The organism is Agrobacterium sp. 10T429 (genome assembly GCF_056393925.1).
The window spans coordinates 55995-171337 of sequence record NZ_JBFTGV010000010.1 but is presented as its reverse complement, the minus strand read 5'-3'; the positions used below and the strand labels follow the sequence as shown (position 1 = coordinate 171337).

Below are 115343 nucleotides of genomic sequence, written 5' to 3'. Positions count from 1 at the left end.
GAAACTGATCCCCCGCACGCATAACGACTATGACTACAGCGCCCGGGCCAGTGCGGAAATCTGCGAGCTGACGCCGCAGACCCGTTTCCTCTGCGCCATTCCGGTGGCGCATAATTACCCCATGAGTTCGCCGGGTGCGCTTGGCGTGTTCCACGCTGGCGGCACCGTGGTAATGGCGGCCAATCCCGAGCCGCTTGCCTGCTTTGACCTCATCGAAAAACATGGCATCGACATTGTGCCTCTGGTGCCGCCGGCCGTGGCGCTGTGGTTGCAGGTGGCGCCCGCCCATCGCGAACGGCTGAAATCCCTCAAGCTGCTGCAGGTCGGCGGCGCAAGCTTTGCAGAAGCTTTAGCCCGTCAGGTGCCGCATGTGCTGGGTTGCGCCCTCCAGCAGGTCTTCGGCATGGCGGAAGGTCTGGTGAACTATACCCGCGCCGGTGATCCCGACCATATTGTCTTCACCACGCAAGGGCGGCCGATCAGCCCGGATGACGAGATCCGCATCGTTGACGGGGACGGCAACGACGTTCCAGAAGGCGAAGCCGGCATGCTGGCGACGCGCGGCCCCTATACGTTCCGCGGATATTACCGCGCCGCCGAGCACAGCGCGCGCGTCTTCGACAACCAGGGTTTTTATTATTCCGGCGATGTCGTTCAGCGCACGCCCGAAGGTTACCTGCGGGTGGTTGGCCGGGTGAAAGACCAGATCAATCGCGGCGGCGAGAAGGTCGCATCGGAAGAGGTGGAAAACCTGATCCTGCAGCATCCGGATGTAACGCATGCCGCACTGGTGGCGATGCAGGACGAACTCCTCGGTGAAAAAAGCTGCGTCTTCGTCGTTTCCCGCAATCCCGCTCTCAAGGCACCGGCCATCCGCCAGCATCTCTCTGGTCTGGGTGTTGCGGATTACAAGCTGCCGGATCGGGTGCGTTTCATCGACACCATGCCGCTTACTGCCGTCGGCAAGATCGACAAGAAACGTCTGCGCGACATGCTCGCAGCGCCAATCCCGGCGTAACGGAGCGTGCACGCCCCAACCATTTGAAAATTGCGTGTCGCCCATGCCGATGCGCCAAACTATCGAGGTCAACATGACGATCCCCACCATTTCCGATTATCCGATGCCGGTCGCAGCAAACTTTCCGGCCAACAAGACCAAATGGCAGCCGGACGCCAAGCGCGCCGTGCTGCTCATCCACGACATGCAGCGTTATTTCCTGCGGTTCTACCAGGCCGACGGCAGGTTGATGACAACCCTCATCGACAATCTTGCAAAGGTAAAGGCATGGGCGGTTCAGAACGGCGTGCCGGTCATCTACACCGCCCAGCCGCACGACCAGCCTGCCGCCGACCGCGCGCTTCTGAACGACATGTGGGGACCGGGCCTGACCGTGGTCGACCCGGAGTTGCAGAAGGTCGTGGACAAGCTTGCGCCGACGCCCGACGATGTGGTGCTGACCAAATGGCGCTACAGCGCCTTCCAGCGTTCAGACCTTGCCGAGCGCATGAAGGGGTGGGGCCGCGACCAGATCATCATCGGCGGCGTCTATGCCCATATCGGCTGCATGATGACGGCTGTTGAAGCCTTCATGAAGGATATTCAGCCCTTCATGCTGGGTGATGCCGTCGCCGATTTTTCCGAAGCCGAACACCGCATGGCGCTGCAATATGTGGCAACACGCTGCGGCGTGGTGATCGACACTGCAAGCCTTGCCGGCGCGGGAAAGACCACCGATATCAGCGAATGGCTGAAGGCCCGCGTCCTGCAAATGGTGGAGGACGAGAGCGACATCGACCCGGATGAGAACCTGATCTTCTATGGGCTGGATTCGCTGCAGGTGATGAAGCTTGCCGGCGAACTGAAGGAACGCGGCGTCATCGTGGGCTTCGAAGAGCTTGCCCGCGTACCGACGCTTTCTGCCTGGTGGGCGCTGATCGAAGAAAAGCGGCTCGCGGCCTGAGCGGACGGACAAGATGATGCAGAACAGATTTAACGGGCGGCGCGTGCTGGTGACGGGTGCCGCGCAGGGCATCGGCCGCCGCATCGCCGAGCGTTTCACCGAGGAAGGGGCCGAGGTCATCGGCCTTGACCTCATTGCCGATGCGACCGATGCAACCTTCCGCCAGATCACGCTCGACATCACGGACGCGGCGGCAGTGGAGGCGGCGAGCAAGGCGATCGAGAAGGAATGGGGCGGGCTGGACATTCTCGTCAACGCCGCCGGCATCCTCCGGCTCGGCGACAGCGAAAGCCTGACGCCGCAGGACTGGAACGCCTGCATGGATGTCAATGCTGCGGGGCCGTTCTACCTGCTGCGGCAATGGAGCGGCGTCTTCAAGCGGCAGCGGCGCGGGGCAATCGTCAACATCGCCTCCAACGCCGCCGTTGTGCCGCGCATCGGCATGCTCGCCTATTGTGCTTCCAAGGCCGCACTCGTCAGCCTCAGCCATTGCGCAGCACTTGAACTCGCGCCCTATGGCGTGCGCTGCAATGTGGTGTCACCCGGCTCCACCGATACGCCGATGCTGGCCGGCATGCTGAACGATCCCAGCGGCAAACAGCGACTGGTCGCCGGTCTTCCCGAGCAGTTCAAGCTCGGCATTCCGCTGGGCAAGATCGCGCGGCCGGACGACATCGCCGACACGGTGCTGTTCCTCGCCTCCGATCAGGCAGGCCATGTGACGATGCAGCAGATCGTGGTCGATGGCGGCGCCACGCTTGCCGCCTGAGCATCGGTCCGCGTGATGAGGATGACAGATATGGCCAACGCGCCGGCGTTTCACGGCGAAGCTGTTTGCGGCGATCCACCCCAGGCCATCTGGCCTTGGCCGGACGACAGATGCGATTGTCATTGCGTCACCCTTCATTACAGCGCCGAAGAAGGGCGCGGCGGCAAGGTCCCTCCCTTGCCGCCGCAGCTTTTGCGCGCTGCGCCCAGACGCAAGGCGGAATTTATCGCCGGGCGCAGATGTGCTGCCGAAGCCATACGCCGTCTCACCGGCCGCGCCGCCTTTCCCGGCATGGGAGAGGATCGCGCCCCTATCTGGCCCGCAGGCGTGGTCGGCGCGATTTCCCACAGCCACGAGCGGGCAATTGCGCTTGCCGGCTCTTCCGAGCGGTTCTGCGGCGTTGGCATCGATATCGAAAGGCTTCTGAACGAGGAGGAAGCTTGCGATATTGCCCCGCAGGTACTGACCGCAAACGAACGCCTCAGTCTTGGAAACGACATCGATCCCTTCATGACCGGGCTGATCTTTTCGGCCAAGGAAAGCCTGTTCAAAGCGCTTTATCCGACCGTCAGACGTTTGTTCTTTTTCGAAGCGGCGGAGTTATCCGGCTATGAAGAGTGCGGTTCAGCATTCCTTCGGCTGACGACCGACATCAGCGGCGAGTGGCGCAAGGGAACGGACATTGCTTTCCACTTCTGCCGCTTGGAAGGCTTTTTGCTCACCCGTATCCTTCTCCCGCATTAAGGGAAAAATACAGAATCCTTTCCTGTGAAGATCATATTTAAAGTCGTTATTCCCGTCATTTGTGTGAAACACTGAAACGGTACGCACCGTGTTGGAATGATTCCAAACATGCAACGGTGGAGATACGATATGACCGACATCGATACGAGCAAGCTTTCCTGGGATGCGTGGGACGAGCTGCAAAACCCGCCGCCGGCCGAAACCGATTTCGACCGCGTGGTCGAGACCGCGATTTCCCGCCGCGGCTTTCTCGGTGGCGTGCTTGCCTTCGGTTCGGCCGCAGCAGCCATGGGCACGCTCGGCAACCTGATGACCAGCACATCGGCGGAAGCGCAGGAAGCGGCAGCCGGCCGTTTCCCCTTCAAGCCGGTGGCTGCCGCGACCGACCACACCATTCACGTGCCGGAAGGCTACAGCTGGAAGCCGGTCGCCAAGTGGGGCCAGCCGCTGTTCTCCAACGTGCCCGACCTCGACCCTGCCAAGGGTGTCAGCGTTGAAAACTCCGACAAGGTCTTCGGCGAAAATACTGACGGCATGGAACTGTTTATGGTTGGCAATCACCAGCTGATCGCCGTCAACCATGAATATGTAAACCCCGAAACCAACCTGCCGCATGCCGAAAATGGCAACCCGAAAACGGCCGACGACGTCAAGATCCTGCAGAACATGCAGGGCGTCACCGTCATGGAAGTTGCCGAAGGCACCGAAGGCTGGGAAATCGTTCTCGACAGCCCGTTCAACCGTCGTATTCACCACAACACCCCGATGAAGCTTTCCGGCCCGGCCGCAGGCTCGGACCTCGTCAAGACCGCCGCAGATCCGAAGGGTGTCGACTGTCTGGGGACCTTCAACAATTGCGGCGCCGGCCGCACGCCCTGGGGCACCTACCTCACCTGCGAGGAAAACTTCAACGGCTATTTCGGCACCACTGATGCCGCCTTCAAGCTGCCGGATGACTACAAGCGCTACGGTATCGTCGCCGAGACCCGTTACGCCTATGAGAAGTTCGATGCGCGTTTCGATGTCGCCAAGAACCCCAACGAGCCGCGCCGCGCCGGTTACGTGGTTGAGATCGATCCTTCGGACGCCTCCTCCACCCCGATCAAGCGCACCGCCCTTGGCCGCATCAAGCACGAAAACGCCGCTGTGGTGATCGCGCGTGACGGCCGCGTGGTGGTTTATATGGGCGATGACGAGCGTGGCGAATTCCTCTACAAATTCGTCTCCAACGGCATTTACGTGCCCGGTGGCGACACCTCGAAATTGCTAGACGAAGGCACGCTCTACGTCGCCAAGTTCTCGGACGACGGCGCTGGTGAATGGTTGGCTCTCACGCCTGAGACGACAGGCATGAAGATCGATGAAATCTGCGTCTTCACGCGTCAGGCCGCTTCCAAGGTGGGCGCGACAACGATGGACCGCCCGGAATGGGTCGCCATCAACCCGGTCGCCATCGAAGCCTATTGCGCCCTTACCAACAACAGCCGTCGCGGCGAAATGAAAGACGGCAAGTTGCGCGCCAATGCTGGCGGTGACGCCATGGCGATCAATGCTGCCAACCCGCGCGAAAAGAACGAATACGGCCAGATCGTGCGCTGGTACCCAGAAAATGACGATCACGCGGACGGCAGATTCAAGTGGGACCTGTTCTGCATGGCCGGCAACCCCACAGTTCACAAGGATGCCTATGCCGGCTCTTCGAACATCAACGAAGGCAACATGTTCAACTCGCCCGATGGCATGATGTTCGATTCGACCGGTCTCCTCTGGATCCAGACCGACGGAGAGGACAGCAACGAGGGCAACTTCGCCGGCCAGGGCAATAACCAGATGCTGGCAGGCGATCCAGCCACCGGCCGTATCGAGCGTTTCCTGACCGCGCCGAAGGGTTCCGAAGTTACCGGCCAGACATGGTCTGGCGACAAGCGTACCCACTTCGTCGGCATCCAGCACCCCGACGCCCCCTTCCCGGATGGCGAAGGCAAGCTGCCGCGCTCCACCGTTATCGCCATCAAGCGTGACGACAACGCGCAGATCGGCTGACGCTTTGGCTTAGGCGGAACCGGGTCTTGGCATAGCGGAGATCCGGCTCCTGTCACCCGTGACCAAGGGTCGATGCGGCCTGACTGAATTTTCACTCGCCAGTGGACAAGAGCGGCATTACCGCTTCAAATCCCCCCACACGATACCAGTCAGGAGAATGACCATGGAAATATTGCGCGCGGGAACACGGGCCTCAACCAAAGGCCCCGAGGCATGGTTTACCGGCACGGTCCGTATCGATCCTCTGTTCAACCCGTTCGATGCAGAGCGGGTTCAGGGCGCTCAGGTCACCTTCGAACCCGGCGCGCGAACCGCATGGCACACGCACCCGCTCGGACAGACCCTGATCGTGGTTTCAGGGTTTGGAAGGGTGCAGCGCGAGGGTGGCCCCGTGGAAGAAATCCGCCCCGGCGATACCGTGTGGTTCGCACCGGGCGAAAGGCACTGGCACGGGGCGGCACCCGATGTCGCCATGACGCATATCGCGCTTCAGGAAGTGAAAGACGGCAAGGTCGTGGACTGGATGGAGCACGTCACGGACGATCAGTATGGTGGCTGAAGCGGCCTGGCCGAAATGGCGCTCGTCCTGCCTGCCGGACGATCTCCAGCGTTAAGCAACATCCGGAAGAGCCGAAATATTTCGGGGGCGCGATTTAAACTTTGACTCGTATGCGCATTGGGTGAACCTTCATCGCGTCGCGGGAACATGGTGGAGAATCGTGATCTTAACCGGTGGAATTGTCCTTGCCCTTATTGCCGCCCATGCGGTTGCAATTCCATGCCCATGACACTCAACCGGCGCGATGTGGTGGCGGGGTTGTCGATTGCCGGCCTGATGTTACCGGAAGCGATAGCCTATTCGGGGATTGCCGGCGTTCCAGCCCAGCACGCCATCCTTGCCGCCATCATGGGCTGCATCGTCTATGCCATTTTTGGCCAGAGCCGTTTTGCGGTCGTCTCGCCCACATCCTCCTCCGCCGCAATCCTGGCGGCAATGCTTGCGACGCTCTCGGTCACACCAGCGCAAAAGATGCTGCTCGTTGCCATTACGGTCGCTCTGGTGGGCCTGCTGTTTCTGCTTGCGGCTGCCACGCGGCTCGGCGCCCTGTCGAGTGTCATCTCGCGCCCCGTGCTGCGCGGTTTTGCCTTCGGCCTCGCCATTCTGATCACCATAAAGCAATTGCCGAGCCTCTTCGGGATAAAGGCGCAGTCGGGCGAGCCGCTTTCCATTCTCCTGCAAATCCTCTCCAGCCCGCAGGACTGGAGCCTTGAAAGCATCGCCGTCGGCGTTGTGGCACTCGCCGTGCTGCTTCTCCTGCGCAGACGCCCCGCCATTCCCGGTAGCCTCGTCGTCATCGTGGCAGGAATTGCCATCTCGATCCTGCTCAACCTTCAAAGTCGGGGCGTCGCCGTCGTCGACCAGATCGATCTTGCCGGCATATGGGCCGGCCCGTTTTCGGTGTCGCTCGATGATGTCGCGCATGTTGCCCGCTTCGCGCCGCCACTCGTCCTCATCCTCTTTGCGGAATCATGGGGCACCATCCGAAGCTTTTCGCTTCGCCATGGCGAAATTGTCGATTCCAATCGCGAACTCAGAGCATTCGGGCTTGCCAATATCGCCAGCGCCGCCATGCAGGGTATGCCGGTTGGTGCGGGTTTTTCCGCAGGCGCAGCAAGCGAGGCGGTTGGGCCGCAAAGCCGGCTTGCCTCTGCCATCGCCGCAATCGGCCTTGCGGTCTTCAGCCTGCTCGCCGCCAGATGGTTCGCTTTCATCCCGGAAGCAGTCCTTGCCGCCGTGATCGCCGTGGCGCTGCTGCATGCGCTCGACCCCGCGCCGATCATCCGTTTATGGCGGCTCGGCAACGACGCCTATCTGGCACTTGCCGCCGCAGCCGGCGTACTTGCCTTCGGTGTGCTAAACGGCATGCTTGTCGCCGTCGCCCTTTCCTTCGCCGTCTTCGTTCGCCGGCTTTCCCTACCGCATGTCATGCATCTTGGCCGGCTGGGCGATAGCCATGACTTTGTCGACATGGAACGCCACCCGGATGCGAAGGATGTGTCAGGCATGATTATTCTCCGGCCCGCACAGCCGCTTTTCTTCGGCAATGCGGAACCGATCCTTGCCGCCGTTACCAAATACATCGTTGCGCGGCCGGAACTGGACATCGCAATTGTCAGCCTTGAGGAAACATTCGAACTGGATTCCACCGCGCTTGATGCGTTGCTGGAGTTCGATGCAGCGATGCAGCGCAGCAGCATCGTGGTCTATTATGCGCGCATGCACGACCATGTGCAGGATCTGCTGCTTGCTGGCGGCGGATCCGACATGGTGGCGCGCAGCAATTTCAGTGTCGATGATGCCGTGACGGCGGCCATGCATCGGGAGGACAGCCTTGCCACACAATCTTGAACCGCATCTGACCCCGGTTGAAATCACCTCACTCAAACCAACGCAGATGACAGTCGGTCTGCGCGAGGTGGAGGACAAGCGGCGGCAATGGGCCGCCATCCGTGAGGAAAAGGGAGCCGACTTCCTCGGACACCATATGGTACCCGTCGTCCTTGGTCACAAACAACGTCTTTATCTGGTGGACCACCACCACCTCGCTTTGGCTTTGCATGAGGAAGGCGTGAAACATGTCCTGACCAGTATCGTTGCCGATCTTTCCCATCTCGGCCGGCAGGAATTCTGGTCGGTGATGGACCATCGCAACTTCGTCTATCCTTTCGACGTGGATGGCGTGCGCCATCCCATCGAAAACCTTCCCAAACGGATCGTCGATCTCAAGGACGATCCGTTCCGCGCGCTGGCCGGCGCGGTTCGCGACGCTGGCGGTTTTGCCAAAATAGACGCTCCCTTCAGTGAATTCCTCTGGGCGGATTTCCTGCGCCGCCGGGTAGGTGGCAAGAAGCTGCGACATTCCTTCGAGGACGCTGTGGAGGAAGCGATGCAACTGGCACGCTCGCGCGATGCGCGGCATCTGCCTGGATGGTGTGGAGCGGACCAATGACCACCCTTCCCTGCCTTTTCCGAGTGATGGCGGCTGCCATCGCAGTTTTCGTACTGGGCGCGGCGAGCCTAGCTGCGCAGGAACTACCGCCGCCAGCGAGACCGGCCCCTACGGAACAGACGACAGAGCAGAAAGTCGACCAGTTGATACAGCTTCTGGGACAGGACGATGTTCGTGCCCTTCTCACACAGAAGCTTGCGGCGGCCGGCACAGAGCAGCCGCCAGAACTGACGCCGCAGAGCCAGTTGAGCGATCTCGACCAATGGGCAAGCAAGCGGCGCGAACACCTAGGCCGCCTCGCAAGGGACCTGCCCGGCATGTACACGCAGATCATCGCGGCGCTGGGAAGGCTTTGCGACGAGATCAGCAACTACGGTGCAGCCGTCTTTTTGCTGCACGTATCCATCCTGTTCGGTGCGGGCCTTGCCGGCGGCATTGCCACGAACCGGATCATAGCGATGCAGGCCTCCCGCAGGAACGGCGCGGATATCGGCAAGGAGGCCTCGTCTGTCGTATCGCGGAGGCTTTTGCCCGTCTTCGGCTACGGCATTGCTGCCACCGCCATGTTCCTTGCCATCCAGTGGTCACCTTTGCTGAGCGCCGTTCTCCTGCCCTGGCTTGCAACCAGCATCGTGTTGCCGCTGCTTTTTGCCTTCACGGGCCTGCTGCGGCGGGTCGTTGGCCGCGAGGCCAATGCCCGGCGCGATTTCTGGATCGTCCGCTGGACATGGCTCCTGACCCTTGCCAGCGTCTTCTGGGCATTACTCAGGACGCTCGAGAATCTCGATGTCCCGCGTGACACGCTTGGGCTTCTGTCCTCCGCCATGGTCGGCCTCCTGTTCCTGCTCGCATGCATCTGGATCTGGCGTCGTCCGGTCGGCGATCCCGGCTCGGAGCGGGCTAGGTCAATCGATGTCGCGCTTATCTTCGGCCTCATCATCCTCTTCGGGTTGCGGCTCGCCGGCGCCGGGGTCCTGTTCTGGATCGGGCTTTATGCGCTGGTTCTGCCCGGCCTTGCCTCGACGCTTGGCATCGCGGCGCGAAAGCTGGCAACCGACATCGGCACCTATGGGGAAAGCGATCTTCGCCCGGTACTGGTCGAGCGAGGCGTGCGGCTTGCAATCGTCGGGACTGCCATCCTGTGGCTGATCTTCCTCGTGCGCGCGCATCCGAATTCCCTGCCCGATGGCGCATTGCTGACGTCGATCGTCGTCGGCGTCCTGCACGGGGCGCTGATCCTGCTTCTTGCCGATCTCGTCTGGATCGCGATCAAGTCGATGATCGCACGGCGGCTGGAGTTGAGTACACCCGCCGGCAACCCGATGAGCGGCCAACCGGGCGGGGGCCAGCCGCAAGATGATCGGCTTTTGACCATTCTGCCAATCCTTCGCAACATGCTCGGCATCATCATCGCCGCGGTTGCGGTCATGACGGCGCTTTCGGAACTCGGCGTCAATATCGGGCCGCTGCTCGCAAGTGCCGGCATCTTCGGCATCGCCATCGGTTTCGGTTCGCAGACGCTGGTCAAGGACATCATCAGCGGCGTGTTCTACATGATCGACGACGCCTTCCGCGTCGGCGAATACATCCAGAGCGGTTCCTACCGCGGCACGGTGGAATCCTTCAGCATCCGCTCTGTCAAACTGCGGCACCATCGCGGCCCGATTTTCACCGTCCCGTTCGGATCGCTCGGCGCCGTCGAAAATATGAGCCGCGACTGGTCGATCGACAAATTCCTCGTCACGGTCGCCTTCGATACTGACATTGCCAAGGTCCGGGCCATTACCAAGGAGATCGGCAAGGCGCTGAAGGAAGACCCGGAATTCGGACCGTTCCTGATCGAAACCGTCAAGCTGAAGGGCGTCGAGCAATTCGGCGAATATGGCATGACGCTTGGTTTCGGCATGATGCTGCGCGCCGGCGGGCAATCCTCCATGGTGCGCCGCAAGGCCTATTCGATGCTGAAGGATGCCTTTGCGCAAAACGACATCCAGTTCGCCAGCATGGCGGGCGCCTATCCCGCATCTACACGAAGCGCGCGGCCACAGGAGCCCGAAGCAAGCGACGGGACGGGGCCGGTGGAAGAATAGGCCTCCGGCAACCGCGCCCCAACCTTAGCCCATTCGTTCGGACATATATTCGCCCGGCGAAGCTGGAAACACCACGGTCTTATTGCCGTTGAGGAAGACACGGTGATGGATATGGGCATGAATGGCGCGCGCCAGAACCTGGCTTTCCACGTCCCTCCCGAGGCTCACATAATCCATGCCGCTCTGGGCATGGGTGACGCGGATCGTGTCCTGTTCGATGATCGGGCCTTCATCGAGATCAGCGGTGACGTAGTGGGCCGTCGCGCCGATCAGTCGCACGCCGCGCTCATAGGCCTGCTTGTAAGGGTTTGCGCCCTTGAAGGAAGGCAGGAATGAATGGTGGATGTTGATGATGCGGCCAGACATTTCCTGACACAGCCGTTCCGACAGAACCTGCATGTAGCGCGCCAGCACGACGAGTTCGGCGCCTGCATCGCGCACCACCTGCAGTATGGCCGCCTCGGCTTCCGGTTTCGTCTCCGGCGTGACGCGAATGTGGTGAAAGGGAATATCCTCGTTCACCACCTGCTTCTGGTATTCGAGGTGATTGGAGATGACAGCAACAATCTCCACAGGCAATGCACCAATGTGGGAACGATAGAGTAGATCGTTCAGGCAATGGCCGAAGCGTGAAACCATGATCACGACTTTCGTTTTCCGCGAGAGATCATGGATATCGTATTCCATGTCGAAATCGGCGGCGACGGAAGCGAACCCTGCGACGAGAGCAGCGGGTTCCATCCCTTCCTCCGAAACGAAGCTCAGCCGCATGAAAAAGCGGCCCGTTTCCAGGTCGGTGAATTGCGAACTGTCGTTGATGTTGCAGCCGGACCGCGCGAGATATCCGGACACGGCGGCAACGATGCCGCTGCGTGCCGGGCACGCGACTTTCATGACATAGCTGGTCAAATCCTGCTCCCCTTGATGGATCAGCGATCGGGCACATTGGCGGTGATGCCGCCCTGCCCGATCATGGCTAACGAGACCGATAATAGCGTGTTACGCGCCGTAGATCGGGAAGTCTTCACACAGCGCTGCAACCTCGGCCCGCACGTTGGCCTCAATCTCAGCATTGCCTTCGGCACTGACAGCCAGCGCGTCGATGACGCGCAGGATCAGCACGCCGATCCGCTCGAATTCGGCCACGCCAAAACCGCGCGTGGTGCCGGCCGAACTGCCGAGCCGGATGCCCGAGGTGACGAAGGGCTTTTCCGGGTCGTTGGGAATGGAGTTCTTGTTGCAGGTGAGGCCTGCCCGCTCAAGAGCGATTTCGGCAACCTTGCCGGTAACGCCCTTCGGACGCAGATCGACCAGAACCATGTGGCTGTCGGTTCCACCAGACACGATCCCCAGACCGCCATCCGTCAGCACTCGCGCCAGAGCCTGAGCATTGGCGATGACCTGACCGGCGTAGTCGGCAAAATCCGGCCGCAGCGCCTCGCCGAAGGCCACGGCCTTGGCGGCGATGACATGCATCAGCGGGCCGCCCTGATTGCCGGGGAAGACGGCCGAATTCAGCTTCTTCGCCAGATCGGCATCATTGGTCAAAATGACGCCGCCGCGCGGGCCGCGCAGGGTCTTGTGGGTGGTGGAGGTGACGACATGGGCGTGCGGCACCGGGTTTGGATATTTGCCGCCGGCGATCAGGCCGGCATAATGGGCCATGTCGACCATCAGCCATGCGCCAACCTCGTCGGCGATCTTGCGGAAGCCTTCGAAATCGATCTGGCGCGGATAGGCCGAGGCGCCTGCGACGATCAGCTTCGGTTTCGTCTCTAGCGCCTTTGCCCGCACCTTTTCCATATCGATCAGATGCGTCTCTGCATCCACCTCATAGGAGACGACATCAAACCACTTGCCCGACATGGTGACCGGCGAACCGTGGGTAAGGTGGCCGCCATGGGCCAGCGAAAGCCCCATGATTCGGTCGCCCGGCTGAAGAAGTGCCAGAAACACCGCCTGATTGGCCTGCGCGCCGGAATGCGGCTGAACGTTCGCGAACTCCGCACCGAAAAGTTGCTTCAGCCGGTCGATGGCGACCTGCTCGACCTTGTCGACGAATTCGCAGCCGCCATAATAGCGTTTGCCGGGATAACCTTCGGCATATTTGTTGGTCAGCACCGAGCCTTGCGCCGCCAGAACGTCGGCGGACACGATATTCTCCGAAGCGATCAGTTCAATCTGGGTTTTCTGGCGATCGAGTTCCTCGGCGATGGCGTCGGCAATCACCGTATCCGAAACGGCATTATGGGACAGACGGTTGAGCATTGTTTCCTCCTCAAGGATCAGGCGATTTCGGCGGCGAGTTCCTTGCAGCCGGTTTCAAACAAATGGCCGAGATGCGGCGCGAAACTGTTCCAGATATCCATACGGAAACCATCCGGCGCATCGCGCCACAGCACCACGGTCACGCCATCGAAAATCGTTCTGCGGGCCTCGCCAACCGGAATGGTGTCGATGTCGCGGGCGCAGCCAAGTGTCAAAAGCTCGGCGGCGAGCGGCCCCTTGATCGCGAGCGTCACTTCCCTTCCGGAAATATCGACGAGACTATGCGGATGGCCGGCATAAACGCCAGCGCAGGCCGCAATCACCCCGTCGACCGCGCCAACGGGAGCAAGGATCGTCCATTCGTCGGGACCAAGTCGCACGGCCTCAATTTCGCCTGCAGCAGTACGAGCGCCGATCCGGTCGGGCAAGGTCAGGCCAAGGGCTCTATTGAGCGGTACCAGATCGCCGCGCGCACGCAGCGACAGCCGCCCCTGCGCGGCCAATATGCTGACCCGGGCTGCTTTGCTCTCGGCCAGCGTGCCGGGAACGGGGGAGGAAACGCGCATATTCATTGTCATCTCCGGGTCAGATCTTCAGGCGGGTGTTTTCGGGATCGACAAAGACCATCCCGGTGATTTTTGCGGCAATCGTGCGTTCGGGCATCGGAATATAGACGGTCTCTCCCATCCGCTCATGGCCGCCCTCGACCAGCGCCAGCGCAATCGGCTGGCCAACCGCATCCGAATGATAGGATGAGGTGACATGACCGACCATTTTCATCGGGATAGGCTGCTTCGGATCGAAGACAATCTGCGCGCCCTCTTCAAGCTTCGAGCGGTCTTCGGTCAGAAGACCGACGAGGTGACGACGGCCCTTGGCGACGAGATCGGGGCGCGCGAGGCCACGCTTGCCGACGAAATCCGGTTTGGTCTTGCCCACGGCCCAGCCCATCGCGGCATCATAGGGCGTGACCGTGCCGTCGGTATCCTGGCCGACGATGATGTAACCCTTTTCGGCACGCAGCACATGCATGGTTTCCGTGCCATAGGCGGTGATGCCGTATTGCCGGCCGGCCTCCCACAGGATTTCCCAGAGCTTGCGGCCAAGCGGCGCGGGCACGTTGACTTCGAAGCCGATCTCGCCGGTGAACGACACCCGGAACAGCCGCGCCGGCATGCCGGCCACCGTGCATTCCGCGCAGGACATATGCGGGAAAGCCTCTTCCGTCAGCTCGACGCCCTCGACCAGCGGAGCGAGCAGCTTTGCCGCATTCGGGCCGTTCAGCGCAATGGTAGACCATTGCTCGGTGGTGGAAGTCAGCCAGACGTTGAGATCCGGCCATTCGGTCTGGAGGTAATCCTCCATCATGTTCATCACCCTTGCCGCACCGCCGGTGGTGGTGGTGACGTGGAAGCGATCCTCGGTCATGCGGCCGATGACGCCGTCGTCGCGAATGAAGCCGTCATCACCCAGAAGCAGGCCGTAACGGCAGCGGCCCGGCGCGAGCTTCGACCACGGGTTGGTGTACATGCGGTTCATGAACTCGACCGCATCCGGCCCGACGACCTCGATCTTGCCGAGCGTCGAGGCGTCGAACATGCCGAGGCTTTGCCGCACCGCCCGGCATTCGCGGCCGACCGCCGCATCCATGTCTTCACCTGGTTTGGGGAAGTACCAGGCGCGCCGCCATTGGCCGACCGGTTCGTAAACCGCGCCATTTCCCTCAGCCCAGCTGTCGATCTGCGTCTTGCGCGTCACCTCGAAATGCTGGCCGCGATGATAACTGGCGAAAGCGCCGAAGGTCGTCGGCGTATAGGGTGGGCGGAAGGTCGTCAGGCCTACTTCCGGCTGGCGTTTGCCGAGCGCTTCTGCCGCGATGTTGAGGCCGTTGATATTGGACATCTTGCCCTGATCGGTCGCCATGCCGTTGGTGGTGTAGCGCTTGACGTGCTCGATGGAGCGCATGCCTTCGCGCACGGCCAGCCGCAGATCCTTGGCGGTCACGTCGTTCTGGTAATCGACGAAGGCCTTGGCCTTGCCGGCATCGCGATCGCTCGGCAATTCCGTCAGCGATACGCCGCTGCCGGTGCGGTCGTGCTCCACCGCATAGTCGCGGGTATCGCCCGTCTTGCCCAGGGCTGCAGCGATCTTCCGGCCCTGCTCGGCGCCATCCTTCAGCACCGCTTCAATGCCCCAAAGCCCGCGCCCGGCGCCGGCAATTGCACAATCCTCATTGGTCGTGGCCGGCAGGAAGGTGGTCCGCTGGTCGTCCCAGGCAATCTTGCCCTGCGTATGGGAAAACAGATGCAGCGACGGCGTCCAGCCGCCAGACATCAGCAACGCATCACAGGCAATTTCCTGCCCCGCGCCGACCGTGGAGCCATTCACCGGATTGACGCGGACTGATTTCACACGCAACCGGCCCGAAGTCGCCGTCACGGTATGCGACAGCCGCACCGGAATGCCGAGCGCGCGCGCCTCGTTCACCAGTTCCTCGCGCACCTTCGCACGGGTATCGACGATGGCCTGCACCCGCGCGCCTGCGCCATGAAGATCGAAGGCGGCATACCAGGCGCTGTCATGGCTCGTCACCACCACCGGCCTGTTGCCGACCTTGACGCCATAGCGGTTCAAATAGGTCTGGGCGGAGCCCGCAAGCATCACGCCCGGCCGATCATTGCCATGGAAGACCAGCGGTTTCTCGAGAGCCCCCTGCGCCAGCACCACATGGCGCGCCCGCACCCGCCACAGGCGTTCACGCGGCATGTCCTTGGTCACGGTTTCGAGATGGTCGGTCAGCTTTTCGCAAAGGCCGATCATGTTCTGGTGGTAGTAGGCAATCGCCGTCGTGCGGGTCATGACCCTGACGCCGCGCTCCTTCAGCGCCTTCAACTCGTCCGCCAACCAGTTCCATGCTGGCTGGCCGTCGATCTGCGCCTGCGGCTCGGACAGCAGCGTCCCGCCGGCTTCGGCATTTTCGTCCACCAGCACGACCTTAAGACCATCGACCGCCGCTGCGCGCGCCGCAGCCAGACCCGCAGGACCGGCGCCGACGATCAGCACGTCGCAATGCAGGTTGCGCGAGGCATAGGTATCGGGGTCTTCTTCCGTGGGCGAGACGCCGAGACCGGCCGCCGCGCGGATGAAGGGCTCATAGACCTTGTTCCAGAAGCTCTTCGGCCACATGAAGGTCTTGTAGTAAAAGCCCGCCGAAAACAGCATATAGGCCATGTCGTTGACTGCACCGATATCGAATTTCAGGCTGGGATATTTGTTCTGAGACGTGGTTTCCAGTCCGCTCCAGATTTCCTGCACCGTGGCGCGGGTATTTGGCTCGAACCGGCCGGAGCCGCGGCGGGTGCCGATCAGCGCATTCGGCTCCTCGGAACCCGCCGCTACAGGGCCGCGCGGGCGGTGGTATTTGAACGAGCGGCCCATGAGATGTACGCCATTGGCGAGAAGCGCGGAGGCGACCGTATCCCCCTTTACGCCGCGATAGGTCTTCCCATCGAAGGTGAAGCTTACCGAGCGGGCGGCATCCACCCGGCCACGGCCGGGAACGCGATAGGAACTCATTTCGACACCTCGGAGCTGGCTGGTGCGCTGGATAGGGAGGAGAGATCAGGACGCGGCTCGCCTGCGCGATAGGTCGTCAGGAAACGGTCGCTCACCGTGTCGCGCACCGCATTGAAGAAGCGACCGCAGCCATGCAGGTGCCGCCAGCGCTCGAAATGCGGACCCCTGGCGTTTTCGCGGATGAACAGGAATTCTTCCCACTGTTCATCACTCTGAGATGAGGGGTCGGCCGCGCGCACGACATGGGCCTGCCCGGCATAGGTGAATTCGGCTTCGGGCAGCGTTTCATGGCAATAGGGGCAACGGATCAGCAGCATGGGTTAACTCCTCAGTGCGCCACGGCAGCGGCGGCGGCCTCGTCGATCAGGCGGCCGGAGCGGAAACGCTCCAGCGTGAAAGGCGCGTTGATCAGGTGCGGTTCGTTTTTCGCGATGGTCCAGGCGAAGGTGTGGGCAGCGCCCGGCGTGGCCTTGAAACCACCCGTGCCCCAGCCGCAATTGACATAAAGCCCGTCGACCGGCGTCTTGCCGAGAATGGCCGAGCGATCCGGCGTGACATCAACAATGCCGCCCCATTTGCGCAGCATCCGCATGCGGTTGAAGATCGGGAAGATTTCGACGATGGCGGCGATCGTATGTTCGATCAGCGGCAGGCCGCCGCGCTGCGAATAAGAGGTATATTGATCCGTACCCGAACCGATCACCAGCTCACCCTTGTCGGACTGGCTGATATAAGCGTGAACCGCATTCGACATGACCACGCAGGGGAAGATCGGCTTGATCGGCTCGGATACCAGAGCCTGCAGCGGATAGCTTTCGAGCGGCAGGCGCACGCCTGCGGTATCCATGACCACCGAAGTGTGGCCGGCAGCGGAAACCGCAACTTTTTTCGCCTTGATGAAACCCCGCGCCGTCTCGACACCCGCGACGGACCCGTCGGCATTGCGGCGAATGGCGGTGACCGGGCAATTCTGGATGATATCGACGCCACGGGCGGCAGCACCGCGCGCATAACCCCAGGCAACTGCATCGTGGCGCGCCGTGCCGGCACGTTCCTGAAGCGCACCGCCCATCACCGGGTAGCGGGCGTTTGGCGATATGCTCAGCGGCGGACAATATTCCTTGCATTCTTCCGGGGTAAGCCAGCGATTGTCGACACCGTTCAGACGGTTGGAATGGATGTGGCGCTTGAAGCTCTGCACGTCGTGGACATTATGGGCGAGCATCAGAACGCCGCGCCGCGAATACATGACGTTGTAGTTCAGTTCCTGGCTCAAGTTCTCCCACAGATCGACGGCGTGATCGTAAAGACGCGCGCTTTCGTCGTAGAGATAGTTGGAGCGGATGATGGTCGTGTTGCGGCCGGTATTGCCGCCGCCGAGCCAGCCCTTGTCGATGACAGCGACATTGGTGATACCGTGCTGGCTGGCCAGATAATAGGCCGCACCCAGACCATGGCCGCCGGCGCCGACGATGACCACGTCATATTCGGCTTTTGGCTGGCTGTCAGGCCATTGCTCGTCCCAGTTCTTGTGGCCGGTCAGGGCATTCCGCAGGAGATTGAAGGCATTAAAACGCGTCATGAGCGGGCCTGCTGGTTGGAACTCTCGGTATTCAAAAGCCTACGGAGATTTACAGCGGCCGGGCTGGACAATCGCGTCTGATTGCGTGAATATTTGCGCCATGAGCTCTCATCGCGCCAAGAAACGCCTCAGCGTCGCCTTCCTGCTCGCCGACCGGTTCACGCTGTCGGCCTTCGCCAATTTCGTCGATGTGCTGCGTCTTGCTGCCGATGAGGCTGACCGTTCCCGGCCGATCCTGTGCGAATGGTCCGTGCTGTCGGCGACCCTCGGCAATGTGCAATCGAGCTGTGGTGTGAAGGTGCAACCGGATACGCGGCTCATCGACGCCGTGCATTACGACTATATCGTTGTTGTCGGCGGATTGATCAGCGACCACAGCGCCCTGCCGCCGGAGGCATTGCGGTTCCTGAAAGACCGTGCGGCAGCGGGCACTCCCCTTATCGGGCTCTGCACCGGCGTTTTCATTCTACATGAAGCCGGCCTGCTGGATGGTTATCGCTGCTGCGTCAGCTGGTTCCACCATCAGGATTTTCTCGACCGTTTCGACGCCGAGCAGATGGTTTCCGACCAGCTCTTCGTCATAGATCGCAACCGCCTGACCTGTTCGGGCGGCCATGGTGCTGCGCATCTGGCGGCGTTCCTTGTGGAGCGCCATGTCGGCCAGTCGGCCGCCATCAAAAGCCTCAATATCATGATGATCGACAGTGCGCTCAGCGGCGAAAAACCCCAGCCCGGCCAGCAGAGCACCAGAACGGCAACCGATCCCCTGGTCAGAAAGGCGATCCTGCGCATGCAGCAGAACATCGAGGTTCCGAGAACCGTGCTGGAACTCGCGCGCGATCTCGGCCTTGGCCGACGCAGCCTCGAACGGCGTTTCCTTGGAGACCTGAAAGCAACGCCCTCCAAGGTCTATCTTGAGCTGCGGCTCGACCGCGCCCTTTCCCTCCTGCGCACCACGCGTGACCCGATCACCCAGATTGCGCTCGCCACCGGGTTTTGCGATGCCCCACACCTTTCCCGTACACTTCGTGCCGAGCGCGGCTTCAGCCCCAGCGAATATCGCAAAACGCAGATTGGCCACACGACAACGGACGAAGAATTCGCCGTCGGCGTGTTGTTGCCGCAACCTTGAGGCTTTGCTGTTCACCTGCCAAAAGTCGGGCCCTGCAAAAAATAGATCAACGTAATTGATATGGTCAGACTTGCCCGTACCGGTATAAAAGTCCCCGATCCTGTTTAGGGGAGCCGTGGGGGGTATGGGATGAATTCAGAGCGTCGTGGCGTTCTCGCGCTTTTAGGCGGCCTTGTGCTGGGAAGACCGTCTGTCGGCAAGGCCGCGAGCAACGTTCCGGCAGTTGCCCAATCCCGCTCCGAATACAAACCCCGCCATGTCCTTTGTTTTCTCGGCCCGGAAAATGGTCTGGCAGCGCTGCAGCAGAGCGCTCGCGCCGCTATCGATAAATTTGCCGGCGATTTCAGTCTCGATGAGGATTATTCGCAGGATGAACCGGACGACAGGATGGAACGCTCCTTCAATGTCTGCTGGGATCGTGTCGAGCCGGACGCCTATCAGGAGAGTGACGAGGAGGCAGTCGCAGGCCACGGCTCGGTTCTTTATGTGCTCGGCCCGTCAATGGCCGCGGAAACAGCCGTGGCGACCTGCGGTAAAGCCCTGATGTTCGTGCACCACATGCTCGATAGTGGCGCAGTTGCCGTAAAGGGTGAAAGCGCCGGCGTTGCCCATGGTGTGCAGCGGTGGAAGGAACTCTTCGAACAGTCGCGCCGTAACGCGACCGCAAACGACGCCCTGGCATTCGCCAGAACCTGCCGTCTAGCCTTCGCGCGCCGGCCAATCGGCGGCGATGCCGACGGAATGGGGAGCGTCGGCTTTCATCTGGTCGGATTGCCTGACGTGGAGATACACTTCACCCGAAAAGACCAGCAGCAGCCCTCAACCAATAGCGAGCAGCTGAAGATCGCCGCGCTGATTGACGATATCGCCGATCAAATGACCCGCGACGGGGTTGAAGCGGCCGTGAAGGATCGTCGTGCCGACCTGTCCGATGACACGCGGTATGAGGAGGACGAATATAAATTCAATCCGTTCGGCGTTGCGACCATTCGAGACCACAAGCTTTGACGCCACGCCTATAATGATGCGGGGCCTGGGTCGCTCTCTCCGGCGACAAGCTGCATCGGCCAGACGCAGTAACGCGCCTGATTTGGGTAAAACGGCGCATAGGCCGGCATGGTAGACAGAAGCGTCTGCGCGACCATTACACCGAGATCATGCAGGGACATGCGGAAACTGGTCAATCGCGGTTCGAGAAACTGGCCGCGTGGACCATCACGAAAACCGATGACCGCAAGATCCCGTCCCGGTTTCAGACCCACTTCCGCCAGACGGCGATAAAGGCCAAGGGCCATCAACTCATAGATCAGCACAAGCGCGGTTGGCCGGGGCCGCATCTGTAGCCACTCGCTGGCGGCGTGATATCCGCCCTGCTCGCTCGATTTCGCCCGGATGACCAGAGAGGGATCGTAAGCAATGCCGTTCTCCTCCAGTCCGCGCCGGTACCCGTCCATGAAAACATAACCGAGATTGACGTCGCTATCGGGTGCAGCAACCGCAATGGTACGATGACCGGCAGCGGCGAGCCGGTTGACGGCACTGCGCGCAACCTCCTCGAAATCGAGATCGATCCACGCATGATCGGCGCTGGAAGAGGTGCGGCCGAGCGTTACGAAAGGCAAGCGGGTCTGCTTTAAAAAATCGACACGCTTATCGACACGGCGGGTCGAGGAAATGATCATCGCATCCACCATGCGGCGCGCCACCATGCGCTTTAGATATTCGTCCGGGTCTTCCTCACCGGGACACGGCAGAACGATAAGATCGAGATTGTGAGCGGAAAACACGCTTTGCAAACCATCCGTCACTCCCATGAAGAAGTTGTCGGAGTTCTCCACCGTCTGCGCGTCGCTGCCGGTCATCAGGCCGATGACGTTAGTCGTCCCCTGCCTGAGGCTGCGGCCTGACTGGTTTGCGACATAGCCAAGTTTTTCCGCCGCCTCCAGAACACGCCGCCGCGTCTCCTCGTTAACGTCGGGCTTGCCGTTCAAGGCACGGGAAACGGTGCCTATCGATATCTCCAGATAATCGGCAAGCTGACGAATTCCTTTCATGCACTCCCCCTCCTGAGCCGGGTACGAAATATGCGTCCCCAATAACGGTATTGACATATCTAACATGATCATCCTAGTGTCGTAAACGTTTACGACGCTCTGCGCAAAGAGGAGTTTGCCCAGAGACCGGGGAGAGAAGATGACATACAATGCCGTTTTATGCGGGTGCGGAGCTATGGCCAAAGGCTGGCTGCGCGCCATTCAATCGACGCCGGACATTCTCGGCGCGATCAAGATCGTCGGCTTCGTCGATCTGAACGAAGACACGGCACGCGCGCTTGCCGAAGAATTCTCCCTTACCGACGTCATCATCGGCGTCGATCTTCGCGATGTTCTCGCACGGACCAAAGCCGACATCCTGTTCGATGTCGTCATCCCGCAGGCACGGTATGCCGTGGTTGAAACCGGTCTTGCAGCCGGGTGCCATGTGCTCAGCGAAAAGCCGCTTGCGGCCTCGATGGAAGAAGCCGAAAAGCTGGTGGAACTGGCGGAAAAGGCCGGAAAAATTCATGCTGTGGTGCAAAACCGGCGCTTTATCTCCGGCATCCGGCGGCTGCGCCGGGCCGTGGAAGACGGCATTATCGGTGATTTGACGGCCATTCACTGCGACTTTTTCCTCGGACCCCATTTCGGCGGTTTCCGCGAGGAGATGAAGAACGTTCTTCTTCTCGACATGGCGATCCACACTTTCGATGCGGCGCGTTTCGTCGCCGATGAAAAGCCGCTCTCCGTGTTTTGCGTGGAGAAAAATCCGGCAGGCTCCTGGTACGCCCACGGGGCAAGCGCCAATGCCATATTCGAATTCTCCAACGATGTGGTCTTCACCTATCGCGGCTCCTGGTGCGCGGAAGGCGAAAGAACCAGCTGGGAAGCCCGCTGGCGGCTGATTGGCTCCAAGGGCATGATCCTCTGGGACGGCGAAGACTATTTCTCCGCATCCGTCGCCGGCGAAGAGCCGGGTCTTCTACGCGGATTCAAAACCGTAAACGTTTCCGACAGTATTTCTGAGAAGGATACGCACGGCCACGCCAGCGTCATACTCTCGTTTCTTCAATCCATCCGTACCGGCCAGATGCCGGAAACGGCCTCCTTCGACAACATCAACAGCCTGGCAATGGTGATCGGCGCAATTGAAAGCGCCCGCATCGGCCAGCGCGTTTCCATCGCAGCATAAGGACCGACAGACGTGAGCAATCCGGCAAAATCCATCCGCATCGGCACCATGGTCAGCGCCACCAAGGGACAGGCAGCTGAACGCATCGGGCAGATAGCCGATCTTGGTTTCGAAAGCTTCGAACCGTTCTTCTGGCAGACGACCAACGGCCAGGACCTTGCCGAGCTTGGCAAGCGTTCACTTGACGCGATCGGTGGCCGCGACATCACCATCGGCACGCTCGGCATGTTCGGCAATCCGCTGGAGGAAACGGAAATCGACCTTCAGACCTTGCAGGGCTGGAAAGACTGCATCGACAATGCCCATCACTTCGGTGCAACCTGCGTTGCCGGTTTCACCGGCCGCCTGCGCGGAAAGCCGCTGCCTGAGAGCTTGCCCCGTTACAAGCAAATCTGGAGCGAGCTTGCCAAACGCGCAGCGGACAAAGGCGTGAAGATCGCCTTTGAAAATTGCGCCATGGACGGCAACTGGCAAACCGGCGACTGGAACATCGCCCATAATCCGGATGCGTGGGAACTGATGTTCAACGAAACGCCGGACGAGAATATCGGCATCGAATGGGAACCCTGCCACCAGATGGTTTATCTCATCGATCCGCTGCCGCAGATCCGCAAATGGGCGGACAAGATTTTCCACGTGCACGGCAAGGATGCGACCATTCGTTGGGATGTCATTCGTGAGCATGGGATTTTCGGCAAGGAAAAATTCGTCTTCATGCGCACGCCGGGCTTCGGCGACAGCAACTGGACGGACATTATTTCGGAACTGCGCCTGGCCGGCTGGTCCGGCTCGATCGACATCGAAGGCTGGCATGACCCCGTCTATCGCGACGCGCTGGAAATGACGGGACAGGTACACGGCCTGAACTATCTGAAACATTGCCGGGGCGGCGATTTTGTCGTCGATCCCACCTAAGGAATGGAAGCCTTTGGGAGAAGGCTTCCAGTAATTGCAGAGACGATAACCAAGAGGAGGAGATTATTATGGGTATCGCGAAATGCATGATCGCCGGTGCGCTTGTTCTGGCAGGCGTATCCGCCGGTGCGATGGTGGCGCATGCGGAAGATGTCACCTTGACCCTGTGGTCGCTGGACAGGGACATCCAGCCGGCACCCAACCTCGTGAACGAGTTCAACAAGCTCAATAACGGCATCAAGATCGAATACCGGCAGTTGCAGTTCGATGATGTGGTGAGCGAATCCATGCGCGCCTACTCGACCGGCAACGCGCCCGATATCATCGCCATCGACAACCCAAACCACGCCATGTTCGCCGCACGTGGCGCGTTTCTTGACGTGACGGATATGATTGCGAAGTCGGACGTCATCAAGACGGCAAACTATTTTCCGGGCCCGCTGAAATCCGTAACCTGGGACGGCAAATATTTCGGCGTCCCGAAGGCGACGAATACGATCGCACTCTATTACAACAAGGACCTGTTCAAGGCAGCCGGTCTCGATGCGGCAAAACCGCCGCAGACCTGGGACGAGCTTGTGGAAGCTGCCCGCAAGCTGACCAACCCCGCCAAGAATGTTTACGGCATCAGCTTCAGCGCCAAGGCCAACGAGGAGGGCACCTTCCAGTTTCTGCCATGGGCGCAGATGGCCGGCGCCACCTACAAAAACATCAATACCGATGGCGCGGTGAAGGCGCTTGAAACATGGAAGACCCTTCTCAGTGAAAAGCTGGCCTCGCCGGATACGCTGACGCGCAGCCAGTGGGATTCCACCGCCACCTTCAACGCCGGCAACGCGGCCATGGCGATCTCCGGTCCTTGGGAAATCGACCGCATGCTCAAGGACGCCAAGTTCGACTGGGGCGTAACGCTACTGCCGGTTCCGACGCCGGACGCGCCGCGGTCTTCGGCCATGGGCGACTATAACTGGGCGATCTTCTCCAAGAGCAAACATCCCGCCGAAGCCTTCAAGGCCATCGAATTTTTCGCCTCGCAGGACAAGGACATGTTCAAGAACTTCGGGCAATTGCCGGCGCGTTCCGATATTCCCGTTCCGCCCACCGGCAACGCGCTGAAGGACGAAGCGCTCAAGACCTTTATCGAGCAACTCAAATATGCGCAGCCGCGTGGTCCCTCGCCTGAATGGCCGAAGATTTCCAAGGCGATCCAGGACGCTATCCAGGGCGCCCTGTCGGGTCAGATGACGCCGAAGGCCGCGCTCGATCAGGCCGCTGAAAAGATAAAGCTGATCGAAGGCTGATCTGTCTGGGCGGGCGGCCGGGTTCACCCGGCCCCATCCAAGGGGTTCCTCCCGGTGGGGCTGCCTGCTGCTTAATGCAGCGGCGGCCCCGATCGGAGCTTGTGAGGATGTTTCATGAAAAAACTGTTTTCCAGCGTCAGCGACGGTCGTGGTTTCGACCTCATCCTTGTCGCTTTTCCTTTGGGCTTCCTGTTCGTCATGGCGGGGCTGCCGCTCATCTACAACATCGTCATGAGTTTTCAGGAAGTCGACATGTTCAGCCTGGGCACCTTCGTGCGCCCCTTCGTCGGCTTCAAGAATTATATCGACCTGTTCCGGCAACCGGAAACATTGCCGATCCTTTTCAACACCGTCACCTTTGTCGTCACCTCGATTGCCGGGCAATTTGCCATCGGCTTCGGTCTGGCGCTGTTCTTCTGGGTGAACTTTCCCGGCGCCACCTGGCTGCGCGGGCTGTTCCTCGTTTCCTGGGTCATGCCCGGCCTCGTCGTCGGCGCGATCTGGAACTGGATATTGTCAGGCGATTTCGGCGTGCTGAATTTCTTCCTGCGGGAAAGCGGCATGATCTCAGGCAATATCTTCTGGCGATCGGACGCGAATTTTTCGCTCTGGGCCGTGGTCATCGCCAATATCTGGCTCGGCACCTCGTTCAACATGATCCTTCTTTCTGTCGGCCTCGCCTCCATCCCCGGCGATCTCTACGAAGCGGCGGAGCTGGATGGCGCGAACGCCTGGCAGCGCTTTTACACCATCACCCTGCCGATGATGCGTTCCACCATCGGCGCGATCATCTCGCTCGGCCTGATCTTCACGCTTCAGCAGTTCGATCTTTTCGCCGCCATCACCGATGGCGGGCCCAACAACAGTTCCAACGTGGCGCAATATTGGGCCTGGGATCTTTCGTTCCGGCAATATGATTTCGGCAAGGGCGCGACGATCTCCGTCATCATGATCGTTTTCGTCATGCTGGCTTCCGTCGTTTATGTGCGCTCGACACGGCATGAGGTGCGCGGATGAGTATCACGACCCGCAACCGGTTGATGCTGGCAATCGCCATCGTGCTTGCCGTCATCTATCTCTTTCCGCTCTACTGGATGTATCTGACCTCGCTGAAAAGCGGCTCGGAGATGTTTGCGAACCCGCCGGGCTTCTGGCCGGCCGATCCGCAATGGCAGACCTATGCCTATGTCTGGGAAAGCCGCAATATGGGCCGTTATCTGTGGAATTCGGTGCTCATCGCTTCAAGTGCCGTGGCGCTCATCACCGTGCTTGGCGTTGGCTGCGCCTATGTGCTGGCGCGCTATCGCAACGTCTGGGTTGATATCGGCCTCTTCCTCATCCTCATGCTGCAGGTTCTGCCAGCGTCCCTTATGATTACGCCGATCTTCGTCGGCTTCTCGCAAGTGGGTCTGCTGGATTATCCCCGCCTGTCGGTCATTCTCGCCATAGCGGCGAAAAGCATGCCCTTCTTCGTGGTGCTGGTGCGCGCAACCTTCATGGCGGTGCCGCAGGAGCTGGAAGAGGCAGCGCTTGTGGACGGCAATTCCCGCGTCGGCGCCTTCTTCAACATCGTGCTACCGCTTGCCAGAAACGGCATTCTCGTCAGCGCCATTCTCATTTTCATGCAGGCATTCGGGGAATTCGTCTATTCGAAATCGATGATCCAGGCGGCTGAATTGCAGCCTGCCAGTGTCGGCCTCAATTCCTTCATGGGCCCCAACACCAGCGAATGGAACAACATCATGGCCTATGCGACCATGTATGTGACGCCCATTCTTGCCCTGTTCATTCTCTTGCAGCGCCGCATCGTTTCCGGCCTGACATCGGGAGCGTTAAAATGACCCTTCAGATCGAACTTTCCGGCGTAAACAAATATTACGGTGCCTTTCACGCGCTGAAGAACATCCATCTTTCCATCAAGAAGGGCACCTTCGTCGCCCTCGTCGGCCCGTCCGGTTGCGGAAAGTCCACCTTGCTGCGTTCGCTGGCGGGGCTGGAAACCATATCGAGCGGCGACATGCGTATTGCAGGCACGTTGATGAACGGTGTGCCGCCGCGCAAGCGCGATGTGGCGATGGTGTTCCAGTCCTATGCGCTCTACCCGCACATGACGGTGGAGGAGAACCTGACCTACTCGCTGCGCATGCGCGGCGTGGCAAAATCGGAAGCCCGCAAGGCGGCAGAGGAGGTTGCAGCCACCACAGGCCTGTCAAAGCTGATGAAGCGCTATCCGCGCGAACTTTCCGGCGGGCAGCGCCAGCGTGTGGCGATGAGCCGCGCGATCATCCGCAACCCGCAGGCATTCCTGTTCGACGAACCGCTCTCCAATCTAGACGCGGCCCTGCGTGTGCACATGCGCAAGGAAATCCGAGCGTTGCACGACCGCCTCCACGCCACCTCGGTCTATGTCACCCATGACCAGATAGAGGCGATGACGATGGCGGATCACGTCGTCGTCATGCGCGACGGCGTGATCGAACAGCAGGGCACGCCACTGGAATTATACGACCGCCCGATCAATCGTTTTGTTGCTGGCTTCATCGGTTCACCGGCAATGAATTTCATTCCGGCAACGGTCAGCCCGGACGGCGCGGCGCTTCAGCTGCGTTTCAGTGAAGGCGAGCCGCAGCAGTCCATCAAAAACCCGGCTCCCTTATCGCCCGGCAAGCGTGTCATCGTTGGTATCAGGCCGGAACACATCCGGCCGCGAACCGCAACCGGCGCGGCGCTGACGTTACCTGTTTCGGCCGTGGAAACCACAGGTTCGGCCACCTTCCTCACCCTTGGCACATCGACCGAAGTGGTCATCGCTATACAGGGACGCAGTGAGGTCAGGAGCGGCGAAGTCGTCGGCCTCGACATCAACCCGACCGACCTGCATTTGTTTGATGAAGAAACCGGAGCCGGCCTCGGAGGCCGGTGAAACGAACCATGGGGCATATCCGGACCGGGCGGCCCTTCGGGGCTTTCCGATCCGCAACGAGGTGAAAGCTTCAGCGCCCCATGATGATGTCGAGGATGTTGCGGCGCGTGGTTGCGGAGGTGGCGGTGGCCCGGCCAACCTCGCGGGCGGCGATGGCGGGCGAACCGGAGCCTTCAATATCCACCCACCGACCGGCATGTTCCGTGGATTGACGCTTGAGATAGGTATAGGGCGTTTCGTCCCAGCGAAAGATCTTCGATTTCATATTGTCGAGAATGAAATCTCCGCGGTCCGTTCTCACCGTGAGGATGGCATGGCCATCGCCTTTTTCGTCGCGGACGACGGTGATCAGCAGATCGGAAACCGGGAAACCGGCATCCATAAGCCGTTTCCGTTTCTCCAGCGTGAGGTCCTCGCAGTCTCCCGCACCGTTATAGGGATACTCCCAATAGTCCTCGTAACCCCACACTTCCATGTCGGAACGCTGGTCGATTTCGATATTGACTGCGCTGTTGATCGAAACAAGGGTAGCCCAGACATCAGGCGTAAGACTGAGCGGCGGCATTTCCTTGACCGGCTGACATTCATCCGTATGCCGCTTGCAGAAATCGTAATGCCCGATGGGCTGCGACGTGAACTTGCCAGTCTGCATCGAAGGAGACGCCTGCACCGGCGCAGCGAAACCCGCGACAGCCAGAATGAAACATGCTTGCAGCAATTTGATGAGATGGGTCATGTTCGTCTCCTGACGACATGACCTACCGGTGGCGATTTGAGTTCACATGAAACAAAATGCTCGACTTTTAACGAACCCGATAATTCCGCTCCCGATGGTCCCGACAACGAGCGGCGTTGACTGGGATAACGCCGGGGTAGCCACGGCATCTGAACGGTCAGCAACGGTAAAGTGAGCAGCGGGAACTTGCCACGCCGGGGCGGCCTGCCTATGAAGAGGCCGTCACGCAATAGTAATCCACATATTAGAGAACGCTGCATGAGCCTGTTTGCGAAGACCACCCGCGCGGCCGCTGTCATTCTGGCACTGGCCTGCCTGCCCTCAAATGCCGCAGCGCAGCAGATGGTCGTCGTACCTCCCGGAAACCGCTCCGCCCAACAGCCGGAAATACCTCAGGCCTCGGCGATCAGGACCAGGGCGTTTTCCACGACCTATGAGGAAAAATTCCGCAAGACGGTCGATCTTCTAAACAGCGAACCCGGTCTACTTGGCAAGATCAGGAAGGCGGGAGCGGCCTATGGCATCGACCCGATCCATATCGTCGGCGCCATCGTTGGCGAACACACTTTCAACGTCACCGCCGTGGACCGCCTGCAGACATATTACGTCAAGGCCATTTCCTATGCGGAACTCGATATAAAATTCAGCTATCAGGGCGTTGCCCTGAAGACGTTTCTCGAGCGTCCGGAATTCCGCTCCTGCGCGACGCTTGCCACGACATCCGAGCAATGGAGCTGCCGCGATATCGTTTGGGATGCAAGTTTCCGCGGCAAGGTCGTCGATGGCGTGAGCTATGAAGCGATTTCGTTCCAGCGGGCCTTCTTCCAGCCCTTCTATGCCGGACAGACCTTTGGTCTTGGCCAGATCAGCCCGTTGACGGCGCTGCAGGTTAGCGATCTCGTAAACAGAACCAGTGGTCTGCCGAAACTCTCCGCCGACAGGCCGAAAGAGATCTACCGCGACGTCATGGATCCTGACCGGAGCATCATCTACATCGCCGCTATCCTTCGAGATTCCATCGATGCCTACAGGGAAAAAGGCTTCGACATTTCCGGCAATCCCGGCATCACCGCCACCCTCTACAATGTCGGCCAACCCCGGCGTCGCGCCGAACGCCTGCGGACGGCCGTGGATGCAGGCGCAAAGAACCTGCTGCCGGTTGAAAACTACTATGGATGGCTTATCAACGAGCGCCTCGACGTTCTGAGAGGCATCCTCGATGGCAAGGCCATCGACAAGCGAACCACCTCGGATATCGGCGAAAAAACGCGATAATGCCCTTGCAGGGAGGATTGCAAATCTGCCTCGCAAAGGATGATGCACGCAAAACGCTTCCCCGACCGCCCGGAATCTGCTACTGCCACGTGCACAAGAATTGACTGATAGTGGGATAATTCCGCGATATGCCTGACGAAGGCGACAGTACCGACGATAGTCGACACCGAACGAGGCTGGCTTGCGTAAAGCGAAGCCAGCCTCGTCCTTTCTTGTTTTCTTCAACGAAACGGGTTTCAACCTCGGATGTTCAGTCCGGGGCTTTTTGCGTTCGCGCCCGTTCCCATAAAGGCCCCTGACCATGGAATTCCTCGCAGATCCAAATATCTGGATCGGCCTCGTTACCCTTATCGTCCTCGAAGTCGTCCTCGGTATCGACAACCTCGTTTTCATCGCGATCCTCGCCGACAAGCTGCCGCCGCATCAACGCCACAAGGCGCGGATCGTCGGTCTGTCGCTGGCGCTTGTCATGCGCATTCTGCTGCTGTTTTCGATTTCATGGATCGTGACGTTGACGCGGCCGCTATTTCAGGTCGCGGACTTCTCCTTCTCCGGGCGCGACCTCATCCTCATTCTCGGTGGTGCGTTCCTGCTCGCCAAGGGAACGATGGAACTGCACGAACGGCTGGAGGGCGCGCATAAGCCAAAACAGGGCAAGGTCGTCCATGCCGTCTTCTGGCAGGTGATCGTGCAGATCGTCGTGCTTGATGCCGTGTTCTCGCTCGACAGCGTCATCACCGCCGTCGGCATGGTCAACAATCTCTGGGTGATGATTACCGCCGTCTGCGTGGCCATGGCCGTGATGATGGCAGCATCGAAGCCGCTGATGAGCTTCGTGTCGAAACACCCCACCGTGGTCATTCTCTGCCTCGGCTTCTTGTTGATGATCGGCTTCAGCCTGATCGTCGAAGGTTTCGGCTTCCACCTTCCCAAGGGTTACCTCTATGCCGCAATCGGCTTTTCCGTGCTCATCGAGGCGGCAAACCAGATTGGCAGGCGCAATCGCGAAAAACGCATCACCGCCGGTGATATGCGCGAGCGGACGTCCGATGCCATTCTGCGGCTTCTGGGCGGCCGTGTCGGCGAAGAACAGTCCCTTGGCGAGACAGCCGACGTCATCGCGGCACAGGCGGCACGAAGCGACCTGTTCAAATCCGAGGAAAAGGACATGATCCGCGGTGTCCTTACGCTTGCCGAGCGCCCCGTTGTATCAATCATGACGCCACGGACGGAAATCGACTGGCTCGATGTCGACGCCGACCACGATACGCTAAGGAACCGCCTGCTGGAACTCGACCATTCCCGCCTGATGCTCGCGCAGGGCAAGCTGGATTCGTTCCTCGGTGTCGCCGCAACAAGGGACTTGCTACGCGATCTTCTGCATGACGGCAAATTGAACCTAGAGCGCTCGCTGCGCCAACCCCTCGTCGTGCATGAAAGCGCCACCGCGTTGCAGGTCATGGAGCAGCTGCGCAAATCCCCGCTCCAGATGGCCGTCATCGTCGACGAATACGGCACGCTTCAGGGAATAACGACGCCTACCGACATTCTCGAGGCTATCGCCGGCGAATTTCCGGATGAGGGCGAGGAATCGCAGATTTCGGAACGGGCAGAGGACGGTTCCTGGCTGCTGGACGGCGTTGTCGACGTCAGACGGGTATCCTATCTGCTGGATATCGATCTGGTGGACGAGGACGATCGTTACTCCACCGTCGCCGGCTATATCCTCTGGCGCCTCAATCGCCTTCCCGAGATCGGCGAACGTGTTTCCGGCGACGGGTTCGAGTTCGAGATCGTTTCCTGCTCGGACAGAAACATCGAAAAGGTCCGGGTCTGGAACACCACGCTTCCCGAGGCGTGAGCTGGAAAAATCCCGAACCCGTTTCGAAATGGCGACGTGACGCGCAAGCAACGGCACGTCTCCACATTTGCATCACCAAGCAAGCGGCCCGACCGGTGAAAACCGTCCTCCGCTCTAGTGGGCGGCATCGATCGTGGTAATCCAGCCGGCGGCGCGGCGGGCTGCTTCCGCAAGCACCGGTTTCGGCGCCTTGTACCATTCGTTTTCAGGCAGCTCACGCTTCACGCGTACGAAGCTGATGGCATCGTCGAGCGTCGGGAATTCCACCGGCAACGTCATATGCAGAAAGAGCGCAACAACGGCGACGGAACGCGAACGGCCGCCGCGGCAATTGATCAGCACGCTGCCGCGCTCGCGCCGGGGATAGGACGGCTTGTCGGGCAGTATCTGTTCGAGCGCCGCCCGCAGGATGTAATGGGCCGCAACCATCTGGGTATCGGGATTTCCATCGCCGTCGATCAGGCCGATCTTGTAATAACGTATTTCGCCGGGTCCATAGACGCTGCCTTCATGATCGGAAACGATCTGCGGCTGCTCCACGAAGTTGAAGTCGAGATTGACGGCGCAATTGACGACGGTGGTGATGCCGTTTTCACGCAGAAGCTTCAGATCGCTGGCGCCTTCCTTACCTGAAATGAAGAGATCGACGCCATAAAGCGGATGCCGCTCATAGATGCGGCTGAGCTTCGGCAATTCGCCGGTTTCCTGTTCGCGAGGTAGGGTCTTTTCCGGTTGCGGCATGTCTTGTCTCCATCGGCGCCGATGTGGCGGCCGTCATGTCCTTGCTTGTTCAGGCGTTTGCAGCCGTCTGGCTTGGCGGGATCGCTGCCCTGGCTATGCGGCTTGCGGATATGGATCGCGCCACCCGCTGCAATGTCTGGTAATTCGCCCCCTCGCCCGTGGCGATATAGCCGGGGCAGAGAAAATCGGCCGACCCCTCCGCCACCTTCCCCAAGGTCAGCGGCTCGTATGTTCCCCCGGCATTCTTGAGAATGAGGATGGCTGCTGCCACATCCCAGGCGTTGACGCCGAAGCCCGCAGCAGCATCTGTCCAGCCTGCCGCCACATGCGCGATGCTGAGGGCAGCGCTGCCGGGCCGGCGCAGCGTCGAGAAGGTCTCGACAAGCGCACCGAAATTGGAAAGCGCCGCATCCCGCCCATCCAGCCGGAAATCGCGCGAGACCGGATAGCCCGTGATAAGCGTCGCCCGGGTTTCATCTGCAACGCTGCGGGAGCGCAGCCTTTCGCCATTGAGATAAGAAGCCTCGAGGTCGGCGGAAAACATCTGGTCAGCCACGGGGTCGTACACCACGCCGGCAACGGCTTCCCCACCGATGACGGCGGCAATCGATACGCACCAGAAGGCAAGGCCACGGGCAAAATTCGCCGTGCCGTCAATCGGATCGACATACCATTGCACCTCGCCGTTGCCGATCTGGCCACCCTCTTCGCCCATGATCGCCGAATTCGGCTCCCGTTCGAGAATGACGGCGCGGATCGCGGCTTCGGCGCGTTTGTCGTGAATGGTGACGATGTCGTGGAGATCGACCTTGTAATCCACCGCCATATCAGAGCGGAATGCCACCAGCAGCGGATCGCGCACGGCACGCGCCGCCGCTTCGGCGATTTTCATCAGCCGCACCGAGCGGGAAAGCGCCTCCTCATTTCCAGATTTGTTTTCAGTCGAAGAAGGGCTTTGCATCGGCATATCCAGTCTGTTTTTTTCGCAAAGGAGGGACCGGCGCGGCAGGACCGCGCCAGCCTGGATTATTTCCTGTAGTTAACGCGCCAGACATCCTGCCATTCCTCGCGACGATCGAAATCGTTGAGGCCGGTGGCGGACTCGTAACCCATCAGCCTGTCGGCAACCTTCATCAGCCCCGACGGCTCGTCAGCCGGCATCTTGATGTCGATATTGGTCGGCAGCTTGCCGTCCTTCATCTGCGGTGCGATGCCCTCTTCCGTCAGTATGTAGTGGACGAAGAGTTTCGCCATGTTCGGACTTTTGGTCTTGGAGGCGATGAGCCCAAGCTTGATGTAGGTCCAGCCGACCCAGGGATCGAGACCAGTGCAGAGGCCGAGCTTGTAGCCCTTGTCGGCATTGTCGCGGAACTTGGCAGAGCTGAGCAGGCCGAAGAAGGGCTGCTTCTGGCCGGGTGCGCCGACGGCCTCTGCCACCGGGTCATCGCCATCGGTGGCAAGCGGGCCGTTCTGCGCCAGCGCCTTGATCCAGGCTGCGGCCGCATCCTTTTCGATATCCTTGCCAAAATGGGCCTTGTAGGCGGCCGCCACCTTCTCGTTGCCGTGGGCTTCGAGCTGGTTGAACCAGTCCGTATAGGTGCTCTTGCTCAAGGGATCGACCATGGCGACCTTGCCTTTCCATTTCGGCTCGGTCAGTTCCCAGATGTTGGTCACCGGGCATTTATCATAGGCTTCCGTATTGTAAGCCCAGACATTGGCGTTGGTGGAGATTGCCAGCGGGTTCTGGAACTGCGCCGGGATTTTCGCAACCATGTCGCCCGGCAGGTAATTCTCGACAAAACCCGCCGGCAGAAGCTGCGCGAGCGCCGATGGCGCATCGGTGATCAGCACCACGTCGCCCTGCACATTGCCGGACTGGCTTTCACGGATGATCATTTCCAGCTGGCTGTTGGCGGAAACCTTCACGCCTGTCGCCTTTAACCCGTATTTGGCGCTGAACTTGTCGGCCATCTCCACGATCTTGCCGGTGCTGTCGTAAATATTGATCGGCTTCTCCTGCTTCGCCGCCGCCAAGATCGCATCGAGATCGAAGGTTTCTTCGGCTGCAGCCCCCATTGCGGATATGCCTGCAACGGCGATGGCTATCGCCGTCATCGGTAAAAATCTGCTTCTTCTCATCGTTCCCCTCCCAAGGAAAAGGCAAGGCAGGCTCGCGCCTGCCCTGCCGTTATTTTTTGTAGTTCACACGCCAAAAATCCTGCCAGCCTTCGCGCTTGTCGAGGTCGTCGGCCGCCGTTGCGGCATCAAAGACCATCAACTCGTCGAGATGATCGGCTACCCGCGATGGTTCGTCCGCCGGCAGACCGATTTTCGTGTTGCCGGAGATTTTGCCATCGACCGTCTGCGGCGCGATGCCCTCTTCCGTCATCAGATAGTGAAGGAAGAGCTTTGCAGCATTCGGGCTTTTGGTCTGCCCGGCAATCAGGCCGAAGCCGGGATAGAGGAACCCGGAAAACGGTTTGACACCGCTGCAAAGACCGAGCTTCAGCCCCTTGGCCTCATTATCGCGGTATTTCGCCGCCGAGGTGATGACGAAAAAGGGATCGGTCTGTCCCGGAGCGCCCGCCGCATCGGCAACCGTGCTCGAGTCCGTCAGCAGGGGAGCGTTCTCGGCAAAGGCCTTCACCCAGGCAGCCGTCGCGCTTTTTTCGCCCGTTTCCAGCTTCTTGCCGTAAAGCTCCTCATAGGCCTTGGCGACATCGGCATCATGATGGGTTTCGATCTGGTTGAACCAGTCGGCATAAAGCGGCTTGTCGAAGAGATCGAGCATGGCAAGCTTGCCCTTCCAACGCGGCTCCGTCAGCTGCCAGATGTTGGTGACCGGGCATTTGTCGTATTTCTCGGTATTGTAGGTCCACACATGCGGATCCGAAACGACCACGAGCGGATCGCGCAGCTTTTGCGGAATATCGCTTTCCATATCCGGTGGCGACCAGCTGGTGGCAATGCCTTCCGGCAGAAGTTCCCCCATTGCCGAGGCGACATCCGTTGCGACGCTGACATCGCCGACGACATTGCCGGCGCGATGTTCGCGGATCATCAACTCGACCTGAGTTGCCTCGTTCACTTTCTTGCCGCTTGCCTGCACGCCATATTTGGCGGTGAAGGCCTGTGCGGTGTCGACAATCTTGCCGGTCACCGCATAAACGGTGATCGGTTTTTCCTTCTTCGCGGCGTCGATGAGCGCATCGAGATTAAAGGCGTCCTGCGCGTGGGCAGCACCGCCAAGCGCCAGCGAGAAGATAAGGGAAAGGGCTGAAGCCGCCATCCGCCGCCGCCGCTCGCCACCATATCGGTTCTTGGTCATGATATTCACTGTGTCGGTCCCCCCGTTATTTCTTGTAATTCACGCGCCAGAAGTCCTGCCAGGTTTCGCGCGCATCCCAGTCTTCCAGGCTGGTGGCCATGCTGTAGGGCAGAACGCGGTCGAGCACGGCGCCGATACCCGAAGGTTCGTCGGCGGGCAGTTTCACGTCTTTGTTGGTGGACATCTTCCCGTCGATCGCCTGCGGCGCGATGCCTTCAGCAGTCATGACGTAGTGAATGAAGAGCTTTGCAGCATTGGGGCTATCCGTGCCCTTGGTGATCAGGCCGACACCTGGATAAAGCCAGCCGATCCACGGCTTCAGCTCCTTGCAGAGGCCGAGTTTCATGCCCTTGTCGGCATTATCGCGAAACTTCGCCGAGCTGATGAGGCCCATGAAGGGCTGCTTCTGGCCAGGCGTGCCAACGGCTTCCGCCGCCGCTGCATCGGCATCGGTCAGCAGCGGCGCGTTGGCGGCAAGTGCCTTGACCCAGGCCGCTGTCGCGCTTGACTCTGCGGTCTCGAGGTCCTTGCCGTAAAGCGCCTTATAGGCCGCCTTCACCTCCCCATCGCCATGCTTAGCCATCTGGTTGAACCAGTCGACATAGGATGCCTTGCCGAGCGGATCCTGCATCGCCACCTTGCCCTTCCACTTCGGGTCGGTCAGTTCCCAGATATTGGAAACGGGGCATTTGTCGAAAAGCTCGGTATTGTAGGCCCAGACATTGGCGCTGGTGACGACGGTCAGCGGATCCTGATATTCCGGCGGAATATTGCCAGCGAGATCCGGCGGCAACCAGCTTTCGACAAAGCCCATTGGAATAAGCTGTGCCATCGCCGCCGGGGCATCGCTGATGATCGAGACGTCACCCTGAATATTGTTGGCCCGCGCCTCGCGGATGACCATCTCCAGCTGCGCTGTTGCCTTTACCTTCGCACCCTCCGCGCCCACGCCATACTTCTTGGCGAAATTCTTCGCCATTTCCACGATCTTGCCCGTGCTGTCATAGACGGTGATCGGCTTTTCCTTTTTGGCAGCCTCGATCAGGGCGTTGAGGTCGAAAGGCTCCCCCGCCTTCGCCACGCCGCCAAACGTTGCCAGAATTGCCGTTGCACACAGGAGACGGCTAAGGCCGCCCGTCATTTTCCGCTTCATACTGCTCCTCCTTCAGCAAGCGATTGTCAGTCTTTTTGTCGTTGTCAGTTGTAGCTACTGCTCCTCAGCACGGCGTCCGCTTCGGTAATCCGTTGCCCTTTTGCGTCGAACACATGCAGGGCGTCGGGAGGCACGTGGAAAAACACACGGTCGCCACTATCGACGCGCGGCAGGGCATGGGTGGTCAGGAACAGCGTGTGGTTCTCGCTCCTCAATTCGAGAATCCAGCTGCCGCCCGTCGGAAGCACGCCGGTCACCGTCATTTCACCGAAAAGGCTGCCCTGCGGCACATCCTCAGACCTTGCCGTGTAACCCATCGCCTCCGGCCGCATGCCGACCGAGGCGATGCCGCGCAACTGCGGATAACGTGTTGCGAAATAAGCCTCCGCATTGTCGGCGATATCAGACACGCCGGGCTGGCCGAAGGTCAGAATATTGATCGGCGGACTGCCGACAAATTCGGCGACGAAGCGGTTGGCCGGACGGTCGTAGATATCGTTCGGCGTACCCATCTGCTGGAGCGTGCCCTCGTTCATGACGGCGATTGTCGTTGCAAGTGTCATTGCCTCCCACTGGTCATGCGTCACGAAGACGATGGTGGTCTTGAACTCCTTGTGCAGCCGCTTCAGCTCGGCGCGCATTTCCAGCCGCAGCCGGGCATCGAGGTTGGACAGCGGCTCATCCAGAAGCAGCACGCCGGGATTGACGGCAAGCATGCGGGCCAGCGCCACACGCTGCTGCTGCCCACCGGAAAGCTGTGACGGATAACGATCGCGGTACTTGGCAATGTCGAGCGCCTGCATGACGCGCTCGACGCGTGCCTCCCGCTCGGCTTTCGGCAGCTTGCGCAGGCGCAGGCCGAAATCGGTGTTGCGCTCGATGGTCAGATGTGGCCAGAGCGCGTAGCTCTGGAAGACGAGCCCCATTTCGCGCTTTTCCGGCGGCACGAATATGCCGTCATTGACGGAATCTATCACCCTGTCGCCGACACGGATTTCACCGCCGGAGAGGTTTTCAAGACCCGCGATCATGCGCAGCGTCGTGGTCTTGCCGCAGCCGGAAGGGCCAAGCAGGCACATGAATTCGCCGTCGCGGATTTCGAGATCGAGATCGGAAACCGCGTTTGCGGAATTCACGCCGTAGTTCTTCTGCGCCCCGCGCAGGTTGATGGTAGGCATCAGCTTCCAAGTCCTTCTGCAAGATTTGTGCGGGTCAGCTTCTGGGCCAACAGGGTACCGAAATAGGCAATGCCGGCGATGATCAGCACCACGGCGTTTGCGGCCTGCGTATAGTGGTAGTCGACCAGCCGCAGCGAATAGGTGGTCAGAACATCCGTGCTCGGCACCGCGAGGATCACGAACAGGCTCAAGCCCTTGATTCCCGAGATGAAGGGCAGGAGAACGCCCGTCACCAGCGATCCCTTCTGGATCGGGATGACGATCGAGACCATGCGGCGGAACCAACCGGCACCGGCGATCTGTGCTGCCTCTTCCGGGTCCTTTCCAAGCTGTGTCATGGCCGAGATACCGGCGCGCGAGGCATAGGGCATCTGGTCGGCAATCAGTGCGAGGATAAGGATCGTCACCGTGCCGTAGAGCGCCGGCATCGGCCCGCGTGGAACCGCAAACAGCGAGAGATAGGCGGCAGCAAAAGCGATGCCGGGCACGAGATAGGGCAGGAACGTGACCTGACGCAGATAGACCGACAGGGCGCGCACCGGCGTGCGGATGACAACATACCCGACCAGAAGGCCGAGGACGCCAGATGTGAGCGAGGCAAGACAAACGATCATCATGGTGTTCTTCGCGGCTGCCCATAAATCGGGGCTTAAAAGAACGCCGGTCTGCAAGGCCACCGTGTTGAGATTGCTGCCAATCCAGTAATCGAGCGTGAAATTGTCGAATGTGAATTTGGCCGGCATCTTCATGACGGTCGAGAGAGCGAGGGTGAGCAAAGGCAGGCCGACGCTGAGAATGAAGACAGCGGCCGCAAAGCCCGTTGCCGGAAGACGCATTTTGCCGAGGCGGCTTTGCCGGTTCATCGACCCCTTCGAGCCGATCGTCACGAAACGGCGGGCTTCGCGAACCAGGCGGGCATCGATCATCAGCGTGATGATGCCGATGAGCATGATCGAGGCCGCAACGACACCGGCAACGCCGGTCTGGCGCGAGGCGATGCTGCGGAACAGCGATGTCGAGAGGACTTCGAACTTCACGGGAAGCCCGAGAACATAGGGTACGCCGAATTCGCCGAGGCACTTTGCAAAGATCAGCACCATGGAAGAGAGCAGCGCCGGGCGCATCAAGGGCAGGATGACCTGCAAAGCCACCTGATAACGATGAGCGCCGAGAATGCGGGCCGAATCCTCCAGCTGCGAGTCGAAGCGGCGCAGCGCCGAGCCGAACAGCAGGATAACGAAAGGTGTGTAATGCAGGGCAAGGATGATGGTGATCGGGAAGCGCCCATAGGCCACCCAGTCCGGCGGTGTCAGGCCCATCGCCTCGAACCAGCCGGGCTGGCCGCCAACGGTGCGATTCTTGAACAGCGTCGTCCAGGCGAGAGCGAAGGTCCATGCGGGCAGCATGTAGGGCACGATCAGCGCGGTAGCGAACCAGCGGCGACCGAACATGTCCGTGCGGCTGATAAGCCAGGCAAGCACCGTGCCGATGACAAGCGAAAGCGCAATCGCCCCCAAAGCGACGGTGAGTGTGTTGAAGAGCGGATGCCAGAAAAGATCCGTTGCGACGGGCGAGAAGAACGCCCTGTCGAGATAATAGAGCGTGAGGTCACCGACATCCCTGCCAAGACGCCGTTCGTGGCCGAACTGGACACGGACGGCATCCAGAACGATAGAGATGATCGGAACGACGATCAGATAGGTGAAAAGTAACGCCGTCAGCACGCCGATGAGCGTCGTCGGCTCCCTGAGCGCGACCTTGAGGCGATATCGCCAGGCCTGCCATGCCGAAGGCGCGGTCGCAGGGGGACGCCCCAGTGCCTCCGCCTTCGTTGATTCGCTTAAAAGAGCCATTATTCCTCCCCATATGGCCGCAACATTGCTCCGACACGCCGGCAAGCATCTGCCTGCGCGCAACCTGCGGAGCAGGCGGCGCGTGCGTCGAACATAAGCAATGCGTCAATGCTTCAGCAGCGGGCACATCAGGCCCGCGAGCAACGATGATCCAGCTCCTCCCGGAAACATCGCCGGCAAGCAAAACGTGGAATAAATATTCCATATAGCGCTTAACCTTGGAATGCATGATCCATCCTAAACGGCATTTTGTCAACGAAAAAATGCACACGTGATCATTGATATATGCCATTGTTTTTAAACGGTTTTATTGAACGTGTTTTGCAAATTTTCTTATCGACGCACAAGCAGTCATTTTTTCCCGCAGAATGAAAATGGAAAGGACGATATATTTGCCGGCGAAAGCGAGAACCGCCTTCGCTCAGCAAGAGTGCTTCGCACCTGAAATATTTCGATTGGAATAGTCGGCCCTTATGGCCTGTGATATCAGACATGAGGTTTTGCAACGGGGAAGTTGAATGGCGAGAGGGTTCGTGACGGCCGAAGAGGTGGCGAAAAAGGCTGGTGTCTCGCGCTCCGCCGTCTCGCGCACATTCACCCCCGGCGGCAGCGTATCGAAGGCCGTCCGGCGCAAGGTGTTGAAAGCCGCGCATGAGCTTGGCTACCGCGTCAACCGTCTGGCCCAGGGCCTCAATAATGACCGATCCAATCTCATCGGGGTGGTCGGTGCCAATCTCAGCTCGCCGTTCATTTCAAAACAGCTCGACCTCCTCAGCATCGGCCTTCTGCGTCGCGGCTTGCAATGCCTGCTGCTGAATGCGGCCGATGCACGCAAGGATATCGCGCCGCTGATCGAACTGCTTTTCGAGTTTCGCGCCCAGGCCATCGTCGTACTCTCCGGCGAGCCGCCAGCATCTATCGTCGACGAATGCATTGCCAATGGCGTGCGCCTCATCCTCATCAACCAGCGCCTCGACCGGACCGATACGAACATGGTGCTGAGCGACGATTCCCACGGCGCCGATCTCGCCGCCATGCGGCTTGTGGCGGCTAAATGCCGGAAGGTCGCGGTCGTTTCCAGCGGCAGCCAGACACCGGCACAGCTGCGCCGCGCCGGCGCTTTCACCCAGCGCATGAGCATCGAGGGTATCGAGGTCGTTCCATGGTCGGGCGGTCCGACGAGTTATGACAGCGGCTATCAGGCAGGCTGCGAGTTGCTGACGGACAAGACAATAGACGGCGCCTTCTGCGTGACCGATCTGCTGGCACTCGGCTTCATGGATGCAGCAAGGCTAGAGATGGGCCGCCGAATTCCGGAAGACCTGTCGATTGTCGGTTTCGACGATATTCCGCAGGCGGGCTGGAAAAGCTATCAGCTGACGACCGTTGCCCAATCCTTTGACGCGCTGACCGAGAAGGTCCTGACCGCCCTCGACAGCGACGAGCCCGAGACCCGGCTTCAGGTCGTGCCCGTTGAGATGGTCGAAAGGATCACCGCGCGCTAGAAGAGCATTCCCGGGCAAAAACCACAGCGCCGTTTTACTGGCATGGCTTCAACCCGCCTGCTTGATCCGGCTTTCGATCAGGAGACCGCTTTCATCGAGGATCGGATGTGCGACGGCGGCGATATGGGCGTTGATGCGCTTCAGATCGCGCAGCATGTCGAGATGCACTGAGCTTGTCTGGATGCTGTCGGTCAGGCCGTCGCGCAGGCGCTGGAGATGTCGCTCCGATGACTGTTTTTCCAGCCGTCGCACATCTTCCTTCACCTCCACCAGCCGACGGGCAAGGTCGGCATTGCGGGTGGCGAAAACGGATTGCGCCATGCGAATATTGTCGAGCGTGATGGAGAATAGACGTTCCAGCTCGCTTTTGCCATCATCGGAAAACCTGAGACCAAGATTGATCTTCTTGGCGATTTCCGGGCGGATGCCCTTCTCGATGATATCGCCGATATGTTCGAGATTGATGGCATATTCAACGATATCCATCGCACGTCGCTGATCCTTCTGGCACAAACCATCCTGGCCCACCTTCGAGACATAGACCTTGATGGCATGCTGGATACTATCGACCCGGCCTTCCAGCGTACTGATATCATTGAGTTTGGAAAGATCGCTGTCGCGCATGGCGTCATTCGCCTGACGCAGCATGCGCTCGATCAGGTCACCAACCAGCATGACCTCGCGGCTTGCACCGGCAAGCGCCGCAACCGGTTGACCCAGATCATGACTGTCGAGATAGCTGCGGCGGCTTTCGGCTCCCTCTTTTTCCGGCAGCAGCGCGGTCGTCATCCGCAGCAACAACGGCGATAGCGGCCATGCGATCGCGGCAACAGCGAGATTGAAAAGGAGATGCGCATCGACCGCTAGATTGGCGTGCGAGAAAGGCGACATGTCGAGCAGTGCCGCGCCGTACCCGGCAAGAGGCAGGGCTGCGACACAGCCGGTGGTCCGGACGATGAGGTTGCCAAGCGCCACCCGGCGCGCCGCGACCGGCGCCTTCAACGTCGCCAGCACCGGAGGAACCGCGCCGCCGAGATTGGCGCCGAGTACCAGCACGATAACGAGGCTTGTTTCAATGCCGCCGCTTGCCGCAAGTGACAGGATGAGGACGACGATGGCAAGGCTCGATGATGCCAGCACGGCCAGCACCGCGGAAAAGATCAACGCGACCGGCCAGGCATTGCCGAGCATGGAAATGAAGAGGTTAAGCGCCGGCGACTGCCGGATCGGATCCGTCGCCGCAGAAAGAAGATGCAGGGAAAGCAGCATCAGGCCGACACCGGCAAGGGCGGCACCCGCACCCTGCCGCTGCACCGACTTTCCACGCAACAGGATGACACCGGCAAGGATCAGCATCGGCGACAGCCAGCCCAGACCGAGTGCGACAATCCACGCGGTCGTCGCAGTACCCACATTCGCGCCGAGCAGCACGATTTGCGCCATCGCCGGTGCGATCAAGTCTTTTTCAACGAAGGAGGCAACCATCAGCGCCGTGGCTGTCGAACTCTGCAGGGCGATCGTCGCCACGAGACCGGCGATGAAGGAGCGAAACCCACCCCGTGTACCGGCGGCAAGCCCGATGCGAAGCTTGGCACCGAAGGCACGCGACATTCCGTCCTTGATCTGCCCAAGGCCGAAAAGCAGCAGCGCCACCGCGCCGAACAGATTGATGCTGACAACGACCGATTCCAATAGATCACCTCGCCTGTCCTGCTTGCCGCCACTCTTCCCCGAGGGGACGTTGATCTGCCCCGTTCACATCGCGGATTGCGTCGAAAAAACCTACGGATCACACCGCAACGGATTGGAGTTGCGGTGTGAGACGGAGCTCCAGATGCCGCAAACCGCCCTCGGCACGGTCGAGAAACAGCCCAAGGGCACCGAAGAAAATTTCGATAAAACTCTTAACCGAACCGTCGTGGTGATCGGGCTCACGGCCGAACCGCTCCGCCAGCATCCGGTAAAGGGAAAGCCGTTGAGGCGCGATATGGACAAGCGCCAGCCCCGCGCCCTGACGCAGGCAATACCAGTCAGCAATAAGCTCGAACATCGGCAGATCGGAGGAAAGCCCGGCATCATGCGAGGCAAGGCTTTTTTCACCAAGCAGGCCGATAACCTCGGATATGGTTTTATCCGCGATAGCCGCCACGATCCCGGCTGGCCACTCCTTGGTGAAATAACGATGCCTGATAAGCGCGCGTTTGTGGCCAAGCAGGAAATCACCATAATTGCCGGCCGCAAATGCGCGGTCCTCATCATCGCCCGCAAGTGCCATTTCCTGCGCATACCCCCGGCAAATGCGGCTGTTAATCGGCAGCGCGGCCATTTCCACCGTCTCGACGGAAATCTCGTGCTGCTGGGGATGGACGACCTTGAAGGCGGGTGGAAAGGCAACCAGAGACGGCACGGCGATATTTGTGAGCGAGGTTTCCCCTTCCCCACGCCGGGTTACGCCTTCCACATGCAGATGTCCGCTGAAATGGACTTGGAGCCCCGCCTCAACCAGCGCATCCTCAACCGCCTTGCGCGGCGTGCGACGCACCACGTTGGTTTCGCCGAACAGCGCACTTTCGGCACCGCTTGCGCCATCAAAGGGATCGAGCGCCGGATAGTGCGAAAAGCCGAGCAAAGTCTTGCCGAGCGCCTGCGCCCTTTCGCGCACATCGGCAATCCAGTCGATGATGAAGGGCTTGCAGCGCAAAAGCGCATTCCAGCCGCCAGAGGTACTGTCGGTGAAAGCCGCTTCCTCACCCGTCTCGAAAGTGCCGTCAAGCGGTTCGAAAATATTGGCGTCGATCATGAGCAGCCAGAGGCCCGGCTCCGGCTCAACCAGATAAGATGCGTCCATCAGCCGGTAGATATTGGTGCCATCGGGGGAACGCACCTCGTAGAGACGATCTTCCGTCGCATCGGAAAGCCCGAACGGTGTTTCCCAATGCAGATAGTTCGGCTGGCGGAAATATCCGAAAGCCGCCATCGGGCCAAGGCCAACGGGGTAGCCTTCGCAATACATCCGGTCGCTGATCACCACCCGATCACCGGCCCGCCGCGCATCGCTTGAAACGGAAAGGCATTTGCCGTTCTCCGTCAGAAACTCCTTGGTATGATGCCGGCCACGCGGGCCGAAAATATCGTGATTGCCGGGCAGCGCATAAAAGGCGGTGCCATGGGTATCACGATGACGCTCCAGAATACCCTTCAGCGTTTCGGATGTCGCGCGCTGGCCGTCGTCGGTATAGTCGCCAAGCAGCACCACATGGCGAATGCCCCGCTGCCGCACTTCTTCGAGTGCAGCATGCAGCGCATCGGCGCTTTCGTTGAAAACACGGGTGGATTCGCGTGTATCCGACCAGCTACGCATGGTGATGCGTTCTCCATCGACCTCTATGCCGGGAAAACCGAAATCGGCCGCCGTGTCATGGAAATGGGCGTCGGCAATGACGGCGACGGAAGGAAGCGTGCGTTTCAGCATGGTTGGACAGTCTTTCTGCCTTCGACCATATCGATCCAGTCGGAAGCGCGGCGGGCAGCAGCATAAAGCATCGGTTTCGGTGTCTCGAACCATTCGTCCGGCCGCAATTCCCGCTTCGTGCGGATCACAGCCAGTGCATCGTCGAGGTTAGGGTAAAGATGCGGCTGCTGCTTGTGCAGGAAAAGCGCGACCAGCGATACCGAGCGGCTGCGGCCGCTGCGGCAATTGACGAGCACATTGCCGCCATCGGGGAACGGATAGGTTTCGCGCTTCGGCATGGTCTGCCGCAATGCGCCGTCGAGAATATAATAGGCCCCCAGCATCATCGTGTCCGGACTGCCTTCGCCGTCGATAAGACCGAGCTTATAATAACGGATATCGCCATACCCCACCGCGCACCTGTCGCCATCTTCCGCCGACGCCTGCACGAGATTGATATCCAGATTGACGGCGCAGTTGACGACGGTGGTAATGCCGTGCCGGTGAAGGAGCCCAAGGTCGCTCGCACCATCGCTGCCGCCGATATAGAGCGCAACGTTACGCGGGCCGAGCCCTTCCGCAATCAGGCTGATCGCAGGCCGGGCATAAACGGGTCCATCCATCTCATTCCTCCACATGCACCAAGCACCCTTCACGGACAGGCGCTCGTCTAAACTCAGGCCGATACGGCCCGCTGCCGATCCGAAGGTTGCCGCTCTGCCAAAGGTATCTTCGATGCCCGGCTGACGCCGCTTGCAACACCGCTGGCTGCGGCCAGCACCGGCCCGCCATCTTCAAGACTACCGATCTCCAAGAAAGGGCAGACGTCGCCGCCAGCTTCGCTGACGAGTAGCAGTCCCGCAAGACAATCCCATGAATTCATGTGCAATTCGAGATAGGCATCGGAGCGGCCATCGGCCACATAGGCAAGCGCCAGCGCACCGGAACCGGCGCGGCGTACATTGGTGCCCATATCGAGCAGGTTCTTGACGACATCAAGATAGGTGGCATTCGCGATACGGGTCGACCAGCCCATTTCGATCGAGGCCGCATCGAAACGTTCCGTCTGCGCAACCTGGATCGGCTGCCCGTTACGCGTTGCCCCCTCGCCGCGTCGGGCGAAATAAAGTTCATTCAGAGCCGGATTATAGATAGCGCCGATTTCGGTTTGCCCATTTTCAACATAGGCGATGGAGATGCAGAAGTGCGGAATTCCGCGGGCGAAATTTGCGGTGCCGTCCACGGGATCAACGACCCAGACGCGATCACCGATCACACCGCCGCCCTCCTCGCCGAAAAAACTGTCTTTAGGAAAGCAGGCCGAGATCGCGCCGCGAATATGCGCTTCGGAGGCTGCATCCGTCACCGTCAGAAAGTCCTGCGGGCCCTTCATCGAGAAGCTGCGTGTCGCCTCGCCCTGAAAGCCTTTCAGCACCAGTTCCCCGGCGGAAAGAATAACGCTGCGGCACAGTTCGGCACGGGCTGCCAACGTATCCGGATAAGGCATCAGGTCCATGCGGAATAACCATCTCTCAAAAGATTGAACACGTGTTCATATTGCACACGTGTTCAATCTTTTCAAGCGTGATTTTGCGGCGGGCGGTCCGCTGGAGTTCATACCAGCCCCCTAAGCGTTCAGACAACCGGTTTAGCCCAAAATCCCCCAGACGCGATGGAACGGTTTTGCACTGCGGGAGTTTCCATATCGCAACCCAAGCAGGAGGAAGAAAAATGGATCATGCCAATCACGTACGCCTCGTTGAAACCGAACTGACCCCGTCGGTTCTGGAAGGTGCAACAGTTTATGGCGCAGATGACCACAAGGTCGGCAAGGTCGATCACGTCCATGGCGTCGGCGCGGCAAGCACCGCGATCATCGACGTCGGCGGCTTTCTCGGCATTGGCGCAAAGCCCGTCGCAGTACCGCTCAGCGATCTCGATTTCATGCGCGATGAAGACGGCGATGTCCACGCGATTACCTCGTGGACCAAGGATCAGCTCAAGGAAATGCCTGAGCATCACCACTAATCTTTAAAAAACGCCCGGCTACCAGCCGGGCGTTCTTTTTTCTCCTTTCGGGCGACCCCGCCCATACTCCCCATAAGATGAGCTAAGGCCCGATTGTTCTGCCGACCGATGGAACGCTTAAGCGTATCGAGCATTTTCATGGCGCTCAAAAAATTCGGGCGCAATGCAGTTCAGGGGGACAGTGATTGAACAACCAGATACAGGCCACTCCGCTGAGCATCGACGACGTCACCGTCATCGATGACGAGAAGGTCAAAAAAGCAGTTACGGCAGCCGCTCTCGGTAACGCGATGGAGTGGTTCGACTTCGGAGTTTACGGCTTCGTCGCCTATGCCGTCGGCAAGGTCTTCTTCCCTGACGCGTCACCCGCCGTTCAAACGGTGGCGGCGCTCGCAACCTTCTCCGTCCCCTTCCTCATCCGCCCATTGGGGGGCGTATTTTTTGGCGCCATGGGCGACAAATTCGGGCGTCAAAAAGTCCTCTCCCTGACAATCATCATCATGGCCGCGAGCACCTTCTGTATCGGCCTCATCCCCGGTTATGCCACCATCGGCATATGGGCACCCATTCTGTTGCTGTTATGCAAGCTTGCCCAGGGGTTTTCCGTTGGCGGCGAATATACCGGTGCGGCCATTTTCGTGGCGGAATACGCGCCTGACCGGAAGCGCGGTTACCTTGGAAGCTGGCTCGACTTCGGCTCCATCGCCGGCTTTGTGCTTGGCGCGGGGCTCGTCGTGCTGCTCAGCACCGCGATGGGTGAAGCCAAGTTCCTCGACTGGGGCTGGCGCATTCCGTTCTTTCTGGCGGCACCGCTCGGGCTGATCGGGCTTTATCTGCGCCACGCGGCAGAAGAAACACCAGCCTTCACCGAACGCCTGCAGCGCTCCGAAGAAGAAGACCGGCAGTCGCTGAAAGAGCGCCCCATGGTTCCCATCGCCGAGATCGTGAGCCAACATTCCCGCTCGCTGGCAATATGCATAGGCATGGTCCTCGTGACCAACGTCACCTATTACATGCTGCTCACCTACATGCCGACATATCTGTCGAAGACGCTGAATTACAGCGAGGACCATGGCGTCCTCATCATCATCGCGGTTATGGTTGGCATGCTGTTCGTCCAGCCCGCCATTGGGCTTTTGAGCGACCGGATCGGACGCAGGCCGTTTCTGGCGGTTGGCAGCACGGCGATCCTGTTTCTTTCACTGCCGGCATTTCATCTCATCGCCAGCGGGCAGGTTGTTCAGATTTTCTTCGGCCTGCTCATCCTGGCGGTCGCACTTAACTGCCTGATCGGGATCATGGCATCCACCCTCCCGGCCCTTTTCCCGGCCCGCATCCGCTACAGCGCGCTGGCTATCGCGTTTAATATCTCGATCATCGTTGCCGGGCTCACGCCGACACTCACCGCATGGTTGGTGGAGGTAACGGAAAATATCTATATGCCGGCCTACTATCTCATGGTCGCGGCCATCTTTGGCATTGTGACGACATTTTTCCTCAAGGAAACCGCCAACCGGCCGCTTTATGGCGACACGCCGAATGCGTCTAGCCGAAAGGAAGCGAAGTCGCTTCTTGCAGAGCAATATCTGCACATCGAGAAAAGCGTCGAGGAGATAGACGACGAATTGCTCAAACTTGATGAACAGAAGGAAATTCTTCAAGCAAAACGCAACCAGCTGGTTGGCAGACATCCGGATCTGACCTGAGCGGATATCCAGTCCTGGAACAGTATGCGCGGCGATGCATTGCACCCGCGCATCCCTTAAACGTCAGACGGCAAGGAACCCGCCATCGATGGGCAACACCGCGCCGGAAATCATGCTGCTATCATCTGACAGAAGCAGTGCGATGCTCTGTGCCACGTCTTCGGCCTCGGCAAAGCGCTGCAGCGGATGGCGAACCATCATTGGTGCGCTCTTGGCCGGATCGTTCCATGCTTCGGCAGCCAGTTCAGTCAGCGTGATGGTCGGCGCCACGGCGTTGACACGGATGCCGTGCGGCCCGAGTTCCTTGGCAAGAACGCGGGTTGCGCCTTCAAGCCCCGCTTTCGAGGCCGCGTAGCAGAGATGATCCTGAAAACCCCGATGACCGGCAATTGACGTGATGTTGACGATTGCGCCACCGCCGCCCTTTGCGACGCGGGCACGGGCGAATTCCTGGCAGGTGACGAGCGCGGCACGCAGATTGATGCCGAGCACGGCCTCATAACCTTCGTCGCTCATATCAAGCACGCTTTCGAGCACGTTGATGCCAGCGCTGTTGATGAGAAAATCACAAGGACCCGCTTCGGCCATTGCGGACCGCGTTGCAGCCACATCGGCAAGATCGACGCGGATTGAGCGGCCGCCGATTTCGCTTTTCAGGCTGTCGAGATCGGACTGGGTCCGGCTGATTGCCACGACCTCAGCACCGCGCGCGGCCATCAGGATAGCGCAGGCACGGCCGATGCCCTTGCCTGCGCCGGTGATGATGACGGATTTTCCGGAAAACTGCATGGAATCCTCTTTACTTTGCGGCCAAAACGGCCGGACGATGGAAGCGTGTGGCGCTTCAGGAATGGTTTGCGGAACGAATGGCGCGCGCCGCATTCTGCAGTGCCAGAAACGCGTCGTAGCGTGACTGGTGCACTTGGCTGAATGCAGCGTCCGGTGCCGAATATTTGGCAATACGCGACATGGCGGGCATTGCGGAAATCAGGTCGGGATAGGCCTTGGCAGCAACCGCACCGAGCATCGCCGATCCCAGAAGCACCGGCTCCTCGCATTCAGTGAGTTCAACCGGAAGCCCCGTCGCATCCGCCAGCAATTGTCTGGCAAGCGGATGCGCGCCCGCGCCGCCGCTGACACTGATCGTTTCCACGGGAGCGCCATGACGCGCCTGCGTCTCGATGATCTGGCGAAGCCCGTAACCGAGGCCGAGAAGCCCCGCCACGTAAAGCGCGACAAGCGAATCCACCCCCGTCTCGGTGCCGTAACCGGCAATGACGGCACGGGCATGAGGATCGGCGAAGGGCGCGCGGTTGCCGAGGAACTCCGGCACCACGTGAAAATTCTCGGCAATCTTCACGGCAGCGGAAGCAGACGTGGCCAAAGCCAGTGCACGGTCGGCAAGCCATGCAGGTAATGACTTGCCTTCTTTTTCGGAAAGCGCCTTTGCCTCTGAAAATGCCGGGTGCAATTGCACCAGATAATCAATGGCCGCACCGGCGGCGGATTGGCCGCCTTCATTGAGCCACGCGCCGGGAACCATGGCGGAATAATAGGGACCCCAAACACCCGGCACGAAAGCCGGCTCCGAGGTGGTTGTCATGGTACAGGAAGAGGTACCAAAGACGTAACCGAGGCACCGCGAAGCGTCGCCGCCCGCAGCCACCGTGCCGACACCCCCGGCATGCGCATCGATCAGACCGGCGGCAACGGCGGTTCCAGCAACCAGCCCCATGGCTGTTGCGGCCTCATCGGTCAAACCGTTACCCAGCGCCGTGCCTGGATGAACGACGCTTTCACCGATACGGCGGAATCCCTGCTCCGCCAGATCGCCAAGCCCGATGCGGGTGAAATATTCCGCATCCCAACGTTCCTCATGGGCGAGATAAGTCCACTTGCAGGTAACCGTGCACGCGGAACGATCGAGCGCGCCTGAGGCTTTCCAGGTCAGGAAGTCCGTCAGGTCAAAGAAGTGCTCGGCGCGCGCATAGATATCCGGCCTGTTTTCGCGAAGCCAGAGCAGCTTGGGCGTCTGCATTTCCGGGGAAATCCGGCCACCGACATATTTCAGAACGGCATGTTCGCCAGCATTGATCCGCTCCGCCTGTTCGACGGCGCGGTGATCCATCCAGACGATGATATCGCGCTCTGGATGATCCGGCGCGCCGACCGGAAGGGTCTCATCCTCAGGCCCGCGCACCACGAGCGAGCAGGTGGCATCGAAACCGATGCCAACCACGGCTGCGGGATCTATGCCGGCGCGCGAGACACTTTCCCGCACGCTGTCGCAAACGGCTTTCCAAACCTCACCGCTCGATTGTTCGGCTATGCCGCCGTCTTCGCGATGCATCGTGATCGGGCGCTTGGCGGTGGCGAGAAGCCTGCCCGCCACATCAAAGACACCGGCACGGGCAGAGCCGGTACCGACATCGACGCCAATCAGGTAGGAAGCCATTTGCGATACTCCTTGGGAGTGTAGTTTAAACGCGGTCGAAGTTGGTGGGCAGCACCAGCATGTCGCGGATGGTGACGGTGCGCTTGCGGGTCAGCATGTAAACAACCGCATCGGCCACTTCACTCGCGTCGATGAGGCTACCCGATTCCTTGGCCTTGCGAAGATTTTCTTCCGGCCAGTCTGCCAGAAGGGCCGAGACGACCGGGCCGGGAGAGACCTGCGCGACGCGCACACCATGCGGGATCATCTGGCGACGCATGCCCTGCACGAAGCTGGTGATCGCCCATTTCGAACCCGAATAGACCGGCTCCCAATAGGTCGGGAAATGTCCGGCGATCGAGCAGGTGACGATGATGTCGCCGGTCTTGCGCTCCGACATGTGCGGCACGACGGCCTGTACATTCTTCATCACGGCATTGACGTTGAGGTTCAACATCTTGTCGATGGCTTCCGGCGTGGTTTCGGTGAGATCGCCACCGATATAAGTGCCTGCGTTGCAGTAGAGAATGTCGATGTGATCGACCTTCTCAAGGATTTCCGGGATCATGGCATTGCAGCTGTCTGCATCCAGAAGGTTCGTGACCTGCGCGATGGCGCGCTTGCCGAGTTTACCGACAAGTTCATTCAGGGCTTTCTCGTTCCAGTCGACCATGACGACGGTTGCACCGTTTTCCAGTAGCGCCTCGGTGGTGGCGAGGCCAATACCGGACGCGGCGCCGGTGATGACCGCGATCTTGCCTTGCAGCAATTCAGACATTTAATTCTCCTGCTTCTTTGAAGATATGACGTGTGGGCTCAACGCCAGTCGCGCCCGATATAGATGGCGAGCAGAATGATCGCGCCCTTGATGACATCCTGCAGATAAGGGTTGATACCCATGAGATTGAGACCGTTATTCAGGATGCCGAGCAGCACCGCGCCGATAAGGGTACCAAGAATGAGCCCGCGTCCGCCGGCAATCGCCGTGCCGCCGAGAACCACGGCCGCAATGGCATCCAGCTCGAAACCGACACCCGCATTGGGCTGTCCGCTCATGAGCCGGCCGGTCAGAATGAGAGCTGCAAGCGCTGCCGTCACGCCTGAGATACCATAGACGGCAAGCTTGACGCGCCGGGTCTTGACGCCGGAGAGGCGCGCCGCCAACTCGTTGCCGCCGAGTGCATAGACGTGACGACCGAAAGCCGTACGCTGCAAAAGCACCCAGGCCACGGCGTAAATCACCACCATGATGATAACAGGCACCGGCACGACGCCAACGCGGCCGACGCCAAACCAGGAAATCCAGCTCGGAATGCCGCTGACAGGATAACCGCCGGAATAGATGAGGCCGAGACCGCGCGCCATTCCCATCGTCGCAAGCGTGACGATGATGGCCGGCATCTTGCCCCAGGCGACAAGTGCTCCGTTGAAGATACCGATGCCAAGTCCGATGAACAGCCCGGCCGGCAAGGCGAGCGACGCAGGCAGGCCGGTATTCACCATCAGGCCTGCAGACAGCGTGCCGACAAGCGCCATGACTGCGCCGACCGACAGGTCGATGCCGCCTGTGAGGATGACGAATGTCATGCCCACGGCCAGAATGCCGACGACTGAAACCTGTCGCAGCACGTTCATGATGTTGTTCACGCTGAAGAAATTGTCGCTCGCAAGACCCATCAGGATCGATACGACAATCAGGCCCGCCAGAGGCAGGGCGAGTGGCGAGCGCAGCATGCTCCCAAGGCCGAAACCGCTCGTCTTTTCGGCAATGCCGGTATTTGCATCAAGCGACATGTTCAACCCTCCCGGTGGTGGCGTTTGTCATTATTGTTTCTGAATTGATGTCTGCGCCCTCGACGGTGGCGACGATGCCCCCGGAGCGGAACACGCAGACGCGGTCCGACATGCCGATCACTTCCGGCAGCTCCGAAGAGATCATGATGATCGAATAGCCCTTGGCTGCGAATTCGCGCATCAGCGCATAGATTTCCGCCTTCGCGCCGACATCGATGCCGCGCGTCGGTTCGTCGAAGATCAGGACGCGCATGTCATGGTTCAGCCAGCGGGCGATAACGATCTTCTGCTGGTTTCCACCAGACAGCGTGTCCACGCGGGCATAGGGTCCCTGTGCCTTGACCTGAACCTGCGCCATCGCCTTTTTCGTGTGCTCCAGCTCTTTTTTCAGGTCGATAAACCAGTGAGCCTTCTGGTACTTGCGATAGTTGTTGAGGGAGATGTTCTGCAGGATGGAGAAACTGGTGATCAGACCCTCTTCCTTGCGGCTTTCCGGCAGCAGGCCAATGCCGCGCATCAGCGCCTCATCCGGGCCGGAAAAGCGGGTCTCGACGCCATCGACCTTGATCTTGCGGCGCGAAGCGGAATGCGCGCCAAGCATGGCCAGCACCGTTTCAGTGCGCCCGGAACCGACAAGCCCGGCAAAACCGAGTATCTCACCCTGCCGCAGGGTAAAGCGCGAGACCGGCCCGCCTTTTTTCAGTTGAAGCTCTTCGACCTCGATCACGTTGCGCGCAGCTGTATCGATCTTCGGTTTGGGCGGAAAATTGGCCTCGATGCGCCGGCCGACCATCATCTCCACCAGACGGTCATTATCGACGTCAGAGGTGAGGCAGGAGCCGATGAGTTCGCCATCACGCAGGACGGTGATGCGGTCGCAGATCTCGAATATTTCCTCGAGATGATGGGAAATGAAGATGATAGCGACACCCTGACGCCGCAGCTCGCGCATGACCTTGAAGAGATGCTCGGTCTCGGACGGGGTAAGCGTCGCAGTCGGCTCATCGAGAACGAGAATACGCGCATCGAGTGAAAGCGCCTTGGCAATTTCCACGAATTGCTGCTGGGCAACGGAAAGGCGGTGCACCGGCACATCGAGCGGAACGTCCACGGCCAGACGGCTCATGATTTCGGCGGCACGTTTACGCATCGCGCGCTTGTTCAGCAGGCGCAGCGGTCCGCGGATTTCGCGTGCCAGAAACATGTTTTCAACTGCATCGAGATAGGGGATCAGGCTGAATTCCTGAAACACGATGCCGATACCGGCGGCAATCGCCTCGTCGTAATTGGCGAAGCGGCGGTCCTTTCCGTCAATGCGGATCGTGCCCTCCGAGGGCTGCAAAATGCCGCACAGGATTTTCATCAATGTCGACTTGCCAGCGCCGTTCTCTCCCAGAAGCGCATGCACCTCGCCGGCGCGCGCCTGCAGGTCAACGCCGCGCAGGACCTCGATCTTGCCGAAGCTTTTTCTTATTCCATTCAGTTCCAGCATTTTACCCTCCTCGATGGTCGGGACATGTCCCGCCCCCACACGAGGTGGGGACGGGACCTGGGGAGGAATTCTTACCAGCTGAAGTCGCCGGCGTTCTTGCTGTCAACGACCATGACGTCGATCGGTACTTCCTTCGGAACGACGCGGGCGCCCCACTTCTGGGCAAGCGCCATGGCAAGGCCAACGCGCACCTGGTCACGCGGGAACTGCGCGGTCGTTTCGATGAAAGGGCCGCCGTCGGCAATTGCCTTCACAGCTTCGGGAGCACCATCAACCGAGGTCAGCTTGATGTCCTTGCCGGAGCCCTGGATCGCAGCGAGTGCACCCATTGCGCCGCCATCATTCACCGAGAAGATACCGGCGAGGTTCGGACGGGACTGGATCATGTTTTCAACGACGCCGAGCGCAACGGAGCGGTCCTGACGACCATTCTGCGTGTCGACAAGCTTGATGTCGGCAAATTCGGCAAGCGCTGCCTTGCAGCCTTCGACGCGCTGCAGGATCGGCACGACCGGGATACCGTCGAGGATTGCGACTTCACCCTTGCCGCCGAGCGCATCACCGAGATGCTTGCAAGACTTGTAGCCTGCGTCACGGTTCTTCGAGCCGACGAAGGTGTCGACCGGGCCGTTTGCGTTGGCGTCGACAGCAACGACAATCACGCCGGCAGCTTTGGCAGCGTGCACGGCGGCTTCGATGCCGGCGCTGTCGGTCGGGTTCAGAAGCAGGATGTCGATCTTCTGCTGCAGCATGTCTTCCACGTCGGAAATCTGCTTTGCCACATCGTGGCCGGCGTCGGTGACGACAACATCAGCGCCGATGCTTGCCGCGGCTTCCTTCAGCGCTTCCTGCATGGACACGAAATAGGGGTTATTCAGTTCCTGGAACGTCATGCCGATTTTCAGCTTGTCCTGTGCTAGCGCCGGAGCGGCCATCATTGCAAGTGCGGCCGATGCCATCAGGAACTTGGATTTCATTCTCATAGTAACTTCCTCCCGTTTGGAAAATCTGGGCAATAAGAGCCCGTTTCCGGACAGTCCTCTGCCCGAATTGGTGAAAAATCCGCGATGTATCTTGGTTTAATCCGCCATGACCGCTGCCTTCTGGGCCGCGAATACCGTACGAAACCTCGATGGCGACATTCCCTTCAGCTTCAGGAAATGCCTGTTGAAATTCGAAAGGTTTGAAAAGCCCACGTCGTAGCAGACTTCCGCCACCTTCACGTCCTGATCCACCAGAAGCATCTGGCAGGCCAGATCGATGCGAAGCTGATTGCGATAGCGCACCAAAGTCGTTCCCGTATGTCGCTTGAAGGCACGGGAAAAGGCACTCTGGCTCTGGCCAACCATGTCGGCCAGATCGATTTCCTCGACCTGTTCGGTCAGGTGCTGGCGCAGATGCGACAAGGCGCGGTTGATGCCGCTATCGCCGATGCCCGTCAGGTCCAGCTCGTAACTCAGGCTCGCCAGCACCTCGGGCGCCGGCGCATTGACCAGCAGATCGAGAATTTCCCAAAAAATCGCAAGACGCTTCAACCCCTGCGCCTCGATCAAACGCAGTATCAGCGGGCGAACGCGATCGCTGGTCTCATCGTCGAACAGAATGCCGCGGCGGCTGCGGTCCAGAAGGGCGCGAACTACCTCCATCTCGGACATGGAAGCGCAGGCATCCTCGATAAAAGCTTCCGGAAACTGGATGACGAGAGAGCGCGTGGGAACGATCTCGTCCGGCTCGATCTCGCTGATCCAGTTTTGAGGGAGATTTGGGCCAGTCATGATTAGCTGGCCCGGGCCGAAGCGACCGACGAAATCGCCGATGTAGAACGTGCCTGACGTCGCCACGACCAGATGAATTTCATATTCGGGATGGTAATGCCAGCGCACGGTGCGGAACGGATAGCCATGCCGCCAGGCGGCGAAGGATTCGCCCTTGCGGATATGTACCAGTTCCAGATCGGGCTGCATCGATGTTTCCTCCCATCGGTCACGTCCGCCGTATTCGCGGAGCAAAGCCATTCCTCTTTATGGCTCGTCCCAGGCGTTGATGGGGAGCATATGGCCTGCGGCACATTTACTTCCACATCATACCGGGGAAATTACCGATACTTTTTTGACTGTTTTTTGTCAGAAATTGAAGAGTGCCGTGCATCCGCCGACAACTAAGCCAGCGGTTGCGCCCATTTTTTCGCGCAGTTGCACGCCATACGCCCAGAAAATGCGCATCTTAAAGATCGATGTGATGATTTTTTAAAGCTCGACCCGCCGATCACCGGCAGGTCGAGCTTATACTTTTCCGAAGGGTTTTTGACGCCCCTGCATCGGCAGGCGGCTTGCCGGAAGCGATTATTGCGGCATCAGAATTTGCAGCTTCACGTCCGTTTCCCTTGCCTCCACCGCACGGTCAAAACCGGCAATGCTGTCTTCGAAGGGAATGGTCGCGGAGATCAGCGGCTTCAGATCGACCTTGCCGGACGCGATGAGAGCGACCGCACGGTCATACACATTGGCGTAGCGGAAAACCGTCTCCACCCGCAGCTCTTTTGCCTGCAAGCCGACGATATCGACCGGCACCGGATCGACCGGCATACCGACGAGGACGATGGCGCCGCCGGGACGTGCGAGTTTCGCCATACCGAGCACGGCGGGTGCAGCGCCAGAGCATTCGAAAACGACATCGCAACCCCAGCCATCCGTCGCATCAGCCACGGCCTGCGACAGGTCACGTTCGCGGATGTTGACGGTCTCGATGCCGTCATAGGCTGCGATGATATCCAGCTTCGGCTGGGCAAGATCGGCAACGATCACCTTTGCGCAACCGCCGGCTAGCGCCGCCAGCGCAACCATCATGCCGATCGGACCGGCGCCCGTCACGATGGCAACATCGCCGGGCTGAATACGCGCCCTGAGCGCTGCCTGCATCCCGATGGCGAAGGGTTCCACCATGGCGCCTTCGGCAAAGGAAACGTTGTCGGGCAACTTGTATGTAAAGGCGGCGGGATGAATGACTTCCGGTGTCAGGCAACCGTGAACGGGTGGCGTTGCCCAGAAGCTGACGGCCGGATCAACATTGTAAATGCCAAGTTTGGAGGCGCGCGAGGTTGGATCGGGAATGCCCGGCTCCATGCAGACGCGATCACCCGCCTTCAGATGCGCAACCTCGGCACCGGTCTCGATTACCGTCCCGGAAGCTTCATGGCCCAGCACCATCGGCGCATGCACAACGAAATGGCCGATTTTGCCATGGGTGTAATAATGGACGTCCGAGCCGCAAATCCCGACGGTATGGGTACGGATGCGCACATCCTTGGGTCCGAGCTTGCCGGGAATGTCGAACTCCCTGAGCGAGAGCTTTCCTTTTTCTTCCAGCACCAGTGCTTTCATCTCATCCTCCGTAGTTTGCGAAAGGCCTTACAGCGAATTCAAACAGCGTGATGCGATGCAATTTCGACAAAAGTAAACAGAAATCAGCCGGATCGGCCGGTTTTTCTTCAAGGAGGAAAAACTGTATCGATGAGCCGGCAATTTCTTATCATCCCTGGCGCGTTAACGAGTCTACGGGGGAGAGAGACAGCACGATTCGCTCAGCGCGCTTCAGGGAATATCGCCGGCTCAGGGTTACTCACTTAGCCGGAACGAGATTGACCCTGATGTGTACGCAGAACCGGCGACAAGCGGATCAGCGTGTGATCCTCAGCCCTTCCAGAAAGGTGCGGAAACTGTCGACGGCGCGTTTCGAGGTCGTTTCGGGGTCGTCGGAATTCGCGATCCACTGGGCTGCACTGCTGCTCGCCGCATTGATGAAACGCGCACAGGCCTCCGGATCAATGTCGACGATCGTCCCTTCCTGCTTCAGCGCATCGAGACTTCGCGCAACGGCCGAGATACAGCCGTTGGCATTTGGCCAACGTGAAGGGTCGCCGAGAACGGCCGGTCCATCACGGAACATGATCCGCTGGATTTCCGGCTCCAGAGCCATGAGAATGTAACCGACATTTTCCTCGACAAAACCCTCCCAACGCGTCGCGGCCCTAGACGAGATGTCACAGAGCCTTTTCGTCATCTCGGCGTCGATCTCACCCACAACCGCCAGCAGCAGGCCTTTCTTGTCGCCAAAATGGTGATAGAGCGCGCCGCGGGTCAGCCCTGCTTCGGCAGTGAAGTCGTCCATCGAAGCTTCGGCATAGCCGATGCTGCCAAATGCCTTGCGGCCAGCGACCAGAAGCTTCGCCCGCGTCTCGGCAATCATTTCACTGCGAGGTTTGCGCATTTTTTCTCCGAATTCTACATACGTCGCGTATACTAGTTGACATACGCGACGTATGCAATTATTTCATTTGCATACGCCACGTATGTTTGTGGTGGGTACTCCCTAAACAAGGTGCATCCCGATGTCTAATCCATATAGAGAAATTTTCCGGGCTCCGGGCGCCAAAGGCTTTTCCGCCGCAGGCTTCTTTGCCCGTCTTCCGATTGCGATGGCACCGATCGGCATCGTCGCCATGCTTTCCCAGACCCATGGTGAATATTGGCTTGCCGGTGCGGTCTCGGCAACCTTCGCGCTGACCAATGCCGCGGTCGCTCCGCAGATTTCCCGATTGGTGGACCGCAAGGGCCAGAGCAGCGTCCTTGTCCCGGCCACCATCATATCGGTCATCGCCTTTGCTATCCTGATTATCGCGACCAACCAGAGATGGCCTGCCTGGACGCTCTTTCTTTCGGCCTTCCTCGCCGCGGCCATGCCGAGTATTCCCGCGATGATGCGCGCCCGCTGGACGGAAATCTTCCGTGACCGGCCTGAGCTGAACACTGCTTTTGCATTTGAATCCGCCGCCGACGAACTTGTCTACATCGCCGGCGCCTCGCTCTCCGTCGGTCTCGCGGTCTCACTCTTTCCGGAAGCAGGTATGATGATCAGCACCGCCTCGCTGGCACTCGGTACCTTTGCCTTTCTGCTGCAACGATCGACCGAACCCAAGGTACGCGCGGTTGAAAGTGGCAGCAGGCAACATTCGGCTATCCGGCTGCGTTCGGTCCAGATCATCACGGTCGCCCTGATCTTCGTAGGCTCGACTTTCGCCACAGCCGAGGTAAGTGCCGTTGCCATCACCAAAGAACTCGGTCAACCGGAAGCTGCCAGCCTCGTCATCGGCGTCTATGCCATCGGTTCGTTTGTCGTCGGCCTGCTTCTGGGCGCGATCAACCCCAAAATGCCGCTGCAACGGCAATTGCTGATCGCCGTCAGCGTCCTTGCGCTCACCGCGCTGCCGCTCCTCTTTGCAAGCACGACAGTTTCCCTACTTGCCTTCGCCGTATTCCTCAGCGGCGTTGCAATCTCTCCCATCTTCATCACCGCATTTGGCCTGATCGAGCGCCGCGTGCCGGAATCGATGCTGACGGAAGGCGTGACCTGGGTGATGACCGGCATCGGTATCGGCATGGCGCTCGGCGCCTTCATTTCCGGCTGGGTGATCGATAATTTCGGCCCGAGCAACGGCTTCTGGGTATCGATTGCCGCCACCCTGTCGACAGTCACCATTATCAGCCTCGGTCAGCGCAGCCTTTCTGGAGAGACCAACCGCTCTGCGACGACAACGGCAGCGCAGCCAGCCGAGTAAAGCACAGACGTATGAAGCGCGCGCCGGCGCGCTTCTTGGCATATCCGGCCGACGCAATGCACAATCGGCATGAAAAGCTGCACGCTATGTCGCCAAATAAAACAGTCTGGCATTGCGGTGGCCGATCGATGCCTGCTCGTCGGGCGAGAGCGTCGAAAGAAGCTCACTCGTCATACCGATCCATTCCGGTAGACCCGAGCCGAGATCGACCACCGGCCAGTCGCCGCCCCAGACCATTCTCTCAGGTCCGAACAGGTTGAGCACGGTTTCCACATAGGGTGTCACGCTTTCCAGCGTCGCGCATCCCGGTGCACAATAGGCAGTGATGCCGGAGAGTTTGACAAAGAGATTGGGCAGCGTCGCCAAGTCGGCCATACGCCCGCTCCACTCCCGAAAATCGTTTCCGGCAATGTCCGGCGTGCCGCAATGGTCGAGCATGAAGCGCACATCGGGGCAGGCCCCGACAAATTCGGCGGCAATAGCAAGCTGGCGGGAATGAAAACACAGATCGACCGGCCATCCGGCCTTTCCAATCGTGCGCACGTTTCGTCGGTAATTTTCCTCGCGGCTGAGGTCGTCGGGCATGACGTGGAGAATGCGCCGGAAACCGACCACGTTGAGGTGGCGGCACTCCTCCAGCCAGGCTTCGAAACCATTATCCGTTTCCGGTCGGCAACTGGCGATCTGGCCGAACATCGGCAAGGCACCCTCGCCGATCATGCTGGCGATGAGGCGAGCCTCAGCCTGATAGTCGCCGTCATCCACCCCGCTTTCCATGAAGATCGTACCCACTACGCCACATCCCTCGACAAGCGCTGCGTAATCAGCCCGGGTGAAGCTTCCCGCAAGGCTGGGTTCCCCTCGTGTCCAGGCATAACCGAGCTTGCCTCGCAAGATCAGATGCTGGTGAGTATCGATCAGATCCATGGCGTCCTCCTCCCTGTCGTTGCGGTCAGTTTTCGAGGGCGAGCGCGTCGAAACCCGCCCAGGCGGCGTCCGGCACGGCCGTTTCGAAAATAGACAGGTTGCGCAAAAGGCTGTCCGGTTTTGCGGTGCCGATCAGGACACTTGCGACATCGGCATTTTGTAGCGGAAAATGCAGGGCAGCGGCCGCAAGTGCAACCCCGTGCCCGGCAGCGTGGAGCTCCATGGCGCGCACCCGCTCCATGACATCTGCTGCTGCTTCACTATAGTTGAAAGTCGCACCCGGCCTTGCGCCCGTCGCAAGAATGCCAGAGTTGAAGACGCCGCCGATGACGAGCGAGGTGCCGGTTTCCGCACAACGCCCCAGCAGCTTTGCTGCAGCCGACCGGTCGAGCAGCGTGTAACGACCCGCCAGAAGAATGCAGTCGATCTCGTCTATCTCCATGAGGTTTAGACAAGCCGGAACCTCATTCACGCCAAGACCGAACGCGCCGATCCGGCCTGTCGCCTTCAACTCGTGCAGGGCCTCGATGCCGCTTTCGGTGAATATCCTGAAATGATGGCGATAGGCCTCTTCCCCAAGCGTGGTCTCCTCCAGATCGTGAACATAGAGAATATCCACTGAACCGAGACCAAGCCGGGCGAGGCTCAGTTCATGCGAGCGCATGATGCCATCATAGCTGTAGTCGTATTCCACCACGAAAGGCAGTGCATCGACAAAACCGTAATCCGGTGTCACGCCCGCTTCAGCCGGTTTCAGGATCCGCCCGACCTTGGTGGACAGCACGAATTCGTCGCGTGGTTTCCCCTGAAGAAAATCCCCGAGGCGGCGTTCGGAAAGGCCCTGCCCGTAATAGGGTGCGGTATCGAAGTAGCGGATGCCGGCGTCCCAGGCGGCTTGTAGCGTCTCCATCGCATCTTCGCGGCTGACGCTGCGATAGAGATTACCGATACCGGCCGCGCCGAAGGAAAGTTCGCTCAGCGACAGCGCCGTGCGACCAAGTTTGCGGGTTTTCATGCGGTACCCTCCTCGCGGCGAAGCTGGCGCTCAATGGTGCGGATGACGCCGCGGAGTTCGCCGAGCCCCTTCATGCGGCCAATGTAGGAATATCCGGGATTGGTCTTTTTGGTGATGTCATCACCCAGCAGATGGCCGTGGTCAGGCCGCATTGGAATATTGGTGCGGCGGCCAGCCTTGGCGGCGGCCAGCTCCTCGCGCAACAATGCCTCGATGACTCCAATCATGTCCGTTCCGCCATCCAGATGATCGTCCTCAAAGAAGGAACCATCCGCTTCAACGGTCACGTTCCGAAGATGGGCGAAATTGACGCGAGACGCGAACTCCCGTGCCATCGCCACAAGATCATTGTCGCTGCGGGCGCCGTAGGAGCCGGTACAAAGGGTGATGCCATTGTTCGGGCTTTCAACGGCCGAGAGGATGGCGCGAATATCTGCAGGTGTCGAGACAACGCGCGGCAGGCCGAACAGGGAGAACGGTGGATCATCAGGGTGGATGCCGAGATACACGCCCACCTCTTCCGCCACCGGCACGACCTCTCTCAGAAAGGCCAGAAGATTGCCCTGCATGGTCGCGCTGTCGATGCCATCGAACGAAGCAATCAGAGCGGCGATGGATTCGCGCGTCTGCACCAGGGCGCCGCCCGGCAGGCCGGCGATGATGTTACGCTCGAGAAGCGACTGGTCATCTTCGCTCATTTGCGCAAAACGCTGTTCGGCTCGCGCCACGAGCGCAGGATCGTAATTTTCAGCAGCACGAACACGCTTCAGGATGAAGACGTCATAGGCGACGAAATCCGCCATTTCGAAGCGCAGCGCCAATCCGGTATTGCGTGCCTGCCAGCGCAGGTTCGTGCGTGTCCAGTCCACCACCGGCATGAAATTGTAGCAGACGACGGGAACGCCCGCGTGACCGAGACGGGAGAGTGTATCTTTCCAGCGCGCAATCGCCTTCGGCGCATCGGCATCGCCGCGCTTGATGGACTGTTCCATCGGAATGGATTCGCAGACACTCCATTCCAGGCCGGCTGCCTCGATCATCGCCTTGCGTTTGGCGATCTCTTCGGCCGGCCACGCCGTCCCATCGGGGATCTGGTGCAGCGCCGTTACAACGCCGCTGGCGCCGGTCTGCCGCACATGCTGCAAGGTGATGGGGTCCGATTCACCGAACCAGCGCCAGGTTTCCTTCATATTCTACTCCTCCGAAAAATGCCGTTCGATGGCGCCGAGCGCGCCGTATTGGACGATGTCGCGATAGGCCGCCCGAAGCGCCGTTACGAATGCCTCATCCGCCTGCCATTCAGGCCCGAAGACGCGACGGAATGTTAAAAACCGGTCGATGAAAGCGTCCTGCTCTTCGCCGTTGCCGGTGGGTGCACTCCATTCGGAAAATGCCGGATCGGCCATGACAATTGCCTCTCCCCGCTCGTTCAGCGCTGCGCAGGACCGTATCCACATGGCAACAGCAAAAAGAGCGGCCGTATTCGGCGCGCCTGCGGCACGTAGCTCCGCAAGCGGCGCGAGAATGCGTTGCGGCACTTTCTGTGAAGCGTCAGAGGCGATCTGGGCGGCGCGATGACGAAGGGCGGGGTTGGCGAAACGCTGGCGCAGACCGGCAACATAGTCCGGTCCGCTGACGGCCGGGCTCAATGTCGAACCAACCTCCCGCCAGTAACGGTCGACGTAACCGCGTACACGCGCATCGGCATAGATATCGGCGATCGTCTCAAGCCCGCTGCATTGGCCGATTGCGGCCATGGCGGTGTGAGCGCCATTCAGCATCCTGAGCTTCATATGCTCATACGGCTCGACCTCATCAACGATTTCGGCACCTGACAGCTCGATGCCGGGGCGACCGTGCGGAAAGCGATCCTCGATTACCCAGCGGAAGTAGGGTTCCGCAATTACCGGCCAGGCATCCTCGCAGCCGAGACGCGCGGTCACGCGCTCGCGGTCGGTTGCGGTGGTGGCGGGCACGATGCGGTCCACCATGACGCAGGGGCAGGAGAGATTTTCCGCGATGAAGGCAGCGAGATCATTATCGGTGAGACCAGCCATCTCCACCAGAAGACGGTGCAGGATGCGACCGTTGGACGGAAGATTGTCGCAGGAGAGCAAAGTCAGCGGCACAGCCCCGGCGGCCCGCCGGCGTCTTGTCGCTTCCAGCAGAAAACCGAGCGCGGAGCGCGGCTTTTGCGGATGCGCCAGATCATGAACGACATCGGGATGGTCACGAAGAAGCGTGCCCGCCGACAAATCGGCGAGGTAACCCTTTTCCGTGACCGTCAAAGTGACGATTCTGACCCGCGGATCAGTCATGGCTTGCAGCAGCCGCTCCGGATCCTCAGGAGCGACGATGGTCTCGAGGATTGAACCGACAATCCGCAGCGTTTCGTTTTCACCGTCACGCAGGCAGAATGTATAGAGATTGTCCTGCGGCGCGATGGCATCGCGAGTATCGGGGCTGCGCAGCGAGGCAGCGACAATGCCCCAGCCGGTTTCGCCACGCGCCAGGCAATCATCGATGAAGACCGCCTGATGGGCGCGGTGAAAAGCGCCAACGCCGAGATGCACGATGCCCGGTGTCACCGCTTTGCGGTCATAGGCGGGCAAAAGGACGTCGTTTGGCAGATGCGGCAACGCAAGGGACGAGAGGCGTTCTGTCATGGTCATTTATCTCCGTATCTCAGCCGAATTGCAGGCCGCCGTTCATGTCAACGACAGTGCCGGTCATGAAGCCGGACAGCGGCGAGGCGAGGAAACCTACGGTATGGGCCACCTCTTCCGGCTGGCAGAACCGCCCGACGGGAATGGCCGCAAGCTGGCGCTGGCGGTCTTCCTCTGACAGTTGCTCCATGATCATCGGCGAAACCACATAGGCCGGCGCGACTGCATTGGCGGTGACGCCAAAAGGGGCAAGTTCGCGAGCGGACGAGTAAGTGAGGCCCACCAGCGCCGATTTCGAGACCGAATAGGCCGTGCCCGCCGTCAGGCCACCGGACTTCCAGGCATAGGACGAGATGTTGATCAGCCGCCCCCAGCGGTTTTCCTTCATGGCGGGAACGACGGCCTGCGTCAGCAGCAGGGCGGCATCGAGATTGACGGCCATCAGCCTGTGCCAGTCATCAAGCGTGGTCGCTCCCAGCTTGTGCGGCGACAGCACACCGGCATTGTTGACGAGAATGTCTATGACCTCGAAACGGTTGGCGACATCTTTCATGACGACCTGCAGCGCCGTCGCATCGCCGAGATCGACGGCGACGGGATCACAAGCACCGCCAAACCCCTCCGCAAGCGCCGCAACAGCTTCGATGTCGCGATCGAAGGCGATTACCCTCGCCCCTTGCGCGACCAGCGCCGCAACCACGGCACGGCCGATGCCGCCACAAGCGCCTGTCACGAGCGCCGTCTTGTGTTTCAGTTCCATTCTGTCTCCTCCACGTCCACTATCAAATGGACAAATGCTTCCGCTCTTCTTCAGGCAACTGTTCGTAGATCACGAAAACCATATCCAGATGCGTCACCAGCGCCTTTTCCGCACCTTCGGCATCGCCACGATCGAGAGCATCCACGACTGCCAGATGCTCTTCGATGACGGCGGGCAATCGTTCCGGCTTTGCCCAATAACGATGGAACCGCGACAGGGTCACCTTGGCGGCAAGGATTGCCTGCCAGACACCTTCGCGACCGGAAAACGTGCCGAGCAGGCGGTGAAACGCCTCGTCGGCATGAAAGAAACCGGATGCGTCGTTGGCGGCAATCACTCTTTCCTGCTCGGCAATGACGTCGCGCATCGTACGGCTCATTTCTTTCGTCCACTTCGGCGCGACTTCGCGCAGCAAAGCCACTTCGAGTGAACGGCGGATAAAATGGCTGTCCTGAATTTCGCCAAGCCTGATCGGCGCAACAAAGCTGCCGAGTTGCGGATAGACGTCCACAAGACCCTCTTCCGACAGGCGCTGGATCGCCGCACGCACCGGGGTGCGCGACACCGAAAACTGACGGCAGATCGAGTTTTCACTGATCGGCGCCCCGGGCGCGAGGCGGACCTCGACGATCGCCTGACGCAACGCCGCATGAACCTGATCGGCAACCGAGCCATAACGATTGACCACAAGCTCCACGCTTTCGATTCCGGAGCCGGGGGCCTCTTGATGAGAGCCGCGCCCAGTGAAACCGGCAGTGGTGTTTTTCGTCATGAACGCTCTCCTTCAAAAGGCGGTCGTGAAAATCTCGTTGCTACTTGGATACAAGTATACTAGTGTCCATGGTGCTTACGCAAGTCGGCTGTTGGGAGAAAGAGCGATTAAGGGAGGTTCCAGTCGCTTTTTTAGGAGCAGGCCGTTTCATGGAGGAGAAAAACATGACGTATTTCATGCGCAGCCTCGTCGCTGCCGCAATCATCGGCGCGGGAGCGTGCGGTGTCGCGCAGGCGGCGGACGCCAGCAAGATCGCCCTCGTTCCGGGCGGTCCGCACCCTTATTTCGCCGCCTGGCAACAGGCCGGCAAGGACGCGGCCAAGGATTTCGGCCTGGCTGGCGCCGACTATAAGGTGCCGCAAAAGTGGGAACTGGCACAGCAGAACCAGCTTCTCGAAAGCCTTCTGAGCCAGGGTTATAACGGCTTCCTGATTTTCCCAGGCGATCCCGTCGGCGCGGTCTCGACAGCAGAGGAACTGACCGGCAACGGCGCGAATGTGATTGCCGGCGCCGGCTGCTTCAAGGACCCCTCGCCCGCCGCCTTCTGCCTTGGTACCGACACCGGTAATTCCGCTTATCTCGGCACCAAGGAGCTGATCAAGGCGATGGGAACGGGCAAAAAACGCATCGCCCATTTCACCGGCTTCCTTGTTGACCCCAACACCCAGCTTCGTATCGATGCCGTGAAAAAGGCAGCTGACGAAGCCGGCGCCGAGGTCGTTCAGGTCATCGCCGATATCGACGCACCGGAACCGGCGGAAGAAAAGATCAGCGCCTACCTGGCCGCCCACGCTTCCGAAGTGGACGGCATCGTGACCACAGCCTGGGTTCCTGCGGTCGTTGCCTCCAACGCACTGCGTAAGATCGGCGACAAGCGCATCCACATGGTCGGCATCGACCACGACGAAGTCGTGCTGAAAGCGATCAAGGACGGTTTCGTCGACGGCACGATGCTTCAGAACCCCTATGGCCAGGGTTATATCGGCGCGTTTGCACTGAGCAAACTTCAGGCCGGCTGCAAGGTGAAGGAAGATGCGCCGTTCAAATCCAATGCGCTGACGACCAAGTTCATCGATTCCGGCACCGCCTATGTCGATGCCGCCAAGGTGGACAACTACATCGATGCCATGCGCGCCGAAACCAAAAAGCTGCTCACCAACTTCGATACGACCTATCTGAGCTGCAACTAATCATGCCTTGAGCAATTGCCGGGCGGCAAACGACCGCGCCCGGCAATCTGCCCCGCCAGAAAATATTCTTTCAGGCGGCAGCGCAATGACCAGGCGACCCGCGCAGGCGCTTCGGGCGAACCAATACCGGGACAGTTTCATGACCGTGAACGATACTTTGCTCACAAAGGGCTCGCAGGAGGGCGACAGACGAATGGGGTCCAGCCTTTCGCAAGGCCGCTTTTTTCTGACCAATGAATTTGGCCTCATTCTGCTGATCGTCGTCTTCGCCGTCATTTTTGGCGTCGCGGCCAGCGGCTTCCTTTCGCCTTTCAATCTGTTCACGCTTGGTCGCAGTGCCGCGATCAACATCATGATCGGCCTGTCGATGATGGCGGTGATCGTGACCGGCGGCCTCAATCTTGCCGTTGGAGCGATCGGCGTCTCAGCGGCCATGGCCTGTGGTTATCTGATCGAGGTGCTTGGCGTGCCGTGGCCGCTCGCCCTCATTGGCGGTCTCGCCACCGGCGCGGCGCTCGGTTTCGTCAATGGCTGGACCGTCATCCGCACGGGGCTGCACAGCTTCATCATCACGCTTGCCACCATGAGCATCTTTTTCGGCGTGATGATCTTCCTGACGCGCGCCGAGGCCTACCGTGGCCTACCGCCGATCTTCGCAGCCTTCGGAAAAATGAAGCTTGCGACCTATTTCTCGCCGCTGCTTCTCGTCACGCTCGCAACGGCGCTTGCCCTGTCCTTTCTCTACCGACGCACCGTTCTTGGCCGCGAAATGCTGGCGGCAGGCGCACGCCCGGAAGCGGCGGAACTTTCCGGCATTCGGGTCGACCGTATCTTCATTGCCTGTCACATGCTGTCGGGCCTGCTTGCGGCACTGGCTGCCCTGATGCTGGTGACACGCACGGGGGCCGCCATTCCTTCCATGGCAGGCCAGCTTGGGCAGGACTGGCTTCTGCCAGCTTTTCTCGGCCCGGTTCTCGGTGGCACGCTTTTGCAGGGCGGCAAGGTTTCGGTGCTCGGCACCTGTCTTGGCGCACTTTTGGTCACCATGCTCACCAGCGGTCTGCTGCTGCTTCAGCTCGGTGAATTCTGGGTCCAGACATTTCTCGGCCTGCTGCTGTTGCTCGCGGTTTTGATGGACAAGGCGCGGCGAAGCTATCTCGCCCGACGCAACCTGGCTTAAGGACTGGACGATGAAGACCGACAACACCCTTCTACGCCTTGCCAGAACCGACTGGTTCGGCCCCCTATTGGTCACGGTGCTGGCAATCGCGCTTATCCGCGGCTTCAGCCCCAACTTCCTCTCTTCCTTCAACATCCAGATTCTCCTTCTTGCAATCGCGGTCAACGCGCTCATCGCCTTTTCCCAGATGATCATCATTGCCATTGGCCAGATGAACCTGTCCGTGGGCGCAATCGGCGGACTGGCGGCAATCTCTTTTGCGGGACTGATGCAGGTCTGGGGGCTTCCGGCACCGGTGGCCGCCATTGCTGCGGTACTGATCGGTGTTGTCTGCGGCATGCTCAACGGTCTGCTGATTGCCATCACCGGCATTTCCGCCTTCGTCATCACACTGGCGACCCTGTCGATCTACAAGGGTATCAACCTCGGCATCACCCGGGCGGAGCCGTTCTACGGCGTGCCGGAATCGGTGAAAGCCTTCGGCTCGGCGCTGCTCGTCGGCCCGGTTCCGTGGCTCGCAGCACCCACCATCATCATCGCATTCGCGCTGTGGTTCATGCTGCGCCGCCAGCCGATAGGCCGCTTCATCCTTGCCATTGGCGGCAACAGCCATGCGGCAGAGCTTTCCGGCATTTCGATCCGCACGACAATGATCGTGGCGCACGGCATTTCCGGCCTTCTGGCGTCGGTCGCCGGCATTCTGCTCGTATCCCGCCTGCAGATCGGCCAGCCTTCCATTGGTGACGACTGGCTCATCCTGTCCTTTGCCGCACCCGTTATCGGCGGTGCCGTACTGGCTGGCGGGCATGTCAGCGTCGGGGCGACCCTGCTCGGCGTCGTCATCGTTGCCATCATCACGCAGGCACTCGTGCTGTTCTCCATCGATCCGTTCCTCGTGCAGGTGGTGCTTGGCGCAATGATCCTCGCCGCCGTCGGCATCAACCGCCTGCGCGAAACGCATCTCGGCAAAAAGACAGGAAAGGCCTGACATCATGGACAAGCAACCTGTTTTTCAGGCGCGCAACATCGAAAAAGTGTTTCCCGGCGTTCGGGCGCTCAAGGGCGTCAATCTTTCGCTGGAGCCGGGATCGATCCACGCGTTGCTGGGTGAGAACGGCGCCGGCAAATCGACGTTGATCAAGGTCATTACCGGCGTCCACCATCAGAGCAGCGGCCAGATCCTTGTCGATGGGCAGGAAGTGCGCTTCGGCAACCCGCGCGAGGCCATTGCCCGCGGCATCGGTGTCGTCCATCAGGAACGCAACCTCATCCCGCGCTTCTCGATTGCCGAGAATATCCACATGGAAAAGCTTGGGGCGCATTATCTCAAACCCATCGACTACGCCGCGCTGAATCGCGACGCACGCCGCTGGCTGCAAGCTCTCAATCTGGAAGTCGATCCGGCGATGCCGGTATCCGAGCTTTCCGTTGCGCAAATGCAGCTCGTGGAAATTGCAAAGGCGCTTTCCCTGCAAAGCCGGGTTCTTTTGCTCGACGAACCCACGACATCGCTGACCCCGAGCGAAACGGACAACCTCTTCCGCATTCTGCGCCGCCTGCGCGATGATGGCGCAAGCCTTGTCTTCGTCAGCCACAAGCTGGAGGAGGTTCTCGACATTTGCGACCGGGTGACGGTGCTGCGGGATGGCGAAAACGCCTGCGAAAGCCGGTCGATGGAAGGTCTCGGACGCCAGGATCTGGTGCGCCTGATGATTGGCCGTGCCGAAGGCGGCGGTGGCTGTCGCAAACGCGCGGTCGAGCACAATCCGCTGGTGCTTGAGCTCAAAGGTGTTTCTACCGCAATCGGTCATCGCGATGTCAGTCTTTCCGTGCGCAAGGGTGAAATCGTCGGCCTTTACGGGCTGGTGGGCGCTGGGCGCACCGAATTGGCAAAATCGATCATGGGCAAATTCGCCGTCACGGAAGGCGAAGTCCGGATCGAAGATCGCCCGGCCCGCATCCGCTCCGTTGCCGAAGCCATCCACGAATACGGCGTCGGTTATGTCAGCGAGGACCGCAAGGGTGACGGCCTCATTCTCCAGCATTCCGTTCTTGCCAATGCGGGCGTTCCCATCTGGCGCAAGCTCTCAAACGCATTCGGCGTGCTTTCCGACAGCCGCATCCGTGCGGCGGTCACCCCTTTCCTGCAGAAACTTGAGGTGAAGACGCCGAGCCTGAGCCAGACCGTGGGCAATCTTTCCGGCGGCAACCAGCAGAAGATCAGCGTCGCCAAGTGGCTTGCCGCCGACGTGAAGCTGCTGATCGTAGACGAACCTTCTGTTGGCATCGACATCAAGACCAAGGCCTATCTGCACGATCTGCTGCGCGAGCTTGCAGACGGCGGCACCGCCATTCTCGTCATTACCAGTGACATGCCGGAGATGGTGGCACTGGCCGACCGCATTGTTGTCATGGACCGCTATCGGGTTAAAGGCGTGGTCGAAAACAATGGCGTCTATGCCGATATGAGCGAGGGTATCATGGGCTTGATCCATGATGCGGAGCGCGAAACGGCCCTTTCACGTCAGGCATGACGCACGGCCTTGCCGAAGTGTCACCGCAAAAACCGCACGCTGTTCCGGTAGGGCGTCAGGTACCATCGGACGGCTGCTCGAAATCTCTCCCGGCACGACGCCTTCTGCTGGGCGGAGCGGCGTATTTCTGGGTGTAGCAACGGGTGAAATGGGCAGCGGTCGAGAACCCCGTCAGCAAGGCCACGTCAACGATCGAAAGCGAGGTCTGCTGCAGCAGCTCATCCGCCTTTGCCAGCCGAAGACCACGGTAAAAAGACATCATGGACTGGTCGAAATGGCTGGAAAACAGGCGGTGGAGCTGGCGAATACTGCTGCCGCACAATTGGCCCAGTTGCTCCGGCGACAGGGGATCCGCAACATGGGTCGTCATGAGTTCAATGGCAGCTTCGAGTACCGGGTGGTGGACGTTGAAACGTTGGCCGGCGCGGCCCAACTGAGGCTCATCGGCCGTTCTCAAACGCGGATGTATGAACCATTCGCTGACATCGCGCGCGAAGGCAGAACCATGGTCTTTCGCAATAAAAGCCCCCATCATGTCAATGGCGGCAACGCCGCCCGCGCAAGTGTAGCGATCGCGATCGATGACGTAGAGCGCACGCTCGATCAGGAGATCGCTGGCATATTCACTAAGCGGATCGATGTGGGTCCAGTGAACGGTAAAACGTCTGCCCGTCATCAGACCGGATTTGGCAAGGATCGCCGCGCCGCCGGAAATGCCTCCAAGCTTGACACCCCGCTGGTTGAGCGCGCGCAGGTTGCGCACAAGTGCCGGATCTTCATAGAGCATGGGATTTCCGCCCGCGACGATGAAGACCAGATCCAGCTTCTCAGACAAAGCCCGCGAAACGGGCGCGGTATCGAAACCTCCGCCTGACGTGGATGCGCCAAACCCGCCATTCGCCGAGTAAAACCGGCAATGGTAGAGCGTTTTGCCGGCAAGGTGATTGGCCGCGCGCAGCGGCTCAACCGCCGCAGCCAACGACATCAGCGCATAACCCTCAATGAGTATGAACCCGATCGACATCGACCCTTCGGCGTGCATGACCTGCTCCAAGACAATCCCCAGGGCAAGCTTAGCCGACTTGGCCAAACTGGACAATAATGCGTCCGTCACGGATAAAAAAATCGTGCGGTATCGCGCTATAAACTTGGACAACCGCCCTGTTTTCGAGGAACACAGATTTGCGCTATTCGGCTCTCCAGGTTTTCAAACAGGCCCTGACCGGCCACAAGGGCTGGCGCCCACTGTGGCGGAACCCCGATCCGCAACCTCATTACGATTTCATCATTGTTGGCGGTGGCGGTCATGGACTTGCAACGGCCTATTATCTAGCCAAAACCTTCTCCAAGTCCCGGATCGCCGTTCTGGAAAAAGGCTGGCTGGGATCAGGAAACATCGGGCGCAACACCACGATCATCCGCTCAAACTATCTGCTGCCCGGAAACGAGCCATTCTATGAGTTTTCGATGAAACTCTGGGAAGGGCTTGAACAGGAATTCAATTTCAATGCGATGGTAAGCCAGCGCGGCATTGTGAACCTGTTCCACACCGACGCGCAGCGCGATGCCTACCGCCGTCGCGGAAACGCCATGCTGCTGGCCGGTGCGGACGCGCAACTGCTAGCGCAAGACGATCTCCGCGCAATGATCCCGTTTCTCAATTTCGACAATGCACGCTTTCCGATCAAGGGCGGCCTTTACCAGCGCCGCGCTGGAACTGCCCGCCACGATGGCGTTGCGTGGGGTTACGCGCGTGGCGCCGATCTGGCAGGGGTCGATCTTATCCAGAACTGCGAAGTCCAGGGATTTCGCATCGAGGATGGAACGATCAAGGGCGTGGAAACCAGCCGTGGCTACATCGGTGCCGGAAAGGTCGGCGTCGCCGTGGCGGGATCGACCGGCCGCGTCATGGCCATGGCGGGCATGCGTCTGCCGATTGAAAGCCATGTGCTGCAAGCCTTCGTTTCGGAAGGGCTGAAGCCGACCATACCCGGCGTCATAACCTTCGGAGCAGGCCATTTCTACGTCAGCCAGTCCGACAAGGGTGGCCTGGTCTTCGGTGGCGATATCGACGGCTATAATTCCTATGCCCAGCGCGGCAATCTGCCCGTCATCGAAGATGTCGCCGAGGGCGGCATGGCGCTGATGCCGATGATCGGCCGGGCGCGCCTGCTGCGCATATGGGGTGGCATCATGGACATGTCGATGGACGGTTCACCGATCATCGACCACACGCCTGTGAAGGGCCTCTATCTCAATGCCGGCTGGTGTTACGGCGGCTTCAAGGCGACGCCGGCCAGCGGCTATGCATTCGCGCATCTGCTGGCCACGGATACCCCGCATGATACGGCCAAGGCCTACCGGCTCGACCGGTTCGAAAAGGGCTATGTCATCGACGAAAAGGGCGCCGGCGCCCAACCGAACCTTCACTGAGGCTTGAACAATGCTGATCCCTCACCCACTGCTCGGGCCGCGCGACGCTCAGGAATTCACCTATCTCGGCGATGCCGCCCTGTTGCGTCGCCCGGACGGAATGGCCGAGAGCGCTGCGAAAGACTTCAACGATTATGTCTATCTGCGTGACAATCCCGCCGGCCTGCATCGGGAACTGTGGTTTCACGAACAGGGTGATCGCAGCTGGCTCGTGGTCACGCGAAACACCGTCACCCATGAAATCCTCGGAGCGGAACTCGCAAACGAGGTAGCGCTCCGTCAGAAGGCAGATGAAGCATGAGACTGAAGGACGGCTTGATCGACCGCAGCAAGGTGCTGCATTTCACCTTCGATGGAAAGAATTATCAGGGGCATCCCGGCGACACGCTCGCCTCGGCACTTCTGGCAAACGATGTCCGCCTGATGGGGCGCAGCTTCAAATATCATCGCCCCAGAGGCGTGATCTCTGCCGGCTCAGAAGAGCCGAATGCGCTGGTCGAATTGCGCACGGGATCGCGGCTGGAGCCTAATACCCGCGCCACGACGGTCGAACTGTTCGACGGGTTGGAGGCGAAAAGCCAGAACCGCTGGCCGTCCCTGTCTTTCGATGCCCTTGCGATCAATGATCTGTTTGCCGATTTCCTGACCGCAGGCTTTTACTACAAAACGTTCATGTGGCCGAAGGCGTTCTGGGAAAAGCTCTATGAGCCCGCCATTCGCAAAGCTGCGGGACTTGGAAGCCTGTCGATGAAACCGGACCCCGACAGTTACGACAAGGGGTTCCTTCACTGCGATCTGCTGGTCATCGGCGCCGGAGCGGCCGGTCTGGCTGCTGCCCTGACTGCGGCGCGTGCCGGTGCCAAGGTTATTCTGGCGGACGAGGACAATCGCCTCGGAGGTCGCCTGCTTGCAGAGAGCCACCTGCTCGACGGCGCCCCTGCAACCGACTGGATCGGAACGCTCGAGGCGGAGTTTTCAACCCTGCCGAACCTGCGCGTCATGCGCCGCACCACGGTTTTCGGCTCATTCGACCATGGCATATTCGGTGCGGTCGAGCGGGTTTCCGACCATCTTGCCGCACCTAAGGGCGTACGCCAGTCCCTCTGGCGCATCACTGCAAAGCGCACGGTGCTTGCCGCCGGGGCGACAGAGAGGCATATCCCCTTTAAAAATAACGACCGGCCGGGGATCACGCTCGCCGGTTCGCTGCGTGCCTATGCCAATCGCTGGGCAGTCAGTCCGGCAGGCAGGGTCGCAATCTTCACCAATAACGATGACGGCCATCGGACCGCTGTCGACCTGGCTGCGAAAGGTGTCGAGATCGCCGCAGTCATCGATCCGCGCCCGGATGCGCGGGCGCTTGCGGAATACCGCCTGATTGCGGGGGCGACAGTTACCGGCAGCAAAGGCAGGCTGGGGTTGGTTTCCATCGATGTCCGCAAGGATGGCTATGACGAAACCATCGATTGCGGTGCGCTTGGTATCTCCGGGGGCTGGAACCCCAATGTTCATCTTACATCGCACCAGCGCGGTCGCCCGTTATGGGATGACGGGCTACAGGCATTCCTGCCCGGCGACGTACCCTCGCATATGCTCGTTGCAGGGGCGGCGGCCGGCAAAGGCAGCACAGGGGCGGCGCTGATCTCCGGTGCATCCGCTGCCATAACGGCTCTGGAGCAAATGGGGATTGCCACATCCAGGCCAGCCCTGCCGGAGGCCGAGGATACGCAAATCGGCATCAAGCCCCTGTGGCATGTGCCGGGGAAAGGGCGCGCCTGGGTCGATTTTCAGAACGACGTCACGGTCAAGGATATCAAGCTCGCCCATCAGGAAAACATGCGGCCCATCGAGCATCTCAAGCGCTGGACCACGCTTGGTATGGCAACTGACCAGGGCAAGACATCGAATGCCACCGCATTGGCAATCATGTCCGAACTGACGGGCAAATCGATACCGGATACGGGTACGACGATTTTTCGCCCTCCCTATACGCCGGTTTCGATGGCGGTACTCGGCGGCGGCGACACCGGCGCACATTTCCGTCCGCGCCGCCTGACACCCAGCCATGCCTGGGCTGAAGCGCATGGCGCCGTTTTCGTCGAAGTCGGTCAATGGATGCGTGCCCAATATTTCCCTCAAGCCGGGGAGACCCATTGGCGGCAATCCGTCGACCGCGAGGTTCTGGCCACCCGAAAGGGCGTCGGCATCTGCGATGTGACGACGCTTGGCAAGGTGGATGTTCAGGGCGCCGATGCGGCTGAATTTCTCGACCGTCTCTACTGCAATGCAATGAAGAGCCTCAAGGTCGGCATGGTCCGTTACGGCCTGATGCTGCGGGAAGACGGCCACGCCTATGATGACGGCACCTGTGCCCGTCTGGGTGAGGATCATTATATCGTCACCACGACCACGGCCCAGGCCGGCCCGGTCTATCGTCACATGGAATTCGCCCGCCAATGCCTGTGGCCGGAATTGGATGTGCAATTGATCTCGGCAACGGATGCCTGGGCACAGCTCGCAGTCGCCGGTCCGAACGCCCGCCGCCTTATCGAACGCATTGTCGATGGTTTCGACCTTTCCAACGCAGCCTTTCCCTTCATGGCCTGCGCCGAACTGACGGTTTGCGGGGGATTGCGAGCACGGCTGTTCCGGATCTCGTTTTCAGGGGAACTTGCTTACGAGATTGCAGTCCCCGCCCGCTACGGTAATGCCCTGATGTCCCGGCTGATGGAGATCGGTGCGGATCTTGGAGCCACCGCCTACGGGACGGAAGCGCTTGGTGTCATGCGTATCGAAAAAGGCCATGCTGCCGGAAACGAGTTGAACGGCCAGACGACGGCGCAGATGCTGGGCATGGGCAGGATGGTTTCGGCCAAGAAAGACGCGATTGGCACCGTCATGACTCGCCGCGAAGGGCTTGTCGGCGAAAGCCGGGTGCTCGTCGGCCTGCAGCCGCTTGCGGCAACGGACCCTGTGGTGTCAGGTTCACATCTGTTTACCCGCGGCGCCAGCCAGAATACCGAGACCGATCAGGGCTGGATCACATCCGCCTGCTATTCGCCCAACCTCGGTTTCAGCATCGGTCTTGGTTTCCTTGCCGATGGTGCAAACCGTATCGGAGAGATCGTCGTCGCGGCCAACCCCTTGCAGGGACAGTCGGTCGAATTGCGTGTGGTCTCGCCCCATTTCATCGACCCTGAGGGAGAGAGACTCCGTGCCTGATTTGAAGCCGACAACCGCACTCGGCGCGCAAACTTCGCGGCGCGCCCGCCATGGCACGTTGCGACTTGAGGAAAATTCGGGGCTTGCCCTCGCATCGCTCAGCCTGCGCCGCAACGTCAAAGAACCGGTGCCTTTTGACCTCACCTTGCCGGGTCCCGGAAAATGGGTCCAGCAAGGCCCGGTTTCAGCTTTTTGGACGGGGCCGGGCCAATGGCTCATTGAGGCCGCAGACCGGGCCGAAACGGATTTCGCCGCAGAACTCGCGAGCCTTTGCCCTTCCTGTTCCGTAACGGAACAGACCGATGGCTTCGTCGCCTTCGAAATCGAGAGCGACACAGGCGAGGCGCCGATTGTCGCGCTCATGCAGAAGCTGGTGAACCTCGATCCCTCGGCATTCGGGCAAGGGGCCGCCACGCGCACAAGCATGGAACATATGAGCGTTTTCGTCATCCGGCGCGCGCCGGACCGCCTTGCCATCCTCGGCATGCGCTCCGCTGCGGAAACACTGTGGCATGTGATCGAGACTGCGATCCGTCGTCAGGCGGAACTTCTTGGCGCTGCCCCATAAAGCCGGACTGCAAAGCCACCAGACCGTTTTTTGCCAATCGTTGACCTGTACGGGCGAACTGTGTCGTGTTGACATGGGCGCATCGGGATCATCTCGAACGGTTACCGTTCTGAGCCATCAGTGAATAATCGCTCTGACGACAGCGCAAATCATATTGTCGCAAAAATCGACTAGATGAGCTATCGCCGCCTGTGAAAACGGCCGGACTAGTGCAGCGGAAATATGAGGTTATCGTAGTGACAAGCGACAATGTTCAATATTTTTCGGCAACACTCTATTTTGACGATTTGCCCACCCTGTCGGCTGAGGCGCTGATCGAAGCCTGGGGCCTTGAAGGGTACGAATGTGAGCAACTGGAGAGCGAAGGCGTCTTTGACGGCTTTCGCGGCGGAACCCGCGTCTTCGTTGGCATTCCCGAGGCGGTGGGAACGCTGGCAGTTCCTGCTCACTATCCTGCGGCAGCGAGGGCCGAAGTCGACTGGACGAACACGTTCTGCATCAATGCAAAAGCTGCGCATGATGACCTGTGCCGTGCGACCCATCAGGCGAAATTCAAACTGATGATCGTGGCGGATGACGACGACCCCACAGTGGCACATAACGAGATCGCCATGACCCTGCTCGGCATCCACCAGCTTGCACCGATGCGCGCCGTTGTGTTGCATTATCTAGACCTCATCGTCGGCCGCACCGATCTCGACGACTGTCTGAGCTACGCCAATAGTCACCTGGATCAGCCGCAACAGACAGCAACAATGCTTGCCTATGGCGCCTTCGTGATCCGGGAGAACGGCGCGACCAGAGCCTGGACTACGGGTCTCGAGCATTTCGGCCAAACGAATTTGCTCTTCGACACGTCGTCGGATAACCCGACGGAGGCTCTTCTTGCCGTATTTGGGCTTGGACATCTCGCCGTCCACGGAAAATGCTTCAAGGCGGGCGAAGCCGTAACCTCATTCGACCTTCTTGCCCGGTTTGAATCCGCCGAGATGGGCGGGCAGCCCATGCTGCGGATTGTCAAACACGAAGCCGGCCAAACTGTATTGAATCGGCCGGGCTAGCAACAACAGAGCATTTTCATCCCCACTATGGAAATGCCGTCTTTCGCCACGCTTTCCTTGCGGTCGGATGACGAGTTTTGTTCTGGCGAGCTGGGGAAAACGCTTCGCGTATATCGACAGGGCGTGAATTATGGTGCTCCAAGGAATGGCAAAGCCTGACGCAATCTCTTCAAACGGACGACAGGCAAATTCCAAGGGACGCCAATGTTTGCATTCACACCTTTCCTTCGCGGCACCGTCGTAATGTCAGTAGCCATTACTGCGCTTCATGCCGGTAGCGCTTTGGCTGCCGAAATCGATCCCGCATTCTATGATGCGGCCTTGTGCAATCCGCCCTATTCGATGACATCGGCGACCGAAATTTATGATGCCGCCGAAAAACTTGCAAAGGCCGACACATCGTCTTTGGGTGCGGCTATCTATAAGCTTCCGAACCAGATCGGCCGCGATGGGTTTGAGAGTGACGAAGTCTTCTTCGCCAATGGTGCAGTCGGTGTTTTGATCAAGGGCCAGCGTGCCGATGCTCTGGCAGCGAAATATGATTTGAAACCGGAAACCTCAGACCTGATGGGTACTTTGAGCAAGGGTTATGCCCGGCAGCTTCCGCAGGACCAGCAGCCGCCTGAAGGTCTGGCTGGACCGGGAAAAGTCTCCATTGTGGCGCGCGAAGGTGCGGCACTTGGCGACAAGACCCTGTTGGCGTGCGAATTCGCAGCGGACTGAATGGTGGCGAAGCACTGCCAATCCTAACGCCTTGACTAACAAATGTAATTGCCGCCCGCATATCACTTTCACAGCTCTTCTGCTGGCGGGCGCGGCTACATATTCATATCGAGGTTTGTTTCATACGCCGGCCTGATCGCCCAGGCCGGCGCCGCTTGGAACAATCTCAGGATTTCGCCTGAGCGCCCTCATGGAAATGGATAGGGGCGTGGTGCAGATAGTGCGCAACCTTTCGCTTGGCGGCGATATCGGTCCAGACGAACCGGACATTGTCCTCCGTCAACCCGGTCGCCGTGGCGATCTCCGTTGCAGGCATGCCGTGTTCCAGACCGTAGAGGCAGATATCCATCTTGTCGTAAGGAAGCGCGAAATAGAACTCTTCCTGCGTCTGCGGCATGGAATAGGTATCCGTTGTCGGCGGGCGGGAGCGGATTTCCTGCGGGACGCCGAGATGGGCCGCGAGTTGATAGACCTGTGATTTGTAAAGATGGGCGATCGGCTTGATGTCGGCAGCGCCGTCGCCGTTCTTGACAAAGAAGCCCTGGTCGTACTCCAGCCGGTTCGGGGTTCCGAGCACCGCGAAGTTCAGGCGGTCGGCGTGATAATATTCGAACTGCTTGCGCGTGCGCTGCTTCATATTCGTCGCCGCAACGATGCCGAGATAGGCTTTTGCGGAGAGGCGAACCTTGCGCGTTTCGCCCGATGGCGAACGGACGACCAGCGAGGAAATATTATAGGCGCCGGTGCTCATGGCGTTGTCGAAGACGATCTTGGAGGCCCAGCCCGGCCCGTATTCAGGGACAACCTCGCGGATGAAGCCATCGCGCCTTTCATAACAACCCATGGCGGCGAGCGAAGGGCCGATATCTTCCAGCACGCAGTCCATACCCAGCTTCGTCGCCAAAGCCTGCCCCAAGCGCAGGCTTTCCGGGTCGGAATCGTTTTCCGGCATGAACAGGCCAATAACATTTGCTGCCCCGAGCGCGTGAACGGCAAGTGCGGCGCAGACGCTGGAATCGATACCGCCGGAAATGCCGAGCACCAGCCCGCGCTTGCGCAGGTTGAAACGAAGCGACTGGCGGATTTTTTCGGCGATACGCTCTACCTCCGCCGCCGCATCAAGTTCAAGCGGCGAGAAAGGCAGGCTCTTTGCATTGTTCGTCATCGATTGTTCTCCGTATCTTGAGCAGCGAGGCGGCGACTGACCTTGCCGGTATCCGTCGTCGGCAGGAAATCGCGAAATTCAACCAGTGTTGGCACCATGTGGGTTTCGAGGTGCAGAGCGCAGTAGCGCATGACGTCTTTTGCGGTGATCGCCTCGTCGGATGCGATCACGATCGCCTTCACCGCCTGACCGAAAACCTCATGCGCAACGCCGACGACCAATGCGTCCGAGACGCCCGGCATGGCTTGCAGAACGGCTTCGACAGCCTGCGGCGCAACCTTTTCGCCACGCGACTTGATGATATCGTCCTTGCGGGCAACGAAGGTGAGATAACCCTCGGCATCGCAGGTAAACAGGTCGCCGGTGTGAAGACGCGTCCGGCCCGTTGCGGCATCAACGCGCAGCGCGCGCGCTGTGGCAGCCTCGTTGCGCCAATAACCACGCATGACGTGCGGCCCGCTGACCACGAGTTCGCCGACCTCTGCGGGCAACAGGCTGTCTCCGTCCTCGTTCACCACCGCGATGGCAGTGCCCGGAATGGCGATGCCGACAGAACCGCGTTTCCTGTCGAGGTCTTCCGGCGGCAGAAAGCTGATACGGGTACACTCCGTCTGGCCATACATGCAAAACAGGTGCACATGCGGCAGAAAAGTCCGCAGCCAGTCGCTATGGGTGGGCGAAAGGGGTGCAGCGGCGGCGGTGACGTAGCGCAGGCTTTCAAACAGCGCCGGCGACAGATCGCGCGTCTCCATCATGATGGACAGCATGGTCGGCACCAGCGCGAAGCCCGTGATCCGCTCGTCCCGGATACGCTCGAAAATCAGATGCGGATAGGCGAAGGATTTCTCGATCACCAGCGTACCGCCGACGAAAACGCTGGAAAGCAGCTGGTTCAGGCCATATCCGAACGAAAGCGGCAATACGCCGAGCAGAATATCTTCCGGCCTATTGCCGAGATACGAGGTAATCGAAGGGACGGCCGCATCCATGTTATCATGCGCCAGCATCACGCCCTTTGGCTCGCCGGTGGAGCCAGATGTATAGATGATTACTGCCAGATCGGTATCGAGCAGGTTTTGCGGCAGCGCGCCTATCGGTTCCTCGAGCATCGCGTCAAAATCGACACCATCGGCCGTTGGGTTCGGCGCGCCGGAAACGATGCGCAACAACGGAGAAGAACCGGCCGCATCCGAAACGACCTTTTCCAGCCGGGCCTCGGCAACCACCGCAAAGGGCGTACAACTGTCCAGAATTTGCGAAAGGCGTGCGGCCTTGGACGATGGGTTGATGGGGCAGGCAACAGCGCCCGCCATCCAGCAACCGAAAACCGCAACCGCCATGCGCCAGCCATTGTCCAGCACAAGGACGACACGGTCTCCCGGGTTTGCGCCTCGCGCTATCAGAGCAGTGGCGAAAGCCTCGCTCATCGTCTTGAGTTCGCCGTAACTCAGGCGCGTCTCACCGGCCACCAGCGCCGTCTTGCCGGCATGGCGCTCCGCACTTCGATGCAGGTAGTGGTCGATACGCAATTGGCGCTTCCCGAAATTTCAGGCGGTCTGCTTGCGACCGATGAAGGCGGCGATGTTGTCGATCGTATCGAGGTTGGCCGGTACGATATCGCCGTCGGCAACGCGGACGCCGTAGCGTTCCTCGATGAAGCTCACCAATTCGAGGATTCCCGTGGAATCGACCATGTCATTGTCGATCAACGAAAGATCGTCGCCAAAAGGCCGGCTTTCGTCACCGAACAGAAAGTTTTCGATGATGAAACCGCGAATTTCGGCTTTCATGCCGGTGCTTTCATTGGTCATTTGGAGCTTCCTTCGATTTTTTGCGATGACATTGTGGAATTCTGGGTCGTGGCAGCGTGCAGAAGCTGGGTCGAGAGTATGCCGACGAAGGCGGCGTTGTCGCGAAAGCCGGTCGCCTGTTTTTGCCGCACCTTGGTTGTCAGCTTTTCCACCGCCTGGGCATTGAACAGGCCGGTGGTCCTCACTCGACCGGTAGAAAGTACGGTGTCGAGATAGCCGGCATCCGCGAAGGCTTCTGCGTCGGGCGCGCGATAGGGCTGCTTGGGTCGGTTTAAGATCGCATCGGGCACCAGCTCGGCTGCAGCCTGTTTAAGGATATATTTTTCCTTCAGACCGCGCAGTTTCGCCTCGGGATGGAGCGCTGCGGCAAAGTCCACCACACGGGGATCGAGGAACGGAAACCGGCCTTCCACTCCATTTGCCATCATGACCCGGTCTCCCTGACTGGACAGAATATAGCCGGGCAAGAGAAATGCTGTCTCGAGGTACTGCGCCTGATGAAGCGGATGCCAGCGGCGGAAATCCTCCGGCAACTGCGCGGCAAGATCGGCCGCAGCGTCGTAGTCGCCAAGCTGCGCTTTCAATTCCGCTGAAAAGAAGATTTTCGCCGCCGCCGTAGAGCGCAAGCGCGGCCGATGGGAAAACAGCGGTTCGTCGGTGGCTTCTGCGCCGAAGGAGAAGAAGCGTGCCAGATAATCCGGCGTCTGCTGTTTCAGCCCCGGAAGGTAGGGATAAAGCCGCTGGAACAGTTTCGGCCGGCGAGCAGATTGCGGCTGGCGGCTGCAAAAGCGCCGTACCCGCGCTTCGCGGAAAATATCGTAGCCAGCGAACAGCTCATCAGCACCTTCACCGGTCAGCACCACCTTCATTCCCCGTTCGCGCACATGCCGGGAAAGCAGGTAAAGCGGCACCGGTGCTGTGCGAAGAATGGGCGTCTGCACGTGCTCCATGACCTCAGGCATGTATTGCGCTATGTCCGCAGTTGAGCACTCCGTGGTTTCGGATGCGACGCCAAGATGCTGGCTCATTGTTTTCTGCCAGATACTTTCGTCGTGCTCCGCACTTTCGAAGGCCAGCGAAAATGTGCGCAGGCCTCGGCTAACGCTTTGCGCAGCCAGGGCAGAAACGAGGGAGGAATCGAGCCCGCCGGACAGATAGGAGCCGACAGGCACATCGGCGCGAAGCCTGATCCGCGTTGCGTCGGCCAGAAGCGCCGTCAGCTCTTCCACCTGCGCGCCAAGGCTTGCCGGCGGTGCTGCGTCCTTGCCGTCAGGATAGGAAAGTTGCCACCAGCGCCGTACCGTGGACGCGCCATCGCGCAGGATCATCAGATGACCGGGCGGCAATTCGTGAATGCCGCGAAAGGCGGTGCGCGGCGGCAACGGGAACCAGAAGGTGAATATCTGATCCAGCGCCACCGGATCGATCTCGGCCGTCATTCCCGGCAACGCCAGAAGCGCCCCGATCTCGGATGCGAAATAAAACGTACCTTCATGCCACGTATAATAAAGCGGCCGGACACCCATCCGGTCACGCGCAAGCACCAGCGTGTCGTTGCGGGCGTCGTGCAGGGCGAAGGCAAAATCGCCGTTGAATTCGTTGAGGCAATCCAGCCCCTTGTCGCGATAGTCATGCAGGATGACTTCGGTGTCGGAGTGGGTGCGGAAATGGTGGCCGCGCGCGGACAGCGTTTCGCGCAGTTCGACGTGATTGAAGATTTCGCCGTTGAAGGAAATGGCAAGATCGTCTTCGACGGTGCGCATCGGCTGCGCGCCATCGGCAATGCCCACAATGGCCAGCCGTGCGTGGGCAAGGCCGACATCGCCGCGCAGCAGGGCTCCATGCGCATCTGGACCACGATGCTTAAGACGCGACGCCATCAGCGCAAGGCGCTCGTTTGCGCGCTCGGCCGGCATGTCGTATCGATAAAATCCGGCAATTCCGCACATTACTCGACCGCCTGACCAAAGCTGTCACCGATGAGGCGCGTCCAGCTTTCACCGCAAAAGCCGTTAAAAAATGCCGTTCCATCCGTCGCTGCCTTGAGGAGGTCCGCATTGCGCGAATGCACGATGGTGGATGACGCATGCAGAAACGTGCATTTCTTACCGAGCATCGCCCGCAGCAGTGCCGGCTGGGTGCGACCTCTGATGGCCGCGAGACCACGATCATAGGCATTGCGGATCAGCCGGTCGATCACGATCTGCTCCTGCCCGGGCACGGCCATGATCTGCAGCGTCCGGCCGATGCCCGTTGGATTGCCGTGGTAAAGAAAAAGCCCCACCGCTCTACCGCCGCGGGCCCTCACAATCCGCTGGACTGGTTCGCCGTGCAGACGTTTGCGTTTGGCGTGTTGGAGCATGTGCAACAGGCTTTCCTCGGTCCAAACGGGATGGAGCGGAAAGTGGCCGACGAGTTCCCGTGCCAGACGCGCGAATTCGGTATCGCTCGCGTCGTCGTCGGTAAAGCTGTCCACCTTGTCCGGATGTGATGCGTAATAGGATAATGCTCGCCCATGGCCACGCGCCGAAATGGTGCGATCGATGATCTTGCTGAACGGCGTCAGCGCGCGGAAAGTGCTGGAGAAACGATCAGCGGCTATTTCCAGCCCGAATGAAGCCGGGCGCAAAATCCGCAGCCAATCGAGACTGTAGGAGGCGAGCAGCTGGCCGCGCATCGTCTTCCACATATCGGCGGAAACGTCGTTGATCGTCTCCCCAAATGTCAGTTCCTGAGGTCCACCCAAAACTTCGCGCAGCAAACGCGCTCCGGCAAAGGGATCGGTCTCACGGTCTTCAGCGACAAAGGAAGAGCAGACAGCGGCCTGTATGTTCTGGCCATCAAGTTCCATTGCCACGGGCAAAACACCCAGAAATCCAGACACGCGGCCATCGTCGCGCACATAGACCTTGGAGTGAATATCCGGATTTATGTTTGAATTTTCGAGAAAGACGGCGCGCAAATATGAGGTCAGATCATCTGTCGCGGCCCCATCCTTCTTCCGCAAAAAACGGTGAAACATGTCAGCCACGGACACGAGATCGTCCGCAATAAATGAGCGTATTTCAGACATACTCGCCGCTTCTTGCCGGATAGATATTTAATCGAAAGTAATTATCATTCCTATTCTGCCGCAGGCGTATTAATCAGAAGTTATGTGCCGGCGTTTTTTCGCGTGATTGTGGCGTTTTGCAAAGAATTTGACGGGTAATTTCAACCCTAGAGCGCGTCCGGTTTCAACTGAATTCGGTGGACGCGCTCTATATCTTTGGTTTCAAACGTTTTTCCGGACGTAAAAGTCCTACGCCCGGAAATACTTTAGTATTGGACAGACAGGGAATCGATTGGCGCGGCTTTCGGCGGTGCGAACTTGGTCAGATCGATACCTACCACGGCGGCCTTGTATTCCTCAGCGCTCGGTGTGCGGCCAAGGATTGCCGACAGTACCACGACAGGGGTCGAGGCCAGCAGCGATTCACCCTTCTTCTCGGCAGTGTCCTCAACAACGCGGCCCTGGAAGAGACGGGTCGAGGTTGCCAGAACAGTATCACCCTTCTCCGCCTTCTCCTGGTTGCCCATGCAAAGGTTGCAGCCCGGGCGCTCCAGATAGAGGATGTTCTCGTATTCTGTCCGGTTGGCAGTCTTCGGCTTGAGATCATCGAACTCGAAGCCAGAATACTTCTGCAGGATTTCCCAATCCCCTTCCGCCTTCAGCTCGTCGATGATGTTATAGGTCGGTGCCGCGACCACGAGCGGCGCCTTGAACTCGACCTTGCCTTCGGCCTTCTCGATGTTCTTCAGCATCTGGGCGACGATCTTTATGTCGCCCTTATGCACCATGCACGAACCGACGAAGCCCAGATCGACCTTCTTGATGCCGCCGTAATAGGACACCGGACGGATCGTGTCATGGGTGTAGCGCCGGGAGACATCGGTGTTGTTGACGTCGGGGTCGGCGATCATCGGTTCGTCGATCACGTCCAGATCCACGACGACTTCAGCGAAATATTTCGCATTGTCGTCAGGGGCCAGAGCGGGCTTTTCGCCCGAGCGGATTTCGGCAATACGCTGATCTGCCTTGGCGATCAGGCCCTTCAGTGTCTGGGCGGCATTATCCATGCCCTTGTCGATCATGATCTGGATACGCGACTTGGCGATTTCCAGCGACTCGATCAGCGTCTCGTCTTCAGAGATACAGATCGACGCCTTGGCCTTCATCTCGGCCGTCCAGTCGGTAAAGGTGAAGGCCTGGTCAGCGAGCAGCGTGCCGATATGGACTTCAATGATGCGGCCCTGGAAAACGTTGTCGCCATGCTGCTTCAGCATCTGCGCCTGCGTCGCATGGACAACATCGCGGAAGTCCATATGCGGCTGCATCTTGCCCTTGAAGGTGACCTTGACGGATTGCGGGATCGGCATGGTCGCCTCGCCCGTCGCCAGTGCCAGCGCCACAGTGCCCGAGTCGGCACCGAAGGCCACGCCCTTGGACATGCGGGTGTGGCTGTCACCGCCGATGATGATCGCCCAGTCGTCCACAGTGATGTCGTTCAGCACCTTGTGGATCACGTCCGTCATCGAATGATAGACGCCCTTGGGGTCGCGGGCAGTGATGACGCCGAAGTTGTTCATGAAAGACATGAGCTTCGGGATGTTCGCCTGCGCCTTCTTGTCCCAGACGGAGGCCGTGTGGCAACCCGACTGGTACGCACCATCCACCAGCGGCGAAATGACGGTTGCCGCCATCGCCTCAAGTTCCTGCGCCGTCATCAGACCGGTCGTGTCCTGCGAGCCGACGATGTTGACCTTCACGCGCACGTCGGAGCCGGCATGCAGCACCTTGCCGGGCGTGACGCCAACGGCATTGCGGTTGAAGATTTTCTCGACGGCCGTGAGGCCCTGGCCTTCGATGGAAATTTCCTTGTTGGGCGCAAAGACCGGGGTGGCCTCGACGCCAAGCGTTTCAGCCGCAAACGTCTGGAGCTTCTTGCCGAAGACGATGGCATAGGAGCTGCCCGCCTTCATGAATTCCATCTTCTGGGGTGTGAATGAGGAGGAGAGATCGACCAGTTCCGTGCCGTTCTCGTCACGAAGCTTGTAGTTCTTGGCGTCGATCTTCAAAACGGTGCCGGTCTCAACCGAATATTTCTGCTCCAGAACCGGATTGCCGTCATTGTTGAGGATGGGCTTGCCGTCTTCGCCGAGCTTCTTCACCCAGTTCTTCAGGTTGATGCCGATACCGCCCGTGACGTCGACAGTGGTGGCGAAGATCGGCGAAATGCCGTTGGTGCCAGCAACGATCGGGGCGAAGTTGACGAAGGGCACATAGGGGCTGGCCTGCTTGCCGGTCCACAGCGCGACGTTGTTGACGCCCGACATGCGCGACGAGCCGACGCCCATCGTGCCCTTTTCGGCGATCATCATCACCCGCTTGTCGGGATGCTGCTTCTGCAGCGCGACGATTTCCGCCTGCGCTTCCGGCGTGATCATACACTGGCCGTGCAGCTGCCGGTCGGAGCGCGAATGCGCCTGGTTGCCAGGGGACAGAAGATCGGTCGAAATATCGCCTTCGGCGGCGATGAAGGTCACGACCTTGATCTCATCCTCTACATCGGGAAGCTTGGTGAAGAACTCAGCCTTGGCATAGCTCTCAAGAACGCCCTTCGCGACGGTATTGCCCGCCTTGAAGGCATCACGTAGCCGGAACATGTCAGCGTCATAGAGGAAGACCTGCGTCTTCAGCACTTCGCCTGCCTGCTGGGCAAGCCCGGCATCATCACCAAGGGCGATGTCGAGCAGCGCTTCAATGGAGGGGCCACCCTTCATATGCGACAGCAGTTCGAGGGCGAAAGTGGGCGTGATCTCGGGAACGACAGTTTCGCCCAGAATGATCTGCTTCAGAAAGGCGGCCTTGACGCCGGCAGCGCTCGTGGTGCCTGGCAAGGTGTTGTAAATGAAGAATTTGAGGGCATCCGCGCGATATTCGCTACCGGTATCCCTTATCAAGGCAATGATTTCGCCGGTTAATCCGCCATCGTCGATCGGCTTGGGAGCGAGCCCTTGAGTTTTTCTGCTTTCGATCTCAGCCAGGTAATCCAAGTAAAGGTTCATCGCAATCCCAACGTCATGAGGTGTATGGCGCCGAAACGCAGCGCCACGAAACACTATTGTTAATCGGCCCAGGGTCCTATCGATTTCGAGTACGTCAACCAGGGCCGGAAGGCAAGATAGCGCACTCTGTTTCTGTTTTCGATAACGGAACAGGAGAACATGCGGGCAGGCATGCCGTCTGCCGTCGTGCCCTCAGGGATGCGCCCGGCATTCCTCCCCGCGGCCTGCCGTACGCGATGCCGGCAAACCATTGCCTCACCGATAGAAGCAACGTCGAGCACAAAAAAATCCGGCCACCGAGGAGGTGGCCGGATCAGGCATGCAGAAGATAAGAGCAATCACATCTTCGGAAGCAGAACCTTGTCGATGACATGAATGATGCCGTTCGACTGCTTGACGTCGGCGATCGTCACATGCGCAACACCACCCGCTTCGTCGGTCAGGGTAATTTTGCCCATGCTTTCCTTCGCCTTGAGGATGCAGCCGCCGACCGTCTTCACATCATGGGTGCCGTTGTCATCCTTGATCATCTTCTCGATGGCGCTGGACATGGCATCGGCCGCCACGACATGACAGGTCAGGATCTTGGTCAGCTGCGCCTTGTTTTCAGGCTTCAGCAGAGTTTCGACTGTACCTTTCGGCAATTTGGCAAAGGCCTCATTGGTCGGAGCAAAGACCGTGAACGGTCCCTTGCCCTGAAGGGTTTCTACGAGACCGGCAGCCTTGACGGCGGCGACCAGCGTGGTGTGATCCTTCGAGTTGACGGCATTCTCGATGATGTTCTTGTTTTCGTACATTGCTGCACCGCCGACCTTTGGATTTTCAGCAAAGGCACCCGAAGCAAGAGTCGAGATTGCCGTCGCAAGGGCGAGCGTACGGATTGCGGACTTGAACATTGAATATTCCTCTTCCCTAATCGCCTCGGCGCGGAAGCGCGCCTCTGAAGGCCTATCGTTCCCGTCTCGGGGAACAGCACAAGTGACGAGAGCGACAGGAGGAAAGTTTCAAGCAAAAGGCAGTTTCATACCACCACTTGCTACAGCGCTGATTCATTTCGGCTTTTTCTCAACCGAATTACACTCGCGATCGGCCAGCGCGCAGTGATCTGCAAACGGAGCAACCCTACGAAGGGGCGAAAGCGCCCCGCAAACATTCGATTTACAACGCTGCCGTCGGCGCCAGCAGCTGGAGAAGCGAAGCCAAGAGCATGTTGCCACCCGCAATACTATGCTCCTGCTCCACATATTCAGCCTCATTGTGACTGAGACCATCCCGGCAGGGTACGAAAATCATGGCCGATGGCGCGACGCGGTTCATAAAAAGCGCATCGTGGAATGCGCCGGAGAGCATTCTCTTTGTTGCAAAGTCCCGCTCTTGTGCGGCCTGATCCAATACGGCGAGCAATTCATCCGGAAAACTTGCCGGCGGCATGTCGAAAATCTGCGAAATAGTCGCCGAGCAGCCTGTGTCCGCCGCTGCCTGCTGGATAGCCATGCGGATTGTCTGCTCCATGACGCCGATTGTTGTCAGCGAAGGGTGTCTAAAATCGATCGTGAAGCGCACCGTTGCCGGGATCGCGTTCACCGCGCCGGGTTCAAGGGCCATTCGGCCAATCGTGAAACGCGCGGCCGGATCGGCCGGCATGATGTCGCGATAGAGTTCAGCAAGCGCGTTGACCGTGGCTTGCATGGGGTCATGCCGATATTGCAGCGCCGTTGTTCCAGCGTGGGCGGTCTGCCCTTCGATAAGCACCTCCAGCCAGCGCGTTCCCTGTATGCCGGTGACGATGCCGATCGGTAAGCCCTCTTTTTCCAATGAAGGGCCTTGCTCGATATGGACCTCGAGATAAGCGAAAACCGGCGTGCCCAGAGGCCGCATCGCTGCAACCGGGAGACTTTCCAGCGTGGCGGAGAGTTCATCTACGAAAAGCGCACCGTCAGTCGCGCGCATGGTCTCCCAAGCGCTTGGAATTGAACCGGCGGCAAAAGCCATGGAGCCCATGCAGCCCGGCGCGAAGCGGCAGCCCTCTTCATTCGTGAACGACACGACCTCCACCGGCCGCTCGGTTTCCACCCCGCAATCTTCGAGTGTTTCCAGAACCTCAAAAGCTGCGAGCGTGCCGAGCGCACCGTCAAAACGACCGCCTGCAGGCTGACTGTCGAGATGACTGCCGATAAGCAGCGGCGACAGATCCGGGTTGCGCCCCTCGCGGCGAATGAACAGATTGGCAATCGGGTCCTGAAAGACCTTGAAGCCCCGCTGCAGCGCTAGCTCCGTCAGCAATTGCCGCGCCTGCCGGTCGAGGCCGGTCAAGGCCTGGCGGTTGACGCCACCCTTTGCCGTCGCGCCTATTTGCGCAAACCGGTCGAGTCGATCGATAAGTCGCTGCCCGTTGATCGAAAGAGTTTGCGTCATCATCATTTCCCGTTTGCCCTCAACCCGAAAGCCCTGGCTGCGCCGCCTCAACAAACGATCGCACACGGGCAGGCTCGACAGGGTTCCACCAGACACCGCCCTGTTTTAGCGACGAAGCGACGATGACACCGCTGGTGCGCTTCAGGATTTCAACGATATTGGCTTCCCCAACGCCAGAACCGACCAGAAGCGGAAGATGTGTGGCCTGCCCGATCTCTTCGATTTCCGCCATCGTTGCGCTGTTGCCGGTTCGCTGGCCAGTAGCGATCACCGCATCCGCATCAAAAAAGGCAAGGTCGCGGGTCAGCTCATCGATGCTACGATCACCCGTGATCGCATGCGCGCCGTGCTTGACGTGGCTGTCGGCGAAAACCTTTATGTGCTCGGCCCTGAGCAGGGATCGATAACGCATCGCTTCCGCCGCACGCCCTTCCATGAAACCCTCGTTGGCGACATAGGCATTGGCCCACTGGTTGACGCGGATGAATTTCGCTCCGCCCGCCATGGCAATGGCGAAAGCCGGGATCGGCGCATTGGCAAGCACGTTGATACCGAGCGGAACGCCAGTCGCCCGCGCGACCCGGTCAGTCACCACGCTCATGAAGGCAGCTGTCTCATGACCGATATCCTCCGGCTTGGAAAAGGGAATATCGCCATGGTTTTCAATGAGAAGACCATGCATACCGCCTTCGATCAAAGCCTCGGCATCGCGCATGCAGACGTCGTAGATGGCATCCATGGCCGCGCCACGATACCTTGGTGCTCCGGGAAACGGCGGGCAATGCACCATGCCGATCAAGGCCTTGTCACGACCAAAGATTTCCTGGATGGCGTTCGCCCTATTGTCGGATATGATCTGCATGCCTTGTCCTCTCGAAAGTTTTTCATGCGTGCCTTCGTCATCGGCAATATCGCGCTCGACGAAACCTATTCCGTTTCCGCCCTGCCGGAAGCCGGGGCTTCGATTTTCGGCCGGCAGGCCTTCCGCGATCTTGGCGGAAAAGGCTGCAATCAAGCCATTGTCATGGCCCGATGCGGGCTCGATACCACATTGACTGCTGCTGTAGGTACAGATGACAGGTCTGCGACCATCCGCGCCCGCCTTGCAACCGAACCTCTGACCGCCGACCTCATTGGCATGGATGGGCAGACCAGCGATCTCTCCATAATCTTCAATACGCCCGATGGTGAAAACAGCATCGTCACGACCACGGCCTGCGCACAATCCCTGACCCCGGAAGACGTGGCCGGAACCCTTGGTACAGCCAGCCCCGGCGACCTTCTCGTCGTGCAAGGCAATCTGGGCGAAACAACCACCCGTCTCGCACTGTCGCAGGCAAAGGCAACTGGAATGATCACCGCATTCAATCCGTCACCTCTCCAACCCTGGTTTGAAAGTCTCTGGCCGCTCACGGACATCGCTTTCCTCAACCGCGGCGAAGCCGCCGCCCTGACCGGGGATACCGGCTCGACAGCGATAAAATTGCTCATTTCAGCCGGTGTCCGCCAGGTCATCCTCACCCTTGGCGGCGAGGGTTCGATGCTTGGCACGACAAACCAATGCCTGACCGTGCCCGCCGAAAAAACTGGCGTTGTCGACACGACGGGTGCTGGCGATTGCTTCATGGCCGTCACGCTGGCCTCCGCCGCGTTGAGAAACGTCAGTGTGGATGAACGGGCGTTGAGGCATGGCGCAAAGGCATCTGCGTTGACCGTCAGTCGTCGGGGCACGCTTTCAGCCTTTCCCGATATCCTTGAGCTCGCGGATATTTTGTCCAACTGACGATCCTCTCCACCGATACATGCCGCCGCGCTTAGCGAGCTTCTGTCAGCCAGCCCAGAATGTTTTTCCACAAACGGCCGTAGCCCTGCCATTCGCAGAAGGCGGGAGAGAGCCAGTGCGGACCAATGTCGGATGTCCACGCCGCTGTCCGACCCTGGCCAAAAACGCCGGTGACCAGAAGCGGATGACCGCCCTGCTCCGCAGGCAGGCGGGCGACCACGTCCACATCCGCGCGCTCGCGCACCTCTACCTCATTGACACCGAGGAGAAGCGGCCATTCGCCGGAAAGACCTGCAACGGTGGGATGATCCGGCATCAGAATGTCGGCCGTCGATCCTTCCGGAATTTCAACGCGGTCATCCCATGGCAGGCAGGTCACGGGAAGCGTATCTTCCACGGGGGTGCGACGCCACCGGGCCTTGCCATCGATACCCTGGAACGAGAAATATCCGCCAACCATCAGCAGGCCGCCACCCTTTTCGACCCATGCCTTGAGAAGCTTCAGACGGTTTGGAACGGTTTTCGAGTGCAGCCAAACCGCAGGCGGCAAAAGCAGCGAATTGGCACCGATGTCAGAGAGGATGATCGCGTCATACGCATCCAGCCCCGCCATATCGAAGGGAAGTTTCTCGACAGCATCATGCGCCGTCAGGTAGGTCAGCTCGTATTCACTACCTTCGAGCGCCTTTACCAGAGGTTCCGCGCCCAAGTGAAAGGTGACGCTGCCGAACTGGTCGAAGCCCTTGTAGTGAGTGGCGGAGCTGACCCAGCTTTCGCCCACGAGAAGTATTTTCTTTGTCATTTTTCGTTCCATTTCTATGGGTTCGTCACGTCTTCGCCTGGAAGACCGAGCGCGGGTTATCCCGCATGAGGATTTGCAAGGTGAGGTCATCCAGACCATGCCGCTTCAATCGCGGCAGGAAATGCTTGAGGATATAGGCGTAACCATTGCCGCCATACCGCGTCAGCATCATCTTCAGGAAAACATCGTGGGAAAGCAGGATGCGGTCCAGATATCCGCGCTCCACCAGCTGGACGATGGCTTTGGCCGCTTCGTCGTCACTCGGGCATTGGACCTGCTGATCGGCATAGAAGAAATCCATGCCGATCATGTCGTATTCGATGAAGGCACCGCGGCCGGCAAGTTCTCCCTGATAGCCAAGGTCATCATGCGACGGGTTCATGTGACACAGAACGGTGTGACTGACATCCGCGCCTTCCTGCTCGACTACATCGAGAACCCTGTGACCCAGCCTTAACCAGCCCGGAAGATGCACCATGAGGGGCAAACCTGTACGGGCCTGCGCCCTCGCCGCACCCCGCAGCGATTTTTGCTCCTCGGGGGTGAAGTCCGAGGACACACCGATCTCTCCGATCAGACCGATTTTCACGCCGGTTCCGTCGACGCCCTGAAGCGCCTCGTGAACGATTTCATTGGCGATGTCGTCGATGCTGAGCGCTGCCACTTTCTCAGGATGGGAGGAGGCCAGATAATAACCCGCCCCCATCACGATGTTGAGCCCGGTCGCCTCGGATATCCGCCTGAGGGCAAGCGGATTTCTGCCGATACCCTGGCAGGTCGGCTCCACCACTGTATGGCCGCCCTGAGCGGCGAATTCATGCAGTTCTTTAATCGCAAGCGGCTCATCATCCAGCGTGATGTTGTGCTTGTTGACGAAGGGATCCTGGCGAAGTTCGCCGAGGATTTCCTGGCAGACCAAGCCCTCTGCCAGATATTGCCGCTCCGGCGTTTTCGGGGCGTGCCACCAGCAGCGGCAATCGTTGAGAATATGCTCGTGCATCAACGTCACGCCGAGCTTTTCCACCGGGACGGGGCCGGCAACCGTCATGAAATTACCGGAGCGAATATGGCCTTTCGAGAGTTCATCCACCATGGCCTCAACCCTTTTTTCTGGAACCCAAGCGGAAGTTGGTGGTGAAGATGCGTGTGTTGAGCCAGATAGCGGCAAGAATGATCGCGCCCGTGACAATCTGTGTGAAAAAGGGCGAAATATGCATCAGGATCAGCCCGTTGCCGATCACGGCAATGGTCATGGTGCCAAGCACGGAGCCGAGAATGGTTCCGCGTCCGCCCATCAACGATGTACCGCCAAGCACAACCGCTGCCACGACTTGCAGCTCAAAGCCGACAGCAGCATTGGAGGAACCCGAGCCGAGGCGTGACGCGATCAGCAGCCCAGCGATTGCGGATGCCACGCCTGCCACCAGATAGACCGATGCAAGGATCCATTTTGCCGGCATACCCACACGACGGGCAGCCTCCAGATTGGAGCCTACCGCCACGACCCGGCGTCCGTAGCGGGTGGACGAAATGACCACATAGGCCACGACAGTGATGAGGATACCGATCAGCGCCGGCACCGGGAAACCGAACAGGTCTCCGCGACCGAGAAAAAAGAAGCCGGGCGCATCCGGAATAGGCACCGAATACCCTTGGGTGATATAGAGTGCGACCCCTCGAAGGATGGACAAGCCTGCGAGCGTAACGATGAAGGCCGGAATGCCCTGATAGGCAATGAACCAGCCCTGCAAGAGACCAAGCACGGCTCCGAGCATGAGCATGGCGACCAGCACCAGAGGCCACGGATAGCCCGCCGCCATGAGGATGGCACCGACGGCGTTGATCAGCGCAACCATGGAGCCGACCGACAGGTCGATGCCGCCGGTGATGATGACAAGCGTCATGGCGACGGAAACGATGAGGATGGGAGCGGCCTGACGCACGACGTTCAGCAGGTTGCCTGCCGTCAGGAACGTATCCGTGCTTACGGCAAAGAGCAGCATGCAGGCGATGAAAAAGGCCGTTATGGACAAGACCTGCGCGTTTTCGGCAATGAAATCGGCGACGGGTGAGCCCTTGGCGCGTTCAGTGTAGACGGTCAATGGCGACCTCCCACGATCAGTTTGACGAGGTCTTCGAGGCTGGTTTCGTTGATCTGCCGTTCGGCGACCTTCGTTCCCTCGTACATGACGGCGATGCGATCACACACGCGGAACAGATCCTGAAGACGATGAGTGATGAGGATGACGGAGACGCCCTTGGCCTTGACCCGGTTGATCAACGCCAGAACGGCCTCCACCTCTGCCACGGCAAGCGCCGAAGTGGGTTCGTCCATGATCAGGACCTTGGGATTGAAGGACGCCGCACGGGCGATTGCGATTGCCTGCCGCTGTCCGCCGGAGAGTTTTTCCACCTTGGCCGTCAACCTTGGAATACGGATTTCCAGCGCGTCCAGCATCTTGCGGGCCTCGGCCAACATCGTCTGCCGGTCGAGGAACGGACCCTTGGTGATCTCGCGCCCAAGAAACAGGTTGCCGATCACGTCTATATGGTCACAGAGGCTCAAATCCTGAAAGACCATCTCGATATTGCGATTGCGCGCATCGGCGGGACCGGAGAAACGGACCTCTTCCCCCTCGAGCGTAATGGATCCTTCATCCGGAATGTAGGTTCCGGAAATAACCTTCGTCAGCGTCGATTTTCCAGCCGCGTTGTCACCGACAAGGCCCAGGCATTCACCGGGATAGATGTCGAGATCGACGCCGCGCAGCGCCTGATGTGAACCGAAGGTTTTTACGATACCGCGAAGCGAGACGCGCGGTTCTTGCGCCGCACCGGAGAGATGCTGGGGGAGAATATCTCCCCCAGCGCCGGTGACAGCGGTTGGGTGCTGTCCGCCGGCGATCATTTGAAGACCGCCCGGTAGGGCTCGACATTGGCCTTGGTGACGATGGTCACCGGCACGGCAATCGTCTTTTCGACACTGCCGCCATCAGAAACGGTCTTCAGCGCCTTGACGGCCGCAGCACCCATGGCCGCCGGGTCCTGCTGGATGACACCCGCGACATAACCAGCGTCGATGCCAGCGATCGCCTGCTTGGTCAGATCCCAGCCGAAGACCTTGATGTCCTTCTGCTTGCTCTGGCTTTCGACGGCCGCGACGGCGCCGAGAAGGGCCGGTTCACCCGTTGCGTAGATTGCGGTCATATCCGGATTGCCAGTTATGAGGTTTTCCGCTGCGGAAAGAGCCGTATCCTGCACGTTCTGTCCGTCAACGACGCCAGCCGCCGTGATGCCGGACTGATCCTTGAGCGTGTCCTCAAAGCCCTTCTGGCGGATATTCTGGATGAAAGAGTTKAGGGCCCCGACGACGCCGATCTTGGCCTTGCCGCCCATGTCTGACTTCACATAGTCGACGAAGAACTTGCCCATGTCGGCACCAGCCTTGGCATTGTCGACGCCAATCTGTGCCTTCTGAGGCCCTTCGGGCAATATTGCGTCGATAGCGACCACTGGGATGTTCGCTTCGGCGGCCTGCTTTACCGCAGGCATGATTCCGTTGACATCGATGGCGACGACCGCGATCCCATCGACCTTCTGCTGGATATAGGTCTCGATGGCGCTGTTTTGCGCTGCCGGATCGTTATTGGCATTGAAGATGACGAGCTTGACGCCCGCTTCCTTTGCCGCCTTTTCCGCACCCTTGTTCATGTCGTTGAAAAAGATGGCCTGCTGGTTGATCTGCACCAGGGCTATCGTCTTTTCCGCGGCACCGGCAATGCCGGCGGAAAGCGTCGCCCCGGCCAGAACGGTGGCGGCAAGGGCTGCGGAGAAATATCTGCGTTTGATTATTGTCATTTGCGTTCTTCCTCTGTTGGTTTTGTCCGTCGCAATTATTGTTTCGACGGCGGCGCAACGGAGCTCCGCACGACGATTTCTACGGGAAGCAGCTCTTCCGGATGGGCCGGAGTTTCCTGTTCCCAATTGGTTTCGGCGAGCAACGACAGGGCGCGCTGGCCAATGGCCCTGACCGGCTGGCGAATGGCGGTAAGCGGCGGATCGAACAGATGCAGCGGGCCGACATCGTCGAAGCCGATCATCGATACGTCCTGCGGAATGCGCACACCCTGCGCCCGCAAGACTTCAATCATCCCGATGGCGATTTCGTCGGAGCTGGCGAAAATTGCCGTGGCGGGACGGCCTTCGGAAAGAAAACGCAAGGCCGCCTCGCGACCGAACTCCGCGGTATAGTCGCCGCAATAACGCATGATCGACGGCTCGGAGCCGCAATGTGTCCGCAACGCTGTCTCCAACCCAAGGAAACGCCGCTGCGTGCTGAGCATCTCTGCCGGGCCGCCGACATAAAGCACACGTTCGTGGCCATATCCGGCAAGGTGTTCGCCAGCCAGGCGGCCGCCCTGTTCATTATCACAGAACAGCTTCGGCACGGATGCCCCACTGACGTCTTCATCGACCACAACGACTTTGCCGGTGGCGCTGATAAGCTCGGCAAGCTCGTCCGTATCGGGGTGGTTGGTAACGAAGACCAGCCCGTCGACATGGTTGCGGGCAAGAAGCCGCAGATAGGACAGTTCGCGTCCCGGCCGGTTCAACGTTGCAAAAAGCGATACGGCAAGACCGCGCCTGTCTGCCTCCTCTTCCACTGCTGCAACCAGCATGCCGAAGAACGGGTTGCCGATATCGGGAACGACGAGACCGATCGTATCGGAGCGCCCACGGCTCAGACGCCGGGCATGCGGGTTTGGAACATAGTTGAGCTGGCGAATGGCGTCTTCGATGCGGGCCTTCGTGTCCGCAGGCAATTCCAGCGAGCCGTTGAGCAGCCGCGACACCGTGGCGACGGAAACACCCGCCGTGCGGGCAACATCCTTCAGACTGGTCGCACGATTCGGCGCCATCATTCTTCCCGTTCCTGTTCCCGTGGGCCTTTGGCCTCTTGATAGGCTTGTAAAGCGATTTACTAAACCGGTTTACAAGGAAATCCAAAACTTGCCCCCTGTCAAGATCATTTGATGAGGCATTCGAATTTTGGCATATCCGAGACTTTTGCGGCCTTCCGACGGAGAAGGGCAATCGCGAGACGAGTGACGGCGCTCCTCGCCGTCACATAGAGGTGTCTTCGATCAGCACCTCTGATTATCAGGATTGTTTCATTGCTAAACGAGTGAAACGGGTCCAATGTGTTTGTTCCAGCAGCTATAGTACGGGCGCTGCTGTTTAAGGGTTGAATACCCTGGCCCCGACAAAGGAGGACGCCATGTCTTCCATATTCCACCAACCGACAAAACAGAATCTCGCAACGCTTGCTGGCTACGTCTTGTCTGCGGCAAGTGTGGCGCTGATCGTTTACATCCTGATCGGCGCATAGTTGCGATAACCGGCTGTAACTGCGCAGGTTTTAACGCAACGGAAAGCGGTGTTGGACATGATCGAAAGAACCACAGAGACCGAAATCACATTCACGCATCCGTTCCGTCTGGAGGCCCTTTCGGAACCCTTGGGAGCGGGCACTTATCGCCTGGTCATAGACGAGGAATTGATAGAGGGCCTCAGCTTCACGGCGTATCGCCGCGTGGGAACCCATCTAGAGATTCCCGCGATCGCTGTTGCTATGAACCGCCGCCAGTTCCTTCAGGTGTCACCAACTGAAATCGATGATGCATTGGCTCGCGACGTCGCAACCGTAGACGTCGGCCCGCGCGCCATTCCATGATCCCGCAATGGTCGCGCATTTCCTAAAGTGCGTAGCAGCTTTACGCCCGGAAAGTGCGTAAAAACAAATAGCGAGAGCACGTCATACAATTTTGTCTAAACAGGATGTGCTCTAGCCGAAGTCGGAAGTCGTCAGGACGTTCAAATTGCGCCGGTACTTGGCATACACCTTCTTGGCAGCCTCGTAGATCGGCGTGCGCATTGCGTCAAAAGACGAAAGGCATTGGGCTTCCGACATGCCTGTTGCATGCACGCCGCCCTTGGCGAGTGCAGCGGCTTCGACAAAAAACCGGATTTCGAACATGCCGTCATGGCCGAAAAACCGCACAGCTTTACGCACATCGTCAAAACTGCGGGCCGAGTTGGGGAAAGCCAGTGTCATGCTTCACACCTGCTGCGTTCTTCCCTTCGCAAAACGTTGCGACGATTGAGTGAAAGCATGCCATCGGTTGCTTCCGATATGCTGAGTTCAGTCAGCCTGCGGCCACCCACCCGTACCGGCACACCGGTGAATACATGATATATGGTCCAGGTTTGGTCCCTCTCGATTCTTCTTCCATATTGGGAGTCAACCGTATCGGCGACGGAAGTCCCGCCTTCGTTCTCCCAAACTTCGATCCTGAGCGCCTGACGTCTTTGGTCGTTATAACTATTCATGGTCTTGCCTTTCATCCGAGGCTTCAGCGCGGCTTTGATCCGCGTGGAGCTGGTTTTATTCTACATTGCAACTGCTGCGTTCCTGGCTCTCGGTCGAAAGTCCCTATCGATCGGAGTGGTGCTTGAGCCAGACATCCCTAAGGACTAAATGCGGTGTCGTGTCCGGGTGGTACCAAGAAAATCCAGGAGCGAAACGACCAGATGCCATGAAATGGCACTGGAGAAATGCAGATGGTCTGCGTTGTGCAACTGGTGGCAGCGTAATCGCCCGTCAACCTGCATGCTCGTGACGCAACAGGTGACATCTCGGTGATTACCGCAAAGAAATACGGCACCGTCAGCGCAAGCATTCACTAAATGACAACGAAGAAGAGGCGGTGCCTCTCTGACACCGGGGAGCCGTGCTGCCAGCACAACGAAGCTTATACTGCGCCTGGATTGCGCGGAAAACAAGGCGGACGCTAAAACCTGCCGGGCAGACAAAGCAAACACGTCTATTCAAAGCACGTATTTCTACGCCATGATAGAGGTAGCCGAGCCCTGTTTTCCTGTCCTTCCCCGGATCAACATCAGCAGGCAGGCATCGCAGCCGGAAAATCGGGCCCGAAAAACCCAGACCACTTCAGGCTGACAGGATCATGCGCTTTTTTTCCTGTCCGGAAAGAAACTCACGGACATCCTGTTCTCGTAGTGGCGCCGCATAGATATAACCCTGCACCAGCGCAGCACCGAGACCTTCAAGGGCCGCGAGTTCCTCCCGTGTTTCGACCCCTTCCACCACGCATTCCAGCCCCATGTCGCGGCTGAGCGTGAGCAGCGATTTCACGATTTTGTAGCTGGCTGGCTTTTCGTGCAGATCCGTGACGAAGCTGCGGTCAATCTTGATCTTGGTGAGGGGCAGAGCGTGCAGCCGTGTCAGGCTGGAATAACCGGTGCCGAAATCATCAAGCGAAATGCCGCAGCCGAGCCGCCGCAGCATTTCGACCGACTGCCTGACCTGTTCAAAATCATGCGCAAAGGCCGTTTCGGTAATTTCAAGGTCAATACGTGTTGCGTCGAAGCCGCTGTTTTCGATGATGCCGATCAATGGCAGCACGCCTTCGCAGGAATTGAGGTCATGGGCCGAGAGGTTGAAGGACAGTCTAAGGGATGGCTCCCATGCCGATGCGGAAACGAGAGCGGCTCGAAGAAGAGGCCGTGTCAGCGAGCTGACGATACCGGCCCGCTCGGCAATGGCGAAGAACTGGGCAGGCGGGACATGCCCAAGGACCGGGCTGTGCCAGCGCGCCAGTGCTTCAAAGCCCGCAGCTCTTCCATCGCGTATGTCGACGATCGGTTGGAACACGACTGAAAGCTCGTTTTCTATCTCTTTCTGCTTGAGCAGATGTTCGATACGGGCTTCGATATTGATCTGCTTTTCGTGCTCCGCATCGAAGAGGACGGCATCGCCGCGCCGGGTTTTCTTGGCGTGATAGAGCGCATAGTCCGCACGGTCGAAAAGTTGCTCAAGCGTCAAAGCGAGGCACGGAAATACGGCTATCCCCATGGAAGCAGCGACATGCACCGTTCCCTCGGGCAGATGATAGGGCGCCCTCAACCGTTCCGAGATCACGTTCGCATTTACGACGAGTTGCGCATCATCGGGTATGATTGGGGCAACGATCGCAAACTCATCTCCCCCAAGGCGGAATGCCTTGCTGGTCGTCAGAGTTTCGGTGAGACGTTTGCTGACGTTGACGAGCAGCCGGTCGCCCACGGAATGGCCGTAAAGGTCGTTGACGGGCTTGAACCCATCAAGATCGATAACGCCAAGCGCCAGTCGCGTTCCCGCCACCCTTGCTTTTTCGATTTCGGCTTCGAGATGGGCGAAAAAGGCGCGGCGGTTGGGCAGTTCCGTCAGGCTGTCGATATTGGCAAGCAGCAGGTTCTCATTGTTCAGCGCTTCCGTGCGCTGCTGCGAAACAATCATGCGCTCGAAATTGCGGTAGTTGGTCAACAGGATGGACATCATGCCAGCGCAGACCAGCAGGACATTGATGGCAATGGCGATGAATGTCGGTTGCCTTGAGGCCAAAAAGAAGATGATGAAGGCGCCGTTGACGATGGCCGTGACCATGAAGGCGGCCGAACGCACATACATCAGACAGAAGATGCAGGAGATAACGGTAATCGCCATGTAGAAGGCGACATGGGACTGCGTATAGGCGTCCCCATAGGGCACCAGCAAAAAAGACCAGAGCGTGAATATAATGGCGATACCGGCTGCCAGGCGATTTGTGCGCTGAAGCGCTGCATGGGCCACCTTCGGCGGGGGATCGATACCGCGGGTTCTCCACCAGAATGCAACCCTGACGGTGCAGCCGAGTGTGAAAAAAGCGGGAATTCCAATGGTGAGCCAAAACGGCGCCAGTTGCAGATGTGTAGTGGCCAGCGCCCATGTACTTGAAATCAGTATGAAATACATCATCGGCATCTGCCGCGTGAAAGCGCGATATTGCGCTTTCAGCAGGTCCGGATTGTCGGACCGGACAGACATAAAATACAGCAATTTCTGTTTGGCGCTAAGTATGTTCATTTGCACGACTCATCGAGTACAGAGTCGGTTATTTATCAAGTCCGTATTACATCATCGGAAATACACAAGGTAAATCAAGAGGAAATGAAATCAACTCCAAGGTGTGCGGTCATGTTTTTACATAATCTGCGGCAAATAAGCTCTATTGCTGAATAGAAATCAGCTGGGTACGACGATCGTTGCCGGCGTTTCTTGTTGCGGCCATCGCTGCAGCGCCTCCTGTCCGGCAGGGGTCAAGCCATAGACGCCTCTATCCAGACGTTCAAACCAACCATAGACGTTTGCAAGCAAGATCTTCCCGGCATCCGGTATGCCGGATCTGACCTGACGCACGCGCAGCGGCCCTGATGCCAACGCCAAAGCGCAGTCGAGTGCCTGTTGGCGGTACGCGGTCATGATTGGTGCGCGAGTGCTTCCACCCACCGCCGGATCTCCGCGTCGCCTCTTGTGTTCGCGTATCAATCGCGAACGTCGTTTCGGATTGGTTCGCGGCATCGGTGATATGGAACTGACGATGACGCTGACGTCGCCAACATCGGAAATGCCGAGCATGCCGATCCCGAGCCTGCGGCAGAGGTCGCGGTAACGTTTGTCAGCCTCGCGGCCCTTGCCCTTGGCTGAGACCCGTGCCGCAATCCAGACCTCGTCTGCCATAGCCGCGCGATCAACCGCCTGCAAAATAAGCTCCAGATTGAAGCTCAGTTTCAGCTCGCAGATGACGACAACAGGCGGATCGTTATCGCTCAAGCCCACGAGGTCGCAACTGCCAACCTCGCCTTTGACAGTGTAGCCCGCTTCCTCGAGGAAACTTTTGACGGGCAGATAAAGCGAAGTTTCCATGTACCCGCAGATTAAATTGACGAACCAGGCCCTAGATATATCGATCCGCCTTCGCAGAACAACCGCTATAACCACCAATGCGGTTGCAAGTTGTCGGTGATGCGGGCAATCGCCAATAGTACTGGAATGATCAACTGGCACTTCTCCACGAAAGCGGACGCTTTTGGGGAGATATGATCAAAAATCGTCACGGATTCGATGTGCGATCGGCAAGACACCGGCGATCAGAGTCCAATCGCCGGTGCAAGTGTTTAAAACAATGCTTTCAGTCTCTCATCAGACGTCAGGCGTGAAAGACGCGCATTTATCAAAACTCTTCCCAGTTGTCCGGCGATGTGCTCAGGGCAGCATTGCCGGAGAACGCAGCTTTAATCTTTCCGCCGAGTGCACGCGCAGGAGAAACAGCAGGCCTGTCGGCGGACGAGGCTGCGCGAACCGGTGCGGAGATGTCGCTATAACCACCTTCTGACAACTTGAACCGAGCGAGCAGTTGGTTGAGCGACGAAGCCTCGCGTGCAAGCCCGTGGCTTGCCGCCGTGCTTTCTTCCACCATGGCAGCGTTCTTCTGAGTGTCCTGGTCCATCTGGTTCACAGCCGTATTGATCTGCTGGAGACCAGAAGATTGCTCCTGTGCCGATTCCGCGATCGCCATCACGTGACGGTTGATTTCCTGTACTTCCGTGACGATGAGTTCGAGTGCCTTGCCCGTTTCGCCAACCAGTTGCACACCCTGCTGAACCTGACTGTTCGATGTCGTAATGAGATTCTTGATCTCCTTGGCGGCACCTGCGGAACGCTGTGCCAGTTCGCGAACCTCTTGGGCAACAACCGCAAATCCCTTGCCCGCCTCACCGGCACGGGCAGCTTCCACGCCTGCATTCAGCGCCAGAAGGTTGGTCTGGAAAGCAATCTCGTCGATCACGCCGATAATGTTGGAAATCTCATCAGCGGATGCAGCAATTTGCTCCATAGCCGTGACAGCTTTCTGCACCACTTCTCCCGACTGTTCCGCGCCAACTTTTGCACGACTGACAAAGTGGCCCGCTTCTTGCGCCCGTTTGGTCGAGTCTTTCACCGTCGTGGTGATCTCTTCCAGTGCAGCAGCTGTCTCCTCGACGGCCGCTGCCTGCTGTTCCGTACGCTTGGCCAGATCGTCGGCTGCGGCCCTGATCTCGTTCGCGCCGGAGTCGATGCCGCGCGCGTTCTGCGCCACCTGGTTCAGAGTCGATTGCAGCTGTTCCGCTGCCCTGTTGAAGTCGCCGCGAATACCGTCAAGGCTGGACACGAACGGCTGAGCGATCCGGTAAGTAACGTCGCCCTGAGCGATCTTCGAAAGGGCAGCAGCAAGGTTGTCGACGGCGAATTGCACGTCGGCAGCTTCTTTCGCCTTCTGTTTCTCGCGCTCTATCYGGTCCTGCTCTGAAGACGACCGATGGTTTTCCGTTTCATTCTCAAGCCGGAGGCGCTCGATGGCGTTCTCGCGAAATGCCTGAACAGCAGCGGCCATCTGGCCGACTTCATCCTTGCGGTCCATACCTTCGATTTCGCTGGCTGTATCGCCTGCCGCCAACGACCCCATCCGCTCGCGAAGCCGCGCAATCGGAGTGGTAATGCCACGCGAGGAAATAAGCAGTCCGAGCGCGATCAATGCCAGGGAAACAAGTGCTATGCTGACCAGAGCTGTCCAGATTGTCGTGTTGGTGCTGGCCGTGAGGCGCTCTCTCCCATCGTTCATCACCTGGATCAGTTGCTCGTTGCCCGCACTGATTTTCGGTGAGACTTCAGTTATTTTTCGAAGGACGTTAAGCGCCATCTGCTGAGCTTCAGCACTTTTTTCCGCCTGCATGAGAGCGATGACCTGATTGCCGATTTCCTCAACCTCGGCAACGCCCTTGAGGATATCACGAGCGGCATCCGTCCGGGCCGGCACCAGCTGCATGATTTTATTCTGCCGTTCTTCCAGTTGCTTCCGGTCGGCCTTGAATGTTTTGACAGCGGCCTCGAAATCACTGCTGGTCGAGTCATTGAGGCTGGCGCGAAGCATCTGCATGCCGAGTGCATTGAGATTGCCGCTGGTTCGGGCGTTCAGCACCGCAGCAAGCGCCTCATTGGCGATGAAATCGCTGTAAACATTGTCGGTATTTTTATACTGCAAGCTGACGTAGCTGATTCCGGAAAGCGACATCAAACTCATCACTGATATGACGAATAAGACCTTTGTTTTTATTTTGGTATTCTTCAGGAAAGACATGAATAGCCTCAGGGCAAGCGCTCCTCCAGCTGTCCGCGCAGGAAGCCAGAGAAACAAACAATGGAACATCGCGGGTAGCTGTGCCCCTCCTCATAGGGCGACAAGCGGATATCCGCTCCGGGCCGCCAAAGGCTGGGCGCGTTGGATCCACTCGTTCTACCAGCCCCGCCGATGAAACTTTGGAACCTGCGTATTTTAGATTTCACAAAATTACTAAATGAAGTGTTACCCGGCATATGCAAACGATGACATGTGTGATGCCGTAAACTTACTCGGGCGTTGATTTTTGACGGCCTGTGCGCTTTCGCGAGCCGGACTCGAAAGAGAAGATATCCTCGCCGTTTCAGCACCTGCTTGATGCTGGCGGCATCGGTATTTTCACGAGGATATCGATGGGGCCGACGGCTTCCCCCATCGATTTAACCGTCCCGGAGGTCGCGTCACGCGAGGCAATGTCCAGCGTGCGGGCCATGGCTTTGCCCTTATTCTGTTCGATCAGCAGTCACGGTGTATGCATAAACTCACAATTTATTGTGGTTGCCCTTCGGAGCAATTTGGCCTTGTTTGTAGACTCACACTCTTCACGGGAGGGAAATTATGTCGATAAAAACAACAACTCGCGCCACGCTGTTGGTAGGATCGCTTCTGATTGGCGCAAGTTCCGCACTTGCAGAAACAGTTCTTCACCGCGGCAATTCCGGGGAGCCTCAGACGCTCGATCAGGCACAGACCTCGATCAATATCGAAGCCTTTATCCTCAAAGACCTTTATGAAGGTCTCACCATTTACGATGCTGCCGGCAAGATCGTTCCCGGTACGGCGGAAAGCTGGACGCTGTCTGAGGATGGTACCGTCTACACGTTCAAACTGCGTGCAGATGCGAAGTGGTCGGATGGCACTCCGGTAACGGCTGGAGATTTTGTTTTCTCCTATCAGCGCGTCGAAGACCCGAAGACCGCAGCAAAATATGCGAATATTCTTTATCCGATCAAGAACGCGGAGAAGATAAACAAGGGCGAAACTTCGGTTGACCAGCTTGGCGTCAAGGCCGTGGATGACAAGACCCTTGAGATCACACTCGAGCGCTCAACACCGTTCTTCCTTGAACTCCTTGCCCACCAGACAGCTCTGCCGATCTCGAAGGCAAGCTTTGACAAGAACGGAACCAACTTCGTAAAGCCGGGCGTCATGGTCTCGAACGGTGCTTACAAGCTTGAAGCGCATGTTCCCAATGACAGCTTGACGGTGGTCAAGAACACCAACTTCTGGGACGCATCGAACACCAAGATCGACAAGGTCATCTTCTACCCGATCGACGACCAGGCCGCATCCGTTCGTCGTTTCGAAGCCAAGGAAATGGACCTCGCCTACAACTTTTCCGCGGACCAGATCGACCGTCTGCGCAAGGCCTATGGCGAACAGGTTCACGTTTCGCCGACGCTTGCGACCTATTACTATACCTTCGACACGCGTGAAGCGCCGTATAATGATGTCCGCGTCCGTCAAGCCCTGTCCATGGCAGTCGACCGCGATTTTCTCGCCAAGGAAATCTACAGCGGTTCACAGGTTCCCGCCTACTCCATGGTTCCTCCGGGCATGGACTCCTACGGTGAGCCTGCGAAAGCAGAGTTTGCGACGCTGTCGCAACTCGATCGTGAAGACGAAGCCGTTAAACTCATGAAGGAAGCCGGTTACGGCGAGGGCGGCAAGCCGCTTTCCGTCGAAATTCGCTACAACACCAACCCGAACCATGAGCGCGTTGCCACCGCTATTGCGGACATGTGGAAAAATACCTTTGGCGCCAAAGTGTCACTGGTGAACCTCGACGTCGCCTCGCATTACGGCTACCTGCAGGAAGGCGGCAAGTACAACGTTGCGCGTGCAGGCTGGGTTGCCGACTATGCGGATGCGGAAAACTTCCTCGCCCTTTCGGTATCCTCCAACAAGACCTTCAACTACTCGAAGTTCAATAATGCCGAATATGATGCGCTGATGCAGAAGTCCTATGACGAAAAGGATCCTGCTGCGCGCTCCAAACTGTTGCACGAGGCAGAAACCATCCTCATGAAGGAACAGCCGGTTGCTCCGCTTCTCACACAGGCGGACCTGTGGCTGGTTTCCAACCGCGTGAAGGGTTGGGAAGACAATGCTGCTAACGAACACCTCAGCCGCTTCCTGAGCGTTTCCGAATAAGCAGTGCTGGCACGGTGGCCGAAACCACCGTGCCATGTCGGAGCCTGAAAATCATGATTTCATTTATCCTGCGCCGTTTGGCGAGCGCCGTGCCGACATTGTTCATCGTCGTCACGATTTCGTTTTTCCTGATGCGTTTCGCACCGGGCGGTCCGTTCAACCTCGAGCGGCCCCTGCCCCCGCAAACCATGGAAAACCTGATGAGAACCTATCATCTGGATGAGCCATTGTGGCGCCAGTATCTCATCTATCTCGGCAACGCCGCCACCGGCGATTTCGGTCCGAGCTACATCTACAAGGACAACACCGTCGCCCAGTTGATCGGCAAAGGCCTGCCCTATTCGCTGGAGCTCGGTTGCTATGCTCTTTTGCTGGCGTTGGTCGGCGGCATTCTTGCCGGCACCTTTGCCGCACTCAGGCAGAATAGCACCTTCGATTTCTCCATCATGTCCATCTCGACCATCGGTATCACCGTGCCGAACTTCGTCGTCGCACCTGTCCTCACGCTTATCTTCGCCGTCTTGCTGGGGCTTCTGCCCGCAGGTAGCTGGGGTGATGGGTCGCTACGCTATCTCATTCTTCCGATGATCGCGCTCGCCTTGCCGCAGCTTGCGGTCATCGCGCGTCTGACGCGCGGTGCAATGATCGAGGCTCTGCGCATGGACCATATCCGCACCGCCAGGGCCTATGGCCTCCCGGCTCGCAGCGTCGTGGTGATTCACGCCATGCGCGCGGCGATGCTGCCGGTCGTTTCATATCTTGCGCCTTGCGCTGCAGCGCTGCTGACGGGCTCGGCGGTCATCGAGACGATCTTCACCATTCCCGGTGTCGGCCGCTACTTCGTTCTTGGCGCCATCAATCGTGACTACACGCTGGTCATGGGAACGGTCGTTCTCATCGCCATTTTCGTCATCCTGTTCAATCTCGTGGTCGATATTCTCTACGGCCTGCTCGATCCGAGGGTCAGACATGACTGATATCTCCGGCAATATCGCCCCTCAGCCATCGGTGAAAAGCCGAAGCCTGTTCCAGCTTGCAGCCCTGCGTTTCAGACGAAACAAGGCCGCCATGGCTGGCTCCATCATGCTTGTGCTGATCACACTTTTCTCATTTATCGGCCCGCATTTCCTTTCACACACCTATGATCAGGTGTTTTCGTCCTACGTCTCCGTCGCGCCAAGCCTCGAGCCGCGCCCGGACGTGAACAACCTCCAGAGCGTCATGGAAGGTGTGGCAGGCCGTGCGCGCGTCGAACTGAAGGAGTTTGCCGTCGGAGGGCAGACCTTCACGGCAACGGTTACCTCCAGCAGCCCGATTGACCCGCGCACGACACGTTATTTCGACCGCGCCAACGAATTCGAAAACACGAAAGTCGTTGCTACGGAAGATGATGGTCGAACGCTGAAGTTGGAAGGCGATGTCAATCGCGAATACTTCTTCTTCGGTACAGATTCAAACGGTCGCGACATGCTGGCTCGCGTAATGCTGGGCGGCCAGATCTCCATTGCAGTCGGCGTTCTCGCCAGCCTCGTTTCGCTCGGCATCGGCGTGCTTTACGGCGCTACGGCGGGTTACATCGGCGGGCGCGTCGACAATGTAATGATGCGTTTCGTCGAGATCCTCTATTCGCTGCCCTTCGTCTTCCTGGTCGTGGTTCTCGTGGTTTTCTTCGGGCGTAGCTTCATCCTGATCTTCCTTGTCATTGGCGCAGTGGAGTGGCTGGATATGGCGCGTATCGTGCGTGGCCAGACGCTTGCCTTGAAACGGCGGGAATTTGTGGCGGCAGCTCAGGCCTTGGGTTTGAGTGACTGGCAGATCATCCGCCGTCACATCATCCCCAACACCATCGGTCCCGTGGTCGTGTTCGTGACGGTCGTTGTCCCGAAGGTCATACTTCTTGAAAGCTTTCTCTCCTTCCTGGGGCTTGGCGTTCAGGCACCACTCACGAGCTGGGGTGCGCTCATTTCCGAAGGCGCCAACAATATTCAGTCGGCCCCGTGGCTGCTGATATTCCCGGCAATCTTCTTCGTGCTGACGCTTTTTTCGCTGAACTTCGTAGGCGACGGATTGCGTGATGCACTCGATCCCAAGGATCGTTGACATGAATACGACATCTGAAAACATTCTCACCGTCCGCAATCTCAAGGTCGATTTTGCCACGCCAGACGGCACCGTCAACGCCGTCAAAGGTGTCGATCTCCACGTAAAGCAGGGTGAAACGCTCGCTGTCGTCGGGGAATCCGGCTCCGGCAAAAGCCAGACCATGATGGGCATCATGGGCCTCTTGGCTTCCAACGGCGTCATTCAAGGCTCGGCGCAATATCGTGGACGCGAGTTGGTAGGCTTGCCGGTCAACGAGCTGAACAAAATCCGTGGGGCGAAAATCACCATGATTTTCCAGGAGCCGATGACTTCGCTCGATCCGCTTTACAGGATCGGCGCGCAGATCGCCGAGCCAATCGTGCATCACCGGGGCGGCAGCAAGAAGGAAGCGAGGGCACGCGTTCTCGAACTTCTGAAACTTGTCGGTATTCCGGACCCGGAGCGGCGCATCGACAGCTACCCGCATGAGCTTTCAGGCGGCCAGCGCCAACGCGTCATGATCGCCATGGCGCTGGCAAACGAGCCGGATATTCTGATCGCGGATGAGCCAACCACCGCGCTCGACGTGACAATCCAGGCGCAGATTCTCGATCTTCTGAAGTCGTTGCAGCAGCGCTTCGGCATGGCAGTGGTGCTGATAACGCACGATCTCGGTGTCGTCAGACATTTTGCCGATCGTGTTGCGGTTATGCGCCGAGGCGAGATCGTTGAAACCGGTCCGACGGAAGAGATCTTCGAGCGCCCGCAGGCGGACTATACGAGGATGCTTCTCGATGCCGAACCCCGCGGCCACAAGCCGCCGGTCGGCAAAGAAGCGCCGGTCGTTCTCTCTGGCCAGAACGTCACGATCGATTATGTGATCCCGGGCGGCTTCCTGTCGAAGTCACGGGCTTTCAGGGCCGTGGACAGCGTTAATGTCAGCCTTCATCAAGGGCAGACCATCGGCATAGTCGGTGAATCCGGATCAGGCAAGTCCACGCTCGGTCGCGCGCTTCTGCGCCTTGTCACTGCAGAAGGCCGCATTTTCTTCGGCAAGACGGAAATCACCGGACTTGGCCGAACGGCAATGAGGCCATTGCGGCGGCAGCTGCAGCTCGTGTTCCAGGATCCGTATGGATCTCTTTCGCCAAGGCAGACTGTTGGAGAGATCATCACTGAGGGTCTGTTTGTGCACGACCCACAGCTCAGCCGCGCGCAGCGCGACGAGCGAGCAATAGAAGCGCTGAAAGAAGTCGGCCTCGATCCCGCCGCCCGCAACCGCTACCCGCACGAGTTTTCAGGCGGGCAACGTCAGCGTATCGCAATTGCCCGCGCGATCATCCTCAAACCAGATGTCGTCATTCTCGATGAACCTACATCGGCGCTGGACCGATCCATTCAGGGCCAAGTTATCGATCTCTTGCGTAATTTGCAGAAAACGCACAACCTTTCCTACATCTTCATCAGCCACGACCTCTCAGTCATAAAGGCCATTTCGGATTATGTCATCGTGATGAGAAACGGGAAGATTGTCGAAGAGGGAGAAACGGACGCGATATTCGAGCGGCCGGCGGCTGAATATACCAAAACACTGATCAAATCCGCGTTTTCGGCCGAAGTAACATCATAGATTACAGCCCGGCACTGCCGGGCTTTTTCTGGCGCCGTTACAAAAGATCCGGTTTGTGGAGGAGGTCGTTATTTCGCGGCCATGGCGGCCTTACTCTCCTCTTCAATCCCGACCATATCGCCACGTAGCAAACCGGTTCGATGATGTGCGAAAGCTGGTACCCGTCACAGGACTAAGCGACGTCCAAATTCATCACAAAATCCGCGGTTTCATGGGCATGAATGCGGGTAAAACGTATCAGCTCGTCGAAGTGACGTTGCATCTTACGGATGGCTTCAGCGTTGTTGAGTACAAGATACATGGCGCCGACGAAAAGTGCTGCCCGTTGCGAACCGAAGATCGTATAGGGCACGGAAAAGCGTTCTTTTTCATTGAACAGAAACAGCCGGAATGATGGGTATAGCTCGCTGATAAGTCCCGACATATGTTTGAGTTGTTCGGCACGTGTCTCGCGGTCCAAACCGCTCCACATACCGCGCCCCTGCGCAAAAGCTTCCAGCGTTTCGAGCGGCATGCAAACTTCCATATCGGTACCAGGCTGGCGATTATAATCGAGTCGAAACGCCGTTTCGCTGGCCTGCGCCATCACACTCTGATGCGCGCCCATGGCCTCGAAAGCGATGATCTCGGGTGTGCGAAGCAGATCGGGAATGCGTGCCGGAACATAACGGATTTTGGTGCCTGCAGCTTCCGCATGCCACTTCATCAACAGCGTATCCGTATAATCAGCACCGCCCTCCTCGATCTCGAAACTTGGCCGCAATTCCCCCATCAACCCCTGATCATGGGAAAGACCGAGTAGCCAGTCGAGCGAGACGGAATGTCGCTCGGCGATATTCAGCAGCGTCTCCACACGCGGAAGCCGCGCCGAATCACCGGAAAGCAATTGCGAAAGTGCTGATCGATCAATGCCAATGGCGGCGGCAAAAGACGCCTGGCTGTCTTCTGACCTGTTCACCAGCTGGATCAGGCGGGCACGAAACAATTCTGCGAGCGCACGTTTGTCCATAATTCACCCGTTTGTTTATAATTATCACCATAATGCTTAAACTGTTATCAAAATCAACAGTTGGTCACCATAAACCCGTTGTGGCTGGCTGAGACTGATGCGACCCTACGGTGACAGGGGCATCAAGAGTATGAAATGACAGACATATTGGCAAAGAAGACGGCGCGGCTGACTGGCGTGCGCCGCAGAAGAACGCGTGACCGAATTGAATGGCCAACAGTCTCGCTGTTGGCGGTCTGTTACGGTCTCTGGATTTTCGCAGGATATTTTCTGTATCCGTTGTTTCCAATCGTTTCTCTGGTGCTCATGGGCATTGCAGTTGCCCTGCACTCCTCGCTCCAGCACGAGGTTCTGCATGGGCACCCTACGCGCAATGCACGACTGAACGAAGCTTTGGTCTTTCTGCCGCTCGGGATTTTCTACCCCTATCGCAGTTACAAGCGCACGCATCTGCAACACCATGCAGACGAGCGTCTGACCGACCCATTCGACGATCCGGAAAGCTATTACCGGGCTATGGGCGACTGGCAAAAGATGCCGTCGTTCCTCAAGGTCCTGCTGGGATGGAACAATACGTTCATCGGGCGTCTGGTCATCGGCCCTCCGCTGATGGTTATTGGTTTCACGATATCCGAATGGCGCAAGATCGCGCAGGGTGATCGGCGGGTGATATATGCCTGGACCCTGCATCTGGCCGGACTTGTTCCGACACTGCTGGTCATATCCCTGATTTTCGGCGTTCCAATCTGGCTCTATGTCAGTGTGGCGGCCTATCTGGGCATATCCATCATTGCCATTCGCTCCTATTGCGAACATCAATGGTCCGAACAGCCGGATGGGAGAACGATCATTGTTGAAAACTCCATCCTGGCTCCACTGTTTCTCTATAACAACCTGCATTTCGTGCATCACAAAATGCCGACAGCCGCCTGGTATAAATTGCCCTCCCTCTACAGCGAGAGGCGGGCGGAGTGGCAGAAGATGAATGACGGATATGTGTTCAGCAATTATTTCGAGGTGTTCCGCGCTTTCGCCTTCAAGGCCAAGGAACCGGTAGCGCATCCTGTCTTGAGACGGGACGAGCAAGTTTTAATCGCGTCACCCGTCGTGCCTGCCGCTCTGATTTTTTCTGACCATGCGATGCAGGAACAAGACGTGAGACTGGAAATTCCGTCGTGACATGGATCGCGGCACTGCCAATGTATGACTGGCCCGAACTGCGCAATGAGACGGACAAGCTGTGGGCCGATATGCGCACCCGTTTTTTAGCAGAGGGTATCGACGCTCCCAAAGGCCTCACCAGACGCAACGGCGATATGCCGGCGGTTCCGGGAGGTATTCGTGGAAAGGACGGCGCCATCATTGCCGCAGACCCTGCCACGCTCGATCCCGATGCATTGGATCTTGCGGTGCTCTGGCGGCATCCGGCTCTGCTGATCTCCGGCACCTGCTGGGGGCCAATGGAGTTTGGCCTGCAGGATCATGTGCAGGTGATTGGACAGAGCGATTATAATGGCATCAAGGGTGGTGCAGGCGAGTTCTATTCCAGCGCCATCATTGCCCGCATAGCCGACGGTGGAGAGGGTGCAGAACCTTCGAAAACCGGTGAGGCCGCTTTGCCGAAAGGATTTCTTAGCGGGAAAATACTGGCATTCAACGAGCACAAGTCATTATCCGGCTATCTCAGCTTGAAACGCGATCTGGAAGCAGAAGGCGCGGGCCTCGATCTGTTTGAAAATTGTCTCGAAACCGGTGCGCACCGCGCTTCCGTCATCGCAGTGGCCGAGGGCCGGGCGGACATTGCCGCGATCGACTGCAAATCCTGGATGCTTGCGCAACAGCATGAACCGGCCGCCCGGAGCCTTCACGTTATCGGCTGGACTGCACGGCGCAAAGGCCTGCCCTTCATCCGCGCCAAGGGTATCGACCTGCCTTTCACCATGTAAGGCACGAGCCTCACGGCCTTCAATCACATATCCGGTGGCGAGAGATCACGCAGGAGCAGCCTTGCCTTTTCCATGTCCGCAGACAGAGGCCGGTCATCCGAATAGGGCTGGAGGTGCTCGCGAAGCAGATTGTAGACCACATTTGTTCCGGCTGCCCGCCCGGCAACACTTTCTAGGGAATCATGGGCCTGCACCCCGGCCATCCATTCGATGGCCAGAATATATTCGGCATTGTCGAGAACCGCGAGCAGCTTGTTGGCGGCAGCCGTGGGATGAGAGAGGAAATCCTCCTGTAATCCCGATGTCAGCCCTCCATCTGTGGAGGCAGGCGCGGAAAGACGTCTGCTATCGCCGACAAGGGCTGCGGCCGTATATTGCGCGATCATGAAACCTGAATGGCTTCCGGCATCGGTCGCCAGAAATGGCGGCAGACCACTCACCAGAGGATTGACCAGCCTGTCGATACGGCGCTCGCTCATGGACGCAATCTGTGCAATGGCGATGGCGAGACTGTCTGCCGCCTGCCCCAATGCCGGGGCAACGGCATGGGCCTCCGACGAGACGATGGGCTGCTCGGGCGTGCCAAGGATCGCGGGATTGTCGGTGACGGAGGCGAGCTCTCGGTCAACGATGGAGGCGCAGGCATCGAAGATGTCGCGTGCAGCACCATGCGCATGCGGCACGGCACGCAGGCTTAGCGCGTCCTGTGTCCGCCGGCCATGAGCGGCGGCAACCAGCCCACTGCCTTCAAGCCGGGATCGCAGAGCGGCCCCGACGGCCGCGATTCCCTTCGAGGGACGCAGCGCGAGAACCGTCTTGTCAAAAGCGTCGATCTGGCAGCCTGCTGCTTCAAGCGTCAGCGCCGCTATGGCATCGGCCCAATCTAGCAGGTGATTGGCTCGCGCGAGTGCCATGCAGGAAAGACCGGTCGCACAGGCTGTACCATTGACGAGGCTCAGCCCTTCCTTGGCACCCAGCACGATGGGTTGAAGTCCCATTGCCGCCAGGGCATCTCGTCCACTCATAACGCGCCCGCCGAGCCGGGCCTGGCCCTCTCCGATCAGAACAAGCGCAACATGCGCGTTGTGCACCAGATAGCCCGCCGATCCGCGGGACGGCACGTCGGGAATACAATCCTGTTCCAGAAACGTCGACAGATGCGAGACGATCTCGCGTCGGACACCGGAGTGCCCATGGGCGAAATTGGCGATCTGCGCCGCCATGATTGCCCGAACTTCGCGAGGATCCAACAACCGGCCGACACCGCAGGCATGGCTGAGAATAATGGAGCGCGACAGCCGACCCTGCGCGGTGCGATCCACCACAGTGTCCGACAGTGCACCGACCCCGGTATTGATGCCATAGGCACGCACACCGCTTTCGACGATGCTGTCAACGATCTGGCTCGCCCGGTCAATCCGCAGATAGGCCGCGTCTGACACACGCAGTGCCTCGCCCTTGCCGATATGGGCCACATCGCGCCAACTCAATCCATCATCCAGTAGAACAGTCATGACGTTTTCCTATGATGCAGAAACGGCTGCGAGGAGCGGGAATTTTCCATCTTGAATACTGCCGGCGTTGGCCCGTGTCTCAATTA

At 59.1% G+C, this 115343-nt stretch carries 99 protein-coding genes (2 of these 99 cut by a window edge); 41 read left to right on the top strand and 58 right to left on the bottom strand.

From position 1 onward, the window contains the following. The 9 genes from AC1DCP_RS20955 to AC1DCP_RS20915 form a co-directional block, all read left to right on the top strand. Nucleotides 1-1018 carry the 3' portion of a (2,3-dihydroxybenzoyl)adenylate synthase gene (locus tag AC1DCP_RS20955; protein WP_076846067.1) on the top strand. The gene continues 602 nt to the left of window position 1, outside the view, so the window shows 1018 of its 1620 coding nt (coding positions 603-1620); its start codon lies off the left edge, out of view; its stop codon occupies nucleotides 1016-1018. A gap of 73 nt (nucleotides 1019-1091) precedes the next feature. Then, on the top strand, nucleotides 1092-1961 hold the full coding sequence (locus AC1DCP_RS20950) for an isochorismatase (RefSeq protein ID WP_076846079.1): 870 nt from the start codon (nucleotides 1092-1094) through the stop codon (nucleotides 1959-1961). 13 nt (nucleotides 1962-1974) lie between these two features. Next, complete coding sequence (dhbA, locus tag AC1DCP_RS20945; protein ID WP_013762274.1) at nucleotides 1975-2730, top strand: 2,3-dihydro-2,3-dihydroxybenzoate dehydrogenase; 756 nt, start codon at nucleotides 1975-1977, stop codon at nucleotides 2728-2730. Nucleotides 2731-2760: 30 nt separating this feature from the next. Beyond that, nucleotides 2761-3474: a 4'-phosphopantetheinyl transferase family protein gene (locus AC1DCP_RS20940; protein WP_112401732.1), complete on the top strand. Its 714-nt coding sequence runs from the start codon at nucleotides 2761-2763 to the stop codon at nucleotides 3472-3474. A 129-nt stretch (nucleotides 3475-3603) separates the two neighbouring features. Beyond that, nucleotides 3604-5517, top strand: coding sequence for a PhoX family protein (locus AC1DCP_RS20935; protein ID WP_076846065.1), 1914 nt, complete (start codon nucleotides 3604-3606; stop codon nucleotides 5515-5517). Nucleotides 5518-5680: 163 nt separating this feature from the next. Then, nucleotides 5681-6076, top strand: coding sequence for a (R)-mandelonitrile lyase (locus tag AC1DCP_RS20930; protein ID WP_003518141.1), 396 nt, complete (start codon nucleotides 5681-5683; stop codon nucleotides 6074-6076). A 219-nt stretch (nucleotides 6077-6295) separates the two neighbouring features. After that, on the top strand, nucleotides 6296-7927 hold the full coding sequence (locus tag AC1DCP_RS20925; protein ID WP_476774604.1) for a SulP family inorganic anion transporter: 1632 nt from the start codon (nucleotides 6296-6298) through the stop codon (nucleotides 7925-7927). After that, on the top strand, nucleotides 7911-8528 hold the full coding sequence (locus tag AC1DCP_RS20920) for a ParB-like protein (protein WP_112959879.1): 618 nt from the start codon (nucleotides 7911-7913) through the stop codon (nucleotides 8526-8528). Before AC1DCP_RS20925 ends, AC1DCP_RS20920 begins: the two co-directional genes overlap by 17 nt. After that, on the top strand, nucleotides 8525-10618 hold the full coding sequence (locus AC1DCP_RS20915) for a mechanosensitive ion channel domain-containing protein (protein WP_076845365.1): 2094 nt from the start codon (nucleotides 8525-8527) through the stop codon (nucleotides 10616-10618). Before AC1DCP_RS20920 ends, AC1DCP_RS20915 begins: the two co-directional genes overlap by 4 nt. Before the next feature lie 24 nt (nucleotides 10619-10642). Here AC1DCP_RS20915 and purU read toward each other — a convergent pair whose 3' ends face one another. From purU to AC1DCP_RS20885, 6 genes are all read right to left on the bottom strand, one after another. Next, nucleotides 10643-11527, bottom strand: a complete 885-nt coding sequence (gene purU, locus AC1DCP_RS20910) for a formyltetrahydrofolate deformylase (RefSeq protein WP_065658472.1) — start codon at nucleotides 11525-11527, stop codon at nucleotides 10643-10645. 90 nt (nucleotides 11528-11617) lie between these two features. Further along, complete coding sequence (gene glyA, locus AC1DCP_RS20905) at nucleotides 11618-12886, bottom strand: serine hydroxymethyltransferase (protein ID WP_076845363.1); 1269 nt, start codon at nucleotides 12884-12886, stop codon at nucleotides 11618-11620. A 17-nt stretch (nucleotides 12887-12903) separates the two neighbouring features. Continuing rightward, nucleotides 12904-13458 carry a sarcosine oxidase subunit gamma family protein gene (soxG, locus tag AC1DCP_RS20900; protein ID WP_162694312.1) on the bottom strand — a complete coding sequence of 185 codons (555 nt, stop codon included), beginning with the start codon at nucleotides 13456-13458 and terminating at the stop codon, nucleotides 12904-12906. A 13-nt stretch (nucleotides 13459-13471) separates the two neighbouring features. Continuing rightward, nucleotides 13472-16462, bottom strand: coding sequence for a sarcosine oxidase subunit alpha (locus tag AC1DCP_RS20895; RefSeq protein WP_076845359.1), 2991 nt, complete (start codon nucleotides 16460-16462; stop codon nucleotides 13472-13474). Further along, nucleotides 16459-16779, bottom strand: coding sequence for a sarcosine oxidase subunit delta (locus AC1DCP_RS20890; protein WP_019566908.1), 321 nt, complete (start codon nucleotides 16777-16779; stop codon nucleotides 16459-16461). The genes AC1DCP_RS20895 and AC1DCP_RS20890 overlap by 4 nt, the downstream gene beginning before the upstream one ends. A gap of 11 nt (nucleotides 16780-16790) precedes the next feature. Further along, nucleotides 16791-18044 carry a sarcosine oxidase subunit beta family protein gene (locus AC1DCP_RS20885; RefSeq protein ID WP_019566907.1) on the bottom strand — a complete coding sequence of 418 codons (1254 nt, stop codon included), beginning with the start codon at nucleotides 18042-18044 and terminating at the stop codon, nucleotides 16791-16793. Nucleotides 18045-18144: 100 nt separating this feature from the next. Between AC1DCP_RS20885 and AC1DCP_RS20880 the strand changes: the two genes are divergently transcribed. Together AC1DCP_RS20880 and AC1DCP_RS20875 are read left to right on the top strand one after the other, a co-directional pair. Next, the gene (locus tag AC1DCP_RS20880; protein WP_019566906.1) at nucleotides 18145-19176 is read left to right on the top strand and encodes a GlxA family transcriptional regulator; all 1032 of its coding nucleotides are present in this window, start codon (nucleotides 18145-18147) and stop codon (nucleotides 19174-19176) included. A gap of 129 nt (nucleotides 19177-19305) precedes the next feature. Then, the gene (locus AC1DCP_RS20875; RefSeq protein ID WP_111842414.1) at nucleotides 19306-20184 is read left to right on the top strand and encodes a hypothetical protein; all 879 of its coding nucleotides are present in this window, start codon (nucleotides 19306-19308) and stop codon (nucleotides 20182-20184) included. Between the two features lie 8 nt (nucleotides 20185-20192). Here the strand turns inward: AC1DCP_RS20875 and AC1DCP_RS20870 are convergent, their stop codons facing one another. Continuing rightward, nucleotides 20193-21230: a LacI family DNA-binding transcriptional regulator gene (locus tag AC1DCP_RS20870; protein WP_003518158.1), complete on the bottom strand. Its 1038-nt coding sequence runs from the start codon at nucleotides 21228-21230 to the stop codon at nucleotides 20193-20195. A 139-nt stretch (nucleotides 21231-21369) separates the two neighbouring features. Here AC1DCP_RS20870 and AC1DCP_RS20865 point away from each other — a divergent pair, with 139 nt between their 5' ends. The 6 genes from AC1DCP_RS20865 to AC1DCP_RS20840 all read left to right on the top strand — a co-directional run bounded on the left by AC1DCP_RS20865 (nucleotide 21370) and on the right by AC1DCP_RS20840 (nucleotide 27543). Further along, nucleotides 21370-22404, top strand: a complete 1035-nt coding sequence (locus tag AC1DCP_RS20865) for a Gfo/Idh/MocA family protein (protein WP_076845355.1) — start codon at nucleotides 21370-21372, stop codon at nucleotides 22402-22404. A 12-nt stretch (nucleotides 22405-22416) separates the two neighbouring features. Further along, nucleotides 22417-23319, top strand: coding sequence for a sugar phosphate isomerase/epimerase family protein (locus tag AC1DCP_RS20860; protein WP_476774603.1), 903 nt, complete (start codon nucleotides 22417-22419; stop codon nucleotides 23317-23319). A 68-nt stretch (nucleotides 23320-23387) separates the two neighbouring features. After that, on the top strand, nucleotides 23388-24620 hold the full coding sequence (locus AC1DCP_RS20855) for an ABC transporter substrate-binding protein (RefSeq protein ID WP_025595104.1): 1233 nt from the start codon (nucleotides 23388-23390) through the stop codon (nucleotides 24618-24620). Between the two features lie 114 nt (nucleotides 24621-24734). Next, a complete protein-coding gene (locus tag AC1DCP_RS20850; RefSeq protein ID WP_003518164.1) occupies nucleotides 24735-25637 on the top strand; it encodes a carbohydrate ABC transporter permease in 903 nt (300 codons plus the stop codon). After that, nucleotides 25634-26461, top strand: coding sequence for a carbohydrate ABC transporter permease (locus AC1DCP_RS20845; RefSeq protein WP_003518166.1), 828 nt, complete (start codon nucleotides 25634-25636; stop codon nucleotides 26459-26461). Before AC1DCP_RS20850 ends, AC1DCP_RS20845 begins: the two co-directional genes overlap by 4 nt. Beyond that, the gene (locus AC1DCP_RS20840) at nucleotides 26458-27543 is read left to right on the top strand and encodes an ABC transporter ATP-binding protein (protein WP_065658464.1); all 1086 of its coding nucleotides are present in this window, start codon (nucleotides 26458-26460) and stop codon (nucleotides 27541-27543) included. Before AC1DCP_RS20845 ends, AC1DCP_RS20840 begins: the two co-directional genes overlap by 4 nt. A gap of 70 nt (nucleotides 27544-27613) precedes the next feature. Here the strand turns inward: AC1DCP_RS20840 and AC1DCP_RS20835 are convergent, their stop codons facing one another. After that, the gene (locus AC1DCP_RS20835) at nucleotides 27614-28279 is read right to left on the bottom strand and encodes a transglutaminase-like cysteine peptidase (RefSeq protein ID WP_065658463.1); all 666 of its coding nucleotides are present in this window, start codon (nucleotides 28277-28279) and stop codon (nucleotides 27614-27616) included. Nucleotides 28280-28537: 258 nt separating this feature from the next. Here AC1DCP_RS20835 and AC1DCP_RS20830 point away from each other — a divergent pair, with 258 nt between their 5' ends. Both AC1DCP_RS20830 and AC1DCP_RS20825 read left to right on the top strand, forming a co-directional pair. Beyond that, nucleotides 28538-29554, top strand: a complete 1017-nt coding sequence (locus AC1DCP_RS20830; protein WP_476774602.1) for a DUF1402 family protein — start codon at nucleotides 28538-28540, stop codon at nucleotides 29552-29554. A 301-nt stretch (nucleotides 29555-29855) separates the two neighbouring features. After that, nucleotides 29856-31415 carry a TerC family protein gene (locus tag AC1DCP_RS20825; protein WP_076845351.1) on the top strand — a complete coding sequence of 520 codons (1560 nt, stop codon included), beginning with the start codon at nucleotides 29856-29858 and terminating at the stop codon, nucleotides 31413-31415. A gap of 114 nt (nucleotides 31416-31529) precedes the next feature. Here AC1DCP_RS20825 and AC1DCP_RS20820 read toward each other — a convergent pair whose 3' ends face one another. The 7 genes from AC1DCP_RS20820 to AC1DCP_RS20790 all read right to left on the bottom strand — a co-directional run bounded on the left by AC1DCP_RS20820 (nucleotide 31530) and on the right by AC1DCP_RS20790 (nucleotide 39668). Further along, entirely contained in the window at nucleotides 31530-32156 is a 627-nt protein-coding gene (locus AC1DCP_RS20820; RefSeq protein ID WP_003518174.1) for a dual specificity protein phosphatase family protein, read from the bottom strand. A gap of 49 nt (nucleotides 32157-32205) precedes the next feature. After that, nucleotides 32206-33123 carry an inositol monophosphatase family protein gene (locus AC1DCP_RS20815; RefSeq protein ID WP_065663439.1) on the bottom strand — a complete coding sequence of 306 codons (918 nt, stop codon included), beginning with the start codon at nucleotides 33121-33123 and terminating at the stop codon, nucleotides 32206-32208. A gap of 59 nt (nucleotides 33124-33182) precedes the next feature. Next, nucleotides 33183-34271, bottom strand: a complete 1089-nt coding sequence (locus AC1DCP_RS20810) for an ABC transporter substrate-binding protein (RefSeq protein ID WP_035200115.1) — start codon at nucleotides 34269-34271, stop codon at nucleotides 33183-33185. A 73-nt stretch (nucleotides 34272-34344) separates the two neighbouring features. Further along, nucleotides 34345-35445: an ABC transporter substrate-binding protein gene (locus tag AC1DCP_RS20805; RefSeq protein WP_076845386.1), complete on the bottom strand. Its 1101-nt coding sequence runs from the start codon at nucleotides 35443-35445 to the stop codon at nucleotides 34345-34347. Between the two features lie 64 nt (nucleotides 35446-35509). Beyond that, complete coding sequence (locus tag AC1DCP_RS20800) at nucleotides 35510-36637, bottom strand: ABC transporter substrate-binding protein (RefSeq protein ID WP_019566893.1); 1128 nt, start codon at nucleotides 36635-36637, stop codon at nucleotides 35510-35512. 44 nt (nucleotides 36638-36681) lie between these two features. After that, entirely contained in the window at nucleotides 36682-37815 is a 1134-nt protein-coding gene (locus AC1DCP_RS20795; RefSeq protein WP_003518184.1) for an ABC transporter ATP-binding protein, read from the bottom strand. Beyond that, the gene (locus tag AC1DCP_RS20790) at nucleotides 37815-39668 is read right to left on the bottom strand and encodes an ABC transporter permease (RefSeq protein WP_476774601.1); all 1854 of its coding nucleotides are present in this window, start codon (nucleotides 39666-39668) and stop codon (nucleotides 37815-37817) included. The genes AC1DCP_RS20795 and AC1DCP_RS20790 overlap by 1 nt, the downstream gene beginning before the upstream one ends. Nucleotides 39669-40186: 518 nt before the next feature. Here AC1DCP_RS20790 and AC1DCP_RS20785 point away from each other — a divergent pair. Further along, nucleotides 40187-41173: a LacI family DNA-binding transcriptional regulator gene (locus tag AC1DCP_RS20785; protein ID WP_003518188.1), complete on the top strand. Its 987-nt coding sequence runs from the start codon at nucleotides 40187-40189 to the stop codon at nucleotides 41171-41173. Nucleotides 41174-41221: 48 nt separating this feature from the next. Here the strand turns inward: AC1DCP_RS20785 and AC1DCP_RS20780 are convergent, their stop codons facing one another. The 4 genes from AC1DCP_RS20780 to AC1DCP_RS20765 form a co-directional block, all read right to left on the bottom strand. Continuing rightward, the gene (locus AC1DCP_RS20780) at nucleotides 41222-42865 is read right to left on the bottom strand and encodes a Na/Pi cotransporter family protein (RefSeq protein WP_025595112.1); all 1644 of its coding nucleotides are present in this window, start codon (nucleotides 42863-42865) and stop codon (nucleotides 41222-41224) included. 97 nt (nucleotides 42866-42962) lie between these two features. Beyond that, the gene (locus AC1DCP_RS20775; protein WP_476774600.1) at nucleotides 42963-44645 is read right to left on the bottom strand and encodes a metallophosphoesterase family protein; all 1683 of its coding nucleotides are present in this window, start codon (nucleotides 44643-44645) and stop codon (nucleotides 42963-42965) included. Next, complete coding sequence (locus AC1DCP_RS20770) at nucleotides 44639-45247, bottom strand: dual specificity protein phosphatase family protein (RefSeq protein ID WP_019566888.1); 609 nt, start codon at nucleotides 45245-45247, stop codon at nucleotides 44639-44641. The genes AC1DCP_RS20775 and AC1DCP_RS20770 overlap by 7 nt, the downstream gene beginning before the upstream one ends. Before the next feature lie 53 nt (nucleotides 45248-45300). Next, entirely contained in the window at nucleotides 45301-46140 is an 840-nt protein-coding gene (locus AC1DCP_RS20765; RefSeq protein WP_019566887.1) for an inositol monophosphatase family protein, read from the bottom strand. Nucleotides 46141-46355: 215 nt separating this feature from the next. Between AC1DCP_RS20765 and AC1DCP_RS20760 the strand changes: the two genes are divergently transcribed. Beyond that, nucleotides 46356-46652, top strand: coding sequence for a PRC-barrel domain-containing protein (locus tag AC1DCP_RS20760; protein WP_003518197.1), 297 nt, complete (start codon nucleotides 46356-46358; stop codon nucleotides 46650-46652). A 185-nt stretch (nucleotides 46653-46837) separates the two neighbouring features. Beyond that, entirely contained in the window at nucleotides 46838-48358 is a 1521-nt protein-coding gene (gene proP / locus AC1DCP_RS20755) for a glycine betaine/L-proline transporter ProP (protein WP_162995277.1), read from the top strand. A gap of 63 nt (nucleotides 48359-48421) precedes the next feature. Here the strand turns inward: proP and AC1DCP_RS20750 are convergent, their stop codons facing one another. The 9 genes from AC1DCP_RS20750 to AC1DCP_RS20710 form a co-directional block, all read right to left on the bottom strand. Beyond that, nucleotides 48422-49147 carry an SDR family oxidoreductase gene (locus AC1DCP_RS20750; RefSeq protein ID WP_025595115.1) on the bottom strand — a complete coding sequence of 242 codons (726 nt, stop codon included), beginning with the start codon at nucleotides 49145-49147 and terminating at the stop codon, nucleotides 48422-48424. Between the two features lie 55 nt (nucleotides 49148-49202). Beyond that, nucleotides 49203-50813 carry an FGGY-family carbohydrate kinase gene (locus tag AC1DCP_RS20745; protein ID WP_060642856.1) on the bottom strand — a complete coding sequence of 537 codons (1611 nt, stop codon included), beginning with the start codon at nucleotides 50811-50813 and terminating at the stop codon, nucleotides 49203-49205. Between the two features lie 25 nt (nucleotides 50814-50838). Beyond that, on the bottom strand, nucleotides 50839-51570 hold the full coding sequence (locus AC1DCP_RS20740; protein WP_013762241.1) for an SDR family oxidoreductase: 732 nt from the start codon (nucleotides 51568-51570) through the stop codon (nucleotides 50839-50841). A 38-nt stretch (nucleotides 51571-51608) separates the two neighbouring features. Then, on the bottom strand, nucleotides 51609-52586 hold the full coding sequence (locus tag AC1DCP_RS20735; RefSeq protein WP_019566881.1) for an ABC transporter permease: 978 nt from the start codon (nucleotides 52584-52586) through the stop codon (nucleotides 51609-51611). After that, complete coding sequence (locus tag AC1DCP_RS20730; protein WP_013762240.1) at nucleotides 52576-54078, bottom strand: sugar ABC transporter ATP-binding protein; 1503 nt, start codon at nucleotides 54076-54078, stop codon at nucleotides 52576-52578. The genes AC1DCP_RS20735 and AC1DCP_RS20730 overlap by 11 nt, the downstream gene beginning before the upstream one ends. A gap of 71 nt (nucleotides 54079-54149) precedes the next feature. Beyond that, on the bottom strand, nucleotides 54150-55061 hold the full coding sequence (locus tag AC1DCP_RS20725; protein ID WP_013762239.1) for an ABC transporter substrate-binding protein: 912 nt from the start codon (nucleotides 55059-55061) through the stop codon (nucleotides 54150-54152). A 96-nt stretch (nucleotides 55062-55157) separates the two neighbouring features. Next, a complete protein-coding gene (locus tag AC1DCP_RS20720; protein WP_003518205.1) occupies nucleotides 55158-56042 on the bottom strand; it encodes an AraC family transcriptional regulator in 885 nt (294 codons plus the stop codon). A gap of 378 nt (nucleotides 56043-56420) precedes the next feature. Next, on the bottom strand, nucleotides 56421-57458 hold the full coding sequence (locus AC1DCP_RS20715; protein WP_003518206.1) for an NAD(P)-dependent alcohol dehydrogenase: 1038 nt from the start codon (nucleotides 57456-57458) through the stop codon (nucleotides 56421-56423). Between the two features lie 295 nt (nucleotides 57459-57753). Next, on the bottom strand, nucleotides 57754-58344 hold the full coding sequence (locus AC1DCP_RS20710) for a TetR/AcrR family transcriptional regulator (RefSeq protein WP_003518207.1): 591 nt from the start codon (nucleotides 58342-58344) through the stop codon (nucleotides 57754-57756). Nucleotides 58345-58465: 121 nt separating this feature from the next. Between AC1DCP_RS20710 and AC1DCP_RS20705 the strand changes: the two genes are divergently transcribed. Then, nucleotides 58466-59692, top strand: a complete 1227-nt coding sequence (locus tag AC1DCP_RS20705; RefSeq protein WP_035200093.1) for an MFS transporter — start codon at nucleotides 58466-58468, stop codon at nucleotides 59690-59692. A gap of 84 nt (nucleotides 59693-59776) precedes the next feature. On the opposite strand, the gene AC1DCP_RS20700 is transcribed toward AC1DCP_RS20705, so the two are convergent. Genes AC1DCP_RS20700 through AC1DCP_RS20675 form a run of 6 tightly spaced genes read right to left on the bottom strand, consistent with a single transcriptional unit; the run spans nucleotide 59777 to nucleotide 65832 of the window. Continuing rightward, on the bottom strand, nucleotides 59777-60619 hold the full coding sequence (locus AC1DCP_RS20700) for an amidohydrolase family protein (RefSeq protein WP_476774599.1): 843 nt from the start codon (nucleotides 60617-60619) through the stop codon (nucleotides 59777-59779). 25 nt (nucleotides 60620-60644) lie between these two features. Further along, nucleotides 60645-61634 carry an aldo/keto reductase gene (locus AC1DCP_RS20695; RefSeq protein WP_111802285.1) on the bottom strand — a complete coding sequence of 330 codons (990 nt, stop codon included), beginning with the start codon at nucleotides 61632-61634 and terminating at the stop codon, nucleotides 60645-60647. Continuing rightward, the gene (gene uxuA, locus AC1DCP_RS20690; RefSeq protein ID WP_476774598.1) at nucleotides 61631-62824 is read right to left on the bottom strand and encodes a mannonate dehydratase; all 1194 of its coding nucleotides are present in this window, start codon (nucleotides 62822-62824) and stop codon (nucleotides 61631-61633) included. The genes AC1DCP_RS20695 and uxuA overlap by 4 nt, the downstream gene beginning before the upstream one ends. A 3-nt stretch (nucleotides 62825-62827) precedes the next feature. Continuing rightward, on the bottom strand, nucleotides 62828-64300 hold the full coding sequence (locus AC1DCP_RS20685) for a mannitol dehydrogenase family protein (protein ID WP_476774597.1): 1473 nt from the start codon (nucleotides 64298-64300) through the stop codon (nucleotides 62828-62830). A 19-nt stretch (nucleotides 64301-64319) separates the two neighbouring features. Further along, nucleotides 64320-65060, bottom strand: coding sequence for an SDR family oxidoreductase (locus tag AC1DCP_RS20680; protein ID WP_111800132.1), 741 nt, complete (start codon nucleotides 65058-65060; stop codon nucleotides 64320-64322). Between the two features lie 22 nt (nucleotides 65061-65082). Beyond that, nucleotides 65083-65832, bottom strand: a complete 750-nt coding sequence (locus tag AC1DCP_RS20675; protein ID WP_019566872.1) for a GntR family transcriptional regulator — start codon at nucleotides 65830-65832, stop codon at nucleotides 65083-65085. Between the two features lie 149 nt (nucleotides 65833-65981). Between AC1DCP_RS20675 and AC1DCP_RS20670 the strand changes: the two genes are divergently transcribed. From AC1DCP_RS20670 to AC1DCP_RS20655, 4 genes are all read left to right on the top strand, one after another. Continuing rightward, entirely contained in the window at nucleotides 65982-67022 is a 1041-nt protein-coding gene (locus AC1DCP_RS20670; protein WP_476774596.1) for a sugar ABC transporter substrate-binding protein, read from the top strand. Nucleotides 67023-67161: 139 nt separating this feature from the next. Beyond that, nucleotides 67162-68202 carry an ABC transporter permease gene (locus AC1DCP_RS20665; protein WP_019566870.1) on the top strand — a complete coding sequence of 347 codons (1041 nt, stop codon included), beginning with the start codon at nucleotides 67162-67164 and terminating at the stop codon, nucleotides 68200-68202. A 10-nt stretch (nucleotides 68203-68212) separates the two neighbouring features. Next, nucleotides 68213-69190 carry an ABC transporter permease gene (locus AC1DCP_RS20660; RefSeq protein WP_035200079.1) on the top strand — a complete coding sequence of 326 codons (978 nt, stop codon included), beginning with the start codon at nucleotides 68213-68215 and terminating at the stop codon, nucleotides 69188-69190. Nucleotides 69191-69194: 4 nt separating this feature from the next. Continuing rightward, nucleotides 69195-70736 (top strand): sugar ABC transporter ATP-binding protein, encoded by a 1542-nt coding sequence (locus tag AC1DCP_RS20655; RefSeq protein ID WP_076845339.1) that lies wholly within the window; start codon nucleotides 69195-69197, stop codon nucleotides 70734-70736. Nucleotides 70737-70791: 55 nt separating this feature from the next. On the opposite strand, the gene AC1DCP_RS20650 is transcribed toward AC1DCP_RS20655, so the two are convergent. Next, on the bottom strand, nucleotides 70792-71778 hold the full coding sequence (locus tag AC1DCP_RS20650) for a GlxA family transcriptional regulator (protein ID WP_115064525.1): 987 nt from the start codon (nucleotides 71776-71778) through the stop codon (nucleotides 70792-70794). Between the two features lie 140 nt (nucleotides 71779-71918). Between AC1DCP_RS20650 and AC1DCP_RS20645 the strand changes: the two genes are divergently transcribed. The 6 genes from AC1DCP_RS20645 (at nucleotide 71919) to AC1DCP_RS20620 (ending at nucleotide 78743) form a co-directional block, all read left to right on the top strand. Then, nucleotides 71919-73169: a sarcosine oxidase subunit beta family protein gene (locus tag AC1DCP_RS20645; RefSeq protein ID WP_003518227.1), complete on the top strand. Its 1251-nt coding sequence runs from the start codon at nucleotides 71919-71921 to the stop codon at nucleotides 73167-73169. A gap of 10 nt (nucleotides 73170-73179) precedes the next feature. After that, nucleotides 73180-73470, top strand: a complete 291-nt coding sequence (locus AC1DCP_RS20640) for a sarcosine oxidase subunit delta (protein ID WP_003518230.1) — start codon at nucleotides 73180-73182, stop codon at nucleotides 73468-73470. Then, nucleotides 73467-76391 carry a sarcosine oxidase subunit alpha family protein gene (locus AC1DCP_RS20635; protein WP_112391861.1) on the top strand — a complete coding sequence of 975 codons (2925 nt, stop codon included), beginning with the start codon at nucleotides 73467-73469 and terminating at the stop codon, nucleotides 76389-76391. Before AC1DCP_RS20640 ends, AC1DCP_RS20635 begins: the two co-directional genes overlap by 4 nt. After that, nucleotides 76384-76959: a sarcosine oxidase subunit gamma gene (locus tag AC1DCP_RS20630; RefSeq protein WP_112391860.1), complete on the top strand. Its 576-nt coding sequence runs from the start codon at nucleotides 76384-76386 to the stop codon at nucleotides 76957-76959. The genes AC1DCP_RS20635 and AC1DCP_RS20630 overlap by 8 nt, the downstream gene beginning before the upstream one ends. A gap of 191 nt (nucleotides 76960-77150) precedes the next feature. Continuing rightward, nucleotides 77151-78020, top strand: coding sequence for a hypothetical protein (locus AC1DCP_RS20625; protein ID WP_476774595.1), 870 nt, complete (start codon nucleotides 77151-77153; stop codon nucleotides 78018-78020). Between the two features lie 204 nt (nucleotides 78021-78224). Next, on the top strand, nucleotides 78225-78743 hold the full coding sequence (locus AC1DCP_RS20620; RefSeq protein ID WP_112391859.1) for a hypothetical protein: 519 nt from the start codon (nucleotides 78225-78227) through the stop codon (nucleotides 78741-78743). A 166-nt stretch (nucleotides 78744-78909) separates the two neighbouring features. Here AC1DCP_RS20620 and nadE read toward each other — a convergent pair whose 3' ends face one another. From nadE to AC1DCP_RS20575, 9 genes are all read right to left on the bottom strand, one after another. Then, nucleotides 78910-79908, bottom strand: a complete 999-nt coding sequence (gene nadE / locus AC1DCP_RS20615; RefSeq protein ID WP_003518241.1) for an NAD(+) synthase — start codon at nucleotides 79906-79908, stop codon at nucleotides 78910-78912. After that, nucleotides 79905-81437 carry a class I adenylate-forming enzyme family protein gene (locus tag AC1DCP_RS20610; protein WP_476774594.1) on the bottom strand — a complete coding sequence of 511 codons (1533 nt, stop codon included), beginning with the start codon at nucleotides 81435-81437 and terminating at the stop codon, nucleotides 79905-79907. Before AC1DCP_RS20610 ends, nadE begins: the two co-directional genes overlap by 4 nt. 18 nt (nucleotides 81438-81455) lie before the next feature. Continuing rightward, nucleotides 81456-81719: an acyl carrier protein gene (locus AC1DCP_RS20605; RefSeq protein WP_003518245.1), complete on the bottom strand. Its 264-nt coding sequence runs from the start codon at nucleotides 81717-81719 to the stop codon at nucleotides 81456-81458. Then, a complete protein-coding gene (asnB, locus tag AC1DCP_RS20600; RefSeq protein ID WP_174043385.1) occupies nucleotides 81716-83668 on the bottom strand; it encodes an asparagine synthase (glutamine-hydrolyzing) in 1953 nt (650 codons plus the stop codon). The genes AC1DCP_RS20605 and asnB overlap by 4 nt, the downstream gene beginning before the upstream one ends. After that, nucleotides 83668-84792, bottom strand: a complete 1125-nt coding sequence (locus AC1DCP_RS20595; protein ID WP_111800141.1) for a hypothetical protein — start codon at nucleotides 84790-84792, stop codon at nucleotides 83668-83670. Before AC1DCP_RS20595 ends, asnB begins: the two co-directional genes overlap by 1 nt. A gap of 245 nt (nucleotides 84793-85037) precedes the next feature. Beyond that, on the bottom strand, nucleotides 85038-87827 hold the full coding sequence (locus tag AC1DCP_RS20590) for a bifunctional aconitate hydratase 2/2-methylisocitrate dehydratase (RefSeq protein WP_111800142.1): 2790 nt from the start codon (nucleotides 87825-87827) through the stop codon (nucleotides 85038-85040). A 338-nt stretch (nucleotides 87828-88165) separates the two neighbouring features. Further along, nucleotides 88166-88723: a fasciclin domain-containing protein gene (locus AC1DCP_RS20585; RefSeq protein WP_476774593.1), complete on the bottom strand. Its 558-nt coding sequence runs from the start codon at nucleotides 88721-88723 to the stop codon at nucleotides 88166-88168. 262 nt (nucleotides 88724-88985) lie between these two features. Next, nucleotides 88986-90242 (bottom strand): Zn-dependent hydrolase, encoded by a 1257-nt coding sequence (locus tag AC1DCP_RS20580; RefSeq protein ID WP_476774592.1) that lies wholly within the window; start codon nucleotides 90240-90242, stop codon nucleotides 88986-88988. Nucleotides 90243-90261: 19 nt separating this feature from the next. Next, a complete protein-coding gene (locus AC1DCP_RS20575) occupies nucleotides 90262-91104 on the bottom strand; it encodes a BtpA/SgcQ family protein (protein ID WP_003518257.1) in 843 nt (280 codons plus the stop codon). Between the two features lie 24 nt (nucleotides 91105-91128). Between AC1DCP_RS20575 and AC1DCP_RS20570 the strand changes: the two genes are divergently transcribed. Then, entirely contained in the window at nucleotides 91129-92025 is an 897-nt protein-coding gene (locus AC1DCP_RS20570; RefSeq protein ID WP_013762216.1) for a ribokinase, read from the top strand. A gap of 31 nt (nucleotides 92026-92056) precedes the next feature. Here the strand turns inward: AC1DCP_RS20570 and AC1DCP_RS20565 are convergent, their stop codons facing one another. From AC1DCP_RS20565 to AC1DCP_RS20540, 6 genes are read right to left on the bottom strand one after another with little or no spacing between them, the layout of a single operon-like run. Then, the gene (locus AC1DCP_RS20565; RefSeq protein WP_003518260.1) at nucleotides 92057-92827 is read right to left on the bottom strand and encodes a glutamine amidotransferase; all 771 of its coding nucleotides are present in this window, start codon (nucleotides 92825-92827) and stop codon (nucleotides 92057-92059) included. Between the two features lie 25 nt (nucleotides 92828-92852). Further along, entirely contained in the window at nucleotides 92853-93920 is a 1068-nt protein-coding gene (locus AC1DCP_RS20560) for a phosphotriesterase family protein (RefSeq protein WP_013762214.1), read from the bottom strand. Nucleotides 93921-93924: 4 nt separating this feature from the next. Further along, nucleotides 93925-94929 carry an ABC transporter permease gene (locus AC1DCP_RS20555; protein ID WP_476774591.1) on the bottom strand — a complete coding sequence of 335 codons (1005 nt, stop codon included), beginning with the start codon at nucleotides 94927-94929 and terminating at the stop codon, nucleotides 93925-93927. Next, nucleotides 94926-95735 carry an ATP-binding cassette domain-containing protein gene (locus AC1DCP_RS20550; protein WP_013762213.1) on the bottom strand — a complete coding sequence of 270 codons (810 nt, stop codon included), beginning with the start codon at nucleotides 95733-95735 and terminating at the stop codon, nucleotides 94926-94928. The genes AC1DCP_RS20555 and AC1DCP_RS20550 overlap by 4 nt, the downstream gene beginning before the upstream one ends. Further along, nucleotides 95732-96685, bottom strand: coding sequence for an ABC transporter substrate-binding protein (locus AC1DCP_RS20545; protein ID WP_060642837.1), 954 nt, complete (start codon nucleotides 96683-96685; stop codon nucleotides 95732-95734). Before AC1DCP_RS20545 ends, AC1DCP_RS20550 begins: the two co-directional genes overlap by 4 nt. Before the next feature lie 35 nt (nucleotides 96686-96720). Continuing rightward, the gene (locus AC1DCP_RS20540) at nucleotides 96721-97746 is read right to left on the bottom strand and encodes a LacI family DNA-binding transcriptional regulator (protein ID WP_112391855.1); all 1026 of its coding nucleotides are present in this window, start codon (nucleotides 97744-97746) and stop codon (nucleotides 96721-96723) included. A 527-nt stretch (nucleotides 97747-98273) separates the two neighbouring features. On the opposite strand from AC1DCP_RS20540, the gene AC1DCP_RS20535 reads away from it, so the two are divergent. After that, nucleotides 98274-98561 (top strand): hypothetical protein, encoded by a 288-nt coding sequence (locus AC1DCP_RS20535; protein ID WP_112401715.1) that lies wholly within the window; start codon nucleotides 98274-98276, stop codon nucleotides 98559-98561. A gap of 111 nt (nucleotides 98562-98672) precedes the next feature. Here the strand turns inward: AC1DCP_RS20535 and AC1DCP_RS20530 are convergent, their stop codons facing one another. From AC1DCP_RS20530 to AC1DCP_RS20510, 5 genes are all read right to left on the bottom strand, one after another. Beyond that, nucleotides 98673-98942: a DUF1488 family protein gene (locus AC1DCP_RS20530; protein WP_013762208.1), complete on the bottom strand. Its 270-nt coding sequence runs from the start codon at nucleotides 98940-98942 to the stop codon at nucleotides 98673-98675. After that, a complete protein-coding gene (locus AC1DCP_RS20525; protein ID WP_025595135.1) occupies nucleotides 98939-99232 on the bottom strand; it encodes a hypothetical protein in 294 nt (97 codons plus the stop codon). Before AC1DCP_RS20525 ends, AC1DCP_RS20530 begins: the two co-directional genes overlap by 4 nt. Nucleotides 99233-99839: 607 nt before the next feature. Beyond that, a complete protein-coding gene (locus AC1DCP_RS20520) occupies nucleotides 99840-101792 on the bottom strand; it encodes a putative bifunctional diguanylate cyclase/phosphodiesterase (RefSeq protein WP_476774590.1) in 1953 nt (650 codons plus the stop codon). A gap of 159 nt (nucleotides 101793-101951) precedes the next feature. Beyond that, on the bottom strand, nucleotides 101952-102632 hold the full coding sequence (locus AC1DCP_RS20515) for a DUF2161 domain-containing phosphodiesterase (RefSeq protein ID WP_111800147.1): 681 nt from the start codon (nucleotides 102630-102632) through the stop codon (nucleotides 101952-101954). A 307-nt stretch (nucleotides 102633-102939) separates the two neighbouring features. Beyond that, the gene (locus tag AC1DCP_RS20510) at nucleotides 102940-104883 is read right to left on the bottom strand and encodes a methyl-accepting chemotaxis protein (RefSeq protein ID WP_476774589.1); all 1944 of its coding nucleotides are present in this window, start codon (nucleotides 104881-104883) and stop codon (nucleotides 102940-102942) included. A 597-nt stretch (nucleotides 104884-105480) separates the two neighbouring features. Between AC1DCP_RS20510 and AC1DCP_RS20505 the strand changes: the two genes are divergently transcribed. Genes AC1DCP_RS20505 through AC1DCP_RS20490 form a run of 4 tightly spaced genes read left to right on the top strand, consistent with a single transcriptional unit; the run spans nucleotide 105481 to nucleotide 110788 of the window. Next, nucleotides 105481-107076 carry a peptide ABC transporter substrate-binding protein gene (locus AC1DCP_RS20505; RefSeq protein ID WP_003518320.1) on the top strand — a complete coding sequence of 532 codons (1596 nt, stop codon included), beginning with the start codon at nucleotides 105481-105483 and terminating at the stop codon, nucleotides 107074-107076. 53 nt (nucleotides 107077-107129) lie between these two features. Then, a complete protein-coding gene (oppB, locus tag AC1DCP_RS20500) occupies nucleotides 107130-108053 on the top strand; it encodes an oligopeptide ABC transporter permease OppB (RefSeq protein WP_003518321.1) in 924 nt (307 codons plus the stop codon). Further along, on the top strand, nucleotides 108046-109176 hold the full coding sequence (locus AC1DCP_RS20495) for an ABC transporter permease (RefSeq protein WP_112401713.1): 1131 nt from the start codon (nucleotides 108046-108048) through the stop codon (nucleotides 109174-109176). Before oppB ends, AC1DCP_RS20495 begins: the two co-directional genes overlap by 8 nt. Nucleotide 109177: 1 nt before the next feature. After that, nucleotides 109178-110788 carry an ABC transporter ATP-binding protein gene (locus tag AC1DCP_RS20490; protein ID WP_065663411.1) on the top strand — a complete coding sequence of 537 codons (1611 nt, stop codon included), beginning with the start codon at nucleotides 109178-109180 and terminating at the stop codon, nucleotides 110786-110788. Nucleotides 110789-110960: 172 nt separating this feature from the next. Here AC1DCP_RS20490 and AC1DCP_RS20485 read toward each other — a convergent pair whose 3' ends face one another. Beyond that, nucleotides 110961-111797 carry a helix-turn-helix domain-containing protein gene (locus AC1DCP_RS20485; protein ID WP_065663410.1) on the bottom strand — a complete coding sequence of 279 codons (837 nt, stop codon included), beginning with the start codon at nucleotides 111795-111797 and terminating at the stop codon, nucleotides 110961-110963. 135 nt (nucleotides 111798-111932) lie between these two features. Here AC1DCP_RS20485 and AC1DCP_RS20480 point away from each other — a divergent pair, with 135 nt between their 5' ends. Continuing rightward, nucleotides 111933-112976, top strand: coding sequence for a fatty acid desaturase (locus AC1DCP_RS20480; RefSeq protein WP_065663409.1), 1044 nt, complete (start codon nucleotides 111933-111935; stop codon nucleotides 112974-112976). Between the two features lie 20 nt (nucleotides 112977-112996). Beyond that, nucleotides 112997-113743 carry a PhnD/SsuA/transferrin family substrate-binding protein gene (locus AC1DCP_RS20475; protein WP_065663408.1) on the top strand — a complete coding sequence of 249 codons (747 nt, stop codon included), beginning with the start codon at nucleotides 112997-112999 and terminating at the stop codon, nucleotides 113741-113743. A gap of 23 nt (nucleotides 113744-113766) precedes the next feature. Here AC1DCP_RS20475 and AC1DCP_RS20470 read toward each other — a convergent pair whose 3' ends face one another. Continuing rightward, nucleotides 113767-115257, bottom strand: a complete 1491-nt coding sequence (locus tag AC1DCP_RS20470; RefSeq protein ID WP_065663407.1) for an HAL/PAL/TAL family ammonia-lyase — start codon at nucleotides 115255-115257, stop codon at nucleotides 113767-113769. A gap of 79 nt (nucleotides 115258-115336) precedes the next feature. Next, nucleotides 115337-115343: the final stretch of a histidine utilization repressor gene (gene hutC, locus AC1DCP_RS20465; protein ID WP_076845313.1), read on the bottom strand. Its footprint extends 737 nt past the window's final position; 7 of the gene's 744 nt are visible here — the last part of the coding sequence; its start codon lies beyond the right edge, outside the window; it ends in the stop codon at nucleotides 115337-115339.

Coding starts and splice junctions, on each gene's coding strand:
- AC1DCP_RS20950 (WP_076846079.1), top strand. CDS start 1,092: ATGACGATCCCCACCATTTCCGATTATCCGATGCCGGTCGCAGCAAAC.
- dhbA (WP_013762274.1), top strand. CDS start 1,975: ATGATGCAGAACAGATTTAACGGGCGGCGCGTGCTGGTGACGGGTGCC.
- AC1DCP_RS20940 (WP_112401732.1), top strand. CDS start 2,761: ATGGCCAACGCGCCGGCGTTTCACGGCGAAGCTGTTTGCGGCGATCCA.
- AC1DCP_RS20935 (WP_076846065.1), top strand. CDS start 3,604: ATGACCGACATCGATACGAGCAAGCTTTCCTGGGATGCGTGGGACGAG.
- AC1DCP_RS20930 (WP_003518141.1), top strand. CDS start 5,681: ATGGAAATATTGCGCGCGGGAACACGGGCCTCAACCAAAGGCCCCGAG.
- AC1DCP_RS20925 (WP_476774604.1), top strand. CDS start 6,296: ATGCCCATGACACTCAACCGGCGCGATGTGGTGGCGGGGTTGTCGATT.
- AC1DCP_RS20915 (WP_076845365.1), top strand. CDS start 8,525: ATGACCACCCTTCCCTGCCTTTTCCGAGTGATGGCGGCTGCCATCGCA.
- glyA (WP_076845363.1), bottom strand. CDS start 12,886: ATGCTCAACCGTCTGTCCCATAATGCCGTTTCGGATACGGTGATTGCC.
- soxG (WP_162694312.1), bottom strand. CDS start 13,458: ATGAATATGCGCGTTTCCTCCCCCGTTCCCGGCACGCTGGCCGAGAGC.
- AC1DCP_RS20895 (WP_076845359.1), bottom strand. CDS start 16,462: ATGAGTTCCTATCGCGTTCCCGGCCGTGGCCGGGTGGATGCCGCCCGC.
- AC1DCP_RS20890 (WP_019566908.1), bottom strand. CDS start 16,779: ATGCTGCTGATCCGTTGCCCCTATTGCCATGAAACGCTGCCCGAAGCC.
- AC1DCP_RS20885 (WP_019566907.1), bottom strand. CDS start 18,044: ATGACGCGTTTTAATGCCTTCAATCTCCTGCGGAATGCCCTGACCGGC.
- AC1DCP_RS20880 (WP_019566906.1), top strand. CDS start 18,145: ATGAGCTCTCATCGCGCCAAGAAACGCCTCAGCGTCGCCTTCCTGCTC.
- AC1DCP_RS20875 (WP_111842414.1), top strand. CDS start 19,306: ATGAATTCAGAGCGTCGTGGCGTTCTCGCGCTTTTAGGCGGCCTTGTG.
- AC1DCP_RS20870 (WP_003518158.1), bottom strand. CDS start 21,230: ATGAAAGGAATTCGTCAGCTTGCCGATTATCTGGAGATATCGATAGGC.
- AC1DCP_RS20865 (WP_076845355.1), top strand. CDS start 21,370: ATGACATACAATGCCGTTTTATGCGGGTGCGGAGCTATGGCCAAAGGC.
- AC1DCP_RS20855 (WP_025595104.1), top strand. CDS start 23,388: ATGGGTATCGCGAAATGCATGATCGCCGGTGCGCTTGTTCTGGCAGGC.
- AC1DCP_RS20850 (WP_003518164.1), top strand. CDS start 24,735: ATGAAAAAACTGTTTTCCAGCGTCAGCGACGGTCGTGGTTTCGACCTC.
- AC1DCP_RS20845 (WP_003518166.1), top strand. CDS start 25,634: ATGAGTATCACGACCCGCAACCGGTTGATGCTGGCAATCGCCATCGTG.
- AC1DCP_RS20840 (WP_065658464.1), top strand. CDS start 26,458: ATGACCCTTCAGATCGAACTTTCCGGCGTAAACAAATATTACGGTGCC.
- AC1DCP_RS20835 (WP_065658463.1), bottom strand. CDS start 28,279: ATGACCCATCTCATCAAATTGCTGCAAGCATGTTTCATTCTGGCTGTC.
- AC1DCP_RS20830 (WP_476774602.1), top strand. CDS start 28,538: ATGAGCCTGTTTGCGAAGACCACCCGCGCGGCCGCTGTCATTCTGGCA.
- AC1DCP_RS20825 (WP_076845351.1), top strand. CDS start 29,856: ATGGAATTCCTCGCAGATCCAAATATCTGGATCGGCCTCGTTACCCTT.
- AC1DCP_RS20820 (WP_003518174.1), bottom strand. CDS start 32,156: ATGCCGCAACCGGAAAAGACCCTACCTCGCGAACAGGAAACCGGCGAA.
- AC1DCP_RS20815 (WP_065663439.1), bottom strand. CDS start 33,123: ATGCCGATGCAAAGCCCTTCTTCGACTGAAAACAAATCTGGAAATGAG.
- AC1DCP_RS20810 (WP_035200115.1), bottom strand. CDS start 34,271: ATGACGGCGATAGCCATCGCCGTTGCAGGCATATCCGCAATGGGGGCT.
- AC1DCP_RS20805 (WP_076845386.1), bottom strand. CDS start 35,445: ATGGCGGCTTCAGCCCTTTCCCTTATCTTCTCGCTGGCGCTTGGCGGT.
- AC1DCP_RS20800 (WP_019566893.1), bottom strand. CDS start 36,637: ATGAAGCGGAAAATGACGGGCGGCCTTAGCCGTCTCCTGTGTGCAACG.
- AC1DCP_RS20795 (WP_003518184.1), bottom strand. CDS start 37,815: ATGCCTACCATCAACCTGCGCGGGGCGCAGAAGAACTACGGCGTGAAT.
- AC1DCP_RS20790 (WP_476774601.1), bottom strand. CDS start 39,668: ATGGCTCTTTTAAGCGAATCAACGAAGGCGGAGGCACTGGGGCGTCCC.
- AC1DCP_RS20785 (WP_003518188.1), top strand. CDS start 40,187: ATGGCGAGAGGGTTCGTGACGGCCGAAGAGGTGGCGAAAAAGGCTGGT.
- AC1DCP_RS20775 (WP_476774600.1), bottom strand. CDS start 44,645: ATGCTGAAACGCACGCTTCCTTCCGTCGCCGTCATTGCCGACGCCCAT.
- AC1DCP_RS20770 (WP_019566888.1), bottom strand. CDS start 45,247: ATGGATGGACCCGTTTATGCCCGGCCTGCGATCAGCCTGATTGCGGAA.
- AC1DCP_RS20765 (WP_019566887.1), bottom strand. CDS start 46,140: ATGGACCTGATGCCTTATCCGGATACGTTGGCAGCCCGTGCCGAACTG.
- AC1DCP_RS20760 (WP_003518197.1), top strand. CDS start 46,356: ATGGATCATGCCAATCACGTACGCCTCGTTGAAACCGAACTGACCCCG.
- AC1DCP_RS20750 (WP_025595115.1), bottom strand. CDS start 49,147: ATGCAGTTTTCCGGAAAATCCGTCATCATCACCGGCGCAGGCAAGGGC.
- AC1DCP_RS20745 (WP_060642856.1), bottom strand. CDS start 50,813: ATGGCTTCCTACCTGATTGGCGTCGATGTCGGTACCGGCTCTGCCCGT.
- AC1DCP_RS20740 (WP_013762241.1), bottom strand. CDS start 51,570: ATGTCTGAATTGCTGCAAGGCAAGATCGCGGTCATCACCGGCGCCGCG.
- AC1DCP_RS20735 (WP_019566881.1), bottom strand. CDS start 52,586: ATGTCGCTTGATGCAAATACCGGCATTGCCGAAAAGACGAGCGGTTTC.
- AC1DCP_RS20730 (WP_013762240.1), bottom strand. CDS start 54,078: ATGCTGGAACTGAATGGAATAAGAAAAAGCTTCGGCAAGATCGAGGTC.
- AC1DCP_RS20725 (WP_013762239.1), bottom strand. CDS start 55,061: ATGAGAATGAAATCCAAGTTCCTGATGGCATCGGCCGCACTTGCAATG.
- AC1DCP_RS20720 (WP_003518205.1), bottom strand. CDS start 56,042: ATGCAGCCCGATCTGGAACTGGTACATATCCGCAAGGGCGAATCCTTC.
- AC1DCP_RS20715 (WP_003518206.1), bottom strand. CDS start 57,458: ATGAAAGCACTGGTGCTGGAAGAAAAAGGAAAGCTCTCGCTCAGGGAG.
- AC1DCP_RS20710 (WP_003518207.1), bottom strand. CDS start 58,344: ATGCGCAAACCTCGCAGTGAAATGATTGCCGAGACGCGGGCGAAGCTT.
- AC1DCP_RS20705 (WP_035200093.1), top strand. CDS start 58,466: ATGTCTAATCCATATAGAGAAATTTTCCGGGCTCCGGGCGCCAAAGGC.
- AC1DCP_RS20700 (WP_476774599.1), bottom strand. CDS start 60,619: ATGGATCTGATCGATACTCACCAGCATCTGATCTTGCGAGGCAAGCTC.
- AC1DCP_RS20695 (WP_111802285.1), bottom strand. CDS start 61,634: ATGAAAACCCGCAAACTTGGTCGCACGGCGCTGTCGCTGAGCGAACTT.
- uxuA (WP_476774598.1), bottom strand. CDS start 62,824: ATGAAGGAAACCTGGCGCTGGTTCGGTGAATCGGACCCCATCACCTTG.
- AC1DCP_RS20685 (WP_476774597.1), bottom strand. CDS start 64,300: ATGACAGAACGCCTCTCGTCCCTTGCGTTGCCGCATCTGCCAAACGAC.
- AC1DCP_RS20680 (WP_111800132.1), bottom strand. CDS start 65,060: ATGGAACTGAAACACAAGACGGCGCTCGTGACAGGCGCTTGTGGCGGC.
- AC1DCP_RS20675 (WP_019566872.1), bottom strand. CDS start 65,832: ATGACGAAAAACACCACTGCCGGTTTCACTGGGCGCGGCTCTCATCAA.
- AC1DCP_RS20670 (WP_476774596.1), top strand. CDS start 65,982: ATGGAGGAGAAAAACATGACGTATTTCATGCGCAGCCTCGTCGCTGCC.
- AC1DCP_RS20665 (WP_019566870.1), top strand. CDS start 67,162: ATGACCGTGAACGATACTTTGCTCACAAAGGGCTCGCAGGAGGGCGAC.
- AC1DCP_RS20660 (WP_035200079.1), top strand. CDS start 68,213: ATGAAGACCGACAACACCCTTCTACGCCTTGCCAGAACCGACTGGTTC.
- AC1DCP_RS20655 (WP_076845339.1), top strand. CDS start 69,195: ATGGACAAGCAACCTGTTTTTCAGGCGCGCAACATCGAAAAAGTGTTT.
- AC1DCP_RS20650 (WP_115064525.1), bottom strand. CDS start 71,778: ATGCACGCCGAAGGGTCGATGTCGATCGGGTTCATACTCATTGAGGGT.
- AC1DCP_RS20640 (WP_003518230.1), top strand. CDS start 73,180: ATGCTGATCCCTCACCCACTGCTCGGGCCGCGCGACGCTCAGGAATTC.
- AC1DCP_RS20635 (WP_112391861.1), top strand. CDS start 73,467: ATGAGACTGAAGGACGGCTTGATCGACCGCAGCAAGGTGCTGCATTTC.
- AC1DCP_RS20620 (WP_112391859.1), top strand. CDS start 78,225: ATGTTTGCATTCACACCTTTCCTTCGCGGCACCGTCGTAATGTCAGTA.
- nadE (WP_003518241.1), bottom strand. CDS start 79,908: ATGACGAACAATGCAAAGAGCCTGCCTTTCTCGCCGCTTGAACTTGAT.
- AC1DCP_RS20605 (WP_003518245.1), bottom strand. CDS start 81,719: ATGACCAATGAAAGCACCGGCATGAAAGCCGAAATTCGCGGTTTCATC.
- asnB (WP_174043385.1), bottom strand. CDS start 83,668: ATGTGCGGAATTGCCGGATTTTATCGATACGACATGCCGGCCGAGCGC.
- AC1DCP_RS20595 (WP_111800141.1), bottom strand. CDS start 84,792: ATGTCTGAAATACGCTCATTTATTGCGGACGATCTCGTGTCCGTGGCT.
- AC1DCP_RS20590 (WP_111800142.1), bottom strand. CDS start 87,827: ATGAACCTTTACTTGGATTACCTGGCTGAGATCGAAAGCAGAAAAACT.
- AC1DCP_RS20585 (WP_476774593.1), bottom strand. CDS start 88,723: ATGTTCAAGTCCGCAATCCGTACGCTCGCCCTTGCGACGGCAATCTCG.
- AC1DCP_RS20580 (WP_476774592.1), bottom strand. CDS start 90,242: ATGACGCAAACTCTTTCGATCAACGGGCAGCGACTTATCGATCGACTC.
- AC1DCP_RS20575 (WP_003518257.1), bottom strand. CDS start 91,104: ATGCAGATCATATCCGACAATAGGGCGAACGCCATCCAGGAAATCTTT.
- AC1DCP_RS20570 (WP_013762216.1), top strand. CDS start 91,129: ATGCGTGCCTTCGTCATCGGCAATATCGCGCTCGACGAAACCTATTCC.
- AC1DCP_RS20565 (WP_003518260.1), bottom strand. CDS start 92,827: ATGACAAAGAAAATACTTCTCGTGGGCGAAAGCTGGGTCAGCTCCGCC.
- AC1DCP_RS20560 (WP_013762214.1), bottom strand. CDS start 93,920: ATGGTGGATGAACTCTCGAAAGGCCATATTCGCTCCGGTAATTTCATG.
- AC1DCP_RS20550 (WP_013762213.1), bottom strand. CDS start 95,735: ATGATCGCCGGCGGACAGCACCCAACCGCTGTCACCGGCGCTGGGGGA.
- AC1DCP_RS20540 (WP_112391855.1), bottom strand. CDS start 97,746: ATGGCGCCGAATCGTGCGACCAGTCTGAAGGATGTTGCCCGCACGGCG.
- AC1DCP_RS20535 (WP_112401715.1), top strand. CDS start 98,274: ATGATCGAAAGAACCACAGAGACCGAAATCACATTCACGCATCCGTTC.
- AC1DCP_RS20530 (WP_013762208.1), bottom strand. CDS start 98,942: ATGACACTGGCTTTCCCCAACTCGGCCCGCAGTTTTGACGATGTGCGT.
- AC1DCP_RS20525 (WP_025595135.1), bottom strand. CDS start 99,232: ATGAAAGGCAAGACCATGAATAGTTATAACGACCAAAGACGTCAGGCG.
- AC1DCP_RS20520 (WP_476774590.1), bottom strand. CDS start 101,792: ATGAACATACTTAGCGCCAAACAGAAATTGCTGTATTTTATGTCTGTC.
- AC1DCP_RS20515 (WP_111800147.1), bottom strand. CDS start 102,632: ATGGAAACTTCGCTTTATCTGCCCGTCAAAAGTTTCCTCGAGGAAGCG.
- AC1DCP_RS20505 (WP_003518320.1), top strand. CDS start 105,481: ATGTCGATAAAAACAACAACTCGCGCCACGCTGTTGGTAGGATCGCTT.
- oppB (WP_003518321.1), top strand. CDS start 107,130: ATGATTTCATTTATCCTGCGCCGTTTGGCGAGCGCCGTGCCGACATTG.
- AC1DCP_RS20495 (WP_112401713.1), top strand. CDS start 108,046: ATGACTGATATCTCCGGCAATATCGCCCCTCAGCCATCGGTGAAAAGC.
- AC1DCP_RS20490 (WP_065663411.1), top strand. CDS start 109,178: ATGAATACGACATCTGAAAACATTCTCACCGTCCGCAATCTCAAGGTC.
- AC1DCP_RS20485 (WP_065663410.1), bottom strand. CDS start 111,797: ATGGACAAACGTGCGCTCGCAGAATTGTTTCGTGCCCGCCTGATCCAG.
- AC1DCP_RS20480 (WP_065663409.1), top strand. CDS start 111,933: ATGACAGACATATTGGCAAAGAAGACGGCGCGGCTGACTGGCGTGCGC.
- AC1DCP_RS20475 (WP_065663408.1), top strand. CDS start 112,997: ATGTATGACTGGCCCGAACTGCGCAATGAGACGGACAAGCTGTGGGCC.
- AC1DCP_RS20470 (WP_065663407.1), bottom strand. CDS start 115,257: ATGACTGTTCTACTGGATGATGGATTGAGTTGGCGCGATGTGGCCCAT.